This is a genomic window from Sphaerisporangium fuscum, from assembly GCF_018531465.1.
Classification (GTDB): domain Bacteria; phylum Actinomycetota; class Actinomycetes; order Streptosporangiales; family Streptosporangiaceae; genus Sphaerisporangium; species Sphaerisporangium fuscum.
The window spans coordinates 55,801-171,143 of sequence record NZ_JAHDTF010000022.1; the positions used below are offsets into that span (position 1 = coordinate 55,801).

Sequence of the window (115,343 nt, forward strand, 5' to 3'; positions counted from 1 at the left end):
GAAACGCTGGTCGGCGGCGAGCAGGCGGCGGTCGTGCTGGGCGGCGAGCGCGTCGAGCAGGCCCGCCTTGCCGCCGGGACCGGCGCACATGTCGAGCCACAGCCGGTCGTCGCCCTCGACGGGCACCCGGGTCAAGGCCAGGGCGACCAGCTGGCTCGCCTCGTCCTGGACGGCGGCCCTCCCCTGCGCCACCGCCTCGACCGACGCGGGGTCGCCCTCGGGAAGGTAGGCGGCGTACGGGGAGTACCGCGCGGCCACGGCTCCCGCCTCGACCAGCTCGCCGACCGTGCTGCGCCCCGGCCAGGCGACCAGCGTGACGCCGGGACGCTCGTTGTCGGCGGCGAGCAGGGCGGCGGTCTCCTCCAGATCACCGCCGACGGCGTCGCGCAGCGCGGAGGTGATCCATCGGGGGTGGCTGTGGGCGACGGCGAGATGGCCGACGGGGTCGTCGCCGAGCGCCGGCGCCACGATGGGCAGCCACTGGTCGTAGCCGCGGGTCGCCACCTTGCGCAGGATGGCGTTGGCGAACTTCGACGCGCCGGTGCCGACCCGCAGCCGTACGAGGTCGACGGTGGCGCTGACGGCGGCGTGGGCGGGCACCCGGGTCCTGAGGAGCTGGTGGACACCGAGGCGGATCGCGTCGAGCAGCGGCGGGTCGATCTCCTCCGGCGGCCGGTCGCTGCACGCGGCGATGATCTCGTCGTAGGTGCCGAGGCCGCGCAGCGTGCCGTAGGCCAGCTCGGTGGCCAGGGCGGCGTCGCGCCCGCCGATCCCGCGCTCGCGCAGCAGGGTCGGCATCAGCAGGTTGGCGTAGGCGTCGCGCTCGTCGACGGCCCGCAGCAGGTCATAGGCGACGTTGCGCGCCTCGTCGCGAGCCGGCTTCGGCCTCCCGCCCCGGCCGCGCCCCGCACCGCCCGGCCGCCCGGCCCCGCCCCGGCGTCCCTCGCCCTGCCTCACATCTCCCCCGTCATGGTCGCGATGCCGCGCACGGCCCGCGTGATCGTCGTTTGCGCGCCTTCCGGCGAAAGGCCGCCGTCATCATGCGCGGCCCCCTCGTTGGAGGCCCCGCCGTCGTGTGTGCGCGGCCCCGTCGAGGCCCCGCCGTCGTATCCGCGCGGCCCCGTCGAGGCCCCGCCGTTCGTGTGTGCGCGGGGCCTCGGAGCCCGCGCCGCGGCCGGTCAGCCGAGCCGGTCGTCCCCGGCCGGGCGGACGCCGCGCGCCCACTCGCCGGCGGTCATCCGCCGCTTGCCCTCCGGCTGCACCTCGCCGAGCTGCACCGGGTGGCTCGCCGTGCCGACCAGGACGACGTTCTTGGCGACCGCGATCTCGCCGGGCCCGAGCCCGCCCGCGCCCGGGACGAGCGTTTCGGCGTCCTGGGCGGGCCGTACGGGGCCGAGCTTGAGCCGCTGGCCCCGGAACTCCGACCAGGCGCCCGGCGCGGGCGTACAGGCCCGCACGAGCCGGTCGACGCGCATGGCCGGGGCCGTCCAGTCGACGCGGGCGTCGCCGACGTCGAGCTTGGGGGCGAGGCTGACGCCCTCGGCGGGCTGCGGGCGCGCCTGCAGGGTGCCGTCCTCGATGCCGTCGAGGGTGGCCGCGAGCAGCCCCGCGCCGGACTCGGCGAGACGGGCGAGCAGCTCACCGCTGGTGTCGGTGGGGCGGATCTCCTCGGTGACCACGCCGTAGACCGGCCCGGCGTCGAGCTCCTTGACGATCTGGAACGTCGCCGCGCCGGTGATCTCGTCACCGTGGAGCACGGCATGCTGCACCGGGGCGGCGCCCCGCCACGCGGGCAGCAGCGAGAAGTGGAGGTTCACCCAGCCGAAGCGCGGGATGTCGAGCGCCGACTGCGGCAGCAGCGCGCCGTAGGCCACGACGGGGCAGCAGTCGGGGTCGATGGCCTTCAGCCTGGCCAGGAACTCCGGGTCGCCCGCCTTGGCCGGACGCAGCACCTCGACGCCCGCGGACTCGGCCAGCTCGGCCACGGGGCTCGGGTGGACCTTGCGTCCCCGCCCCGACTGGGCGTCCGGCCGGGTCACCACGGCCACCACCTCGTGCCGCGGCGAGTCGAGCAGCGCCCGAAGCGACGGCAGGGCGGTCTCCGGGGTTCCGGCGAAGACGAGGCGCACGGTCTTAGAGAGCCTTCCCTTGAGTGGCGTGCGGGGAGAACTTCACCGCGGGGGCCGCCAGGCCGCTCCACTCGGCCTCACGGATCGCCTTCATCGCGAGCTTGCGCTGCTTGGGGTCCATGCGGTCGATGAACAGCACCCCGTCGAGGTGGTCGGTCTCGTGCTGCACGCAGCGCGCCAGCAGGTCGGTGCCTTCGATCGTGACCGGCTCACCGTGCATGTCGAAGCCCTTGGCGACGGCGCGGATCGCGCGTGGCGTCGGGAAGGCGAGCCCCGGGAAGGACAGGCAGCCCTCCTCGCCCTCTTCGTCCATGTCGTCGGACAGGTCGAGGGTCGGGTTCACCAGGTGGCCGAGGGTCTCGTCGACGTAGTAGGTGAACACGCGCAGGCCGACGCCGATCTGCGGCGCGGCGAGCCCCGCCCCCGGCGCGTCCATCATGGTGTCGGTGAGGTCCTTGACGAGCTTGCGGAGCTCCTTGTCGAAATCCTTCACCGGTTCCGCGGGGGTGCGCAGCACCGGATCGCCGAACAGGCGGATCGACTGAATTGCCACGGACGACTCCGTTCACGTCACGAATTGAAGGTGTCCCTAGTTTATGGCGCGCGGCGGACACCCCGTTTACCGATCACGACGCCGCGCGGCGCCCCGGCCGGGGTCAGCGGGAACGGGCCTTCATGGCGGCCTTGCGGGCGGCCTTGGCGACCTTGGGATCGGGGTGGTCGGCGCCGAGCAGGTCGAGGACGGCGATGGCGTCGGGGTGGCTGCTGCGGCTGATCTCCTCGACCAGGCGGAGCAGCTCGTCCCCGGCCTCCAGGGCCTCGAACTCCGCCATGGCCTCGCGGGCGTCCGGGATGTGCAGCAGGGTGGCGAGCGTGTCGACGGCGAGCCAGGTGCCGTCGTCCTCGGTGAGCGCCGGCGCCTCCAGGTCGCGGACGCCGAGCCAGACCGCCGCGTGGCGCCACATCGTGGGCTCGGCGAGGGCCTCCCGCATGGCCGGCTCGGCCTCGGGGCCCATCTCCTCCAGGATCGTGCCGATCACCCCGCGCTGCCCGGCTGTGCCGGAGGCCGCCACCTTGATCAGCTCGCGGGCGGCGTCCTCGGCGACGCGGCGCTCCACCCACAGCATGGGCGCGCTGGAGGGTGCCTCGCCCGACAGCATGGCGTCGACCAGCTCGGCGGCGCTCAGGTCGGCGTACCCGGCGACCTCCGCCAGCAGCGGCGCGTCATGGCCCTCGCGCAGCAGATCCTGCCGGACGGCCCACACACCGAGCGGCGTCAGCCGCACGCCGTCGGCGGTGCGCTCGAACAGCCCGCAGTACGACAGGAGGTCGAGGGCCGCGTCGAGCTCGCCGGGGAGCTCCTCGCGCAGCCGCCGCATCTCGGACGCGCGGGCCTCGCAGCCGATCTCGTGGGCCTGCAGCATGCCCTCGACCAGCGCCGAATAGGTGATGCCGTCGCTGGTGGCGTAGATCGTGGCGAGCATCTCGGTGAGGTGCTCGTCGGCCACCGCGGACCCCGTCAGGCCCTCCTCGGTGCGGTCGAGCACGTCCATCACCACGCCGTCCCAGAACTCCATCAGGTCGGCCGGCAACCCCGGCCCGGGGGAGGCGCCCTCGCGGGTGATGCGCAACAGGCCGCTGTTGACCGCGACGATCCACACCAGGCGCAGCCGATCGGGCTTCAGCCCGAGCTCCCGGACGGCCTTCTCGGCGTCGGCCGGAGGCAGCAGCCCTTCGGCGGTGACCTCGCGGGCACCGGTCCACTCCGCCAGGCGGCGGGCGTCGCGGACCAGCGGCACCGACAGGACCGTGGCCGCGAGCTCGCCCGCGGGGGCGACCTCCACGGGCGGGAAGCTCAGCACCTCGCTGTCGCAGTCACCGCAGTCGCAATCGTCGTCACCGCCCGCCATCTCGGAGAGCAGCGCCTCGCGCTCCTCGCCGGACACGCTTCCAAGCTCGTCGATGAGGTTGCGCAGCTCTCCAAGATCGAAGATGCCGCCGTTCCCACTGTTGGCCATTCAGGCAACTTACTCCACAGGAGCCACACCCGATGACGGACTCCGGGACGTTGCTCCCAAGGCGTCAATGTATGCCACGCGAGCGCGCCTTGAAGGCCGCCTTGCGGGCGGCCTTGGCGAGCTCGCGGTCGGGCAGATGGCGGCCGAGGAGATCGAGCACCTCGGCGACGTCGGGGTGTTCGACCCGCCACATCTCCTCGATGACGTGGACCGGAGGCCCTGCGGCGGCGAGGTTCTCGGCGAGCTCCTCGGGGTCGTCCTCGGCGCCCGGCAGGGCCAGGGCGAGCATGTCGACGCTCATCCACAGGACCTCCTCGGGCGTGAGCGCGGGCGCGCCGAGGCCGTGGGAGTTCAGCCAGTGGACGACGTGGGGGCGCAGCTCGGGGTCGTCGAGGAACGGCCGCATCGCCGGGGCCGCGCCGGGACCGATCCGGTCGACGATCGTCACCGCGACGCCGCGGCTCACCGCGGTGCCGCCCCGCACGGCCTCCAGCAGCTCCCCGGCGGCCTGCTCCGGTGTGCGGCGCTCCAGCCAGGAGGCGATGTCGCGTTCGGCCTGCTCGGCCGGCACCCCGTCGAGCAGGCCCGAGATGAGGGCCTCGGCGTCGCCCTCGGCCGGGTCGGGCGCGACGGGCGCGGTGTGGCCCATCCGCGTGTAAGTCTCGCGCAGGCCCCACAGGCCGTGCGGGGTCAGCCGGACGATGTCGTCCAGCCTCTCGACCGTGCCGCAGCGGGCGAGGGCGTCGACGGCGTCCTCGAGGTCGGTCTCGCCGCCGTCGGGGTCGTCGCCGGACCACACCTCGTCGAGGTACTCGCGGATCTCCAGGACGGCCAGCGGGGTCTGCAGCCGGTAGAGCATGTCGTGGACGGCGTACAGCTCGCGGTCGAGCTCGGCCGAGCCGGTCACGGACGCCTCGGGCGGGCCGGTGAGGAACGACACCGTGCCGGCCCACAGCTCGAGCAGCTCGGCGTCGTCGAGGGATTCCAGCGGGCGCGGCGCCTCGGTCAGGCCGACGAAGGTCGCCAGCTCCCAGGCGAGGGCGGGAGTGGCGAGGCCGAGCTCGCGGACGGCGAGCTTGGCGTCCTTGACGCGCAGCCGGCCGCGCACCGTGGGGGTGCGCCCGCCCTCGGCCATCCAGGCCACCAGGCGGTGGGCGTCCTGGAGCAGGGCCACCTCGCGGACGGCCCGCGCGATCTGCTCGGCGGGCGCCAGCCGTACGGCGGGCAGCGGCGCGCACACGGGGCAGTCGCACTGCTCGTCACCGGTGTCGTGGCGGCGGGACGGCGTCGCGAGGTCACCGGAGGCCGGCCGGTGCGGCGTCCGCGCCCCGGAGTCGCCGGGGAGGCGGGACGAATCGCCGGCCGGCATCTGCGGCAGGCCCTCCTCGAGGGCGTCCGCCCCCATCGCGCCGAAGATGCTCTTCGCCATGCCGAACTTGGAGGTGTCGGCCAGGGCCGCCGGCATCTCGGGCGCGATCTCGTCGATCTTCACCCGCATGCGGTCCGCCATCTTGGTGCCGATCTCACCGCTCTCCAGCAGGAACTCGACCAGCGTACGGGCCGCGGCGACGGTCTCGGCCGCGCTCTCCGGCGGCGCGATCACCTTCCGGGGGTAGATGTCGAGCAGGAGTTGCTCGAACGTGCCGGGCGTGAAGTCGGACAACTCGCCGACGTCGAGGTAGTCACTGGCGTAGTCGCACAGGAGCCGGATCTCGTCGACGTCGACCGCGACGTTCTTCGAGCGCCCCCACGCCCGGATCTCCTCGATGGCCCCGTTCACCCATTCGATCGACACAGGGAGAAACTAACGGCTTACTTGGGGCCCCGCGAATCGGCGACGTGCGCCCAGATCAGAGCAACAGTCCCCATACAGTCCCAAGAACCACCCTGACCCCAAATATCCATAAACCGCCCAGAAAAGCCCTCGTCCGTCCCCTTGAATTCACCCCGCCCGAAACCCCGGCCCCCGCCACGACGCCGCCCTGGCCGCCGCACTGCGTGCACCCGGCGGCCGGCCGTGCCTCGTCAGCGGTTCAGATCAGGTCGATGGGGTCCATGCACACCCGGACCATATCGGGAGCCTTTCGCGCGGACCTCACCCCCGCCGCGCCCTTCAGCGCCCGCGCCAGCGCGCCGCCGTCGGCGCGCGGCACGCGGACCATCAGCCGTTCCTCCGCCTCGCCCGCCATGGGACGCGGCGTCTCCAGGGGCACCGGGCCGAGTATCTGGGCGCCCTCGGGAAGCCTGAGGTCCGCCGCCATCTCCCGCACCGCCGCGGCGGGGCCGGTGAGCGTGGCCATGTGGACGGCGGGCGGGAACCCCAGCGTCGCCCTTTCGGCCAGCTCGCGCTCGGCGTGGGTGACGGGATCCCACCGCAGCAGCGCCTGGACCGCCGGGACCGAGGAGTCGGCGAGCACCACCAGCTCGGCGGCCGGGCGGAGCAGCGCGGCGGCGTTCATCCAGCGGCGTAGCGTCTCCTCCGACGCGCGCAGGTCGGCGCGGCCGAGAAGGGCCCAGCCGTCGAGCAGGACGGCGGCGGCGTACCCGCCGTCGGCCACCGGCTCGGCACCCGGCGTGGCCACCACCAGAGCGGGCGCGGAGCCGACCGTGGCGAGGACGCCCTCGCGCCCGGAGGTCTTCACCCGGACCGACGGGAACGCCCGCCCGAGCTCCTCCGCGGTGCGCCGGGCGCCGACCACGACCGCCCGCATCCGGTTGCCGCCGCACATCTGACAGCGCCAGGTTCCCGCGATGCGGCCGCACCACCGGCAGTAGGGCGCCGCGTGCCCGTTCCGCAGCGCCAGCGGCCCCCCGCACAACGGCCCCCCGGCCACCGGGCCGCCCTCCGCGTGCCCGGCCGGCCGCCCGGACACGGCGAGGTATCCCTCGCCGCCCACTGGAGCCGCGGCCTGAAAGCCTCCGGGTCTCCCCCCGGTACCCGGCTGATCGCCGTACCCCTCGTACCGGCCGGCCCCCCGCGAGTCGCCGTACTCGGGGACACCGTGCCCCAGGTGATCGCCGTACCCCGCCGACCGGGCGGTCCTCCGCGGATCGCCGTGCGAGGAGAGGGGGTGTTCGAGGGAGCCGGGGTCCGGGGCGCCGGGTGGGGACTGGACGCAACGGGCCGGGGCGCGGCATGTCTGGCAGGCGAGCGCGGGCAGGTAGCCACGACGGGGCACCTGGACGAGGACGGGCCCACTGGCGAGGCCGTGCTTCAGCGCCGCCCAGGCCACGCTGGGCAGCCGGGCCGCCCGCGCCGCCTCGTCCCTGGCCAGGTCGGCGTCGTCGCCCGCCGGCCGGACACGCGGCACGTACCTCCGCAGGACCTCCCTGGGCGCCACGATCGCCCTCGCCCACCCGGTCGCCACCAGCCGGGTCGCCTCGGCCGTGCGGCCGTAACCCGCGATCAGCATCGCCGCGCCGGTCTGCTGAGCGCGCAGGCCGAGGACCTCCCGCGCGTGCGGGTACGGCGCCAGCCGCTCGGCGTGCAGGTCGTCGCCGTCGTCCCAGATCACCACGAGCCCGAGGTCGCGCACCGGGGCGAACGCCGCCGCCCGCGTGCCGATCACTACCCGCACCTGCCCCCGCAGCACCCGCAACCACCTGCGGTACCGCTCGGCCGGGCCGAGGTCCGCGGTGAGGGCGACGTGGCGTCCCTCCCCCAGGATCCGGTGCGACGCGGCGTCGAGCAGGGCGACGTCCTTGCCGTCGGGCACCACGACCACCGCTCCGCGCCCGCCGGCCAGGGCGGCCCGCACGGCCACGGCGATCCCTTCAGCCCACCCGGGACCCCCGTCGCCCTCGAAGGCCGCGCCCCGGTCTCCTCTCGCGCCATCGACCCCCGCCCCACGACGCCCCCGGCCGCCCACGCCGGCACCTCCACCGGCGTGGGCGCCGGGGAGAACGGTCCATACGGCGCGCGGAGCACGCCCCTCGGCGAGTGCGGTCAGGAACGACGGCCCCGTCGGGTATTCGTCCCAGATCCCCCTGGAAGCCGGCCCGGCGTCCGCGCCGGCCCCGTCCCCCGAACTCCCCGCGACACCGGCAACCCCGGCCCCCGCCCCCGGCTCCGCCCCGTCGGCGGCCGCCGTCTCCGCGACACCGCCCACCGCAGGCTGGACGCCCTCGTCCTCGGAGAGGGAAGCGGAACCCTTGAGGTGCTCCCCTTCCACCCGGGCGTGTCGCGGGGGTACGGCGAGGCGGAGGACGTCCGACATGGTGCCGGCGTAGCGGTCGGCCACGGCGCGGCAGAGGGCCGCGACCTCAGGTGTCAGGACGGGCTCGGCGGAGACGACCCGCTCGAGGGGCGCCAGCCTGCCTTCGTGCTCGGTCTCCTCGGCCCGTTCGAGGAGGACACCGTCGACGAGCTTGCCCGCGAAGCGGACCCTCACCCGGCAGCCGGGCACCGCCTCGGCGGCCATCGCCTCGGGAACGAGGTAGTCGAACGGCCGGTCGAGGTGAGGCAACGGGTTGTCGACGAGGACGCGGGCCACCGGCAGGCTCCCGGCCGGCACCACGGCGCCCTTCGCGGGTGTGGCCACACCCTTACCGTTCCCGGGGAGCGCGTCCACGGACACCAGCACACCCTGCACGGGCGCGGGCAGGCCCCCGGCGACGTGCGTGCTCCGTCCGGTCACACCGCCCGGCTCCGGCCGTCCTCCCCCCGGACGGGGCGTCGCCGGGTGCTCCTCGCCGGCCGGAGCGGCCTGGCGGAAGGGGCGCGACGCGGTGCCGGAAGGGGTCGAGTGGGTCACGCTTAGGTCCTACCAGACGGCACCGGCGACCCCGGAATCGAACCACGGCACGCACGGACGCCGACCTGGGACGGCGTACGGCGTCGCGGCACGACCCCGTGCCGCGACGCCGGATCGTCACCCGGCCTCACTACGCCGGGGACGGGCGAGAGCGCGACCCGTGGTGGGACACGGGCCGCGCTCGTCGCTCGGAGATCAGAGACCGGCGGCCTGGCGGAGCTGTTCGGCGCGGTCGGTGCGCTCCCAGGAGAAGTTCGGCTCCTCGCGGCCGAAGTGGCCGTAGGCGGCGGTCTGGGAGTAGATCGGGCGCAGCAGGTCGAGGTCGCGGATGATCGCGGCCGGGCGCAGGTCGAACACCTGCAGGATCGCCTCCTGGATCCGGCTCACCTCGACCTTCTCGGTGCCGAAGGTCTCCACGAACACACCCACCGGCTGCGCCTTGCCGATGGCGTACGCCACCTGCACCTCGGCGCGGTCGGCCAGCCCCGCGGCCACGACGTTCTTGGCGACCCACCGCATGGCGTACGCCGCCGACCGGTCGACCTTGGAGGGGTCCTTGCCGGAGAACGCGCCGCCGCCGTGGCGGGCCATGCCGCCGTAGGTGTCCACGATGATCTTGCGGCCGGTCAGGCCCGCGTCGCCCATCGGGCCGCCGATCTCGAACCGCCCGGTCGGGTTGACCAGCAGCCGGTAGCCCTCGGTCTCGATGTCGAGGCCGGCGAGCACGGGCTCGACGACGTGCTCCTTGATGTCGGGGGCCAGCATCTCCTTGAGGTCGATCTCGGGAGCGTGCTGGGTGGAGACCACCACGGTGTCGAGGCGGACCGGACGGTCGCCGTCGTACTCGATGGTGACCTGGGTCTTGCCGTCGGGACGGAGGTAGGGAACCGTGCCGTTCTTGCGCACCTCGGACAGGCGGCGGGCCATGCGGTGGGCCAGCGTGATCGGCAGCGGCATCAGCTCGGGGGTCTCGCGGCATGCGTACCCGAACATCAGGCCCTGGTCGCCGGCGCCCTGACGGTCGAGCTCGTCGCCGGCCTCGCCCTCGCGGTGCTCGTAGGCGTCGTCGACGCCCTGGGCGATGTCGGGCGACTGCGCGCCGATGGACACCGACACGCCGCAGGAGGCGCCGTCGAAGCCCTTGTGGGAGGCGTCGTAACCGATCTCGAGGATCTTCTCGCGGATGACGCCCGGGATGTCGACGTAGGTCTCCGTCGTCACCTCGCCGGCGACGTGTACCTGGCCGGTAGTGATCATCGTCTCGACGGCCACGCGGCTGGTGGCATCGTCCTTGAGCATGGCGTCGAGGATCGCGTCGCTGATCTGGTCGGCGATCTTGTCCGGGTGGCCCTCGGTGACCGACTCGGAGGTGAACAGGCGGCGGGACAACTCAGTGGCTCCTCATGCAGCGGCTGCTGACGTCGTGGCTTGGGCGTGAGACGGCCGAAGCGCTCCGCCGAGTCTAGCCCCACCTGAAGCGCCGCCGCTCAACCGACTTGACGGATGTTCGTGGCCGACGACTAGAGATCGGGGAGCGGATCCCGCGGCAGGTCGCCCGGCGAGAACGCCTCGGCGTCCGCCGCCCCGACCACAGCGACGTATTCGCCGTCGACCTCGAAAACCGTACCACCCAAACTGATCGTGGGCCCGGCAGCCAGCTCCACCGGCCCCAACCTGGTGTGTCGCGGGTACGTCGTCCACACCGAGGCGGGCTCGAAGCGGCTGAAGACCTTGGTCGAGAGCAGCGTTACGGATCGCTCGGTCACCACGACGATGTAGTTCGTGGCGCCCCCGGAACCGGCCAGGGCCACGGGAAAGACGTAGTGAATATCGTCACCCTCGGGCAGCAGGGCGCGGCAGCGTCCTCTGATGGCGGCGGTCACCGGCATGTGACTGTCCCCTCGGTCCGGCTTCCTCTTCGGAGTATCCGCCGGATGGCAGCCGCCATCAAGCGTTCCGGCACCGCGAATCCCCCGCCAGGACGGCGTGTCGCGCGGCCCGCGCCTTCATTCACGGCATCTCGCGCGCCATGACGCCTCCCTGAGTGAGGAACGTAGGGCACATCCCCGGCCGGGGACGCCGGGTAACGGCGCTTGGCCGGGACTTTCACCCTCCGGCCCATGACTTGGCCCACCGGCGGGGACACGACCGGACGAGCAGCGAACCGGGCGGAAGGGGCCGGCGATCGACCGTATCGGCCCGGGCCGGCGCGGAGATCACCGCGTCGGACCAGGCCGGCGTGGAGGTCGGCGCATCAGCTCAGGCGGGCGGCGACCAGGTCCCAGATGGTGTCGGCGAGGGCTTCCTTGGGGCCGCGGGGGACCTCGACGGGATCGCCGCCGGCGGTGAGGATCACCGCGGCGTTGTCGGGGGTGCCGAAGGCCAGGCCCTCCCCCACCTGATTGACCACCAGGAGGTCGCAGCCCTTGCGGGCCAGCTTGGCACGGCCGTTGGCGAGGACGTCGTCGGTCTCGGCGGCGAACCCGGCGATCACCTCGGGGGCGGGCTTGCGGCCCTCTTTGCGCCGGTCGCACAGCTCGGCCAGGATGTCCGGATTCGTCGTCAGGTGGATCGGCTCGGGCCCCGCCGACGTCTTCTTGATCTTGGAGTCGCTGCGCGCGACGGGCCGGAAATCGGCGACGGCCGCCGCCATGACCACGGCGTCGGCCGACTCGGCGGCCTCGAAAACCGCCGAGCGCATGTCGAGCGCCGACTCCACCCGCACCACCCGCGCCCCCGCGGGGTCGGGCAGCGCGACGTTCGCCGAGACCAGGGTGACCTCGGCCCCGCGCGCGACGGCGGTGCGGGCCAGGGCGTACCCCTGCAGCCCCGAGGACCGGTTGCCGATGAACCGGACGGGGTCGATGGCCTCGCGGGTGCCACCGGCGGAGACGACCACACGGCGGCCCGCCAGGTCGCGGCCGCGGCCCGACAGCACACCCCGGCAGACCTCGAAGATCTCCTTGGGGTCGGGCAAGCGGCCGGGCCCGGTGTCGGCGCCGGTCAGCCGCCCGACGGCCGGGTCGACGACCACCGAGCCACGCTCGCGCAGCGTCGCGACGTTGGCGCGGGTCGCGGGGTGCTCCCACATCTCGGTGTGCATCGCCGGGGCGAAGACGACGGGGCAGCGCGCGGTCAGCAGAGTGTTGGTGAGCAGGTCGCCGGCGAGCCCGTGGGCGGCCTTGGCGAGGATGTCGGCGGTCGCGGGCGCGACCACGACGAGGTCGGCGCCCTGCCCGATGCGGACGTGGGGCACCTCGTGGACGGACTCCCAGACCTCGCTCGTCACGGGGTTGCCCGACAGGGCCGCCCAGGTCGGCTCGCCCACGAAACGCAGGGCGTCGCGGGTCGGGACGACCCGGACGTCGTGCCCGGACTCGGTGAAAAGCCGGAGCAGCTCACACGCCTTGTACGCGGCGATGCCGGCACCGACGCCGAGGACGACTCTCGGCCGCACGCGGCCCTGGCTCCCCATGACGCTACTCCTGCGCTCTTCGTGCCTCGCCCTGCTCGGTGGCCAGGGGCGCTCGTCGAGGCGCCGGCCCTCCTCGTCGCTCGGGATCGTCACTCACCCTCGCGTCTCGTCGGGCGAGCGCCGCGCCCCTCGCGCGTCAGCCCTCGATGGGCTCGGAGCTGAGCAGGCCCTCGGAGACCTCGCGGAGGGCGATGGACAGGGGCTTCTCCTGCGCGTGGGTCTCCACCAGGGGACCGACGTACTCCAGGAGACCCTCGCCCAGCTGGGAGTAGTAGGCGTTGATCTGGCGCGCCCGCTTCGCGCCCATGATGACCAGGCTGTACTTGCTGTCGACGGCCTCGAGCAGCTGGTCGATCGGCGGGTTGGTGATGCCTTCGGCAACCGGGGCAGTGCCTGCCACGTCGTCTGCCTCTCAGTCGAATGTCGAATCTAGGGTCTTGGCCTGTGAAGGATACCAAGCGCTGACAGCAGGGCTGACCCGCGTGGTGACGTTCTTCACTTCATCAAGGCTATGAGCCTGCCGCAGACCTCGTCGACGGAGGTGTTGACGAGCGAGAGGTCGAACTCCTTCTCGGCCGCCAGTTCGACGCGGCCGGCGGCGAGCCTGCGCTCGATGACGTCCTCGGGCTCGGTGCCTCTGCCGCGAAGGCGGCTCTCGAGCACTTCCCAGCTCGGCGGGGCCAGGAAGACGAGCAGAGCCGCGGGCATGGTCTCGCGCACCTGCCGCGCGCCCTGGAGGTCGATCTCCAGGAGCGTGGGTGTGCCCTCGGCGAGCTTCTGCTCGACGGGCGCGCGGGGCGTGCCGTATCGGTTTCCGGCGAACTCCGCCCATTCGAGCAGCTCACCGGCGGCCACCATCCGGTCGAATTCCGCATCGGAGACGAAGAAGTACTCCACTCCGTGCGTCTCGCCCGGACGGGGTGTCCTGGTGGTCACCGAGACCGACAGCCACACCTCGGGGTGGGACCGCCGAAGCTCGGCGACGACCGTGGACTTGCCCACGCCCGACGGCCCGGACAGGACCGTAAGGCGGTTTCCCGTCGGTCCGGAGGAGACAGGGGTCGCCTCCGGACTCTCGGAAGGAGGCATGGGGTCACCGCCACGTGTCCCGAACCCCCCGAAAACGGGAGCCTCATGAGCTCCGCCCTCTTCGGGCCAGGACGTACCGGTCACACCACACCCCCCGTAGATCTTGCTATCGGCGAACCGAGATCAGCTCTCGGATCCGCCGAACTCGCGCTCCAGAGCGGCGCGCTGGTTGGCACCGAGGCCCCGTACGCGACGGGACTCGGCGATGCCGAGCCGCTCCATGAGCTGCTTTGCGCGGACCTTGCCCACGCCGGGGAGCGACTCCAGAAGTGCCGACACCTTCATCTTGCCGATGACGTCGTCGGTCTGACCATCCTTCAGCACCTCAGCCAGAGAAACCGCGCCGTGCTTCAGCCGGTTCTTGACCTCGGCACGCTCCTTGCGGGCCTTGGCAGCCTTCTCCAGGGCTGCGGCGCGCTGCTCGGGGGTCAGGGGAGGAAGAGCCACGCCGGGTCACCTCGAATTTCTGTCGATGTACTCGGACGGGAGGGGAAACTAGCTGGTCTTGGGCCTTCAAGCAACGTCAAGCCCAGTTTCTCCCCTCACAAAATTCATTTCATTACTCTTCGTGTTCGCGATATCGCAATGCGTCGACAAAACACGCCTGTCCTGGCCCCTCTCGGGCTATGCCGTCGCCGGCGGCGGGGGGCCCACTCGGGCTAGTCACCGAACGGGCGCGAAACGACGGGAAGCTGCCCGCCGCGGCCCGGGCGCGGCCCCGTCGAGGCCCCCTACGGCGGCCCGGCGGCTCAGCCGGCGGCGACGCGGCGGATGGCCGCGGCGATGCCCGCGGCGGCCGCTCCGGGGTCGGCGGAGCCGGTGATCGGGCGGCCGATGACGAGAAGATCGGCCCCGTCGGCGATGGCCTGCTCGGGAGTCGCTACTCTTGCCTGGTCCTGGGTGTCGGAACCGGCGGGCCGAACGCCTGGGGTGATGAGCATGATGCCGGGCCCGACCTCGGCCCGCACCGCGGCGACCTCGCGGGGCGAGCAGACCAGGGCCTGGGCGCCCGCGCCGACGGCCTCGACGGCCAGACGGCGCACGGCGTCGCCGGAGGGTCCCCTGACCCCGATTCGCTCCAGATCGGCCTCTGAGAGCGACGTCAGGGCCGTCACGGCGGCGATGCGGGTGTTCGGTACGGCCTCGACGGCCGCCTGGATCATCGCGCGCCCTCCGGCCGCGTGGACGGTCAGGATGGCGGGCTTGAGCCGGGCGACCGCGCGGGCGGCGCCGGCCACGGTGTTCGGGATGTCGTGGAGCTTCAGGTCGAGGAAGATCTGCACCCCGCTGGCGCCTCTCACCGAAGCGATCACATCGGGGCCGTAACGCAGGTAGAGTTCGAGACCGACCTTCACGGTGCTCACGTGCGGGGTGACCAGGGCAGCCCAGCGGGCCGCCGTCTCCAGGTCGGGTGCGTCCAGGGCGACGGCGATGGGTGCGGACGTCACAGAGAGCTCTCCTCGAGGTCGATTCGGTGCCGGGGCCCTGCCCCGGGCGGCCTGTGCGCCAGCCCGACGGCGTCGGCGAGGCGCTCGAAGCCGCGCTCCTTGAGCAGGTCTTCGAGCTCCCGCAGGATCCGCAGGCAGGCGTAGGGGTCGTGGAACAACGCGGTGCCGACCGCGACGGCGCAGGCGCCCGCGAGGATCAGTTCGAGGGCGTCCCGGCCGGTGAACACCCCGCCCATGCCGATGATGGGCACGCCGGGCAGCGCGGCGTGCACCTGCCACAGGCACCGTACGGCGAGCGGCCGGATGGCCGGTCCGGACAGCCCGCCGGTGCCGGCGGCGAGGGCGGGGCGCATGGTGTCGATGTCGATGCTCATGCCGAGCGGAGTGTTGATCATGGCGAGGGCGTCGGCGCCGCCGTCGACGCAGGCGCGGGCGACGGCGACGATGTCGGCGACGTCGGGCGCGAGCTTGGCGACGACGGGCACGTCGTACCTCATCGTGGCCCGCACCGAGGCGATCACCTCGGCGGAGGCGGCGGGGTCGCGGGCGAACACGCGGCCGAGGTCCTCGACGTTGGGGCACGAGAGGTTGACCTCGACGGCCGCCAGGCCGGGCACGTCGGCCAGGCGCCGCGCCAGGGCGGTGTACTCGGCGACGCTGCCCCCGGCGACGGAGACGACGGCACGCGCGCCCCGGTCGACGAGGCGGGGCAGTTCGCCCTCCAGGAACGCGTCGATGCCGGGCCCCTGGAGCCCCACGGCGTTGAGCATGCCCGAGGGCGTCTCGGCCATCCGGGGGGTGGGCCTGCCGGCCCTGGGGGCCATGGTGATCGAGCGGGTGACCACCGCGCCGAGACGGGCGAGGTCGAAGAACTGGGAGAGCTCGGCGCCACTCACGGCGCACCCGGCGGCCGTGGTGATCGGGTTGGCCAGTTCGACGTGCGCAAGGTACGTCCGCATGTCAACTGACATTTCGGGCGTGAGCACCTCCCTCCTGGGCTCGTCCCCCGGGGGCTCCCAGGGCGTCGAACGGGATCGTCCCGATGTCCTCGAACCGCACGCGCTCGCCGCGGAAGACCGGCCCCTCCACGCACGAGCGCACCATGCGGGTGACGCCGTCGTCGCCGATCACGGGCAGCACGCACGCCATGCAGACGCCGTACCCGCACGCCATCGACTCCTCCACCGACACCTGCACGGGGATGTCGAACTCCACGGCGACCGCGGTCACGCCGCGCAGCATCGGCACCGGCCCGCAGGCGTACACCACGTCGGCGCGCGCGTCGGCGATCACCGACGGCAGCACGTCGGTGACCTTGCCGCGCAGGCCGAGCGAGCCGTCCTCGGTGGTCAGCGTCGTCGTCTCACCCATGCGGCGGGCCCGCAGGTGGCCGAAGACCCGGTCGGCGGAGGCGGCGCCGAGCACGAAGTCGACCCGGCAGCCGCGCTGCTGAAGCGTGTCGGCCAGCGCGAACAGCGACGCCGAGCCGTACTCGCCGCCGACCAGCACGCACACCGCCGGGTCGCGCGGCACGGGGAACGGGCGGCCGAGCGGGCCGACCAGGTCGAGGGTGTCCCTCGCCTTGCGCTCGGCCAGCCAGGCCGTACCCCGGCCGCGCACGGCGAAGACCAGCTCCACCGTGCCGCCGTAGTCGGGTTTGACGTCGTGGACGGAGAAGGCCCGGCGCGTCGGCATGGAGGTGTGCGGCCCGCCGACGGCCACGGAGACGAAGTGCCCGGGACGGAAGCGCTCGGCGATGCCCGGCGCCACCACGGTCAGGGCGTGGTAGGCGTCGACCCGGCGCGTCGTCAGCACCGTGCCCGTCACCTGGACCGGAGTTACGGCCAGTCTCCTTCACCTCCCGATGTGTCAGCCTCTCAGCCGCTCGGCGTGCTCCTGGAGCGAACGTACGCCCACCGAGCCCGCCGCGATCGCCTGGATGCCCTGAACGGCCGCCGCGAGCCCCTGCACGGTGGTGACGCACGGGATGCCCCGCAGGACGGCCGCGGTGCGGATCTCGTAGCCGTCCAGGCGCGGCCCCGACTGGCCGGGACTGCCGAAGGGGGTGTTCACGATGAGGTCCACCTCGCCCTCCAGGATCCGGGTCACGATGGTGGGCTCACCGTCCGTGCCGACGCCGTCGCTCTGCTTGCGCACGATCTTGGCATGGACGCCGTTGCGGCGCAGCACCTCGGCGGTGCCCTCTGTGGCGAGGATCTCGAAGCCGAGGTCGGCGAGGGCCTTCACCGGGAAGATCATCGCCCGCTTGTCGCGGTTGGCCACCGAGACGAACGCCCTGCCCTTGGTGGGCAGCGAGCCGTAGGAGGCGGACTGCGACTTGGCGTAGGCGGTGCCGAACACCTCGTCGATGCCCATGACCTCGCCGGTGGAGCGCATCTCGGGCCCGAGGATGGTGTCGACGCCCCGGAACCGGTTGAACGGCAGCACGGCCTCCTTGACCGCGATCGGGGCGTCCAGGGGCAGCGTGCCGCCGTCGCCCTCGGCGGGGAGCATGCCCTCCTCGCGGAGGGAGGCGATGGTGGCGCCCATCATGACCCGGGCCGCGGCCTTGGCGAGCGGCACGGCCGTCGCCTTGGACACGAACGGCACCGTGCGGCTCGCGCGCGGGTTGGCCTCCAGGACGTACAGGACGCCCGCCGACATGGCGTACTGGACGTTCAGGAGCCCGCGCACGCCCACCCCGCGGGCGATGGCCTCGGTGGCGGCGCGGATGCGCTTGATGTCGAAGCCGCCCAGCGTGATCGGCGGGAGCGCGCACGCCGAGTCGCCGGAGTGGATGCCGGCCTCCTCGATGTGCTCCATGACGCCGCCGAGGTAGAGCTCGTCGCCGTCGAACAGCGCGTCCACGTCGATCTCGATGGCCTCGTCGAGGAACTTGTCGACCAGCACCGGGTGGTCGCCGGCCGCGCGGCCCATGTACGTCGTCAGCGTCTCGTCGTCGTACACGATCGCCATGCCGGCGCCGCCGAGGACGTACGACGGGCGCACGAGCACGGGGAAGCCGATCTCCTCGGCGACGGCCCGCGCCTCCTCGACGGTCATCGCGGTGCCGTGCTTGGGGGCGGGCAGGCCCGCCTCGGCGAGCACCCGGCCGAAGGCGCCCCGCTCCTCGGCGAGGTGGATCGACTCGGGGCTGGTGCCCACCACCGGCACGCCGGCGTCCTTGAGCGCCTGGGCGAGGCCGAGCGGCGTCTGACCGCCCAGCTGCACGATCACCCCGACGACGGGCCCGGTCTCCTGCTCGGCGTGCACGACCTCCAGGACGTCCTCCAGGGTGAGCGGCTCGAAGTAGAGCCGGTCGGAGGTGTCGTAGTCGGTCGAGACCGTCTCGGGGTTGCAGTTGACCATCACGGTCTCGTACCCGGCGGCGGCCAGCTCGAACGAGGCGTGCACGCAGGCGTAGTCGAACTCGATGCCCTGGCCGATGCGGTTGGGCCCGCTGCCGAGGATGATGACCTTGGGACGGTCGCCGTGGGGGACTTCGGTCTCCTCGTCGTAGGTCGAGTAGAGGTAGGGGGTCTTGGCGGCGAACTCGGCGGCGCAGGTGTCGACGGTGTTGTACACCGGCCGCACCCCGAGCTCGTGGCGCAGCGCCCTGACCTCGGCCTCGGCGACGCCGCGGATCTCGGCGATCTGGGCGTCGGAGAAGCCGTGCCTCTTGGCGCGGGCCAGCCGGGCGGCGCTCAGCTCGCCCTCGCCGAGATCCCGGGCCTCCTCGTCGATCAGGAAGAGCTGGTCGAGGAACCACGGGTCGACGCTGGTGGCGTCGTACAGCTCCTCGAGCGTGGCCCCGGCCCTGATGGCCTGCTGCATCGTGCGCAGCCGCCCGTCGTGGGGGGTGCGGCAGGCCTGGAGGAGCTCCTGCTTGCCTCCCGGGTCCCCGGCCCAGCTGAACGACGAACCCTTCTTCTCCAGCGATCTGAGGGCCTTCTGGAGGGCCTCGGGGAACGACCTGCCGATCGCCATGGCCTCGCCCACCGACTTCATGTGGGTGGTGAGGGTCTGGTCGGCCCCGGCGAACTTCTCGAAGGCGAAGCGCGGGACCTTCACCACGACGTAGTCGAGCGAGGGCTCGAACGACGCGGGGGTCTCCCGGGTGATGTCGTTCGGGATCTCGTCGAGGGTGTAGCCGACGGCCAGCTTGGCGGCGATCTTCGCGATCGGGAAGCCGGTGGCCTTGGAGGCCAGGGCGGAGCTTCGCGACACGCGGGGGTTCATCTCGATGACGATCATGCGCCCGGTGCGCGGGTCGACGGCGAACTGGATGTTGCAGCCGCCGGTGTCGACGCCGACCTCGCGGATGACCGCGATGGCGACGTCGCGCATGTTCTGGTACTCGCGGTCGGTCAGGGTCATGGCCGGGGCGACGGTGACGCTGTCGCCGGTGTGGACGCCCATCGGGTCGATGTTCTCGATCGAGCAGACGATCACGACGTTGTCGGCCCGGTCGCGCATGACCTCGAGCTCGTACTCCTTCCAGCCGAGGATCGACTCCTCCAGGAGCACCTCGGTGGTCGGCGAGGCGTCGAGGCCGGCGCCGGCGATGCGGCGCAGGTCGGCCTCGTCGTAGGCGAAGCCGGAGCCGGCGCCGCCCATGGTGAAGCTCGGGCGTACGACCACGGGGTACCCGAGGTCGGCCGCGGCCGCCAGGCACTCCTCGATCGTGTGGCAGATCGCCGACCGGGCCGACTCGGCGTTGAGGCCGTGCTCGTCGGCGACCTTGGCGACGATCTCCTTGAACCGCTCGCGGTTCTCGCCCGCCTGGATGGCGTCGATGTCGGCGCCGATCAGCTCGACGCCGTACTTCTCGAGCACCCCGGCCTCGTGCAGCGCCACCGCGGTGTTGAGGGCGGTCTGGCCGCCGAGGGTGGGCAGCAGGGCGTCCGGCCGCTCCTTGGCGATGATCTTCTCGACGATGTCCGGGGTGATCGGCTCGACGTAGGTGGCGTCGGCGAACTCCGGGTCCGTCATGATCGTCGCCGGGTTGCTGTTGACGAGGATCACGCGGTACCCCTCGGCCCGCAGCACGCGGCACGCCTGGGTGCCGGAGTAGTCGAACTCGCAGGCCTGCCCGATCACGATCGGCCCGGAGCCGATGACCATGATCGACCTGATGTCCGAGCGCTTAGACACTCTTGCCACCCTTCGTGGTGTCCGGGCGCGCCATCAGGGCGCAGAACTCGTCGAACAGGCCCGCCGCGTCGTGCGGGCCGGCGGCCGCCTCGGGGTGGTACTGCACGCTGAACGCCGGGTAGTCGAGCAGGCGCAGCCCTTCCACGCAGTCGTCGTTGAGGTTGACGTGGCTGACCTCGGCGCGGCCGTACGGCGTCTCGAACGGCCCGTCGAGCGGCGCCCGGACCGCGAACCCGTGGTTGTGCGCCGAGATGTCGACCTTGCCGGTGCGGCGGTCCTGCACCGGCTGGTTGACGCCGCGGTGGCCGTACCTCAGCTTGTAGGTGCCGAGGCCGAGGGTGCGGCCGAGGATCTGGTTGCCGAAGCAGATGCCGAACACCGGCTTGCCGGCCTCCATGACGCCGGTGAGCGCCTCGACGGCGTAGTCGGCGGTGGCGGGGTCGCCGGGGCCGTTGGACAGGAAGACGCCGTCGGGGTCGAGGGCGAGGATGTCGGCCGCCGTGGCGCTCGCCGGCAGGACGTGCACCTCGCAGCCCCGCTCGGACATGCGGTAGGGCGTCATCGCCTTGATGCCGAGGTCGACCGCCGCGACGGTGAACCTCTTCTCACCGCGCGCCGGCACGACGTAGGGGCGGGCGGTGGAGACCTCCTTGGCGAGGTCGGCGCCGACCATCGCGGGGCTCCGCCGCACCCGCTCGGCCAGCTCCTCCACCGGGGCGGTGGGGTTGGTGAAGACGCCGGCGCGCATGGCGCCGCGCTCGCGCAGGTGCCGGGTGAGGGCACGGGTGCCGGGCATGGCGATGCCGACCACGCCCTGCGCGCGCAGCTCCTCGTCGAGGGAGCGGCGGGAGCGCCAGCTGGACGCCACCCGCGCGGGCTCGCGCACGACGTACCCGGCCACCCAGATGCGGGAGGACTCGGGGTCCTCGTCGTTGACGCCGGTGTTGCCGATGTGCGGGGCGGTCATCGCCACGATCTGGCGGTGGTAGGAGGGGTCGGTGAGGGTCTCCTGGTAGCCGGTCATGCCGGTGGCGAAGACCATCTCGCCGAACGTCTCACCCTCGGCGCCGTACGGGACGCCGTGGAAGGCCCGGCCGTCCTCCAGCACCAGGACGGCCGTGCCGGTGGTGGCGCGCGTCACGCGAGCCTCCCTTCGACGACGGTGGGACGGGGCATGGGGGCGCGCGTCACGCCGGTTTCCTCTCGACGACGGGTGGTGGAACGGATGCCTGACCGCCTCACGTCAGCTTCCCTTCCAGGACGGTGGGACGGCCGCGCAGGAACGTGGCGACGACCCGGCCCGGAAGCGTCATGCCGAGGTAGGGGGTGTTGCGGCTCTTGGAGGCGAACCCGCCGGGGTCGACGGCCCACCGTACGGAGGGGTCGACCAGCGTGATGTTCGCCGGTGAACCGGGACGGATCGGCGAACCCTGGCCGGACAGGCGTCCGATGCGGGCGGGACGGGCGGACATGCGGTCGGCCACGCCGGCCCAGTCGAGCAGGCCGGTCTCGACCATGGCCTCCTGGACGACCGACAGCGCGGTCTCCAGCCCGATCATGCCCATGGCCGCCGCCTGCCACTCGGTCTCCTTGTCCTCCACCGGGTGCGGCGCGTGGTCGGTCGCGACGCAGTCGATGGTGCCGTCGGCGAGCGCCTCGCGCAGCGCCTGGACGTCCTCATCGGTGCGCAGCGGCGGGTTGACCTTGTAGATCGGGTTGTAGGCGCCCGCGGGCGAGCTCTCGGCGCAGGAGTCGGTGAGCAGCAGGTGGTGCGGGGTGACCTCGGCGGTGACGTCCCACCCCTTGGACTTCGCCCAGCGGATGATCTCGACCGAGCCGGCCGTGGAGACGTGGCAGACGTGCAGCCGGGATCCGACGTGCGCGGCGAGCAGGCAGTCGCGCGCGATGATCGCCTCCTCGGCGACGGCGGGCCAGCCGGTGAGGCCGAGGCGGCCGGAGACGGCGCCCTCGTTCATCTGCGCGCCCTCGGTGAGCCGGGGCTCCTGGGCGTGCTGGGCCACCACGCCGTCGAACGCCTTGACGTACTCCAGGGCGCGGCGCATCAGCACGGCGTCGGACACGCACACGCCGTCGTCGGAGAAGACCCGGACGCGGGCGGCGCTGTCGGCCATGGCGCCGAGCTCGGCGAGCTGCCTGCCCGCCAGGCCCGCGGTGACGGCGCCGACCGGGTGGACGTCGCAGTGCCCGGCCTGCATGCCGAGCCGCCAGACCTGCTCGACCACGCCGGCGGTGTCGGCGACCGGCGAGGTGTTGGCCATGGCGTGCACCGCGGTGAACCCGCCGAGGGCGGCGGCGGCCGTGCCGGACTCGACGGTCTCGGCGTCCTCGCGGCCCGGCTCGCGCAGGTGGGTGTGCAGGTCGACCAGGCCCGGGAGGGCGATCAGCCCGTCGGCGTCGATCACGGCCGCTTCGCCGCCGTCGATCTCACCCGGGACGCCGACCTCGGCGATCTGGCCGCCGGCGAGCAGGATGTCACGCGGCTCGCCGCCGAGGACGCGGGCGCCCCTGAGAAGGTAGGTCACTGGTCTCCCCCGATCGCGGGCTCGGAGCCGGACAGAAGCAGATACAGCACGGCCATGCGCACGGTCACGCCGTTGGTGACCTGCTCGACGATCGTCGAGCGGGCGCAGTCGGCCACCTCGGCGGCGATCTCCATGCCGCGGTTCATCGGCCCCGGGTGCATCACGATCGCGCCCTCCGGCATGCGGCCGAGGCGCTCGGGGTCGAGGCCGTAGCGGCGGCTGTACTCGCGGGCCGAGGGGAAGTAGGCGGCGTTCATGCGCTCGTGCTGCACGCGCAGCATCATCACGACGTCGGACTTGGGCAGCACGGCGTCGAAGTCGTAGGAGATCTCGCACGGCCAGTCGCCCATCGCCACCGGCAGCAGCGTCGGCGGCGCCACCAGCGTGACCTCCGCGCCGAGGGTGTGCAGCAGGTGGACGTTGGAGCGCGCGACCCGGCTGTGCAGGACGTCGCCGACGATCGTCACCCGGCGGCCGTCGAGGTCGCCGAGACGGCGGCGCATGGTGAAGGCGTCGAGCAGGGCCTGGGTGGGATGCTCGTGGGTGCCGTCGCCGGCGTTGACCACGCTGCCGTCGACCCAGTTGGCCAGGCGGTGGGGCGCGCCGGAGGCGCTGTGGCGGACGACCACGGCGTCGGCGCCCATGGCCTGCAAGGTGAGCGCGGTGTCCTTGAGGCTCTCGCCCTTGGACACGCTCGACCCCTTGGCCGAGAAGTTGATCACGTCGGCGGACAGCCGCTTGGCCGCCGCCTCGAAGGAGATGCGGGTGCGGGTCGAGTCCTCGAAGAAGAGGTTGACGACCGTACGGCCGCGCAGGGTGGGCAGCTTCTTGATCGAGCGGTCGGACACCTGGGCCAGCTGCTCGGCGGTGTCGAGGATCAGCAGGGCGTCGTCGCGCGACAGGTCGGCGGTGGACAGCAGGTGGCGCTTCATCGCTGGCCTCCCGTCAGCAGGACGGCGTCCCGCTCGTCGGTCTCCGCCAGGCACACCCGCACGGTCTCGGCGCGGGAGGTGGGGAGGTTCTTGCCGACGTGGTCGGCGCGGATCGGGAGCTCGCGGTGGCCGCGGTCGACCAGGACCGCCAGGCGTACGGCCGTGGGGCGGCCGAGGTCGTTCAGCGCGTCGAGCGCCGCGCGCACCGTGCGGCCGGAGAACAGGACGTCGTCGACCAGCACGACGATGCGGCCGTCGACACCCTCCTTGGGCAGCTCGGTGCGGCCGAGGGCACGCGCCGGGCGCAGCCTGAGGTCGTCGCGGTACATCGTGACGTCGAGGGAGCCGAAGGCCACCGGGCGGCCCTCGACCTGCTCGATGCGGTCGGCGAGCCTGCGCGCCAGGAAGGTGCCCCTGGTCGGGATGCCGAGCAGCAGGAGGTTCTCGGGACCCTTGGCGCGTTCGAGGATCTCGTGGGCGATGCGGGTGAGAGCCCGGTTGATGTCGGGCGCCTCGAGCACGGCGCGCTCGTCGTCGCGCCCCTGATCCCCGTCGCCGCTGTGGGGACGGCCGGTCGTACGGGTCCGGTCGGCCGGATCGGCCGTGCGGGGCGGGTCACCCGCCTGGACGAGACCGCGCTCGCGCGGCCCGCCCTCCTCGCTCGCCTGGTTTCGGGCGGCGTTCATGAAGGTCACCACCTTTCCCGCCTCACGGGACGGGTCTTAAAGGAACTGGCTGAACCACGTTAGCAGCCCCGCCGGAAATGCCCGGAACCGGCCCGGCCATCCCAACCTGCACAGATAGCCACCCTATGGACGCGTACCACCCCACCGCCCCGCCCGGAGACCGCGGGAAGGCCGGGACTGTCGTGCGGTAGGGACGGATGGGGCGGACGGCGGGCGCTCGTCCGGGGGCCTTCCGTGCCGCCGGGGTCGGTGCGGGCGCGGCCGGAGGAACCGGCGGGAGTCCCGCAGGTGCGGGAGGGATCAGGGGGTGCGTTCAAGGGCGTTCGGAGCGAGGCGAGACCGGACAGGATTCGGCATCTTTTTTCCAATCAGCTTGACCAATCACGCCCACACCTTTACCGTCACTGTCCGTAACCACACCTCGCGACGTTCTCGGGTAAACCCAGACGCTCTGGTCACCGAAGGTGCCTGCCCCGGGCGCCTGACCCGATCGCTGTGGCAATCGTCGCAAGGCGCACAATAAGTGAGAACGTTCATAGAAAGCCGGGGGGCCAAACGATGCCGTCTGACTACGCCAAGTCGCTGGGCGCGAGACTTCGCGCCATCCGCACCCAGCAGGGACTATCACTGCACGGGGTCGAAGAGAAGTCGCGAGGCCGATGGAAAGCCGTCGTGGTCGGCTCCTACGAGCGCGGCGACCGCGCCGTGACCGTGCAGAAGCTCGCCGAGTTGGCCGACTTCTATGGCGTGCCGGTCTCCGAACTGCTCCCCGGCGGCTCCGCGCCGAGCCCCCTTGGCCCGACGCCGAAGCTCGTGATCGACCTTGAGCGGCTCGCCCAGTTGCCCAAGGAGAAGGCCGGCGCCCTCGCCCGGTACGCCGCCACCATCCAGAGCCAGCGGGGCGACTACAACGGCAAGGTGCTGTCCATCCGCCAGGAGGACCTGCGCTCCCTCGCCGTCATCTATGACAAGTCCCCGACCGAGCTCACCGAGGAGCTCATCAACTGGGGCGTCCTCGACGCCGAGGCCCGCCGCGCCGTCGAGTCCTTCTAGATCATCTTCTTGCCGGCGGCTCCGGACCACGCGCTGACTGTAAACGGTTCCGGAAGCCGCCCGACGGCCTGACCGGCCCTGAAGCGGGCCGGTCGCGGCCGGCGGTCTCCACGGGGGCCGCGACCACGGCCCCAGCGCCGCCGTCGCGGCCCCCACGCCGTCCCAGGACCATTCCCAGACCCGCGAGCCCTTTCCAGGGCCGTTCCGGGCGACTCCAACGCCTCTCCAACGCCGTCTTCGGGCGTCCTGAGGCCTTAGTGGGTGGCTCAGGGCCACTTCCTCACCGCCCCGACGCGGCTCGCCCGGCCATCGGCGCGGTTTCGTTGGGCGCCGCGGCGGCGGGGGTGGTGTGGCGGCTTCGGCGCGCTTCTACGGCGGCGAACCCGGCGAGCAAGCCGGTGGCGTTGCGGCCAGCATGCGCATGCAGCCAGGCAGCCGAAATGATCGGGTCTGAAAAGAAAGTTTCAAACCTCCTGTCGCGGACGGTCGTCCGGCCGCTGACGTTCTCCCACGTAGCCGCTCTGCCGACAGGAGCAGAACATTCATCCGCGCCGGAAACTCCCAGCGGGCCCTTGTGCGCTGAAAGCTTTCCATGGAATCTGTGAAAGATTTCAGTCGTCCTCGCGTACGGCTGGCGGCAGGAGAGGAGAGGTATGTCCACAGCGCTCAGAGCGGTGGCCGGGGTCGTGACCCTGCTGGCGGCCGGCATCCTCCTGACGACACAGGCCTCGGCCGGTACGGCACGCGCGGCGGCCGACTGCAGCGGCGGGTACGTCGGCCTGACCTACGACGACGGCCCGAACCCGAGCAACACCACCAACCTGCTCAACACCCTGAAATCCAACGGCCTGCGCGCCACCATGTTCGACATCGGGCAGAACGCACGCAACAACCAGGCGCTCGTCAGGGCCCAGGTCGACGCCGGCATGTGGGTCGGCAACCACAGCTACACCCACCCCCACCTGCCGCAGATGAGCAGTTCGCAGATGCTCTCCGAGCTGCAGCAGACCCAGCAGGCCATCCAGCAGGCCACCGGTGCCGCGCCCAAGCTGTTCCGGCCGCCGTACGGGGAGACCGACTCGACCCTGAAATCGGTGGAGCGGCAGCTGGGCCTGACCGAGATCATCTGGGACGTCGACTCCCAGGACTGGAACGGCGCGAGCACCGACCAGATCGTGCAGCGGGCGAGCAGCCTGCAGAACGGCCAGATCATCCTGATGCACGACCAGTACGCGACCACGGTGGCCGCGATCCCGCGGATCGCCGCGAACCTGCGCGGCCGCAACGTGTGCGCCGGCATGATCTCCCCCGCCACCGGCCGGGCGGTGGCCCCCGACGGAGGCGGCCCGACCACCCCGCCCGGCGGCGGCTGCACGGCCACGATCTCGCCGGGTCAGCAGTGGAGCGACCGCTTCAACCTGTCGGTCACGGTCTCCGGCACCGGCGACTGGGTCGTCACCGTCACCGTGACACCGCCACAGAAGATCATCGCCACCTGGAACACCACCGCGACCTGGGACGGCAGCGGCAACGTCATGACCGCACGCCCCAACGGCGGTGGCAACACCTTCGGCTTCACCATCCAGCACGGCGGCAACTGGAACTGGCCTTCGGTCTCCTGCCGCGTGGCCTGACCACCTCGCGAGGTTCGGTGCTTTCGCACCGCTCGCCGGAGTCTCCCGCCGCGTGGGCCGACGCCCGCGCGCCGGGACGCGGGCGGCCGTGTGGTGCCGAGGGGACACCGCACGGCCGCCCCCGACCAGGGAGCCACCCACCCACCGCCGCTCCCGACGACACAGCCACCCACCCACCGCCCATCCCGACGACACAGCCACCCACGCACCGCCGCTCCCGACCAGAGGGCCACGCACGGCCGCTCCGGGCCGGAGGGGTACCCGCGGATCGACGTCGGTGGTCGTCGGCCGGGATGCAGGGAGTTCCGATCCGTCCCCAGGTCGCCCCGCGACGCCTCGGAGGCCGCTCAGGCGCCCGATCGCCCGGCATCCGCACTCGCTTTCCCGCCCACGTCTTCCGAGGTGGACGCGGGGTTATCTTGCTCACATAATGTGCATCCAACATTCCAGTTTTGGTACCGTCGAGGCGTGCGACTGACGAAGTTCACCGACCTGGCCCTGCGGGTGACCATGCGACTGGCGGTCGCCGAGCCGGGGGCGAGCCTCACCACCAAGCAGGTGGCCGAGGCCATGAACATCCCCTACACCCACACCGCCAAGGCCATCGCGCGACTCCAGCACCTCGGGGTGGTGGACGCGCGCCGGGGGCGGGGCGGAGGCCTGGAAGTCACTTCGTTCGGCCGCACGGCGTCGCTGGGTTGGCTGGTCCGCGAACTGGAGGGCGAGGAGGAGGTCGTCACCTGCGAAGGTGAGGCCCCCTGCCCCCTGCGGGCCGCCTGCCGGCTGCGCGGCGCGCTGCGAGGAGCGCAGCAGGCGTTCTACGCCGCACTGGACCGCGTCACCGTCGACGACCTGGTCGCCTCTCCGGCCGGGCCCGTCCTCCTCGGCCTCACCGCACCCGTCCGCGGCTGACCACGGGCACCGACGGAACCGTTTCAACGACCCGTTAAATATGAAGATCACTTACTGATTAAAGGAGGCTTCTCACGTGCTCTCCCCCGAGTCGGCCGCGACCGTCCGCGCCACACTGGCCGTGATCGGCGCCAACATCGACGACATCACCGCCCGCTTCTACTCGATGATGTTCACCGACAACCCTGAGCTGCTGCGCGACCTGTTCAACCGCGGCAACCAGGCCAACGGCGAGCAGCGCAGGGCCCTGGCCGGCTCGATCGCCGCCTTCGCCGCCACGCTCGTCCAGACCCCGCAGGCCCGGCCCGCCACGATGCTGGACCGGATCGCGCACAAGCACGCCTCGCTGAACGTGACCAGCGATCAGTACGTGATCGTGCACAAGTACCTCTTCGCCGCCATCGCCGACGTGCTCGGCGACGCCGTCACCCCCGACGTGGCGCAGGCCTGGGACGAGGTGTACTGGCTGATGGCCGGCGAGCTCATCGGCCGTGAGGCGGTGCTCCGCCGCGACGCGAAGACGGACTGGATCACGGCGACGGTGATCGAGCGGCGGGCCGAGACCCCGGACGTGGTCTCGCTCGTCCTGCGTCCTTCCGTTCCGGCGTCGTTCCTGCCGGGCCAGTACGTCAGCGTGGTGGTCCCGTTGCCCGACGGGGCGCGGCAGATCCGGCAGTACAGCCTGTCGTGCGCTCCGGAGCGGGGCGACTGGCGGATCACCGTCAAGCGGGTGCGCGGCGGCGACACCCCGGACGGCGAGGTCTCCAACCGGCTGTACGAGGACGTCGTGCCGGGCGACGTGCTGACGGTTTCGGCGCCGTTCGGCGACCTCGTCCTGCGCCCCGGCGACACCCCGTTGCTCCTGGTCTCGGCGGGAATCGGCGTCACGCCCATGCTGTCGATGGTCGACCACCTCGCGGCGACCGGCTCCACCCGGCGGGTCACCGTGGTCCACGCCGACCGCTCCCCCGCCTGCCACGCCCACCGCGAGGAGCTGGAACGGCTGGTGGCCGCCCTGCCCGGTGCCGGTCTGCACCGGTGGTACGAGGAGGGGTGCGACGGCGCCGGCGCGCCCGCGAACAGCGGCCAGGCGGACCTGACCGGCCTCGACCTGCCGGACGGCGTGCAGGTCTACCTTTGCGGGCCGCTGCCCTTCATGCGCGCCGTGCGGTCGCAGCTGGCCGGGCGCGGCGTGCCGTCCTCCGACATCCACTACGAGGTGTTCGGCCCCGACCTGTGGCTGGCGCAGGACTGAGCGGGCTCATCCGGCCAGAGGGGCCTTCACCGGCAGGGCGGACTGGCCGGGGACACCGAGGATGTCCTCCACGACGCCGACGAAGGTGTCGGCCTCGGCGATGAGCTCTTCGGCGTCCCGCGCGGAGACCACGCGGACCATGCCGGCCTCGGCCGCCGCCCGCTTGCGGGCGCTCTCGGCGAAGTAGACCGCCCACTGGGCGAGCCTCGGCTCCGCCTCGGGCAGGAGCTCCCATGCGCTGCGCAGCCGCCGCCTGCGGCCGTCCATCGGGCGGGGCAGGGCCGCGAGGATCGCGGCGGCCGCGCGCAGGGCCGCCAGATGCGCCGAGACGTAACGCTCCGCAGGGGTGCGGGCCGCTGCGGCGTCCGCCAGGAAGGAGTGCGCGTCGGTCAGGTGCGCGCGCACGGTCTGTGAAACCCGGGGACCTTCTCCGGACTCTCGAGTCATGCCACCCTCCTTGGGGTCATGGCTCCGGCGGTGACCGCCGGTGATAACACAGTCGCAGACGCCACCGACAATTCCGGTGGTCCGCTGGTCTTGGTCACTCGGATGCGCTCCCTCGCTCCTCGCCCCGGCACCGCTGGTGGTGCCGCGGGTGCTCCGACCCCTTGGCCAGCCGTGTTCGGTGGATGTGGTGGTGGCGCTCCCATCTCGCCGACCGCGCTACCCGGGGCCATCGCCGCGCCTCGGGGCCCCGCCGCTCCGCGTTCCGCGGTGGCTCGCCCCGGTCCTCGCGCCGTCTCGATGTGCTCTTTGCGTCTGTGCCGCGCTCGTGCCGGTGTGGTGCTCGCTCGGGGCCGGACGAGGAGCTTCCCCTCTCCCCGCCCGGCCGTTGGTCCGCGCGGGAAGGCCGCCGCCGACGACACTCCCCAGCCGGGTGGTGAGGGGCAGGCCGCGAGTCCTGACCCTCACCATGTCGAACATAAATTCGATCGTTCTGCTTGTCAAGGATGACACGAACATTCGTTCGATCATGACTGTCAGCTCGAACGGCGAAGGCCGCGGTCCCGGGGACCGCGGCCTTCGATCGGCTGTGCTGGGGTCAGCGGTGGAAGGCACCCCTGACGTGGACGGGGACTCCCGTGCCGAGCAGGCCCGGCAGGATCTGGGAGACGTGCATGGGCAGCCGCACGCACCCGTGGGAGGCGGGGTACAGCGGCACCGAGAGCGCGCCGTGCAGCGCGATGCCGCCGTTGAAGAAGATCGGGTTGTACAGCCGGCCGAGGTAGGACGTGTGCCAGCCCGACCGCCGCCAGGTGGTCTTGTAGTCGCCGGTCGGCGTCCGCGCCGAGCCGCAGAACCTCTGCGTCTTGCCCTGCCAGGTGGCGGTCTCGCAGTAGGGGATGCCGCTGCCCGAGGAGATGTGGGTGATCAGCCTGACCTCGCCGCCCCTGTAGAGCACGGCGATCTGCTTGGTGAGGTTGACCTCGACACGGTCGGGCTTGCCGTTCGGCACCAGCACGGTGGGCGCCTTGGGGTTCTCCAGCGCCCGCCAGGTGCGGGCGGTGAGCGTGCTCGACGGCGTGATGCCCTGGACCTTCTGGAACGCCCAGACGGCGGTCTGCGTCGCCCCGCCGTACCTCGCGTCGATCTTGCCCGGGACGTACCCGAGCTCCTGCAGCCTCGTCTGCAGGTCCTTGACCGCCACGCCCTTGGCCCCCAGCTTGAGGGTGCCGTGCGGCGCGACGAACTTCTTCAGTGCCACGGCCCGGCTGACCGGCGTGGCGTGGATCGTGACCGCCTGAGCGTACGCGCGACCCGCGGCGGCGCCTGTCCCGGCCGCGGACCCGCCCTGCCCGGCCGCCAGACCGCCAGAGACGAGCACGGCCCCGGCGGTCAGGACCGCCGCGGCGGCGAGCCGCCTTCCAACCCCCATGTCAAAACTCTCCTTCGCGAGCACCATGATTGAATGACGGACACTAGCGCACCGGTCACGTCCGGCTCCGCTCGGTCACGCAGATGTAATCGATCGCCGATGTCGGTCAATCTGTTTAGAGTGGCCGCGTGGCAGAAAAGTTGCATCCCAGCGTGGTCAAGGTGACCGACGCCCTCCGCGAGGCCGGCGCGACCGGCGAGGTCGTCGTCCTGACCGACCCCGCCCCCACCGCCGTCACCGCCGCCGCCCAGGTCGGCTGCGAGGTCGGCGCGATCGCCAACAGCCTGATCTTCGACGCCGACGGCGAGCCGTTGCTGGTGCTGACCAGCGGCGCCCACCGGGTGGACACCCGCCTGATCGCCGAGGTGGTGGGAGTCTCCAAGGTCAAGCGGGCCACCCCCGAGTTCGTGAAGGCGGCGACGGGTCAGACCATCGGCGGCGTCGCGCCGATCGGCCACCCCGCGCCGATCCGCACGCTGGTCGACACCTGGCTCGGCAAGCACGAGGTGGTCTGGGCGGCCGCGGGCCACGCCCACACGGTCTTCCCCACCACGTTCGACGAGCTCGTGCGCATCACCGGCGGCACTCCGGTCGAGGTCGAGTAACCCGTCCCGGCGGGCAGGATCTGGACATCTCTCGCCGACGGCGAGGATCAGCCATCATCACGGCGCAAACAGGGCAAAAGATTACTGAAGTGGCACTAGTCTGCGAGAAGTGATCGAACTGCGGCGTGTCAGTCCCGAGGAGTTCGTGGAGTCGCTCGGCACCGTGATGGACGTCTACACGGCGGCGATGCACCCTCCGTCCGACCAGATCGCCGGACGGCAGAGCATCATGCGCAATCACGCGACATTTCCGGACTTCGCCTGCCTGCTCGCCGAGACGCCGGCGGGCGAGCCGGCCGGCTTCGGGTACGCCTTCCACGGCGCCCCGGGCCAGTGGTGGCACGACGTCGTGCGCCGGGCCCTCGCGGAACGATCCGGCCCGGCGGCGGCCGACGACTGGTTCTCGAACACCCTGGAGATCGCCGAGATCCACGTGGCGCCGAGTCACCAGGGCAGGGGCATCGGGCGCCGCCTCGTCCAGGGCCTGTGTGAGGGCAGGCCGGAGCGTACCGCCGTGCTGTCCACCCACGACCGGCCGACGGCCGCCCGTCACCTGTACCGCCGCCTCGGTTTCGTCGACCTGATGAGCATGTACGTGTTCCCCGGGGGATACGAGCACTACGCCATCGTCGGCGCCCCCCTCCCCCTCCGCCCGCTGCCGTAGGGACGAACCCGGCTGAGCGACAACGGTCACCCACGTACCGGACGTCCGCGACCGGCCCCCGAAATCTCCCGCGTTCTACACCAGTCGCCGCCGATGCAGTACGGTCGGTCGCGATGATCCACGGGGAAGGCCGGAACCGATCGCTCCCGATGGCAGGGGATATGGGGGTCTCATGGTGATGTCGATGATCTTGAACATTCTCTATTACCTCCCGACGCTCATTGTGCTGATCGTCGGAATCGTGCTCACCGCGAGAGCCAAACGCGAGCACGGCTCCGGTGCCACGCTCGGCATGATCGGCTGCATCGTGCTCCTGCTCACGGCCCTGCTGGAGGCTGTGCGCGCCCTCGCGCTCCCGTACCTGCTCACATCCGGCGGCTACAGCGCCCGGGGACCGCTGATCACGCTGTCGGGCCTGCTGTTCGCGATCTTCAACACCATCGGCATCGGCCTGCTGATCTGGGGCGTCGTCGCCAAGCGGATCCAGACGCAGTCGGCGGCACCCGGCTGGCAGCCGCCCCAGGGCCAGGGCTGGCAGCAGCCCGCGCCCGGCTGGCAGCAGCAGCCTCCCGGCTCCGGCTGGCAGCAGCAACCGCCCCAGCCTCCGGCTCCGGGCTGGCAGCAGCAGCCGCCCCAGCAACAGGGCTGACCACTTCTCGTACGGCCGCCGCTGTCACCGGTGTTCGGCGCGGCGTCACGGCGCGGACGCGGGCGCCCGCCGGGCACCGTGGCCGGCGGGCGCCTGTGGTACGGCTCAGCGGGCGGTGGCGGCCACCGGCTCGGGAGTGAGGGCCTGGAAGACCTCGCGGGTCGCGCTGGAGTTGTTGAAGGTGATGAAGTGGATGCCGGGCGCGCCCTCGTCGAGCAGCGTCTGGCACAGCTCGGCGGCGTGCTCGATGCCGAGGCGCCGCACCGCCGCGGGGTCGTCGGCCACGGCCTCGAAGCGCGCGGCCACCTCCGGCGGGAACGGCGCACCCGAGAGCTGCTCCGACCGCGCCATCGTGCTCATCTGGGTCACGGGCATGATGCCCGGGATGATCGGCGTGTCACAGCCCTTGGCCGCCACCCGGTCGCGCAGCCGGAGGTAGTCCTCCGCGCGGAAGAACATCTGCGTGATGGCGTAGTCGGCCCCGGCCCGGCACTTCTGCACGAAGTAATCGGTATCGGACTCCACTGACTGCGACCGCGGATGCCGGTAGGGGAAGGCGGCCACGCCGACGCAGAAGTCGCCGGCCTGGCGGATCAGGCGCACGAGGTCCTCGGCGTAGAGCACGCCCTCGGGGTGCTGCACCCACTCGGCCAGCGGATCGCCGCCCGGCGGGTCACCGCGCACGGCGAGGATGTTGCGCACGCCCGCGCCCGCGAACCGGCCGATCAGGTGACGCAGCTCGCGCACCGAGTGGTCGACGGCCGTGAAGTGCGCCACCGGCGTGAGCGTGGTCTCGTGGGCGAGCCGCTCGACGATCTCGACGGTGCGGTCGCGCGTGGAGCCGCCGGCGCCGTAGGTGACCGAGACGAACGTGGGACGCAGCGCCTCCAGCTCGCGGATCGCGCGCCACAACTGCCGCTCCCCGGCATCGGTCTTCGGGGGGAAGAACTCGAAAGAGAACGACCGGCCCCCGGAGGCGAGGAGCTCTCGCACCGTGGGGACGCGGTCGGGCAGGATTGAAGGTCGACCCAGAGCCATGGCACAAGGCTACAGGGCCGATCGCCGGTCCACCCGTGATCAAAGTGCTGAACCCGGCCGGCTCGAGCGCCGCTCCAGCGGTTCCCCAGCCCGCGCCGGCGCCGCCCGTCCCCCGCCGCCGCCCGTACGGCCGTCCCACGCCGAGCGCCCCCGAGGTGCAGGGGAGGGAATCAGAACTTCAGCAGGGGGCCGTTAATCTCAAAGCATGACCACATCCTTCGCGCAGTCGGCAGCCATCCGGTCCGAGGTGGACCGCAGCCTGCGGGTGTTCCTCGACCGGCAGCGTCCACTGGTCAGCGGGCCCGAGCTCGCCCCCCTGCTCGACGCGGTCGCGGAGTTCCTGGCGGGCGGCAAGCGGCTGCGTCCGGCGTTCTGCTACTGGGGCTGGCGCGCGGGCGGCGGAGGTGAGGAGCCGGCGATCTTCAACGCGGCGGCGTCGCTGGAGTTGCTGCAGGCCAGCGCATTGATCCACGACGACGTGATGGACGCCAGCGATCTGCGGCGCGGCCGGCCCTCGGTGCACCGGCGCTTCCAGGCGCTGCACGAGGAGTCGGGGTGGCAGGGCTCGGCGGCGCAGTTCGGCGAGGGGGCGGCGGTCCTGCTGGGCAGCCTCCTGCTGGTGTGGTCGGGCGAGATGTGGCGCACCAGCGGCCTGCCCGCGGACGCCCTGGCCGCGGCCGAACATGTTCACGACCTCATGCGGACCGAGCTGATGTGTGGTCAGTATCTTGATCTGCTGGAGCAGGCGCACGGGGAGAGCACCTTCGACAGCGCGCTGCGGGTGGCCCTGCACAAGAGCGGCAAGTACTCCGTCGAGCAGCCGCTCCGTCTCGGCCTGCTGCTGGCGACGCGCCGCCCGCAGCCGTGGATCGACCGGTTGTGCGTGGAGTACGGGCAGAAGGTCGGCATCGCCTTCCAGCTGCGCGACGACGTGCTCGGCGTCTTCGGCGACCCGGCCGAGACGGGCAAGCCCGCCGGCGACGACCTGCGCGAGGGCAAGCGCACGATGCTGGTCGCGCGCACGCTCGCCGCCGCGTCCGAGAGCCAGGCCGCCGACGTGCGCCGGCTGCTCGGGGATCCCGAGCTGGACGCGGACGGCGTGAAGCGGCTCCGCGAGATCATCGAGGAGACCGGCGCGCTGGCGGCGAGCGAGGAAATGATCAAGCGCTATCTCGACGACGCGCTGAACTCCCTGGAGCGCGCGCCGATCACGGCCGAGGCCCGCGACGCCCTCGTGGAGCTCGCGGTGGCCGCCACCTCACGCCGCAGCTGACGGCCGGGCCGCCCGGGGTCAGGACCGGACGGCCAGGCGACGCGCGAACTCGGCGGCCGCCGCGCCCGGGTCCTCGGCCTCGGTGATCGCCCGGACGACCACGACCCGCGTCACGCCGTACGACATGACCTCCTCGAGGTTGCCCAGGTCGATGCCGCCGATGCCGAACCACGGCCGGTCGGCGGCCAGCGAGGCCGCGTGCTTCAGCAGGCCCGGCCCCGGCGCGTACCGCCCCGGCTTGGTGGGCGTCGGCCAGACGGGCCCGCAGCAGAAGTAGTCGACGCCCGGCTCCACCGCCGCCGACGACGCCTCGGCGTCGCTGTGGGTGGACCGCCCGATCAGGATCTCCGGCCCGAGGATCTCCCGGGCGACGGCCACGGGCAGGTCGTCCTGCCCGAGGTGGAGGATGTCGGGGCGCGCGGCGTAGGCGACGTCGGCCCTGTCGTTGACCGCGAGCAGGGCTCCGTGCCTGTCGCAGGCGGCGCGGAACACCTCCAGCAGGGCGAGCTCCTCACGGGCCTCCAGGCCCTTCTCGCGCAACTGGACGATGTCCACGCCACCCGCGAGGACGGCGTCGAGGAACTGTTCGAGGTCGCCCTGACGGCGACGCCCGTCGGTGCAGAGATAGAGCCTGGTGTCAGAAAGCGAGCGCCTGGGCACGCCTCTTCACCTCGGTGTGCCGGCCCGCGACGATCGCGTCGATCGGCGCCCCCGGCAGGGAGTCGTCGGCGGTGAAGAGCCACCGCAGGGCCTCGACGTCGTCGTAGCCCGCGTCCGACAGTACGGTCAAAGTGCCGGGAAGTCCCTTCACCACGTCGTCTCCGGCGACGAACGCCGCGGGGACCTCCGGCTCGGGGCCTCCCCTGCGGACGCCGATGAGCTTCTTGTCCTTGAGGAGCTGCTTGGCGCGCCCGGTGCTGAGCCCGAACCGCCTGCCCACTTCGGAGAGGGGGAGCCATTCCCCCACCAACTGGTCGGTTTCCCGGTCGATCTGTGCAACAGAAAGCGTCACGGAACCACAACTACCACGTCGTACCTCTTCTCAAACACCCCAGAGGGGGTCACAAGCAGTCGCGCAAGGGTATCGAGGGGTCGCTGACGCGATCCACGTCGAGCCTTTGCCCGCCCTGGACGATACGACGGCCCTGGACCAGGTCACGGGGGCGGTCGACCGTGAAGATCGCCGCCAGCCGGTCGTCGTCGGTGACCCAGCAGACGGCCCACTTGGGGTCGGTGGCAGGGTCGCCGCGCGGCACGCGCCTGGCCCCCTCGTGATGCCCGGCGTACTGCAGCATGTGGCCGAACTGCTCCGACCAGAAGTAGGGAACAGGATCGTACACGGCCGTCTCCCCGAGAAGGGTGGCCACCGCGGTCTCGGGGGCGTTGAGCGCGGTGTCCCAGTGTTCGACCCGCATGCGCCGGCCGAAGCGGGGCGACCACCAGTTGGCGCAGTCGCCCACCGCGACCACGCGGTCCATGGACGTCCGCAGGTGCTCGTCGACCACGACGCCGTTGTCGAGCTCGATCCCGGAGCCGGCGAGCCATCCGACGGCGGGGCGCACGCCGATGCCCGTCACCACCACGTCGGCGGGCAGCCAGGAGCCGTCCATCATCGTCAGCCCGCCCGGGTCGACCGAGCCGACCATGGTGCCGAGCCGCAGGTCGATGCCCGCCTCGGCGTACCAGGGGACGGTGTGCCCGCCCACCTCGGGGCCGATCGCGGCGGCGAGCGGCGCGGAGGCGGCCTCGACGACGGTGACGTCGCATCCCGCGCGACGGGCGGCCGTGGCGACCTCGGCGCCGATCCAGCCGGCCCCGACGATCACGACGCGGGCCTTGGGGACGAGCAGGGAGCGCAGGGTCAACGCGTCGTCGATGGTGCGCAGGACGTGCTGCTCGCCCTCGCCCCGCAGCCTGATGGGCGAGGCTCCGGTGGCGATGACCAGGCCGTCGTACTCCACCTCGCCCTCGGTGGTCGAAAGGACGCCCTCGCGCAGGCCCTTGGCCGAGACGCTGGTGCGCAGGTCGACCTCGAGCGCGCCGAGGTCGGAGTCGACGATCGTCGAGTCGAGGTCGCCCAGCAGGACGGCCTTGGACAGCGGCGGACGATCGTAGGGGCGATGGCCCTCATCGCCGATCAGCGTGATGTGCCCTCGATAGCCGCGCGCTCGCAGCGCCTCGACACTCCGCACGCCGGCGAGGCCGGCTCCCACCACCACGACATGATTCACAACCTGACCCTAAGCGCCGCGCCCGGTAACTCGCCAACGGCGATTGGGTAACAAATTGGCTCACTTCCCCATACGCGCAGTGATGAAAGCACTCAAGGGGGTGCGCAACACGTACGAGGGCAGGAATAGGCTTGTTGCGTCAGCGCGCGGGAGTCCGGCGAGACCGGGCTGAGAGGAGGGCTAACGGCCCTCGACCGCCAGAGACCTGATCCGGATCATGCCGGCGAAGGGAGCGGGACCTGTCGTGAACGTGGTCGTGGTGGGCGGTGGCGTCGTCGGGCTGTCGGTGGCGTGGCGGGCGGCCCGGCGGGGACACACCGTCACCGTCGTCGACCCGGCCCCCGGTTCGGGCGCCTCGCACGCGGCGGCGGGCATGCTCGCCCCGGTCAGCGAGGTCACCTACACCGAGGAGCCCCTGCTGCGCCTCGGCCTCGCCTCGCTGGCCCGCTGGCCCGCCTTCGCCGCCGAACTGTCCCGGGAGGCCGGGCAGGACGTCGACTACCGCGCCCACGGCACGCTGGACGTGGCGTTCGGCGCCGACGACCTGGCGGCGCTCGGCGAGATGGCCGACTTCATGGAGAAGCTCGCGCTCCCCGTCGAACGGCTGACCGGCCGCGAGTGCCGCCGTGCCGAGCCCATGCTGGCGCCCTCGGTCCGCGGCGGCGTCCTCGCGGCGGGCGACGCCTGGGTGGACCCCCGGCGCGTCTCGGCGGCCCTGCTCGCCGCGCTGGAGGCCCGCGGCGTGACCGTGGTGGCCGACCGCGTCACCGGGCTGGCCGTCGAGGGCGGGGCGGTGCGGGGAGTGCGACCGGCGCGGGGCGGGACGATCGGGGCGGACCGGGTGGTGCTGGCCGCCGGAGCCTGGTCCGGCTCGCTGGAAGGCGTGCCCCCGGAGGTGCTTCCGCCGGTGCGGCCGGTCAAGGGCCAGATCATGCGGCTGCGCGGCGCCCCGGGGTTCCTCGGGCGCTGCGTGCGCGGTGTCGTCCACGGGTCCAGCGCCTACCTCGTGCCGCGCGGCGACGGCGAGATCGTGCTGGGCGCCACCCAGGAGGAGATGGGGTTCGACACCCGGGTCACCGCCGGAGGGCTGTGGGAGCTGCTGCGCGACGCGCGGGAGCTCGTGCCCGGGATCACCGAGCTCGAGGTGGCCGACGTCCGGGCCGGGCTGCGCCCGGGCACCCCCGACAACCTTCCCGTCATCGGGCGGTCCGCCATGGAGGGCCTGCTGCTGGCCACCGGGCACCATCGCGGCGGCGTCCTGCTGTCCCCGCTGACGGCCGACTTCGTCGCCGCCGAGCTCGACCGCTCCCCCGCGGACCCGGTCCCCGATCATTCGCCGGGCCTGCCCGGCGATCCCCCCGTCGGCGAGATCTGCTCGCCGCTGCGGTTCCGCCACGGCCGGCAGGCCGGCGCACACATGGACGAAGGAGGTGCGGGGCGTCCCGCCCGGCAGGCGGCCGCCCCGGAGACGCGATGATAGTGATCATCAATGGTTCCCCCCGCGACCTGCCCGCCGGGGCGACGGTCGCGCAGGCCGTCGAGACGCTGACCCCGGCCGCCGCCGGGGTCGCGGTCGCCCTGAACGACGAGGTCGTGCGGCGGGGCCTGTGGGGGTCCACCACGCTCGGCGAGAACGACCGCATCGAGGTGCTGACGGCGGTGCAGGGTGGCTGAGACCTACGCGGATGACGCGCACGACACGGAGACGCCGTACGGCGACGACGTCCTGGTCATCGGCGGGGAGAAGTTCTCCTCTCGCCTGATCATGGGCACCGGAGGCGCCCCGTCGCTGGAGGTGCTCGACGAGGCGCTGGAGGCGTCCGGCACGGAGATCACCACCGTGGCGATGCGGCGGCTGGACCCGGCCGCGAAGGGGTCGGTGCTCGACGTGCTGCGCCGGCGGGGCGTCAAGGTGCTGCCCAACACGGCCGGCTGCTACACCGCCGGGGAGGCGGTGCTGACCGCGCGCCTGGCCCGCGAGGCGCTCGGCACGCCGTGGGTGAAGCTCGAGGTGATCAGCGACGAGCGGACACTGCTGCCCGACCCGATCGAGACCTTCGACGCCGCCGAGCGGCTGGTGGCCGACGGGTTCGTGGTGCTCCCCTACATCGGCGACGATCCCGCGCTGGCCAGGCGGCTGGAGCAGGCGGGCTGCGCGGCCGTCATGCCGCTCGGCGCGCCCATCGGCTCCGGGCTCGGCATCCGCAACCCGCACAACATCGAGCTGATCGTCGAGGCGGCGGGGGTACCGGTGATCCTCGACGCGGGCATCGGCACGGCGAGCGACGCCGCGCTGGCGATGGAGCTCGGGTGCGACGCGGTCCTGCTGGCCAGCGCGGTGACGCGGGCCCGCAGGCCGGGGCTGATGGCGACGGCGATGAAACAGGCGGTGACGGCGGGCCGTATGGCGCGCCTTGCTGGACGTATTCCTCGTCGGCGGTACGCTGAGGCCTCCTCACCGGCGATCACGCCGGGTGTCAGACGGCCATGAGCCCCTTCCAGACGGGAAAATATGTCGGCATCGGTTTGGGATGTGCTTGCCCTCCCCCCGGCAAACCGCCCGTAAACTCACTCCCGTGGACACGACGGTTACGGACCCCCTTGTAGGGCGGCTGCTGGACAGGCGCTATCGCGTTGAGTCCCGGGTCGCCAGGGGCGGGATGGCCACCGTCTACCTGGCCATGGACATCCGGCTCGACCGCACGGTGGCCCTGAAGGTCATGCACCGCTCCCTCGCCGAGGACCCCGACTTCGTGCGGCGGTTCATCGGCGAGGCGAAGTCCGTCGCGAGCCTGTCGCACCCCAACGTGGTCCACGTCTTCGACCAGGGGACCGACGGCGACCACGTCTACCTGTCGATGGAGTACGTCCCGGGGCGCACCCTGCGCGACGTGCTGCGCGAGCGTGGCCGGCTGCCCGCCCGTGAGGCGCTGGAGATCATGATCCCGGTGCTGGCGGCCCTCGGCGCCGCCCACCAGGCGGGCATGGTGCACCGCGACGTCAAGCCCGAGAACGTCCTGCTCACCGCCGACGGCCGGGTGAAGGTCGTCGACTTCGGACTGGCCCGCGCCATCGAGGGCGGTCACCAGACCAAGACCGGCGTCATGATCGGCACGATCGGCTACATGTCGCCCGAGCAGGTGACCGCCGGGGTGATGGACGCGCGCAGCGACGTGTACGCCGCCGGCGTGATGCTGTTCGAGCTGCTGACCGGCCGGCAGCCCTACGAGGGCGAGAACCCCATGTCGGTGGCCTACCGGCACGTGCACGACAGGGTGCCCGCCCCGTCGGTGCTGGTGCCGGAGATCCCGCCGCAGCTCGACGCGCTGGTGCTCTCGGCGACCGACCGCGACCCGGCCCGCCGGCCGGCCGACGCGACGGCGCTGCTCGTCGCGGCCGTCGAGGCCCACCGCGTGCTGCCCGCCTCTCCGCGCGACAGCGGGGCGCGACCCGCGATGACCGGGCCGGTGTCGGCGGCCTCGCCGACCGTCGTCCACCGGGCGGAGGTCCCGCCGGCCAACGCGACGCTCATCCACTCGCACACCGAGATGCTGACCTCCCCGGCCACGTCCGCGCCGCGCAAGCGGGGCGGCTTCGCCGGTCTGCGGTCCACCTGGTTCCTCGTCGGGCTGGCCGTGGTGATGATCGCGGGCGTCGCCGTCACCGGCTGGTGGTTCTCCCAGGGGCGCTACGTCAAGGTGCCCGACCTTCTCGGCAAGAGCGTCCAGATCGCCAAGGCGGAGGCCGAGCAGAGAGGCTTCGCCGTCAAGATCGGCCCCGCCGAGAACGACAAGCGGGTCGAGGAGGACAAGGTGCTGCGCACCGAGCCCGCCGCCGGGGCGGACGTCCTCAGCGGGGCGCTCATCACGCTCGTCCCCTCGGCCGGTCCGGTCCGGATCGCGGTGCCCAACGTCGTGAACCTCAGCGAGGCCGACGCCCGGGCCAAGATCTCCGAGGCCGGCCTGACCCCCGGCTCGGTCACCCGCGTGCCCGACAGCACCGTGCAGCGGGGGCTGGTGATCCGCACGAGCCCCATGGTCGGCTCCAAGCTCAAGGAGGGCGCCAAGGTCAGCATCGTGCTGAGCGCCGGGCTGGTGATGCCCGACGTCAGCGAGATGCTGTGCGACCAGGCGCAGGGGGTCCTGCAGCAGAAGGGGTTCAACGTCAGCGTCGTGCAGCAGACCGACAACGCCCAGCCCGGCACGGTGATCGCGCAGAACCCGCCCGCCCAGGCCGAGGTCACCGCCGGTCAGGGTGTCCAGCTGACCTGCTCCAAGGGCCCGGACACCGGCTTCCACTGGCCGTGGGAGCGCCAGGACGACGGCACCGGCAACGTCCAGCCGGGCCAGGCCCTGGTCGCCATCCCCAACGTGATGTTCAAGAACGTCAAGGACGCCGTCTCCGAGCTGCAGACGGCCGGCTTCCGGGTCCGCGTGCGGCGCATCGCGGGCTCGGGGGCCGTCGTCGCCGAGAACCCCTCCGGCCAGGCCCCTCAGGGCACCCGCATCACGATCTGGCACTGAGGCCGCCGCTCACACGGCCGGCGTGCCGAGCAGGCGGAGCCGGCCGAGGCCGCCGTCGGGGTGGATGTCGAGGCGCACGTGGGTGGCCACCCGGTCGCCGGGCAGGCGGAAGCGGTGGCGGGTGTCGGGCTGCAGCCTCGTGCGGGGCAGCAGCTCGAACCATTCGGCGTCCCGCTCCGGCCGGTCGTCGCGGATGCGGGCGCCGGTCAGCGAGGCGGCTCCCGGGGCGTTGTAGACCAGGTTGGCGGTGTCGAGCTCGGCGAGGCGTACGACGCCGGGCACGGCCAGCCGTACGATCAGCCAGTCGTTGCCGCCGTCGCGCCGTCGCGCGGTCTCCCAGCCCTCGGCCTGGTGGCGGGGCAGCCCGGGTGCGATGACGTTGGACGGCGAGGAGTAGAACTCGTCGGAGCAGGCGGTGACCAGGGCGCCGTTCTCCAGTGCGGCGAGGTCCATCGTCATCCCCTCGTACAGGCCGAGGTCGGGCGTCACCTCTCCGTGGACGCGCAGCCGCGCGACGCCGCCGTCGGGGAAGATGTTCAGCCGCACGTGGGTGAAGCCGCGGTCCCCGGCGACGTCGAACTCGTGCCGGGCATCACCCGTGAGCGGGCTGCTCGGCACGATCTCCACCCAGTCGGCCCGGCCCAACTCGTCCACCGAGGGGTACCCCTCGGCCCGGCACGCCTCCACCGAGGCGAAGGGCGGGTAGTTGCCGGTGAACCACGCGGTGTCCACCACCACGCGGCGGACGATCCCCGGCATGCCGAGCCGGACGATCGCCCAGTCGTGGCCGGGGCCGCGCCGCCGCCGCGTCTCCCAGCCGTCGTACACCTGGCCCCGCGCCCCGAACGTCCCCGGCTGGAACGCCGGCGGGCCGGGCCTGATCAGCGCCTGGCGTTCGGCGAACGCCTCGTCGCTGGCGGCGACGACCGAGCCGCCGTAGGTGCGCAGCGCGAGGTCGGGGAGTCGGGAGAGGTCTTTCACCGGCGCCTCCGGGGCGGGTCGGGCGGGCGGGGGAAGGACGGCCGGGAGTCACAGCAGTTCCCCGAAAGGGGGGACGGTGCCGGTGACGGGCCGGCCGCGCAGCCAGGTGGCGCGGACGACGCCCGTCAGCGTGCGGCCGTGGTAGGCGGTCACGGGGTTGCGGTGGAGCAGGCGCGCGGCGTCCACGGTGAACTCGGCCGCGTCGTCGAAGGCGACCAGGTCGGCGTCCCGGCCGGGCTCGACGGCCCCTTTGGCGGGCAGGCCGGCCAGCGCGGCGGGCGCGGCGGACATCCACTCGGCCAGATGGGTGAGCCCGTGGCCGCGTGAGCGGGCCTCGGTCCACACGGCGGGCAGGCCGACCTGCAGTGAGGAGATGCCGCCCCAGGCCGCGGCGAAGTCGGGGACCTTCAGGTCGGGGGTGGAGGGCGAGTGGTCGGAGACGACGCAGCTCAGCACCCCGGCCGCCAGGCCCTCCCACAGGCGGTCGCGGTTGCCGGCGTCCCTGATGGGCGGGCAGCACTTGAACTCCGTGCCGCGCACCTGCTCGGCGGTGATGGTCAGGTAGTGGGGGCAGGTCTCTGCGGTGATCCGCACGCCGTCGCGCCGGGCGGCCTCCAGCGGCTCCAGGCAGTCGGCGGAGGACACGTGGAGGATGTGGGCCCGCGCGCCGGTCTCGCGCGCGGCGGCGATCACGCGTTCGACCGCCCGGCGTTCGGCCTCCCCCGGACGAGAGTCGAGGAACTGCGGATATGTCGGGCCGAGGGGGTCGGTGAGCAGGGCGGGGTCCTCGGCGTGCACCAGCATGAGCCCGTCGAAGGCGGCCAGCTCGCGCATCGCGGCCCGCAGGCCCTCACCGTCCAGCGGCGGGAACTCCTCCACGCCCGACGGCGACAGGAAGCACTTGAAGCCGTACACCCCGGCCTCGTGCAGCGGGCGCAGCTCGGCGAGGTTCCCCGGGACCGCGCCGCCCCAGAAGCCCACGTCGACCGCGCACCGGCCGGCCGCCGCCGCCCGCTTGGCGGCGAGCGCGGCGGGGTGGACGGTGGGCGGCAGGGAGTTGAGCGGCATGTCGACGATCGTGGTCACTCCTCCGGCGGCCGCCGCCCTGGTGGCCGTCGCGAACCCCTCCCACTCGCCGCGTCCGGGCTCGTTGACGTGCACGTGGGTGTCGACCAGCCCGGGCAGCAGGCAGACCTCGCCCAGGTCGGCCTGCTCGGCCGCGGGCGCGGGGTCGTCGTACGGCAGCAGCGCGACGATCACCCCGTCCCGTACGGCCACGGCCAGCGGCCGCTCCTCCCCGGGCAGCACGACCCGCCGTGACCGGACGACCAGATCGAAGTCGCTCATCGGCACCGCCCTCCCGGTCCCGGAACCGGCGTGGCCATCACGCGGGGTGGTGTTCGGCGGGCGCCGTGGCGGCCGGGCCGGGCAGCTGTCCGGCGGCGAGGGCGGCGGCGAGGCGTTCCAGGAGCGGGCCGGCCTCGGTCATGCAGCGGCGGGTGTCCGGTTCGATGTCGGTCAGGGCGTACGCCGCCCGGATGCCGGCCGCGCGGAGCCGTCCGTCGGTCAGGGCGCGCCGGCCGCACACCGCGACGACCGGCACCCCCGCCCGCGCCGCGGCGGCCGCGACCCCGGCGGGGGCCTTGCCGCGCAGGGTCTGCTCGTCCAGGGAGCCCTCCCCCGTGACCACCAGCCGCGCCCCGGAGAGCCGCTCCTCGAAACCCAGCAGGTCGAGCAGCAGGCCGATGCCGGGCCTGGTCTCGGCGCCCAGGAAGGCCATGGCGGCGAAGCCGACGCCGCCCGCCGCCCCCGCGCCGGGGTCGTCGCGCACCCGTACCCCCAGTTCGCGCTCGACGACGTCGGCCCAGCGGGTGAGCCCCTCCTCCAGGTGGGCCACCTCGGCCGGGCCCGCGCCCTTCTGCGGCCCGTACACCGCCGCCGCGCCCTCGGGGCCGAGCAGCGGGTTGTCCACGTCGCCGGCCACGACGAACTCCACGCCCTCGGGCCGCGTGAAACCGGACAGGTCCAGGGCGTGCAGGCGGGTCAGCGCGCCCCCTCCGGGGGGCAGCTCCTCGCCGCGGGCGTCCAGCAGCCGTACGCCGAGGGCCCGCGCCATGCCCGCGCCGCCGTCGGTGCAGGCGCTGCCGCCGAGGCCGAGCACCAGCCGCCGTACGCCGTGACGCAGCGCCGCCGCGATCAGCTCGCCCGTGCCACGGCTGCCGGCGGTCAGGGGCGCGAGCCGCCCTCGGGGGAGCCGGTGCAGGCCGGACGCCTCGGCGAGCTCGACGATCGCGACGCCGTCCCGCAGGCCGTAGGCGGCGGTGACCGGCTCACCCGTCGGCCCGCCGACGACGGCCTCGGCCCGCTGGAAGCCGCAGGCGACGGCCGCCTCCACGGTGCCGTCACCGCCGTCGGCGACCGGCATGGTCACGACCGGGACCTCCGGCCGGGCGGCCCGCAGGCCCGCCGCGACCCGGGCCGCGACCTCGACCGCCCCGAGCGAGCCCTTGAACTTGTCCGGCGCGACCAGCACATGTCCTGAATGCACTACAAGCCCCTCTCGGCGGCCAGGCGGGTGAGGCGGCGGTGGGCGTCCGCTCCGGCGCGCGCGGCGACGTCCTGGGGGACGGTGCGCAGCTCGCCGTCCTCCACCAGGGTCTCGCCGCCGACGAGCACGCGGGCCACCGGGAGCGTGCCGCCGAAGACCAGCGCGGCGACCGGGTCGTCGACGGCGGCGGCGAAGCCGTCGACGCGCCACAGCACGATGTCGGCCAGCTTGCCGGGCTCCAGGGAGCCGATCTCGTCCTGGCGTCCGAGGCATCGGGCCCCGCTGAGGGTCGCCATCTCCAGCGCCTGCCGGGCCGTCAGCGCCCCCGGGCCGTACCTGGCGCGCTGGAAGAGCACGGCCTGCCGCATCTCGCCGGCCTGCGGCGTGAGCTCGCTGGAGGCGGCGCCGTCCACGCCCAGCCCGACGATCGCGCCGGCCCGCAGCATCTCCGACACCCGCGCGATGCCCGCCCCGAGGCGTCCGTTGGAGCTCGGGCAGTGGGCCGTGCCGGTGCCGGTGGCGGCGAAGCGCCGGATGTCGCGGTCGTGCAGGTGGACGGCGTGGGCGACCCAGACGTCGGGGCCGAGCCAGCCGAGCTTGTCCATGTACTCGACCGGGGTGCACCCCATCTGGGCGAGGCAGTGCTCCTCCTCGTCGAGGGTCTCCGACAGGTGGGTGTGCAGGCGTACGCCCTTGTCGCGGGCCAGCGCGGCGGCCTCGGTCATCAGCTCCTCGCTGACGGAGAACGGCGAGCAGGGCGCGACCGCGATCCGCAGCCTGGAGTCCGGCGAGGGGTCGTGGTAGGTGTCGACGGCGTCGGCCGTGGCGGCGAGGATGTCCTCCAGGGTCTCCACGACCTCGTCGGGCGGCAGGCCGCCCTGCGAGGCGCCCCGGTCCATGGAGCCGCGGCACGGGTGGAAGCGCAGGCCGAGGGCTCGGGCGGCCTCGATCTCGGCGGCGAACAGATCGCCGCGGCCCTTGGGGAAGACGTAGTGGTGGTCGGCGGTCGTGGTGCAGCCCGACAGGGCCAGCCACGCGAGCCCGGCGGTGGCCGCCCCCTGGACGACCTCGGCGTCCATGGCGGCCCACACCCGGTAGAGCGCGGTCAGCCACTCGAACAGGGTGGCGTCCTGGGCGACGCCCTGGGAGGCCCACTGGTAGAGGTGGTGGTGGGTGTTCACCAGGCCCGGCGTCGCGAGGCAGCCGCGCCCGTCGATCGTGGTGGCCCCCGGCACGGACGGCGCGGGCCCTTCGCCGAGCGCCACGATCCGGCCGTCCCTGAGGTGGACGTAGCCGCGCCCGATCTCCGGGCCCGCCACCGGCGCGACCGCCGCGTTCTCGATGAGGATCTCCCTCGCCACGCTCCCGGACGTCATCCCGCTCCTCTCACTCTCGATCATCCCCGCCTCTTCCACCTTCCCCACGGGCGGCGGCGAGTCTCACGGCGCTGAGGATCTTTTCGTAGCCGGTGCAGCGGCACAGGTTGCCGGCGAGGGCCTCGCGGATGTCGGCGTCGGTGGGGGCGGGCACGCGCCGGAGGAGGTCGTGGGCCTGGACGAGCAGGCCCGGGGTGCAGAAGCCGCACTGCACGGCCCCGCACTCCACGAACGCCTCCTGGATCGGGTCCAGGCGGTCGCCGTCGGCGAGCCCCTCGACCGTGCGCACCTCGCGGCCCTCCGCCTGGCCCGCCGCGACCAGGCACGCGCAGACCGGGACCCCGTCGAGGTAGACCGTGCACGAGCCGCACTCGCCCTGCTCGCAGGCGTTCTTGGAGCCGGGCAGTCCGGCCCGCTCGCGCAGCACGTACAGCAGGCTCTCGCCCTCCCAGACGTTGTCGACGGTCTCGGGCCTGCCGTTGACGATGAGGTTCACGCGCACGCGGCCACCTCCTCGCGGTAGTCGTTCCAGGCCCAGGTGAGAGTGCGGCGTGCCAGCACCGCGATCGCGTGGCGGCGGTAGGCGGCGGTGCCCCTGACGTCGTCGATGGGGGAGGCCGCCCCGGCGGCCAGCTCGCCGAACCGCGCCACCAGCGCCGGCTCCAGCGGGGCGGCGCCGGTCCAGTCGAGCTCGGCGGCGAGGAACTCCTCGGCGGCCAGGGCCCGGCGCGGCGTCGGGGCCGCCGACCCGATACCGGTGCCGGCGCGGCGTTCGGCCGGGTGGAGCGCGATCGCGAACGAGCAGACGGCGATCACCATGGCGTTGCGGGTGCCGACCTTGGAGAAGTACTGCGGGCCGGCGGCCGGGGGCACCCAGAAGGCGCGGATCAGCTCGTCGGGCGCCAGGGCGTTGCGCTTCACCCCGAGGTAGAAGTCGGCGGCGGGGATCATGCGCGTGCCCCTCGCGGCGGACTCGGCCTCGATGACGGCGCCGGCGGCGAGCAACGGCGGGTGGGCGTCCCCCGCCGGGGAGGCGGCGCCGAGGTTGCCGCCGACCGAGCCCCGGTTGCGGATCTGCGGCGACCCGACCGTGCGGGCCGCCTGGGCGAGCCCCGGCAGCCGGTCCCCCAGCTCGGCGATGAGGCGGGCGTACGGGACGCCCGCGCCGACGCGCAGCCGTCCGTCGCCGGCGACCTCCCAGCGGCCGAGCTCGCCGACGCGGGTCAGGTCCAGCAGCGCGGCCGGGCGCCGCACGTCGAAGTTGATCTCGACCATGACGTCGGTGCCGCCCTGGATGGGCACCGCCTCGGGTGTGCCGGCCCGGGCGGCGAGCGCGTCGCCCCAGGTGGCGGGTCGCAGGAATTCCATCGGCGCTCCCTAGTCCCAGGCCGGGCCCGCCGCCGGCGCGCGGTCGTCGAGCACGGTGCCCTCGATCAGCCCGTACGGACGGTCGGCGGCGTGGTAGACCTCGTTGTCGTTGTCCAGGCCGAAGGGGGTGAGATCGACGAGGAAGTGGTGCTTGTTGGGCAGTGCCAGCCGTACCTCGCAGATCTCCGGGCAGGTGGTGAGCACGTGGCCGCCCATGGCGTACAGGGTCTGCTGGAGGGAGAGGCTGTGGGTGCCGGTGAAGGCCTCCACGAGGCAGCGGCGCGCCTCTTCATACGATTTCCCGAAATGGCGGGAATCGGGGGACGCGTACCGCCAGCGGGCGTCCACGGCGGTGGCGAGGACGCGGTCGGTGGCCGGCGGCAGCGTGGTGTACCGGTCGCGGACGAAGCCGTGGAACTCCGAGCCCGTGGTGTTCAGCAGCACCAGGTCACGCAGCCCGGACACCACCGTGGAGGTGCCGTCGCGGTCGTGGTGCACCACGCACGTCCGCACCTCGGCCCCCGACCGGGCGAACGAGTGCGGCCCCCGGCGCTCCCAGGAGTACTCCTCCACCTCCACCCGGGCATGGTGGATCGTCGGCTGGGACTCGACGAAGTGCGCGGCCAGCAGGAGGGCGAAGTCCTCGATCTGCCCGATGCCGTGCTCGCGGGCGAAGGCGTAGACGGTGTTCTTCTGCGAGTCGGTCGGCAGCACCGCCGAGTTGTCGCCGCTGAGGTGCACCTCGCGCATGTCGCCCGACAGCGAGACGCCGACGTTGCAGTCCTTGATGTGGTGGACCTCGCCGTCGCGGGTCACGCGCACCACGCGGGTCTCCGCCTTGCCGTAACGGTTCGGCCCGAGCACGACGGCCATCGCTAGCTCCCTCGGTAGGTCGAGTAGGCGAACGGGCTGAGCAGCAGCGGCACGTGGTAGTGCTCCGCCGGATCGTCGATCACGAACGTCACGACGACCTCGGGATAGAACCCGGCCGTGCCGCACCGGGCGAAGTAGGCGCCGGTGTCGAAGACCAGGCGGTGGACGCCCTTCCCGGGCTCCCCGTCCGGCAGCCAGTCGCGCAGCCGGCCGTCGTGGTCAGTCACGCCCGCGGCGACCAGGCGGTCGCCCCGGTACAAGCTCACGCCCACCCCCTCGGCGGGGTGCCCGGTGCCGGAGTCCAGGACGTGGGTGGACAGGCTCACCTCTCCCCCTCCCGCCCGTCGTCGCCGAGCAGCCTCGCCACCCGCAGCCGGGTGATCTCGGCCAGTTCCTCGCGGACGACGGCGCGCTCGGTCTCCTCGTCGTTGGTCAGCCGCCCGGTGAGCCGGTCGAGCATCTCCTCGGCCGACAATCCCGTGGCGCAGACCAGGTACACGTGCCCGAAACGCTGCTCGTACAGGAAGTTGGCCGCCGCCAGCTCCGCCAGCACCCGCCGGTCGGCGCCCACCGTCCCCGCCTGCTCGTCGCGGGACCAGGACGACTCCCGGCCGGCGCCGGCCGCACGCTCGCCGATGCGCGGGTGGGCGGCGAGGGCTTCCAGCACGTCGGGCCAGTCCAGGGCGCGGACGGAGGCCGCGGCCGCGGCGGCGAGATCGTCCGCGCCGTCGTACGGGCGCCCGGCGGCGACGCGGCGGGCGAACGCGCGGGAGGCGCAGCAGCTCAGCAGCTCCCGCTCCGCCTGCGGCGGGCTCAGGGCGTTGAGGGCCGCGAGCGTGTGGTTCGGCATGTCAGCAAGTAGACAGCGGCCGGCGGGCGGGGTCCAGCGACAGGAACTCCCAAGCGGGCCAACGCGCGGCCATGACTTTTCGTGTCATGCTCCAAGTGGGCCCGGTGGGGGGGCCTCGGCCGCGAGGTCACCGTCCCGTCTCTCATAAGCTGGACGCATCATGACCGTTACCACTCTCATCGGCGGCCACGCGCTGGTCGCGGGCGGTCTCGCCACCGGCGGCCTGCGCTACGCCGCCGAGATCGAAGCCGAGATCATCCAGGTCTTCGTGACCAACCCCCGCGGCTGGGCCCTGGCGGAGGGCAAGCCGTCCGAGGACGCCGCCCTGCGCGAGTCCGGCGTGCCGGTGTTCGTCCACACGCCCTATCTCGTCAACATGGGCTCGCCGAGCGCCGACACGCTCGAGAAGTCGATCCTCACCATCCGGCACAACCTGCGGCGCGGGGTGGAGGTCGGCGCGCTCGGCGTGGTCGTCCACACGGGTTCGGCGGTCAGCCAGTCGCGTGACGACGCGTTGCGCCAGTTGCACGAGCAGTTGCTACCGCTGCTGGAGGAGATCCCCGACGACGGCCCCGATCTGCTGCTGGAGCCGATGGCGGGCCAGGGGCAGATGCTGTGCGCCACGGTGCAGGACCTCGGGCCGTACCTCGAAGCCCTGGAGCACCACCCCAAGGCGAACGTCTGCCTGGACACCTGCCACGCCTACGCCGCCGGGCACGACCTGGCCGCCCCCGGCGGGGTGGCCGCGATGCTGGAGGCCCTCCACGAGGTCGCGCCGGGACGGCTGAAGCTTATCCACGCCAACGACTCCAAGGACGTGTGCGGCTCCAAGAAGGACCGTCACGAGAACATCGGCGCGGGCCACATCGGCACGGAGGCCTTCGCTGAGCTCATGCGCCACCCGGTCGCGGCGGGCGTCCCGCTCTGCATCGAGACCCCGGGCAAGGCCGACAAACACCGCGACGACATCCTGCTGCTGAAGAAACTCCGCGACGGCTGACCGCGGCTCCCGTCCGCCGAGCGGAGCGAGGCGATCGAACCCGCGAGGGGCGCGGCGGTGGGGTGAGGAGGAGGTAGGGCGAGAACGAGCCCGGACGACGACGAAGCCCGCCGCCTCAAGGAGCGCCTCTCGCCGCCGAGCGGAGGCGAGGCCGTTGAGCACGGCGGGGTGTTCGCCGACGGGATCCGGCCGCCCCCCAATGGCCGGATCACGTCCGGGGCCTCGCGGCCGACCGGCGAACACCCCGCCCCGCCGAGGCCGACGGGCCCTACCCCCCGGTAAGGGCCCGGCGGCCGTTGGGGCGACCTCCACGCTCGTGGCGGTCGCCGCGGGCCTGCGCGGCCAAGGTCTTCCGGCCCTGTAGGGCGGGTGTCCCCCCTGGTCACGCAGTGTGGCTCTGCGGTGCCGACGACATTACGGCGGGTCATCGGCGCCGCGCGGCCGGTTTGCCGCCGTCTCGCTGAACGGTCTGTAGTCAGCGATGTGCGGAACGTCACGGCGCGACGAGCGGCGCGTGGCGGCCGACGAGCGGCAGGCGGGGGCTCGCGACGGCCGCGATCAGCGGCCGGCGGGCGCGGTCTCCCGCCCGAACGCCTCGGAGGTGGCGGGCGCGGGCCCGCGGAACTGCCGGACGAGCTGCTCGCGGACCCGCCGGCTGTGACGGCGGCTCACCGGGAGGATGGTGTCTCCCACGCGCAGCACGATGCGCCCCTCGTCGAACCGCATCTCGGTGACGTGCCGCGCCGACACGAGCGTGCTGCGGTGGATCCTGATGAAGCCCGAGGCGGCCCAGCGGCGCTCCAGGGCCGCCAGCGGCATGCGGACCAGGTGGGTGCCCCCGGCGGTGTGCAGGCGGACGTAGTCGCCGCTGGCCTCGGCGTAGAAGACGGCGTGCTGGGGGACGAAGCTCGTGCGCCCGCTCAGCTCGACCGGGATCACGTCGTCGAGCGGCGCCTCGGTGGCCGGCGGGCCGTACGCGGCCGACTCCAGGCGCCGTACGGCCTCGGCGACCCGCTCGGGACGCAGCGGCTTGAGGAGGTAGTCGACGGCCTCCAGCTCGAAGGCCTGCACCGCGCGGTCGTCGTGCGCGGTCACGAAGACGAGCTTGGGCGGGTTGGGGAAGGCGCCCACCAGCCGGGCGAGGTCGAGGCCGTCGAGGCCGGGCATGCGGATGTCGAGGAAGACGCTGTCGAGCCGCTCGCCGGCGCCGATCATGGCGACCATGTCGTGCAGCGCGGCGACCGGGTCGGAGGCCGTCAGGACCTGCTCGACGCGGCTGTCCTGCTGGAGGAGATAGGCGAGCTCCGACAGCGCGTGCACCTCGTCGTCAACCGCCAAGACACGAAGCATGGCACAACGCTGCCGTGCCCGCCCACCGGCAGGCAAGAGGCGTCACAACATCATGTAGTCGATCCGTCGCCTTCAGTCATGACTTGGACGGGTTTTCGGCACACGCATCCGCACCGTCGTGCCCTCGCCCGGCGCGGTGTCGATCACCAGACCGTACTCCTCGCCGTAGATCTGGCGCAGCCGGACGTCGACGTTGGCCAGGCCGATGCCCCCCATGTCGCCGCTCGGCGGCTCGCCGTCGAGCATCTCGCGGACCCGCTCGGGGTCCATCCCGGTGCCGTCGTCCTCGACGGTGATGTGGACCTCGTCGCCGACGTCGCGCACCACGACGTTCACCTCTCCCGCGCCGCCGCCCCGGCGGATGCCGTGGGTGATGGCGTTCTCGACGATGGGCTGCAGGCACAGGAACGGCACCGGAACCGGCAGCACCTCGGGCACGACGTCGACGACGAAGCGCAGCTTCTCGCCGAACCGGGCCCGCTCGAGCAGTAGGTAGCGGTCGACGCAGGTCAGCTCGTCGGACAGCGTGGTGAAGTCGCCGGCGCGGCGCAGGGCGTGCCGGGCGAAGTCGGCGAAGTCGAGCAGCAGCTCGCGGGCCCGGTCGGGATCGGTGCGGGTGAAGGAGGCGATGGTGGCCAGGGAGTTGCAGACGAAGTGGGGCGAGATCTGCGCCCGCAGGGCCCGCGTCTCGGCCGACAGCGCCCGCCGCCGGGTGGCGTCGAGCTCGGCCAGCTCCAGCTGCCCGGACGCCCACTTGCCGACCTCGGCCGTCGCGCGGACGACGGCCGCGCTGACGTGCTCGTCGTAGGCCGCCAGCGCCCCGATGACGCGCCCGTCGACGGTGAGCGGCACCATGACGGCGCTGCGGATGGCGCAGTCGTCGGCCTCGCAGAACAGCTCGTCCCCGGCGACCAGGTGGGGCCGCCCTCCCGCGAGCATGCCGTGGACGTGCCCGAGCAGGTCACGGACGTGCTCCTCCCCCGGCTGCTCCCAGGTGCCCTCGAAGGCCAGCAGCTGGTCGGTGGAGGTCACCGCAAGCCCGGCCGTGCCCACCAGGGCCCGCAGATGGCGTACGACCCTGCGGGCGGAGTCGCGGGCGAGCCCGGCCCGCAGGTAGGGGGCGGCCATCGCGGCGAGGTGCAGCGTGGCGAACGTCGCGCCGTCGCCCCGCTCCCCCTCTCCGCGGCGCCCCAGGCCGTATCCCACGAGGCCGCTGAGGACGCAGAGCAATGCCCAGCCGGTATGGAACATGCGGGCAACCGTAATGGGCGACGTAACGTGATCGTGGCCGAACGGTCACTGTGGGCCGTCGCCGGGCTCCTCCTGGTACGAATAGCGCTGCTCACGCCACGGGTCGCCGATGTTGTGGTAGCCGCGCTCCTCCCAGAACCCCCGGCGGTCCTCCAGGAGATATTCGACCGCGCGCACCCATTTCACGCTCTTCCAGGCGTAAAGGTGGGGGACGACGATGCGTACGGGGTGGCCGCGGTCGGGCGAGAGCGGCTTCTCGTCGAGCTCGGTGGCGAAGAGAGTGGAGTCGCGGCCGAAGTCGTCGATGCGGAGGTTGGCGCTGTAGCCGTACTCCCCCCAGATCATGACGTGGCTCACTCCCGGGTCGGGCGGCGCGGCCTCCATCAGGGCCTTGGCGGACACCCCGGCCCACTCGTTCCCCATGAGCGAGAACTTGGTGACGCAGTGGAAGTCGGCGATGACCGTCACGCGCGGCAGGGCGGAGAACTCCGGCCAGGTGAAGCGGATCTCCTCTCCACCGGCGGTGGCCCCGAACACCGAGAGGCTCCAGCGCTCCGGCCGGAACTGCGGGACCCTGCCGTAGTGGATGACCGGGCGGCCACGCGGGACGTACTGCCCGGGGGGCAGTCGAGATTCCTCGGTTGGATCCGGCACGCAGCAATCCTGCCACCGCCGGGTCGACCACGTGTCATCGGCTCCCCACTAGCCACGCCGGGAAGGGGTCCCCCTGATTGACAAGGCAAGGGGGCCCGGACGGGGGGTGCGCCGGCGGGGATGCGCTACACTCGTCCGCGATGCGTACATCTTTCGAGTTTTGGTATGGCGACGGACCCGTGGAGCGGACCGTTCGCCGTCAGATGCTGCGCTGACAGGCAAACGTCGACGAAGGCCCCGGGTCCACACGGACCCGGGGCCTTCTCGTCGTTCCGGGAAGCCATCAACGCGAGAAAGGGCACCACCAATGGTCATCGTCATGGCAGCCGAGGGCACCCAGCAGGACGTCGACGCGATCGTCGAACTGGTCGCCAAGGCGGGCGGGGACGCCTTCGTCAGCCGCGGCGTCAGCCGTACGATCATCGGTCTCGTGGGCGACGTCGAACAGTTCGGCTCCCTCAACCTCAAGAGCATGCCGGGCGTGGCCGAGGTGATGCGCGTCTCCACCCCGTACAAGCTGGTGAGCCGTGAGAACCATCCGGAGAGATCGACCGTGCGCGTGGGCGGGGTGCCCATCGGCCCCGAGACGGTCACGCTGATCGCCGGGCCCTGCGCGGTGGAGACGCACGACCAGACGCTGGCGGCGGCGCGGATGGCGCAGGCGGCCGGGGCCACGCTGCTGCGCGGCGGCGCCTACAAGCCGCGCACCTCGCCGTACGCCTTCCAGGGGCTCGGCGAGGCGGGGCTGCGCATCCTGGCCGACGTGCGGGAGGAGACGGGGCTGCCGGTGGTCACCGAGGTGGTCGACGCCCACGACGTCGAGCTGGTGGCCTCCTACGCCGACATGCTGCAGGTCGGCACCCGCAACGCGCAGAACTTCGGGCTGCTGCAGGCCGTCGGGTCGGTCGGCAGGCCGGTCATGCTCAAGCGCGGCATGAGCGCCACCATCGAGGAGTGGCTCATGGCGGCCGAGTACATCGCGCAGCGGGGCAACCTCGACATCGTGCTGTGCGAGCGCGGCATCCGCACGTTCGAGACCGCCACCCGCAACACGCTGGACGTCTCGGCCGTGCCGGTGGTACAGCGGCTCTCCCACCTGCCGGTGATCATCGACCCGTCGCACTCGGGCGGCCGCCGCGACCTGGTGCTCCCGCTGACCCGGTCCGCGATCGCCGTGGGCGCCGACGGCGTGATCATCGACGTGCACCCCCGCCCGGAGCAGGCGCTCTGCGACGGCCCCCAGGCGCTGGTCGACGGCGACCTCGACGAGCTGGCCGTCATCATGAGGGACTTCCCGCCGCTCCTCGGCCGTACCGCCGCCACCACCCTCACCCCCGTCGCCTGAGCGCGCCTCGCGGGCAGCCTGGGCGGAAAACGCGTTGCCCGCGGGCGCCCCGCCCGGCGAGGATCCGGTCCATGGACCTCCACATCACCACGCTGGCGGAACGCCCCGAGCTCGAACCTCAGCTGTGGACCATGTCCCACAGCTGGCCGGCCTACATGAAGGAGGATCCGGCCGCGAACCTCTTCTACCCGATCGCGAGCACGGAGTACGCCGAGTTCACGCTCGTCGCGGTCGACCGCGCCGCCCCCGGCACCCTCGTGGCGCGCGCCTTCTCGGTGCCGTTCACGCTCGGGGACGACGAGCTGCCGGACGACGGCTGGGACGGGGTGCTGTGGCGCGCCGCCCGGACGCGGCGGCGCGGAGACTCGCCGGACGCGGTCTCGGCCCTGGAGATCACGATCAGGCCCGACCTGCAGGGCAAGGGCCTGTCGGCGGTCATGCTCGCCGCCCTGCGGGCCCAGGCCGGGCGGCTGGGGTTCGGCGAGCTGCTCGCCCCCGTCCGCCCGAACGGCAAGCACCTGCGGCCCCGCACCCCGATGGCGGAGTACGCCGCGCTCCGCCGGCCGGACGGCCTGCCCGTCGACCCCTGGCTGCGCGTGCACGCCCGGGCCGGCGGCGTGATCGAGAAGATCGCCCCCCGCTCCATGATGGTGGGGGGCACGCTCGCGGAGTGGCGCGGCTGGACGGGCCTGCCGTTCGACACGACGGGCGACGTCGAGGTGCCGGGCGCGCTGGTGCCGGTGCACTGCGACGCCGACCACGACCACGCGGTGTACGTCGAACCGAACGTGTGGGTGCGCCACCGGCTCCGTTAGATCAGGCCGTGCGGGGCCGGTGCCCTCAGTCGTCGAACTTGTACTCCTGGATGGAGTCGGCGAGCTGGACGGCGAGCTCCTCGGCGTCGAGGCGCTTCTCGATCTGGCGGAGGTCGGCGATCTTGGCGCGGGTCTCGGCGCGGCGCGGGGTCAGCAGGGTGCAGCAGTCCTCGTCGGGCAGCTCGGAGATCTGCAGCGTGCCGATGCGCCGGGCCTCGGCCATGATCTCGGTCTTGTCCATGCCGATCAGCGGGCGGAGGATCGGCATGCTGACGGCGTCGTCGAGGGCGCAGATGTTCTGCAGGGTCTGGGAGGAGACCTGTCCCAGGGAGTCGCCGGTGACGAGCACGTCACGGTGCAGCCGGTGGGCGACCTCCTCGGCGGTCTTGAGCATCAGGCGGCGCTGGGCGACCACCTGGAGCCGGTCGGCGCCGGAGGTCTTCAGCGACTGCTGCGCCTTGCCGAACGGCACCACGAACAGCCGCGCCTTGCCCTGGAACCTGCTCAGCGCCTTCACCAGGGCGTACGCCTTGTAGATCGACTCGGAGGTGGTGAAGGGGATGCCGGAGAAGTGCAGGAAGTCGACCTGGAGCCCGCGGCGGAGCATGCGGTAGGCGGCGACCGGGGAGTCGATGCCGCCGGACATCAGCACCAGGCCCCGCCCGCTCATGCCGACCGGGAGACCGCCCTGGCCGGGCAGGCCGCCGGAGAAGACGAACACCTCGTCGCGGTCGACCTCGATGTTCACGGTCAGCTCGGGGTTCTTCAGGCGGACCGGCAGGCCGTACTTGTCGTTGATCGCGCCGCCGACCACGCGGTCGAGCTCGTTGGAACGCAGCGGGAAGCGCTTGTCGCGGCGGCGGGAGCGGACGGCGAACGTCGCCTGCCGCTCGACCTCGGGCCGCCCGGCGACCAGCTCCAGCGCCGCGGCGGTGACGGCGTCGGGGTCCTTGGCGACGCGCCAGGCGCGGTGGACCCACACCAGGCCGACGACGTCGGTGAGACGCTGCGCGACGGCGTCGGCCGTCTCGACGGTCGTCCCCTCGGGCAGCAGGATCGCGATCACACCGTGCCGCTGCCGGATGTCGATCTTCAGGCCGAAGCCCTTCAGCGCGGCCTTGATGTTGACCTGCAGCCGCCGCTCGAACAGCTCGCGGTTCCTGCCCTTGAGGACGATCTCGCCCAGTTTGAGGAGCACGCAGGGCTCGCCCAGAGCTGACGGGGGAACGACGGACATGGAGTTGCCTCCGGGCGGTGGTGGAAGTCGGGGCCGGGCACGGGCGGAAGGTGGTTCCGCCCAGACCCTTCAATTTATCCCGGATCCACGCCCACCGGGTCCAGCCCACCCGGGGGCCGCCATCCGCCCCCGGGCCGGGCGGCCGGGGGCGGTGGGGCGTGCCGGAAGGATCAGCCGAAGAAGACCTCGGCCTCGGCGTAGCGCGAGACCGGCACGGTCTTGAGCTCGGAGGTCGCGGCGTCGAGGCCGACGCGGACGATGTCGGTGCCGCGCAGCGCGACCATCTTGCCGAAGTCGCCCTCGTGGACGGCGTCGATGGCCTGCAGACCGAAGCGGGTCGCCAGCACGCGGTCGAACGCGCTCGGGGTGCCGCCGCGCTGGACGTGGCCGAGCACCGTGGTGCGGGCCTCCTTGCCGGTGCGCTTCTCGATCTCGTGGGCGAGCTGCTCGCCGATGCCGCCGAGGCGCACGTGGCCGAAGGCGTCGAGCTCGCCGGCCTGCAGCGTCATCTGGCCCTCGACGGGGTGGGCGCCCTCGGCGACCACGATGATCGGCGAGTAGCGGGTCTTGAAGCGGCTCTCGACGTACTCGCAGACCTTGTCGATGTCGAACGGCTTCTCGGGGATGAGGATGACGTTGGCTCCGGCGGCCATGCCGGCGTGCAGGGCGATCCACCCGGCGTGCCGGCCCATGACCTCGCAGATCAGGGCCCGGTGGTGCGACTCGGCGGTGGTGTGCAGGCGGTCGATCGCCTCGGTGGCGATGTTGACCGCGGTGTCGAAGCCGAAGGTGTAGTCGGTGGCGTTGAGGTCGTTGTCGATGGTCTTCGGCACGCCGACGACCTTGACCCCGCGGTCGTACAGCTGCTTGGCGACGCCCAGGGTGTCCTCGCCGCCGATGGCGATCAGCGCGTCGACGCCGCCGTCGGCGAGGTTCCGCTTGATGCTGTCGACGCCGCCCTCGATCTTGATGGGGTTGGTGCGGGACGAGCCCAGAATGGTGCCGCCGCGCGGCAGGATGCCGCGTACGGTCTGGATCTCCAGAGGCATCGTGTCGCCCTCGAGCGGCCCGCGCCAGCCGTCACGGAATCCGACGAACTCGTGGCCGTACACACTGACGCCCTTGCGCACCACTGCCCGGATCACCGCGTTGAGCCCGGGGCAGTCGCCGCCCCCCGTAAGTACTCCAATTCGCATGGCGGGTTCCTCCCGATGGGGTACACAGTCACACTACGTTGGACTCCACGGCGGCCAGCATGTCTTCGATCTTCCGAGTGGGACCGCCGACGCAACGCATTGTGCCCCAGCCGGAATCAATGGTCTAGACCAAGCGGCGAGACCGTCCCGTTGACTGCCTTGGGCGTGCGCAGGTTCACGCCGAGACGGCCAGCACGCACGACGGGCTGCCGATCTTGAACGTCTCGCCGGCGGGCTCGGGCACCCCGTCGCGCATCGCGAGAACGGCCACGGCGTCGGAGCGCTGGTTGGCGACGTACATGTGCCCGCCCGCCACGGTGAAGTGCCGGGGCCACAGCCCGCCCGAGGACACCTCGGCCACCGGGGTCAGCCCCGTCCCCTCCCCCGCCGGGTCGAGGGCGAGGACGGCGACGGTGTCCGGGCCGCGGTTGGCGACGTAGAGGTGACGGCCGTCGCCCGACACCTCCAGGTGGGAGGGGTGGTTGGGGAGCGAGGTCCCGCTGGCCCGGACGCGGCCGAGCTCGTGCCACGCCTCGTCGTAGACGGCGATCATGCCGTCGAGCTCGCCCACGACGTACCAGCGGCCCTCGTGGTGGGCCATGTGGCGGGGGCCGCTGCCCGGCGTGAGGTGCACGGGGCCGCCGTCGTGAGGGGCCGGCACGCCGTCGAAGGCGTAGCGGCGGACCTCGTCGGTGCCGAGGTCGCTGACGTACAGGACGTTTCCCGGGCCGAAGACGACCTGGTGGGCGTGCGGCTCGGCCTGCCGCGCCGGGTCGGGCCCGTGCCCCTGGTGCGGGAAGAGCCGCGGCCGCCCGGTGAACAGGCCCGAGCTGCCGAGGCGGAACATCGCGACGGTGCCGTCGCCGTAGTTGGCCACCGCGAGCCAGTTGCCGGTGGGGTCGACGGCCAGGTGGCAGGGGTACGACCCGCCGCTCGGGCCGTCGGCGAGCAGGGCGGGGCCGTTCGGGTCGGCGGAGTAGGCGGCCACGCCGCCCTCCTCGCACTCCAGCACGGCGTACAGCACGGGCAGCCGGGGGTGCAGGGCGAGGAAGGAGGGGCCGGGAGCGGCGGTCTCGGCGAGCGCCTTGAGCGCTCCGCCCGGCTCCCGCCGGGCCACCGCGAGCCCGGTTCCCGATCCGCCGGTGTCGGGCGTGTATCCGCCGATGTAGAGCACGTCGTACCCGGAAGTCATGAGATCGAGGATAGTCCTCCGATCCTGATTCGATCTTGTTCGACGCCTCCGCCCTGCGTGGCGTCGCGCGAAGACCTGTCCGGAGATTTCCCCGAGGGGTGGATCTCCGGCCGAGAACATGCTTGACTGCGTCAATGAATTCCTTGCTCGAGGCAAGCATGGACGAGTTCGTGACCGGAGTGCGGGCGTTCAACCGCTTCTACACCAGGGTCATCGGCGTCCTGAACGCGCAGATGTACGACACCCCCTACTCCCTCACCGAGGCAAGGGTGCTGTTCGAGCTCCACGAGGAGCACGAGATGGAGACCGGCGAGCTGCGCCGCCTGCTCGACCTGGACGCCGGGTACCTCAGCCGGATGCTCACCCGGTTCGAGACCGCCGGCCTCGTCACCAGGGAACGCTCGGCCGAGGACGCCAGGCGCCAGGTCGTCCGGCTCAGCGAGACCGGCGCCAAGACCTTCACCATGCTCGACGAGGCGTCGGCGAGCGTGGTGCGCGCCATGCTGTCGCCCCTCGCGAGCGAGGACCGGCGGCGCCTGGTCTCGGCCATGGCCACCATCCAGGAGATCCTCGGCGACACCCCCCGGCGCGAGCCGTACGTCATCCGCCCGCTGCGCCCCGGCGACCTCGGCTGGGTGGTGTACCGGCACGGCGCGCTGTACGCGGAGGAGAACGGCTGGGACCAGACCTTCGAGGCGATGGTCGCCCGCATCGCCGCCGACTACGTCGACCGGCGCGACCCCGCGCGCGAGGACGCCTGGATCGCCGAGGTCGACGGCCGGCCGGTCGGCTCGATCTTCTGCGTGAAGAAGGACGACCGCACGGCCCAGCTGCGGATGCTGCTGGTGGAGCCGTCCACCCGCGGCATGGGCATCGGCGCGCGCCTCGTCGAGGAGTGCCTGGCCTTCGCCAAGCGGGCCGGGTACGAGCGGATCACCCTCATGACGGCCGAGACCCAGACCGCCGCCCGCCGCATCTACGCGCGCGCCGGCTTCCAGCTCGACGAACGGCACCTGGTCCCCTGGCACGGCACCCAGACCAACGAGGAGTACTGGTCCCGCGACCTGTGACCTCTGCCTCCCCGGGCGGCGTCCCGGCCGCGCGCGGCCGGGACGGGCCTGACGGGCGCCCGCCCGGGGAACGTCTCATCCGGCCGCGACGGCGAGCTTCTCCACCTCGGCGTGCAGGGTCTCCACCCAGGCTTCGCTCTCGGGCTTCATCAGGACGCTGCGGAGGATCCGGCCGGTCGGGACGTCGGCCGTGAGGCGGTGCCCGCGGGCGGCCAGTGCCGCCGCGCCGACGCCGTAGGTGGCGAGGAACACCGCCTCGGCCGGAGGCGCCGCCATGCCGGCCTCCATCATCCTGACCGACATGCGGTCCATCTCCGACAGGCGGGCCGCGCGGGGCAGGTACGAGACGATGTCCAGCTCGGGCGACTGGTAGGGCGCGAGCACCTCGGATCCGGCCAGCAGTTCCGTCCAGCGCAGCACGGCCCGGCGGCCCGGCCGCAGCACCGCGCCGAGCCCGCCGGGATCGAGCGGCAGGACGCGAAGGGTGAGCCACAGGGCCGCCGCGGAGGCCCCGGCGCGGGAGCACTCCAGAGAGATCTCCCCCAGGTGCAGCTCCTCGGAGGTGAAGTAGGTGTAGGGCGAGTCGTGCTTGTAGAACCGCCCCACCGCCGGGTCCCTGAACAGGACGGCGCCGCAGCCGTAGGGCTGCAGGCCGTGCTTGTGCGGATCCACCACGACCGAGTCGCAGGAGGCGATGGCCCGGAACGGCGCCGCGGGGACGCCGTCGGCGGAATCGTCGGCGATCAGGGTGAAGAAGCCGCCGTACGCGCCGTCCACGTGGACGCGCACGTCATGGCGCTCGCGGAACCCGAGGGCCTGGTCGATCGGGTCGATGGCCCCCAGACCGGTGGTGCCCGCGGTCATCACGACCGTGCCCACCCGTCCCGTACGCAGCAACGTCTCCAGCGCCTGGAGGTCCATCCTGCCGGCGCCGTCGGTGGCGACGGGGAAGGAGGGGACGCCGAGCAGGTGGCACATGCGCCCGTGGGTGTAATGGGCGTCTTCGCTGTAGGCGACGCCACGGCCCGGATGCGTCTCACGGGCGACGAACAGCGCCTCGAGGTTGGCGACGGTGCCACTGGTCGTCAGGTGCCCCAGATGCTCGGTGTATCCGAACATCGAGGCCAGGGCGGCGACGACCTCGCGCTCCATCCGCGCGGTCGCGGGCCCTCCGTCGAGGGCGTGGTTGTTGGGGTTGACCAACATGGCGGCCAGATACCCCACGACGGCGGCGGGGTGCGGCGGCTTGAGCATCTGCGCGGCGTAGCGCGGGTGGAAGAAGGGGTAGTTGTCGCGCAGACGGCCGGCCAGTTCCGCGAAGGCCTCCGCGAAGTCGCCGTCGGTCACGGCCGGCGCGGGATGCCGTTCGAAGTCGCCGAACTCACGCTGCCACGCGCCGATCTCGTCGGCCGCCGAGCTCAGCCAGTGACGCAGGTCCATGTGATGCTCTCCTCGGGGGTGGATGCGGCGCTCCCGGTACGCGTGGCCGTCGGCGGATGCGGCCCGAACGCCCGGAGCCGGCCGGAGATCCGGGGCCGTTTGACATCAAACAAACTAGGTTCGCGGTCTTCCCCGGTCAAGACGATCCGGTGGACCCCGGAAGCGCGGACCGGCCCCGGAGGGCGATTGCGGGCGGCGGCCGGCCGACGTGCCGCGAGCCATGGCGACCACCCCGTCCCCGCCGGCCCGTACGTCGCCGTGGAAGGCGGGCCGCGTCGCCCGTGCGCCATGGCGCCAGGCGGCGCCAAAGGTCCGGCAAAGGGTGTGCCGTACGCGCTCGCGCCGCACCCCGGGCAGGAGCCGTCCTCGGGACCATCGTGCGAGCCGCCGTACAGCGGCGCCGGCACCGCCGTACCCCGTCCCGCCGACGCGGCGCCGGCAAGGCGACGACCGAGGACACGAAGCACGCAGACGGCACCGGACCACCCCTCGCGCCGAAGGAGGCGGCCCCCGTGCGACCCCGCCCCTCCGCCGGCACGAACACGCCGTCGTGCCCAGATGTGGCGGCCGGCGGGCGGCCCGGGGCGGGGAGGTGCTCCAGGGCCGTCGCCCGGCGTGGGGAGGCACCCGAGGGCCGCGCCCGGGAGGCGGGTGGGACGGTCCGGGGTCGGCCGGTGCCCGGAGGTCGCCGATGACGTCCCTGATCGTCACCTCGCCGCCCGCTCCGCCGATCAGGGCGCGTAAGGCGCTGGTGTTCCTGGATCGTGGGAGCGGCCGGGCCGGTGACGGGGCCGATCGGCGGCTCGTCCACGCCCTCGGCGCCGAGGGGTACGCGGTGGAGACCGCCGAATGCGACTCGGGCGACCATCGGCGGGTGGGGGCGTTCCTCGACGCGGTCGAGCCCGGCGACCTGCTCCTGGTGCGATGGTCGACCGAGTCGGGCTGGGGGCGGCGCGAGTTCGGCGCGCTGATGGACGAGTTCGCCCGCAGGGTTGAGCGGTCGGACGGCGCGGCGCTCCTGCTGATCGTCGACTTCGGGTGGCTCGTCACCGCCAACCCCGCCCAGCCGCATCCGAACGTGAGCAGACTGCCGGTCCGGGGCGAACCGGTGGCCGCCGCCGCGGCGCTCACCACCAGCGCGAGCGTGCCCGGCGGACGCCCAGGGCGCGCCGTCTCCCTCACCGCCATCCTCGCCGACGGCATCCTGTCGGGCGAGGCCGACCTCGACGGCGACGGCACCGTCTCGGTCGGCGACCTCTACAGGTACGCCGAGGAGCGCTGCGCGGACCTCGGCGCCGACCGGCGGCCCTACATGCTCACCTACGGCGAGGGCGAGCTGATCCCCGTCGCCGCCGCCCAAGCGGCCGTCCACGATCTCGGCGCCGCCTTCGGCACCGCGCTCGCCCGCCTCGCCGTCCTCGGCGACGTGGTGCCGCCGCTGTCGGCGTCCGAGCTGGTCGGCAGGATCTACGAGGTGCACCTCGGCGAGGACGCCCGGCAGTTGCTGCGCCGCGCCGCCCTGCTGGCCGAGGACGAGCCGGTCACCGTGGAGATGGCGGAGCTGCTGCTGGAGTGCGCTCCCCGCGGCCCGGAAGAGGATGACCGCTCCGCGGGCCCCGGCGCCGAGGGTGGCCGTCCGAGCGAATTCGGCGAGGAGACACGCTCCGCCCCTGGCAGCGGGCACGACGATCACCCACTCACCGAGACCGACGAGGCGAGCCGAACCCCCGGCGCACAGCACAGAGATCACCCGGACGGAGGGGCACGCCGTACCCCCGGCACACGGCACGACGGCCCCCCGGAGGCGGAGGCCCAGACCTTCGGCCCACGGCACAAGGGTCACCCGGGCGAGGGGACACGCCGTACTCCTGGTGGCCGCGGGCGGGTGGTCGGGGAGGTCCTCCGCGAGTTGTCGGCGTGGGGGCTGCTGGGGGACGCCACGCCGTTCGCCGACCCCGCCGTCCGGCGGGCCGCCGCCGCTCGGCTGGACGGCGAGGAACTGGTGCTGGTGTCGGCCCTGCTGCGCCGCCGGAGAGCGGCCCGTCGCGCCGTACGGCCCCGCGCCCGGCTCACCGGCGACCGGTGGACGGTCCACGACCGGCTCGGGCACCGGGTGCACGCCGAGGCGGTCGCCGCGTTCGTCCGTCACCCCGACACGAGGCCACCCCTCACCATCGGGATCAAGGGACCGTGGGGCGCCGGCAAGACGTCCCTCATGCGGATGGTGCAGGACCTGCTGGATCCCGGCGCCGCCGAGGACCACCCCGCGCCGATCCACCTCAACCGGCTGCGGCGCCGCTCGCAGCAGGTGACGAACGCCGAGGTGCTCGCCCGCGCGTCGGTGCCGGACGACGCCGGGGCCGGGCGGGCCGTACCCGGCGAACTGCCGCTGCGGGACGCCGACTGGCGGCCGACGGTGTGGTTCAACCCGTGGATGTACCAGAACGGCGAGCAGGTGTGGGCCGGGCTGGCCCACGAGATCATCAGCCAGGTGACCGGCCGTCTCCCCCGGGGCGAGCGCGAGCGGTTCTGGCTGGAGCTGAACCTCGCGAGGATCGACCGGGAGGCGGTGCGGCGGCGGGCGTACCGGCTGGCCGCGACCCGGTTGCTGCCGGTGGCCCTCGCGCTGTGCGCCACACTGCTGCTCACCGCCGCCGCGCTCGCCGCCTCCGCCCTGCTGCCGGCCATCGGCGCCGTCCTGCGCGGCACGGCCGCCGCGGTCGGGTCGGGCGGCACGGTGATCGTGGTCGCCGCCGCGGCCGTACGACTGGCGCGGTTCCTCGGCGAGTCGGCCGACACCGCGTTCCGCAAGCTGGTGCGCCAGCCCGACCTGCTCGGCGTGTCGCCGGAGCTGGTCAAGGAGCTCACGCCGGATCCGGGGTACCGCTCCAAGACGGGTTTCCTGCACCTGGTGCAGACCGACATGCGTCGCGTGCTCGGCATGGTGGCCACCGAGGAGCGTCCTCTGGTGGTCTTCGTGGACGACCTGGACCGCTGCTCCCCCGGCACGGTCGCCCAGGTCATCGAGGCGGTCAACCTGTTCCTCGCCGGGGAGTTCCCCAACTGCGTGTTCGTGCTGGCGATGGAGCCGGAGGTCGTCGCGGCGCACGTCGAGGTGGCCTACCAGGACCTCGCCCGCACGCTGCCCCCGCCCGCCGAGGAGCGGTCGGGGCTGGGGTGGCGGTTCCTGGAGAAGATCGTGCAACTGCCGCTCAGCGTGCCCCTGCTGGACGACGACGACCGGATCCCGGCGTACCTGCGCACCCTCCTCGACGTCCCCGCCGAGCCGCGTGCCGAGGAGGCCGCCGGGCGGGAGGGCGACCGGCCCGCCGAGCCGGAGCTGGTCGACCGGATGGAGGCGGCGATCCGCACCCTGGGCCCGACGGCCGACGACCTGGACCTGGCGGCGCGCAGGGTGCAGGAGACGCTGGGCGGCGACGCGGCCGGGGACGACGCGGTCGGCGGCCTGTCGGCGGAGGTCCGGCTGGCGGCCGACCGGGTCTACGACGATCTCTACAGTGACGAGAAGGCCTACGTGGCGATCGAGCGGACCCTCCCTGCCCTGACGGTGAGCAACCCGCGGGAGCTGAAGAGGTACGTGAACGTGTTCCGGTTCTACTCGTTCGTGACCTATCGGCAGGCGCTCGCGGGCGCCGCGAGGGCGAGCGACGAGGAGGTGGCGAAGCTGGCGGTGCTGGCGATCCGGTGGCCGCACCTGCTGTCGCTGCTCGCCCGCGACCCGGACGGGCCCGGCCGCGCGGGGACCGTCCTGTCCCGGCTGGAGGAGGCGGCGGCCTGCGCCCGCCCGGACGAGTGGAGGGCCGCGCTGGCCGAGGTAGGTCTGCTCACCGGCACCGGGGACGGGGCCGGACACGGGAACGGGGCGGCGCGCTGGGACGCCCTGCACGCCCTGCTGTCCACCCACCCCCCGATCGCCCACCTGGCCCGCGACCTGCTGTGATCCCCCAGATCCCAGCGATCACGACCTGCGGTGATCCCCCGCAGGTCACGCCGTCATGACCCCTGCAAGCCACGATCACGACCCCCCGTGGGCCACCGCAGCCGCCGCAGGGGACTGTCCATTGGACGTGTCGCCTTCATCCGGCGCCCGGCGGCGGGGTGTGGTGTGGCGGATACGGTGGCCCGGCTTCGGGCGGTGCGCCGGTCAGCGCTGGGCCTGGATCATCCAGTGCTGCTTCTCCAGGTCCTGGGTGATCGCGATGAGGAGGTCCTGCGTGACCGGGTCGGCCTCCTCGGTCGCGCCGACGCGCTCGCGCATGCGCGAGATGGTCGAACCCAGGATCTCGGTGAAGGCGTCGACGACCTTGCCGTCCTCGATGTAGCCCGGGCTGAGCTGCGGTATCTGCGTGTCGCGGGCCACGGTCGAGGCGCGCCCGTCGGGGTTGACCCCCAGGGCGACCGCGCGCTCGGCCACCGTGTCGGCACCGGTCCGCGCCAGCGCGACGATCTCGTCCAGTTGCAGGTGCAGTGAGCGGAAGTTGCGCCCGATCAGGTTCCAGTGGGCCTGCTTGCCGATCAGCGAGAGGTCGAGGAGATCGATCAGCGCTCCCTGAAGGGCCTCGCCGGTGACCTTCTGCTTGTCAGGCGGCAGCGGGCTGGTGATCTGGGACATGATTGTCTCCCCCTGAGGAGTCGTTCGGGACCTCTTACTTAGAACGCCCTAACCGGTCTGCCCCGCCCTAAACGTTGACACTGTAATGATTGCAGTGTCAGTATCGAGGTATGAGTGACACCTGGACCATCGGGGAGCTGGCGGAGCGGGCGGCGGACACGCTGGGCCCGTCCTCGCCGCGGCCCAACGGCCGGGTCCGCGACGTGCCCAACGAGCGGCTCATCCGCTGGTACACCACCATCGGCCTGCTGGACCCGCCGCTGACCCGCCGTGGCCGGGTCGCGCTGTACGGCAGGAGGCACCTCCTGCAGCTCGTCGCGATCAAACGCCGGCAGGCCGAGGGCCGGTCCATCGCCGACATCCAGGCCGAGCTCGCCGGGGCCACCGACGCCGCTCTGGAAGGCATCGCCCGGCTCCCCGGCGACCCGCCCGCCGGGAGCGCCGCGCCCCCGCAGGCCCGGCCGCGCTTCTGGGCCGAACGGCCCGCCGCACCCGACGTACCCTCCCGCCCCACCCAGCCCGTCGCCCCGGACCCGCTGCCCCACCCGGCACCAGCGGTCGTAGGAGACCCACTCCACGCACCACCAGTCGCACCAGGTCCGCCGCCCCACCACACACCTGCGATCGCACCGGCACCGCCGGTCGCGCCGGATCCGGTGCCCCGCCTCGCACCACCCGCGCAGCCTGCCGTGCCCGACATGCCGCCCTCTCCCGCGCGGGCCTTCCCCGCCAGGGCCGCGGGGGGTGTCGCGGAACAGGCGGCGGCCGCCGTCTCATACGCGGCCGCGGCCCACCTCGACGGCCTGCTGCACGGCGTGCGGCTCGCGCCCGGGGTGACGCTGCTGCTCGACGGGCACACGCCCACCCCCGCCGACGTCGCCGCCGTGCGGGAGGCCGCGGCACCGCTGCTCGCCCTGCTGCGTGAGCGGCGCCTGTGCGCCCCGTCCCCCGCGGACGGCCGGACCCGCCCGGCCGCCGGCCCCGACCAGTTCCCGTCCGAAGGGATCGAGCCATGACCGTCCAGATCACCCCGCTCAAGCCCGGGGAGTACACCGAACTACCCGACACCGGGATGGGCGCGCTGCGGACCGGCAAGGGGAACCTGCCGCTGGAGAGTGTCGAGGTGGACGCCCGGATCACCGCGCTGACCGCCGGTGTGGAGGTCGTCCAGGGGTTCCGCAACCCCTTCGACATGCCGCTGGAGGCGACCTACGTCTTCCCGCTGCCCGACCGCGCGGCGGTGACCGCCTTCCGCATGGAGGCCGACGACCACGTGGTCGAGGGAGTGCTGAAGGAACGCGGCCAGGCCCGCCGTGACTACGACCAGGCGATCGCCGAGGGCAGGCGCGCCGCGATCGCCGAGGAGGACCGGCCCGACGTCTTCACCATGCGGGTCGGCAACATCGTCCCCGGCGAGCGGGTGACGGTGCGGCTCACGCTGAGCCAGCCGCTGCCGTACGAGGACGGCGCCGCCACCTTCCGCTTCCCGCTGGTCGTGGCCCCGCGGTACATCCCCGGCACGCCGCTCGACGACGGCGTGCGGGCCGGGGACGGCGTGGCGCCCGACACCGACGCGGTGCCCGACGCCTCGCGGATCACCCCGCCGGTGCTGCTGCCGGGCTTCCCGGACCCGGTACGGCTGGCGCTGACCGCCCGCGTCGACCCGGCCGGGCTCGACCTGCGCGAGATGCGGTCGAGCCTGCACGTGGTCACCCAGGAAGAGGGGGTCGTCCGGCTCCAGCCCGGTGAGCGTCTCGACCGCGACTTCGTCCTCCGGCTCGCCTTCACCGCCTCCGACTCGCTGACGCTCACCCCTGACCGTCCGCGCGACCAGGAGGGCGCCGACGGCGACGGCACGTTCACGCTCACCGTGCTGCCGCCCGCCGCCGGCGAGACGGGCACGCGGCGGCCCCTGGACGTCGCGCTGCTCCTCGACCGGTCCGGCAGCATGACCGGCTGGAAGATCGTGGCCGCCCGGCGCGCCGCCGCCCGCATCGTCGACACGCTGACCGCGGGCGACCGCTTCGCGGTGCTGTCGTTCGACTCGGTGGTCGAGCGCCCCGAGCGGCTCGACCCGGGCCTGGTCCCGGCCACCGACCGCAACCGCTACCGGGCGGTGGAGCACCTGGCCCGGCTGGAGGCGCGCGGCGGCACCGAGATCCTCCAGCCGCTGGAGGAGGCGCTCGGCCTGCTGGAGGACTCCGGCAGGGATCGGGTGCTGGTCCTGGTGACCGACGGCCAGGTGGGCAACGAGGACCAGATCCTCGAACGCCTCGCCGCGCGCCTGTCGGCGGTGCGCGTCCACACCGTGGGCATCGACCGGGCGGTGAACGCGGGCTTCCTCGGCCGGCTGGCGGGCCTCGGCTCGGGCCGCTGCGAGCTGGTGGAGTCGGAGGACCGGCTCGACGAGGCGATGGAGCACATCCACCGCAGGATCGGCTCCCCCCTCGTCACCGGCCTGTCGCTGAAGGCCGACGGGCTCGACGTGCTGCCGGGCACCGTCACCCACCTCGGCTCGCTGTACTCGGGCGTCCCGCTGACCGTCTCGGGCCGGTTCCGCGGCTCGCCGCGCGGCGCGCTCACCGTCCACGGGCTGGGCGCGGACGGGCGGCCGTGGGAGCGGCGGCTCGACGGTGTCCCGGCCGGCGGCGACGCGGCGCGGGCCGTGTGGGCCAGGGCCCACCTGCGCCGCCTGGAGGACCGCTACGCGGCCGGCGAGCACGAGCTGGAGCAGGAGATCGTGCGGACCTCGCTGCGCCACGGGGTGCTGTGCCGGTTCACGGCGTTCGTCGCTGTCGACACCCGCGTGGTCGCCGACGGCGGACCGCGGCACCGGGTCGTCCAGCCGGTCGAGATGCCGAGCGGGTGGGACATGCCGGCCCCGCCCGCGGCGATGCCGGCCGCGGCCCCGATGGCCTCCTTCACCAGCACCGCCACCCCGGCGATCTTCAAGGTCGCCTCGCAGGACGACCGGCTCGGCGCGCTGGGCGGCGTGGTGCCGCCGGGGGCGCCCCCCGAGTTCGGCGCGCCGGGCGACGCGGGCCTGCCGGGCGCCTCTCCCGGGATCTTCCCGGCGCCGGCCGGCGCGCCCCGGGGGCGGTTCTTCTCCCGCGGCTCGATGGCCCCGATGGCCCCGCCCGCGCCGCCGGTCCCGCACCCGGTGGACGCCGTCGTGCCGCAACTGCTGGAGGAGCTCCGGCGGCTGCGCGAGCGGCAGGCGCTGCCCGCCCGCGAGCGGCTGCGCTACCTCGCCGACCTCGGCAGCCGTCTGGCGGCCCTGGTCACCTACCTGGGCGGCGACGAGCGCCTGTCGTCCCTGGCGGAGGATCTCTCCGACTGCGAGACGACGCCGGGCGCGGACGCCGACGCGCTGTGGCGGCGCGCCGTCGAGGTCCTCGGCGAGCTGACGGCGACTCCAGGCGCCCACGACGTCCCGCGGTCAGGGCTCCCCGGCGACCAGGACCCGCCCGGCCCGCGGCGCCCGTCGTTCTGGAAGCGCTCCTGACCCGCTACGGACGGGGGCCGAGCTCGCGGTAGGCGGGACGGAGGATGTCGGACAGGGGGATGTGCCGCACCTTGACCGGCGGCGGCTCCAGGGCTCTGAGCAGGAGCTCGGGAGGCGCCGCCGTGCCGCCGGGGCGCGGGCGCAGGCGGCTCAGCGGCACGCCCGGCGAGTAGAAGTCGTCCACCCGCTCCGCGAACGGCACGTCGTCGACGTGCAGCGGGTCCTTCGGCTCCTCGTCGCCGGGCACGTCGCGAAGGGCGTCCAGCAGGTCGTCCTTCGCCCTGCCCCGCCAGGCGAGCACGAGGAACGGGTCGTCGTCGAACGCCTCGGCCAGCAGATACAGCACCGCCGACAGGTGCTTGCACGGCAGCCCCCAGTCGGGGCAGGAGCACTCCATGTCCAGCTCGGAGGGGAACAGCGGCAGGCCGAGCGAGTCGAAGACCTCCACGATCTCCGGCGGCATCTCGCCGGCGAGCAGCTTGGCCCGGTACAGCGCCTGCCCCGCGAGGGCCTCCTGGACGGCCGCCCAGGCCGCCTCATCGTAGGCCTGGATGCGGATCGAGAGCGTGTAGGGGTCGGGCCGCGAGCCCTGCACGCGGGCCTGCGCCAGCCCCGCCGACAGGTCGATGCCGAGCACCTGCCCCTTGCGGGCGTACGAGCGGCCCCGGCTCAGCCGGCCGGAGTCGCAGGTGCGCTCCAGGATGTCGATGAACCGGCGCGACCACCACTGCTCGCCGATCGACCCGCGCTTGCTGCGTGCCTGGATGCCGCCCTCGACGCGGATCGGCGCCGCCGCCTCGAACCAGCCGTCCTTGCTCATCGGCATGTCAGCTCACCGCCTCGGGGCCGAGCCGGAACAGCTCGCGCAGCTGCTCGGTGGACAGGTCGGTGATCCAGTCCTCGCCGGCGCCGACGACGCTCTCGGCCAGGGCCTTCTTGCGCTCGATCATCTCGTCGATGCGCTCCTCGAGTGTGCCCGCGCAGATGAATTTCCTGACCTGGACGTTCCTGGTCTGCCCGATGCGGAAGGCCCGGTCGGTGGCCTGGTCCTCCACGGCGGGGTTCCACCACCGGTCGACGTGGATCACGTGGTTGGCGGCGGTGAGGTTGAGCCCGGTGCCCGCCGCCTTGAGGGACAGCAGGAACACCGTCGGCTCGTCGCCGTTCTGGAAGCGGTCGACCAGCTCGTCGCGCTTCTTCTTGGGCAGCCCGCCGTGCAGCCACAGCACCGGCCGGTCGAGGTGGGCGGCGAGGTAGGGCTGGAGCAGCGCGCCGAACTCGGCGTACTGGGTGAAGACCAGCGCCTTGTCGCCCTCCTCCACGATCTCCTCGGCGAGCTCCTCCAGCCGGGCCAGCTTCCCCGAGCGCCCGGCCAGGCGGGAGCCGTCCTTCAGCAGGTGGGCGGGGTGGTTGCAGACCTGCTTGAGCCGCGTCATGGTCGCCAGCACGTTGCCGCGCCGCTCGATGCCCTCGCTCTCGTCGATGCGGGACATCATGTCGTTGACGACGGCCTGGTACAGCGTGGCCTGCTCGGGCGTCAGCGTGCACCAGACCTTCATCTCCTGCTTCTCGGGGAGGTCGGAGATGATCGTCTTGTCGGTCTTGAGGCGCCGCAGGACGAACGGCCCGGTGGCGCGCCTGAGGGCCCGCTCGGCCACCTCGTCGCCGCGCGCCTCGATCGGCTCCTGGTAGCGCTCGCGGAACCGCTTGGCCGATCCGAGCAGCCCGGGGTTGCAGAACTCCATGATCGACCACAGCTCGGCGAGGTGGTTCTCCACCGGCGTGCCGGTCAGTGCCAGGCGGGTGCGGGCCGGGATGGCGCGGACGGCCTGGGCCTGCCGCGTCCCGCTGTTCTTGATCGCCTGCGCCTCGTCGCACACCACCCGGCCCCACGCGAACCCGGCCAGCGCCCCCGCGTCGCGCGACGCCGTGCCGTACGTCGTGATCACCAGGTCGGCCGCGTCCACCACGCCGGCCAGCTCGTCGTCGCGCTTGCGGCCGCCGCCGTGGTGCACGTAGACGTTCAGCGAGGGCGCGAACCGCTCGGCCTCCTTCTGCCAGTTGCTCACCAGCGACATCGGGCACACCAGCAGGGTCGGCGCCGGCCGCGTCCCGTTCCGCTCGTTCAACAACAGGGACAGGAGCTGGATCGTCTTACCAAGTCCCATGTCGTCGGCGAGTATCCCGCCGAGCCCGATCTGCGAGAGGAAGTTCAGCCAGGACAGGCCGCGTTCCTGGTAGGGGCGCAGGGTGCCGTTGAAGGTCTTCGGAGTGGGGACCGAGGTGAGGCGCCGGTCGGCCTCGCCGGAGAGCAGGTCGCCGAGGAGGCCGTCGGCGTCCACGTCGACCAGCGGCAGCTCCTCGTCGCCGCCGCCCACCACCTCCTGGATCACTTCGGCGACCGTCATCTCGCCCGAGCGGCGCCGTTCGAGCGCCGACAGCGCGGCCTTGAGCTGCCGGTCGTCCAGCTCCACCCACTGGCCGCGGACCCGGACCAGCGGGACCTTGAGCCGGGCCAGTTCCTCCAGCTCCTCCTCGCCGATCGTGTGGTCGCCGACGGCCAGGTCGACCCGAAAGTCCACCAGCTCGCTCAGGCCGAACCCCTGACCGGCCACGGCGCGTGACGGGGTGGACGCGCGGGAGCGGGTGGTGAGTTTGAGCCCCAGCGCCTTGCGCCCGGCCCAGGCGGGCAGCCGCACGCCGTACCCCGCGGCCTGGAGCAGCGGCGCCGCGCGGCGCAGGAAGCCGAACGCCCATGCGGTGTCGACCACCATGGCGGACGGCCTGGCCTCCCGCAGGGCGGTGTGCAGCTCGGGGCACAGGCGCACGGCCCGGCCGAGGCCGGCCAGCAGGGTCTCGTCGGCGCGTCTGGGCAGGCCTGGGACGTGCGCGCCCTCCCACAGCAGCGACGCGGGCACGTAGAGGCTCGGGTCGTCGACCGACTGGAGGGCGAACTCCAGCCGCCACTCGTCGGCGTCGCCCTCCGGCTCGATGAGGCGGAAGCACACCCGGATCGGGCCGTCCATCTGCTGGGCCGAGGCGAGCCAGTCGCGCAGCATGGCGGCGAGGGCGCCGGCCTCGGTCTCGTCCGTGGCGGTGACGGTGGCGTCGTCCCCGGTCAGGGCGAACAGCCACCGCTCGGCGAGCGGGGTTCGCGGGCCGGGCCGGTTGCCGCGCAGCAGCCTGTCGGGCAGCGTGAGCCGCACCGCGCCGTCGGCCAGGCCGGCGAGGGCCTCGTGCAGCACGTGGGCGGCGGGTCGTTCGCCGCCGACGGCACGGCAGACGGGGGGCATCGCGGCGGCGAGCCCGCGGAAGGCGGCGGCGTCGGCGCCGGTGATCACCGGTGCCCAGCGCGCGGCGTGGCCGCCGTCCTCCTCGGCGAGCTGGGGCAGCACCCGCCCGCGTGCGGCGAGCGTGCGGGCGTGCTCGGCGACCAGCGCGAGGTAGCGCAGCGAGGCCGCGGGTCCCCATTCGGGGATCGCCGTCTCGGAAGGCGTCCCCGGGCCGGAGGAGCCTGGGGTGCGGTCCGCTTCTGGGGACGCGTGCGTGGCGGACAGGTCGTCCAGCAGGCGGAGGGCCTCGGTGGGGCGGAGCAGGAGCGCGGGCACCCGCCAGGGGACGACGCGGGGTGCGCGCACCGTGGTCCGGAGGCCGGACTCGGGCGAGGGCAGGGGGCTTCGCGCCGAGCCGGGCAGGTGGACGACCAGCTCGTCGTGGACGGCCGCGGCCGACGCCTCCCCGAGGGCCGCGGCGAGGACGGGCGCGGGCGCGGCGAAGGGATGCGCGCGGGCGCCGCGGAGGCCGGGTGAGGAGGTGTCCTCGGCCCACAGTGCCAGCCAGCCGCCGGCCCAGGCGCCGTGAACCACCAGCACAAGACCACCCCCCGCCCCTACCATTGCCTTGTGGCCGTGACCAGCGGAGACCTTACACCGAATCTGGTGGCCCTTCCCAGGTCACAGCCCTCTTAACCGCTCTTGACCTGCATTAGTGGGCAATGCCCGACTTCATGACGCATAGGGTATATGCGTGAGTTCCCAGCCCCTTGAGACCGACGTGGTGATCCTGGATGGCGGCCTGGCCACCCATCTGGAGGCGCTCGGCTACGACCTGCGCGACGAGCTGTGGTCGGCCAAGCTCCTCATGGAGAACCCGGAGGCCATCCTCCAGGCCCACCGCGACTACTTCGCCGCGGGCGCCGACGTCGCCACCACCGCGAGCTACCAGGCGAGCTTCCCCGCCTTCGAGCAGCGCGGCCGCGTGAGGCACGAGGCCCAGGCGCTGATGCAGCTGTCGGTGGAGCTCGCCAAGGAGGCGCGGGACGACGCGGGCGGGGGCGTCGTGGCGGCCAGTGTGGGGCCGTACGGGGCCTACCTCGCCAACGGCGCGGAGTACACCGGCGACTACGACCTCGACGAGGACGGCCTGATCGCCTGGCACCGCCCGCGCTGGGAGGTGCTGGCCGACAGCGGCGCCGACCTGCTGGCGTGCGAGACCATCCCCTCCTACGCCGAGGCGCGGGCGATCGCCGCCCTGCTGCGGGAGACCCCCAACATCAACGCCTGGGTCAGCTTCTCGTGCCGCGACGGCGAGGCGATCAGCGACGGCACCCCGCTGGCGGAGTGCGCCGCGCTGTTCGCCGGGAACCCGCAGGTGGTCGCGGTCGGGGTGAACTGCACGGCGCCGAGCCACGTGAAGAGCCTGATCGGCCGGCTCACCGAGTCGCCGATCATCGTGTACCCGAACTCCGGCGAGAGCTGGGACGCGGAGGACCACCGCTGGCTGGGCATCGCCGACCCGGTGGAGTTCGGAGCCGCGGCCAGGGAATGGCGGGACGCCGGGGCGGCGTACATCGGCGGCTGCTGCCGCACCACCCCCGAGCACATCCGTCAGATCCGGGAGAGCCTCGCCTGAGGTTCACCGCCCGCCGGAGCGGGCGAGGTCGTCCGGCACCGGCCCCCCGGCCGCAGGCGCGGGGCGCGCCCGGCCGGGGATGAAGCCCGTGATCAGCGCGCCCAGGACGGCGACCCCGCCCGCGATGACGACGGCCACCTGGAGCGCGCGCAGCGAGGGCACGGTCACCGTCCCCAGAGGGATGGTCATGTGGGCGAGCACCACGCTGAGCACGGCGCTGGAGGCGGAGGTGCCGATCGAGCGCATCAGGGCGTTCAGGCCGTTGGCGGCGGCCGTCTCCGAGGGAGGGACCGCCGTCATGATCAGGGCGGGCATGGCGGAGTACGCCAGGCCGACCCCCGCCCCGATGATCGACGAGGCGGCGACCACCTGCCACGCCGAACGCATGAGGCCGAGCGTGGCGGCGTACCCCAGGGCGATCACGACCGTGCCCAGCAGCAGCGAGATCTTCGGCCCCCACCGGCGCGACACGCGCGCGGACAGCGGCGAGAGCAGCATCATGACCAGGCCGACCGGCGCGAGGCACAGGCCCGCCTCGACGAGGGACAGCCCGAGGCCGTAGCCGGTCGCCCGGGGCAGCTGCAGGAGGGTGGGCAGCACGAGCGACATGCCGAACATCGCGAAACCCACGACCACCGAGGCGATGTTGGTGAGCAGGACCTGCCTGCGCGCCGTGGTGCGCAGGTCCACCAGCGGGTCGCGGGTGCGCAGCTCCATCAGGCCCCACAGCAGCAGGATCACCGCGGCCGCCGCGAACAGGCCGAGGGTCGGGCCGCTCCCCCACCCCCAGTCGCCGCCCTTGGTGATGGCGAGCAGCAGGCAGATGAGCCCCGCGCTCAGCCCGGTCGCGCCGGCGACGTCGAACCGCCCGGGGGCGCGCAGCGGCGACTCCGGGACGACGAACGCGACCAGCAGCAGGTCCAGCGCCCCGATCAGGGCGGACATCCAGAACAAGGCGTGCCAGTCGGCGTGCTGGGCGACGAACGCGGCCAGCGGCAGCCCGATCGCGCCGCCGACGCCGAGGGTGGCGCTCATCAGGGCCATCGCGGAGCCGAGCCTGTCGGAGGGCAGCTCGTCGCGCATGATGCTGATGCCGAGCGGGATCACGCCGATCGCGCATCCCTGCAGCACCCGCCCGGCCACGACCGGGACGAGCGAGCCGGACAGCGCGCAGATCACCGACCCGGCCACCATCAGCCCGAGGCTCGTGAGCAGGACGCGGCGCTTGCCGTACAGGTCGCCGAGCCTGCCGCTCACCGGGTTGCAGACGGCGGCGGCCAGCAGCGTGGAGGTGAGCACCCACGAGGCGTCGGAGGCCGAGGAGTGCAGTAGGCGCGGCAGGTCGGGGATGAGCGGCACCACGATGGTCTGCATGAGCGACACGACGATGCCGCACACCGCCAGCACCGCCACGACCAGCCCGGACCGCTTCTCCGGGAGCGCGCCGGAGGGTGCGGGACGCCCGCCTGCCGATGAGGATCCGGTCACTGGCGAGCCTCCCGATACTCGATCACGGACACGACATCCAGAAATCACCCGTTGGTGGATGACTTCCCTGCAGGCGGTTTAAACAAGCGCATACTTCCATAAGTGGCCATTCGACAGGGCCGCTGAGCTCAGCGGGGCCCCCGCCGCCCGGCCCTCGCCCCACGGCGAAGCGACCGGCCGGGCGCCCCCTGGCACCCGGCCGGCCTCGATGTGGGACCGGTCAGCGCAGGAAGGCCGCCGCCACGCCCGCGTCGACCGGGACGTGCAGGCCGGTGGTCAGCGAGAGGTCTCCACCGGTGAGCGCGAAGACCGCCGCCGCGACGTGCTCGGGCAGCACCTCGCGCCTGAGCAGCGTGCGCCCGGCGTAGAACTCGCCGAGCCTCTCCTCCGGCACGCCGTACACCGCCGCCCGGTTGGCACCCCAGCCGGAGGCGAAGATGCCGGACCCGCGCACCACGCCGTCGGGGTTGACGCCGTTGACGCGGATGCCGTGCTCGCCGAGCTCGGCGGCCAGCAGGCGCACCTGGTGGGCCTGGTCGGCCTTGGCGGCACCGTAGGCGACGTTGTCCCGCCCGGCGAAGACGGCGTTCTTGGAGGAGATGTAGACCAGGTCGCCCCCCATGGCCTGGCCGATCATCACCCGGGCGGCCTCCCGGGAGACGAGGAACGAGCCGCGGGCCATCACGTCGTGCTGGAGGTCCCAGTCGGCGGCGGTGGTCTCGAGCAGCGGACGCGACAGCGACAGCCCGGCGTTGTTGACCACCAGGTCGACCCCGCCGAAGGCGAGGACGGCCCGGCGCAGGGCCGCGACGATCTGCTCCTCGGAGGTCACGTCGACCTCGACGGCGACCGCGACGTCCGCCGGTCCGATCTCGGCGGCGACCTTCTCTGCAGCGCCCAGGTCACGGTCGGCGACCACTACGCACGCCCCCTCGGCGGCGAGCCTGCGGGCGGTGGCCGCACCGATGCCCGAACCCCCGCCGGTCACGAACGCCACCCGCGTGGCCAGCGGCCTGGGCTCCGGCAGGCGCCGCAGCTTGGCCTCCTCCAGCTCCCAGTACTCGATGCGGAACTTCTCCGACTCCTCGATGGGCCGGTAGCGGGACAGCGCCTCCGCGCCGCGCATGACGTTGATCGCGTTTACGTAGAACTCCCCCGCCACCCGTGCGGTCTGCTTGTCCTTGCCGAAGCTGAACATGCCGACGCCGGGGACCAGCACGATCGCCGGGTCGGCGCCGCGCATGGCGGGCGAGCCGGGGACGGCGTGCCGCTCGTAGTAGGCGCGGTAGTCGTCGCGGTAGGCGGCGTGCAGCTCGCGCAGCCGGGCGACGACGTCCTCCAGCGGGGCGTCCGGCGGCAGGTCGACCACCAGCGGCGCCACCTTGGTCCGCAGGAAGTGGTCGGGGCAGGAGGTGCCGAGCGCGGCCAGTCGGGGGTGCTCGGCCCGGGAGAGGAAGTCGAGCACCTCGGGGGTGGCGGTGTGGTGGCCGACCTGGCGGGCGTCGGTGGAGCACAGGCCCCTGATCAGCGGGAACAGCGCCGCGGCCCGCTCGGCGCGCTCGGCCTCGGGCAGCGGCGGGTGGACGACCGGCCCGAACGGCTCGTCCCGGCCGTGCTCGGCGATGTACCGCTCCGCGGTGCGGATGATCTCCAGGGAGCGGGCCCCGCACTCCTCGCTCGTCTCGCCCCAGGCGGTGATGCCGTGGCCGCCGAGGACGACGCCGATCGCCTGGGGGTCGGCGTCCTTCAGCGCGGCGATGTCGAGGCCGAGCTGGAACCCCGGACGCCGCCACGGCACCCACAGCACGCGGCCGCCGAAGATCTCACGGGTCAGCGCCTCGCCGTCCTCGGCCGTCGCCAGGGCGATGCCGGCGTCGGGGTGCAGGTGGTCGACATGGGCGGCGGCGACCAGGCCGTGCATGGCCGTGTCGATGGACGGCGCGGCCCCTCCTCTGCCGAAGGCGCAGTGGTCGAACGCGGCGACCATCTCGTCCTCCCGCTCGACACCGGGGTAGACGCGGGTCAGGGACCGCAGCCGGTCGAGCCTGAGGACGGCGAGGCCGACCTCGGTCAGGGTGCCGAGGTCGCCGCCGGACCCCTTCACCCACATCAGCTCGACGTCGCCGCCGGTCACCGGGTCGGTGGCCACGCCCTTGGCCGAGGCGTTGCCCCCGGCGTAGTTGGTGTTGCGCGGGTCGGCGCCGAGCGCGCGCGCCCTGCGCAGCAGCTCCTCGACCACCTGCCGGTCCGTCATGCTCATGCCCCCCATCCCGCCTGGGTCCCGCCCACGCGCTCGTCGACGATCTTCTCGGCGTACCCCGACCGGCGGTAGGCGGCCATCGGGTCGGCGTCGAGCCCCGACTCCTCGCGCAGTTCGGCGAGCAGCGGCCGCACGTCGGTGTCGTAGGCGTCCATGAACACGGCGTTGGCGCCGAGCACGTCGCCGTCCGCCTGTGCCCTCGCCAGCGCGTCGCGGTCCACCAGCAGCGCCTTGGCCGTGGCCTCCTGGACGTTCATCACCGACCGGATCTGGCCGGGGATCTTGGGCTCGATGTTGTGGCACTGGTCGAGCATGAACGCCACGTCGTCGGTGTAGCCGCCGCCCCGGATCACCTCGTACATGATCCGGAACAGCTGGAACGGATCGGCCGCGCCCACCATCAGGTCGTCGTCGGCGTAGAAGCGGGAGTTGAAGTCGAACCCGCCGAGCTTCCCCTCGCGCAGCAGGAACGCCACGATGAACTCGATGTTGGTGCCCGGCGCGTGGTGGCCGGTGTCGACGACGACCCGGGCCTTGGGGCCGAGCCTGAGGCAGTGGGCGTAGGCGGCGCCCCAGTCGGGCAGGTCGGTCATGTAGAAGGCGGGCTCGAACAGCTTGTACTCCAGCAGGAACCGCTGCCCCTCCCCCAGCCGGTCGTACACCGCGGCCAGGGCCTCGGCCAGGCGGTCCTGGCGAGCCCGGATGTCGTCCTGGCCGGGGTAGTTGGTGCCGTCGGAGAACCACAGCTTGAGCGTGCCGGACCCGGTGAGGTCCATGATGTCGACGCATTCGAGCAGGTGGTCCAGCGCCTTGCGGCGCACCCCCGCGTCGGGGTTGGTGACGCTGCCCAGCCTGTAGTCGTCGTCCTGGAAGACGTTGGTGTTGATCGCGCCGACGGCGACGCCGAGGTCGCGGGCGTGGGCGGCCAGGGCGACGTAGTCGTCCACCTTGTCCCAGGGGATGTGCAGGGCGACCGTCGGGGCGACGCCGGTGAAGCGGTGCACCTGGGCGGCGTCGGCCAGCTTCTCGTACGGGTCCCGCGGCACGCCCCGCTGGGCGAAGACCTTGAAGCGCGTGCCGGAGTTGCCGTACGCCCAGGAGGGCGTCTCGATGCGCTGGCGGCGCAGTGCCGCCTTGATGTCGGATGTCATGCGTCCCCGATCCGGTGTCGAGATGTCGGTCTAGAAGTCGAACTGGTCGATGTTCGAGGCCTCGAAGGTGAAGGGCGGGCCGAGGATGATCTCGCCGTCCTCGCCGATGGTCTTCTCACCGAGCCTGCCCGCCGTGAAGGTCTCGCCCTCGGCGCCGGTGATCCGGCCGGAGGAGAGCGCGGCGGCGGCGTAGGCGGCGAGGTAGCCGAGGTCCTTGGGGTTCCACAGGGCGAACTTCCGCACCGTGCCGTCCTTGACGAACTGGCGCATCTGGTTGGGGGTGCCGAGGCCGGTCAGCACGACCCTGCCCTTGTACTTGGAGCCGGAGATGTAGCGGGCGGCGGCCGAGATGCCCACGGTGGTCGGGGAGATGATGCCCTTGAGGTCCGGGTAGGCCTGCAGCAGGCCCTGGGTCTGCTGGAAGGACTTCTGGTCGTCGTCGTCGCCGTAGGCGACCTTGACGAGCTTCATGTCCTTGTACTCGGGCTTGGTCAGCTCGTCCTTCATGAAGCCGATCCAGGTGTTCTGGTTGGTGGCGTTCGCGGTGGCCGAGAGGATGGCGATGTCACCCTTGTGGCCGATCAGGTCGGCCAGCAGCTTCACCTGGCTGCGGCCGACCTCCTCGGAGGCGGCCTGGTTGATGAACAGGTCGCGGCAGTCCTTGGCGGCGTCGGAGTCGTAGGCCACGATCTTGATGCCCTTGCCCATCGCCTGCTTGAGCGGCCCGCACACCGCGTTGGCGTCGTTGGCCGAGATGAGGATGGCGTCCTGGCCCTGCTGGGTGAGGGTGTTGATGTAGGAGATCTGCGACGACGCCGACGCGTCGGACGGGCCGACCTCCTTGGCCGTGCCCGCGAACTCCTTGGCCGCCTCGATGCCGGCGTTGTCGAGGAGCGTCAGGTACGGATTGTTGATCTGCTTGGGGAGGAAGGCCAGCTTCAGCCCCTGCTTGAGGGGGGCGTTCGGGTCGGCCTTGGCGGGCGACGACGCGGCGGGCCGCGCCGGGGCCGCGGAGGCCTGGGCGGAGCCTTTCGTGGTGCCGCCGCAGGCCGCCAGGCCGAGCGCGAGCACGCTCGAGGCGAGGAACGCGGTGGCGAACCGCCATGGGGTGGGCGTCATCATCGATTTCCTTCTTCCGTGGTGGAGCGGGGGGCGGGGGAAGACGGGGCCCGGCGCCGCCGGCGCAGGACGGCCGCGAGCCGCGGCGTGAGCACCGAGACGATGAGGAGCAGGCCGGTGACGATCGACTGGATCTCGGTCGCCACGTCGTCGAGCATGAGGAGGTTGCGGAGCAGCCCGATGAGCAGCACTCCGGCGATGACGCCGCCGAGGGTGCCCTTGCCGCCGTCGAAGTCGACCCCGCCGAGCAGCACGGCCGCGATGACGGCGAGTTCGACGCCGAACCCGTTGTCGGCGCGCGCGCTGCCGTACCTCAGGGTGTAGACGACGCCGGCGAAGCCGGCCACCAGGCCGGACACCACGAAGAGCACCAGTTTGACGCGCTTGACCCGGATGCCGGCGAAGAACGCCGCCTCCTCCTGGGAGCCGATCGCGAACAGCGAGCGCCCGGTGCCGGTGGCGTGCAGGACGACGCCCGTCACGATCGCCAGCAGGACGAACAGCCCGACGGGGTACGGGACGGGCGTGCCGGGGATGTCGCCGGTGACCAGGCCGGTGTACTGCTGGGGGAACTCCGCGACGGCCCTGTCGCCGAGCACGACGTAGGCGAGGCCGCGGTAGAGCGCCATGGTGCCGATGGTGACCGCCAGCGAGGGAAGCCCCAGCCTGGTGACCAGCAGGCCGTTCACCAGTCCGCAGACCGCGCCGGCGAGCACCACCAGCGGGATGATCGTCTCGATCGCCCAGCCGGCGTCCCACAGCGCGCCGAGCAGGGCGCTCGACAGGCCGAGCACCGACGCCACCGACAGGTCGACCTCGGCGGCCACCACGAGCAGCGTCATCGCCAGGGCGATCAGCGCGATCTCGCCGAGGTCGCCGAGCGCGAACGACAGGTTGCCCGCGTCGGCGAAGCCGGGCGACCCGGCGGCCCCGGCGAGGAACACCACGACCAGCAGCGCGGTGACCAGGACGTCCCAGCGGAGGAGACGGCCGATCGGGGACCGGGCCGCAGGGGCCGGCCTCGGCGGGTTGCCGGTGGTCGTGACCAGGTCAGACGCCATGACGGACGCTCCTGTTGCGCAGCAGCCGGTCGACCCGCGACGCGAGCAGCCGGTCGACGGTGATGGCGAGCAGCAGCAGCGCGCCGGTCAGGGCCTGCTGCCAGAACGAATTCACCTTCAGCACCACCAGGGCGCTGCCGATGGTGGTCAGCAGCAGCGCGCCGAGCGCCGCGCCGTACACCGTGCCGACGCCGCCGACGATGGCGACCCCGCCGACCACGGCGGCGCTGACGACCGTCAGCTCCCAGCCGCGGGCCGGGTCGGCGACGACGGTGCCGAACCGCGCCAGCCACAGCACCCCGGCCAGGCCGGCGAGGGCGCCGCTGAAGAGGTAGGCGGCCAGGACGCGGCGCCGCACCGGCACACCGGCCAGGCGCGCCGCCTCCGGGCTGGAACCGATCGCGTAGAAGTCGCGCCCGGAGGGATAGGAACGCAGGTAGTAGCCGGTGGCCAGCATCACCGCCGCCGTGATGATCGGCAGGTACGGCACGCCGAGCACACCCTCGTTGCCCAGGCGCAGCACGGCGGCCGGGAGGTCGGCGGCGTTGATCTGCCGGCCGTGGGCGATGTAGTGGTCGAAGCCCTGGATGACGTAGAGCGTGCCGAGGGTGACGACCAGCGCCGGCACCCGGCAGAAGCTGACCAGCAGGCCGTTCAGCAGGCCGCATGCCGTGCCGACGGCGAGGCCGATGACCAGTGCGGTGACGACGCCCCGGCCTTGCGGGTCGGCGGCGAGGAACTCGCCGGTGGAGAAGGCCACCAGCCCGACCACCGACCCGACCGAGAGGTCGATGTTCCTGGTGATGACGACCGGCGACTGGCCGACGGCGAGCAGCGCCAGGATCGAGGTGTTGAGGAAGATGTCCTTGACGCCCTGGCCGGACAGGAAGCCGGGGCTGGCGACGGCGGTCACCAGCACCAGGGCGGCCAGCGCGACGACCAGGCTCAGCTCTCGGGCCCGGAACACCAGCTCGACCAGCCCCCGCGCGCCGCGCTCCCCGGCGGTGACGGCGCTCACGCGGCGGCTCCGGTGGCGGCCGACATGACGGTCTCCTCGGTGGCCCGCTCACGCGGGATCTCCGCGGCGAGCCGCCCCTCGTGCATGACGAGGACGCGGTCGGCCATGCCCAGCACCTCCGGCAGGTCGGAAGAGATCATGAGGATCGCGATGCCGCGGCCCGCCAGCTCCGACAGCAGGCGGTGCACCTCGGCCTTGGTGCCGATGTCGATGCCGCGGGTGGGCTCGTCGACGATCAGCACCGCAGGGTCGGTGGCCAGCCACTTGGCCAGTACGACCTTCTGCTGGTTGCCGCCCGACAGGACGTTCACCGCGTCGCCCAGCCGGACGAACTTCAGCCGCAGCCGCAGCGCCCAGTCGCGGGCGCGGGCGCGCTCGGCCGCCCGGGAGATCACCGGGCCGCGTCTCAGGCGGGACAGACCGGTGAGGCCGATGTTGCGCTCGATCGACATGTCCATGACCAGGCCCTGCTGGCGGCGGTCCTCGGGCACCAGGGCGAGGCCGGCCGCCATGGCGGCGGTGGGGCTGCCGGCCGTCAGGCGGCGTCCGGCGACCTCGACCCATCCGGCGTCCCAGCGGTCGACGCCGAAGATCGCGCGGGCGACCTCGCTGCGTCCCGCGCCGACCAGCCCGGCCAGGGCGACGATCTCGCCGCGCCGCACCTCGAAGGAGACGTCGGTGAACACGCCCTCGCGGGTGAGGCGGCCGACCGTGAGCGCCACCTCGCCGGGCGTGGTCTCCCGCTTGGGATAGAGGGTGTCGAGGTCGCGGCCGACCATGCGCCTGACCAGGTCGTCGGCGGTGAGGCCGGCGACGGGCTCGCTCGCCACCCAGGTGCCGTCGCGCAGGGTGGTCACGCGCCGGCACAGCTGGAAGATCTCCTCGAGGCGGTGGGAGATGAACAGCACCGCGCAGCCGTGCTCCGTGAGCGCCCTGACGACGCTGAACAGCCGGGCGACCTCGTTGCCCGACAGCGCGGCCGTCGGCTCGTCCATGATGAGGACCCGCGCCCGGCGGGACAGGGCCTTGGCGATCTCGACGAGCTGCTGGTCGGCGATCGACAGGCCGCGCGCGGGCCTGGCGGGGTCCAGGGCGACGCCGAGCCGGGTGAACAGCCCGGCGGCCTCGGCGCGCATGGCGCCGCGGTCGATGCGGCCGAACGACGCGCGCGGCTGGCGGCCCATGAAGATGTTCTCCGCCACCGACAGGTCGGGGAAGAGGGTGGGCTCCTGGTAGATCACGGCCACGCCCGCCTCCTGCGCGGCGGCGGGGCCGGTGAACTCCACGGGCCGGCCGTCGACCAGGACCTCTCCCTCGTCGGGGCGGTGCACGCCGGACAAGGTCTTGACCAGGGTGGACTTGCCCGCGCCGTTCTCGCCGGCGAGGGCGTGGGCCTCGCCGGCGAAAAGCTCGAGCGACACCCCTTTCAACGCGCGCACCGCGCCGAAGGACTTGCTGACCTGGCGCAGCGCCAGCACCGGCGTCGCGGCGCCGGCGACCGGCGCGTCGGGCTCGCCCGGATCCATCACCGTGACCCGTCCCTTCCGAGCTTGGCATCGTGAATCAAAAACGTTTTAATGACTTTGCCCGGACGCTAAGGCCGTCCCGCGACCCTGTCAATGGGAGGCGAAGCCGCTGTTTCCAGAGCGTTACCCGTGATCCTCGCGCCCGCCCGCGCCAGCGCACGACCGCCGGTTGTGCGATATTCGTACGTGGTCCGGCACGTGCGGTGCTGAGACGTTTTAATGAACGGTGACCACTGGAGGAACACCCATGAACACGGTGAGCATCAAGGAGGTAGCCGCGCAGGCCGGGGTGTCCCCCGGCACGGTCTCCAACGTGCTCAACCGTCCCCACAAGGTGGCGGCCGAGACCCGGTCCCGCGTCGAGCAGGTCATCCGCGAGCTCGGGTTCGTCCGGCACGGATCGGCCTCGACGCTGCGGGCCGGCCACAGCCGCACGATCGGGCTGTCGGTGATCGACATCGGCAACCCCTTCTTCACCGACGTCGCCGCGGGCGTGGAGGACATGGCGAGCGAGCTCGGCTACGCCGTGATCCTCGGCAACTCCTCGGGCGACCGGGTCAAAGAGGAGCGCAACCTCCACGTCTTCGCCGAGCAGCGCGTGCGGGGGCTGCTCATCACGCCCTCCGGCGAGGACCCGCGCCGGCTCGACGTCATCCGCGACCGCGGCATCAGCGTCGTGCTCGTCGACCACCCCGCCCACCGGCCCGACCAGTGTTCGGTCGCCGTCAACGACAACACCGGCGGCCGGCTGGCGGCGGGCCACCTCATCGACGGGGGCGCCACCCGGCTCGCGTACGTCACCGGTCCCCTCACCATGCGCCAGTGCGCGGAGCGCATGAGCGGCGCCGAGCAGGCCCTCGCGGCGGCCGGGCTCGACCCGGCGACCGCTCTCTCCGTCATCGAGATGCCCGCCATGAACGCCAGGGCCGGGCAGCGGGCGGCCGAGAAGCTCGCCGGCGGGGGGCGCCTGCCCGACGCCGTGTTCTGCGCCAACGACCTGCTGGCCCTCGGCCTGCTGCGCGGCCTCCTGCAGGCCGGGGTCCGGGTGCCCGACGACGTCGCGCTCATCGGCTACGACGACATCGACTTCGCGGCGGCGTCCACCGTGTCGCTCAGCTCGATCCGCCAGCCCACCTACAGGCTCGGCCGGATCGCCACCGAGCTCCTGCTAGACGAGTGCGACAACCCGGAGAGCCATGCCCACCAGCAGATCATGTTCCAGCCCGAGCTCGTCGCCCGCGAGTCCACCCGCCGCCCCTGACCGGGCCGCCGGCACCGGCACGTTCGCGGCCGTCGACCTCGGCGCGTCCAGCGGGCGGGTGATGACCGCGCGCGTCCACCCCGGCGGGGTCGAGCTGACCGAGGTCCACCGGTTCGCCAACCGGCCGGTGCGCGCCGGCGGCACCCTTCACTGGGACATCCTCGCGCTCTACCAGGGCATCCTCGACGGCCTGCGCCTGGCCGGGCCCGTCGACTCCGTCGGCGTGGACTCCTGGGCGGTCGACTACGGCCTGCTCGACTCCGCGGGGCGCCTGATCGGCAACCCGGTGCACTACCGCGACGAACGGACCGCCGGGGTGATGGAGCGCGTGAACGCCGAGGTGGGCGCCGCGGCGCTGTACGAGGTCGGCGGCCTGCAGTTCCTGCCGTTCAACACCGTCTACCAGCTCGTGGCCGACCGCGACCGGCTGGATCGGGCCGAGACCCTGCTCATGATCCCCGACCTGCTGACCTACTGGCTCACCGGGTCGGCCGGCGCCGAGGTCACCAACGCCTCGACGACCGGGCTGTACGACGTCCGCGCGGGCGACTGGGCGCGCCCGCTCATGGGCCGCCTCGGCATCCCCGAGTCGATCTTCCCCGCCCTGCGCGGCCCCGGGTCAGCCGCGGGCGTCCTGCGGCCGGACGTGGCGGCCGAGATCGGGGGCGGCACCGGCGCGAGAGACGGGGTGCCGGTGATCGCCGTCGCCTCGCACGACACCGCCTCCGCCGTCGCGGCCGTCCCCGCCACCACGCGCCGCTTCGCCTACATCTCCTCCGGCACGTGGTCGCTGGTCGGCGTCGAGCTGCCGGCCCCCGTCCTGACCGCCGGGAGCCGCGCGGCGAACTTCACCAACGAGAGCGGCGTCGACGGCACCATCCGCTTTCTCCGCAACGTCATGGGCCTGTGGATCCTGCAGGAGTGCCTGCGCGCCTGGGGCGGCCCCGACCTCGGCGCGCTGCTGGCCGCGGCGGCGCGGGCCCGGCCGTTCGTCTCGCTGGTCGACCCCGACGACCCGGCCTTCCTGCCGCCCGGCGACATGCCGGGGCGGATCGCCGCGTACTGCGAGCGCACCGGCCAGCCGGTGCCGGCGGGGCCGCCCGAGGTCGTCCGGTGCGTCCTCGAGAGCCTCGCCCTCGCCTACCGGCGCGCGGTGCGCGACGCCGTACGCCTGAGCGGCCACGACGTCGACGTCGTGCACGTCGTCGGCGGCGGCGCGCGCAACGAACTGCTGTGCAGGATGACCGCCGACGCGACCGGCCTGCCCGTGCTGGCCGGCCCGGTGGAGGCCACCGCCCTCGGCAACGCCCTGGTGCAGGCCCGCGCCCACGGGCTGGTCACCGACATCCGCGAGCTCGTACGCCGCGCCGAGCCGATCACCGGCTACGAGCCGGGCGGCGGCGCGTCCGCCTGGTCCACGGCCGCCGACCGGCTGGACGGTTTCCGAAGCCGCAGGTCAGAGGACCGCGCGTCGTCGTTGCGCGGGTAGGGCGGCCGACCCGAGACTGATCATGTGAGGGGTCGGGTCCGGGCGGAGATTCGGGTCGACGGCGTGGTGCAGGGCGTGGGGTTCCGGCCGTTCGTGCACCGGCTGGCGACGCGCCTCGGGCTGTGCGGGCTGGTGGGCAACGACGAGCGCGGGGTGCTCATCGAGGTCGAGGGCCTGCCGCTCACCGTCGCGGAGTTCGTCGAGGCCCTACGGCACCGGCCGCCGCCGCTGGCGATCGTCCACCGGGTCACCGCGCGCCGGATCCCGCCGGTCGGCGAGACGGGTTTCCGGATCTCGCCGAGCACCGGCGCCGGGCGGGGCCGCGCCCTGATCTCCCCCGACGTGGCCACCTGCGCCGACTGCCTGCGGGAGCTCTGGGATCCGGCCGACCGCAGGTACGGCTACGCGTTCATCAACTGCACCGCCTGCGGGCCGCGCTTCACGATCGTGCGGGCCTCCCCCTACGACCGGGCGGCGACGACCATGGCGGCGTTCGAGATGTGCGTGGCGTGCGCGGCGGAGTACCACGACCCGGCGAGCAGGCGCTTCCACGCGCAGCCGGTGTGCTGCCCCGACTGCGGGCCCCGGCTGCGGCTGGTCGGCGGCTCGCAGCGGGAGATCTCCGGGAACCCGCTGGAGGGCGCCGCCAGGGTCCTGGCGCGGGGCGGGGTGCTCGCCGTGAAAGGCGTCGGCGGGTACCACCTCGCGGTGCGGGCCGACCTGGAGGCGGCGGTGGCGGCGCTGCGGGGCAGGAAGCACCGTGAGGACAGGCCGTTCGCGGTCATGGTGGCGGACGTCACGGCGGCGCGCCTGCTGTGCCGGGTCGGCGCCGAGGCCGAACGGCTGCTCGGTGGCCGGCGGCGGCCCATCGTCCTGCTGCCCCGCCGCCCGGACGCCGGCGTCGCCCCCTCGGTGGCGCCGGGCGCCCGCACGCTGGGGATCATGCTGCCGTACTCCCCCGTCCACCACCTGCTGCTGCGCCGGGTCCCGCAGCCCATCGTGCTCACCAGCGGGAACGTGTCCGACGAGCCCATCGCCTACCGGGACGAGGACGCCCTCGCGCGGCTCGGGCACGTCGCCGACGCCTTCCTGACCCACGACCGGCCGATCCACACGCGCACCGACGACTCGGTGGTGCGCGTGTTCCGGCGACGGGAGCTGCCGATCAGGCGCTCCCGAGGGTACGTACCGCAGCCGCTGCCGCTGGTGCGGGAGGCCCTGCGGCCGGTGCTCGGCTGCGGAGCCGAGCTCAAGCACACCTTCTGCCTGGCGCACGGCCTTCGGGCGTTCGTGTCCCACCATGTCGGCGACCTGGAGAACCACGAGACCCTGCGGTCGTTCGTGGAGGGCGTGGCGCACTTCCAGCGGCTGTTCGGCGTCCGCGCCGAGGTGGTGGCCCACGATCTGCACCCGGAGTACCTGTCGACGAAGTACGCGCTGGGACGGGAGGGCGTCAGCCTGGTGGGCGTCCAGCATCACCACGCGCACATCGCCTCGTGTCTGGCGGACAACGGAGCGGCCGGGCCGGTGATCGGGGTGGCGTTCGACGGGCTGGGGTACGGGCCGGACGGCACGCTGTGGGGCGGGGAGTTCCTCGTGGCCGACCTGGCCGGCTTCGAGCGCGCCGGGCATCTCGCGCCGGTGCCGATGCCCGGCGGGGCGGCGGCGGTGCGGCAGCCGTGGCGGATGGCCGCCTCCTACCTCGCCGCCGGACCGCACGCGCGGGGGCTGGGCGTGCGGGAGCGCAACGCCGCCCAGTGGGACGCCGTGGCCGCCATGGCGGCGCGCGGGGTGAACGCCCCGCTCACCTCCAGCGTAGGGCGCCTCTTCGACGCGGTGTCCTCCCTGGTGACCGGGCGCGACAGGGTGACCTACGAGGGGCAGGCGGCGGTCGAACTGGAGCAGATCGCCGCGGCCGGGGAGCGGGGGGCGTACCCGAGCCGGCTGCTGGACCGGCCGGACGGGACGTTCGTCGCGAGCGGCCTCGACCTGGTCGAGGCGGTGCTGGAGGACCTTGGCGGGAGTGCCGAGGCGCCCGTGGTCGCGGCGCGCTTCCACAACGGTGTGGCCCGGCTCGTCGCGGACGGCTGCGGGCGGGTGCGGGAACGGACGGGGCTCGGCACGGTGGCCCTGTCCGGCGGGGTGTTCCAGAACGTGTTCCTGCTGGAGCGCGCGACGACGCTCCTGGAGGAGCGGGGCTTCACGGTGCTCCTGCACTCCCACGTCCCCCCCAACGACGCGGGCATCAGCCTGGGCCAGGCCGCCGTGGCCGCCGCCCGCACCGGCCCGGGGGATCGCGGGACCGCCGCGCCGTGAGCGGCGCCGGCGGGTCAGGCGGACTTGGCGGCGTTCCTGGCGGCGCGGGCCATCTCCACCTTCGCGCTGGCGGCGTACTTGTCGACGTACTCCTGGCCGGAGAGCTCCATCAGGGCGTACATGATCTCGTCGGTGACGGCGCGGAGGACGAGACGGTCGTCTTCCATGCCGTAGTAGCGCGAGAAGTCGAGCGGCTTGCCGAACCTGACGCCGGGGCGGATGCCGAGCTTGGGGAAGACGCGGCCCGGAGGCATCATCTCGAAGGTGTTGACCATGGCCCACGGGATCACCGGCGCCCGGGACTCCAGGGCGAGGCGGGCGACGCCCGTCTTGCCCTTGTAGAGGCGGCCGTCGGGGGTGCGGGTGCCTTCGGGGTAGATGCCGAGGATGTCGCCCTGGCGCAGAATGCGCAGCCCGGTGCGCAGCGCGGCCTCGCTGGCCTTGCCGCCGGAGCGGTCGATCGGCACCGTGCCGACCCCGGTGAAGAAGGCACGGCTGAGCAGGCCCTTGATGCCGCGCCCGGTGAAGTATTCGGCCTTGCCCAGGGTGATGACCTTGCGGGGCAGGTGCAGCGGCCCGAAGAAGTGGTCGGCGAACGACAGGTGGTTGCCGGCCAGGATCGCGGGCCCCTCCCTCGGGACGTTCTCGGTGCCCTCGGCCCAGGGACGGAACACCAGATGGAGGAACGGACCCAGAATGGCCTTCACCACCCAGTAGAACACGCGGGGCACCTCTTCTCTTGGCTTCTACCGGCGTTCACGGCCGTGTAACCGGCGTGGCGTCATTTTCGCATGCCCGGCGCACCGGACCTACACCTCACCGGCGGCGGGACGCGACACCGGCCTCCGGTATCTCGCGGTACGGCCCCGAACGTGCGACGATCAGGCGGAGCCGCATCAGGAGAGGAACCCATCATGCCGCTCATGCCCGGCGCCGAGCCGTTCCACCATGAGGGTGGTCAGGTCGGGGTCCTGCTCTGCCACGGGTTCACCGGGTCGCCGCAGTCGCTGCGCCCCTGGGCCAAGCATCTCGCGGCGGCGGGCCTGACCGTGTCACTGCCCCGGCTGCCCGGTCACGGCACCACCTGGCAGGAGATGAACCGCACCCGATGGGAGGACTGGTACGCCGAGCTCGAGAGGGAGTTCGAGGGCCTGCGCACCCGGTGCGCGGAGGTCTTCGTCATGGGCCTGTCGCTCGGGGGGTGCATGGCGCTGCGGCTGGCCGAGGTCCACGGGCGGGATGTGCGGGGCGTGGTGGTGGTGAACCCGTCCATCGTCAACGACGTGCCGCTGCTCGCGCTGGCACCGGTCCTGAAGTTCTTCGTGTCATCGGTCCCGGGCGTCGCGGGCGACATCAAGCGCGAGGACGCGACCGAGCTGGGCTACACCCGCACCCCCATCAGGGCGGCGGCCACCCTGCCGACGCTGTGGTCGCTGGTGCAGTCGGAGCTGCACCTCATCACCCAGCCGGTGCTCGTCTACCACAGCCCGGAGGACCACGTGGTCAAACCCGCGAGCGTCGAGCTGCTCCAGAAGGTGATGGGCGACAATCTGACCGTGCGTCAGTGCCTCGACAGCTACCACGTCGCGACCCTCGACAACGATGCGCCGCGCATTTTCGAGGGGAGCCTCGACTTCATCAAGACCCACGCGTCGGTACCCTTGCAGAGAGACTGATCCGACCTCGGCGGCGAGCCGTGCGCGAGGCGGCGACGCAACGTGCCGGCCGGCGACCGAGCGAAGCGACCACGATCATCAGCAGCCGCCCCGCGAGCGGGACACGAGCATTGGACGAATCGAAGTGACCGGTGACGCCGCAGAGCGATGAGGACGAGGTCTGGCGTCAGATCGTCGCCTCCTTCAACGAGACCGCCGATCCCACCGCGGCAGGTCAGCCATGGCCGGACCGCGAGAACGTCTCCCCCGACGACGCCTACCAGGCGGTGAAGGCGGAGACCTCAGCGGAGATCCGCAAGGAAGAGACCGCCGTCGCCTCCGGCGAGGAGGACGACGACGATCACTATGTCCCCCCTCCCCCGCCGCCGCTGCCCAAGATGGACCCCGGCACCAAGATCGCATGGCTGGCGTTGTTCGGCGGCCCCGCCTACCTCCTGCTCGCCGCGCTGCTGTCCTGGCCCATGGACGGCTGGATCGTGTTCGCCGCCATCGCGGCGTTCATCGGGGGCTTCGTCGCGCTGATCGTCCGCATGGGCGACGGCCCGCCGCCCGACTCCGGGTGGGACGACGGCGCGGTCATCTGACCGCCCGCGACCCGGCCTCAGGTGATCTGAGCCCTGACGCCCCGGGCCTCAGGTCACCCGGCCGCTCACGAGGGGGCGTCGGTGGGGGTGCCGGCCCCGGAGCCGGGGGCCCCGCCGAGACCCGGGGCGGAGGTGGGGCGGAGCGAGGGAGCCGGCGCGGCCTCGCTCTTGGCGCCGCCGCCCTGCTGGAAGCGCTCGACCACGTCGGTGTAACGGTCGCCGGCGTCGACCACGTGCCCCACGGCCAAGGTGAGGTCGCCGACGTGGGTGACCGCCTGCAGCCGCATCGTGCGCGGCCGGGCGGCGGGCTCACCGCGCACCACGTGCCACGCCGGCCCGCTTCCCTTCAGCAGGAACGCCTGCCCGGGGTGGTCGGGGTCGAAGCCCGACACCCAGAAGTGCCCCTTGCCGTCGCCGGTGACGCCGTACAGCTCGGCGTACTCCTGCGGGACGGACGCCTGGCTCCAGCGCTTGCCGTTCCAGGTGAGGATCAGCGGCGTGATCTTCTTCCCGTCGTGGTAGACGCCCCCCACGGCGACGGCCTTCTTCGGCCCGTCGATGTAGACGTCGCGCAGGAAGCCGCCCTCGACGGACGGCACGGTGGCGGGCTTCCAGGTGGTGCCGGACAACTTCATGATCACCGGCCGGCCGCCGTCGTCGCCGACCGCCCAGCCGTCGCCCTTCTGCGTCACCGCCACGCCGTACAGGGTGCCCCTGATCTTGCCCTCCTGGGCGGTCCAGCCCTTGGAGGTGCCGGTGGCGATGAGCGTCTTCTTGCCGCGGCTGCCGACCGCGACCACCCGGCCCGGGACGGCCGCGACGGCGCCCAGCCAGTCGCCGGAGGCGAACTGCGGCACGCCGACCCGGTCGAACACCGATCCGTCGCCGCGCACGACGTAGGGCAGGCCGTCGTGGCCCTCGCCGACCGCCCAGATCTCGCCGGGCGAGGCGGCGGCCACCGACCGCAGGTGCCCGGCGCTGGAGACGTCGTTGCGGATACCGATCTCGGTCCAGGCCGTGCCGTCCCAGTGGGTGATCACGCCGCGGTTCTGCCAGGCCTCCCAGACGTCCTCCTGGCCGACCGCCCAGATGTTGGTCTTGGTCAGCCCCACGACGTCGGACAGGGAGCCGTCGGTCGCCAGCCGCGCGGTCGCCGACTCCTGGAGCAGCGCCACCGGGCCGCGATCGGCGGCACGCGGATGCGAGGGGTCGGCATGGGCGTGCGCTGAGGGTGTGGCGCGAAGGAGGGCACCGGTCAGCACACCGGTCAGCAGCACGCACAACGACAACGCACGCCGCGACTGGCGGCGGGACATGACCAAATCGTACGTGTCCCGCCATCGGGTGCGTGGCAGGTCCCCCACTGTTGACCGAACGGTCACCTGACGGCCGGGCACCGCTCAGCTCGCGAGGAGCTCGGCCACGACGGGCAGGTGGTCGGTGGCCGCCCGCAGGTCGTCGGCGGCGGCGTCCACGCCGCCGCACGACCGGACCCCGAGGCCCGGCGAGGCGAAGATGACGTCCAGGCGCCGGTCCGGCCTTCGGGAGGTGAAGGTGAGGCCGCTCCCGCGCGGCGCGAGGCGGTAGCAGTCGGACAGGCGCCGGGCGAAGTGGTCCCAGGCCTCCCCGCCCGCCTGCTCGTTGACGTCGCCGGCCACCACGATGGGGGTGCCGAAGCGCCGGGCCACCTTCTCCACCAGGTTCATGATCTCCACGGCGTGGGCGAGCCGGGCGGCGGGCACCAGGTCGAGGTGCACGGAGGCGACGGTCATCCGCACCCCGCGGCACTCGACCACCGCGATCGCCACGCCGCGCCGTTCGAGCCCGCTGAAGTACCGCAGCAGGTGGCCCTCGGCGTGGACCAGGCGCACGTCGGGGGCGGCGAGCACCGCGACGCCGCCCCAGCGCCGCCCGCTGATCAGGCGGAGCCCGGCCCCGGCCGCGAGCTCGGCGCGTTTGCGCCGCCAGCCGAGCAGCCGCGGCGCCTCCTGGACGCACAGCACGTCGGGCGCCATGGCCCTGATGACCCGCGCCAGCGCGGCGTTGTCGTCGTACATCGAGCGCACGTTGTAGGTGCCGACGCGGATCATCATGGGTCGCCGGGGAGCTTCCGCCCGCCGGTCAGGGCTGCCGGGCGAGGTCGGCCGCGCCGACCAGCCCCGCCGAGGGGCCGAGCTCGGCCAGGCGGATCTCGGCGTGCGGACGGTGGGCGCGGCCGGTGAGCGAGCGGTCGAAGGCGTCGCGGGCCCGGTCGATCCACAGGTCGGCGGCACGGGACACGCCGCCGCCCAGCACGAAGCAGCCCGGGTCGAGCACCGCGGCCAGGTCGGCGAGCCCCTGCCCGATCCACGCGGCCATGGAGGCGAAGGCGGCCAGCGCGGCCTCGTCGCCCTCGCGGGCGGCCTTGGTGACGTGCTCGCCCTCGACGCCGGCGACGGAGCCGCCCGCCAGCTCCAGGATGCGGGCGCCGCGGCCGGGGTCCTGTTCGGCGATCAGGCGGGCCTCGTGGACCAGGGCGTTGCCGCTGGCGTACTGCTCCCAGCACCCGAGGTTGCCGCAGCCGCACAGGCGCCCCTCGGGGACGGCCTGCATGTGGCCCATCTCGGCGCCCATGCCCCAGCGGCCGCGGTACAGGGCTCCGCCGAACACCATGCCGCCGCCGATGCCGGTGCCGACCGTGATGCACACCAGGTGGCTCTCGCCGCGCCCGGCGCCGAAGCGGTATTCGCCCCAGGCCATGGCGTTGGCGTCGTTCTCGACCACGACGGGCAGGCCGACCCGCTCGGCGACCTTCTTCTGCAGCGGCTCCTCGCGCCAGGCGAGGTTCGGGGCGAAGCGGACGATCGAGCGGGTCTCGTCGACGAACCCCGCGGCGCCCAGCCCGACGGCCTCGACGTCGTGGCGGCCGGCCAGTTCGAGGACGGCCTCGGCGATCGCGTCCGCCACCTTGTCGGGGTGCTGGGCGGGAGTGGGCCGCAAAAGGTTCTCCACGATGCGGCCGTCCTCGTCGACGACCCCGGCGGCGATCTTCGTACCGCCGATGTCAACGCCGATCGTCAGCGCCATTTCTCATCCCTTCTCCCCGAGCAGCCGCCGGGCCCTCAGCCCAGGTCGATGTGGTGTACTCGGGTGTCCGTGTCGCCGGGGCGCCTCGGCGCGGCGGGCCTGGACACGGCGTCGACGGCCTGGCGGAACGCGGCGAGGAGCTCCCCGCCGGCCGCGATCAGGTGGTCGGTGACGTCGCCGCCGGCCTCACGCCGTGCCGCCTTCAACCGGCATACGGGGCAAGCACGACAAATGTACTCATCATCGTCATGCCCGGCCACCGCCTCACTCCACACGTCTCCGGCCGCGCGGTCGCCGCCGCCGAAGACCTGTCCCAGCCCGTGGCCGAGGCCGCTCACGCCGCCCTTGACGACGCCTTTGCCCAGCTCGCGGCCCACCCGCTCCTGCAGGCTGTCGAACAGCTTGCGGGCCTCCTGCGCCATCGCCCCGAGCGGGTCGTGCCCCTCGCCGGGCTCCCGGGACGGCCCGCCGCCGGACGCGCGCTCGTCGTCGCGCCGGTCGGACCGCTCACTCTCGGCACGCCGCTCGGCGTCACGCCGCCTGAACCACTCTTCGCGGTCGCTCGCGCGCCCGTTCTCGGACACGCCGCTGTTGTCACTCATCTCGGTCATCACGCCCCTCCTGCCTCGAACCGTACCCGGAGGCGGCCGTCGCGGAGCGCCGCGTCGCGAACGGATCGGCGGGCGAGCCCGGCCGGTAGCGTGATGACGCGGCGGTAGGACCCGGCGGTGACGATGAGGTCGTCGCCCTTGCGGCCCAGGTCGACCTCGCTCCGGTCGGCCAGGGGCAGGGCGAGGCTGAGCTCCTGCACGCCGCCCTCGGAGCGGACGGTCAGCGGCGGCTCTCCGGACGGCGGGGCGAAGGGGTCGGCGCCGTCGTACAGCTCCTCGCCGAGCGCGGCGAGCGCCTCCGGCCCGATGGGCTCGGCGGGCAGGTAGGGCACGGTGTGGACGGGCAGCGGCGCGAACGACTCCTGCACCGCGCCGAGGTGCCTGGCCTGGGCCTCCACCCAGCCGCGCCGCCATTCGTCGCAGCCCTCGGAAGGGAAGACGCGGTTGGCCACGACGGCGTCGACGCGGTAGCCGTACAGGCTGAGGGAGGTGAAGGTGCGGCGGGCCTCGGCGACCACGACGGCCTCGGGGGTCAGCACCAGCCGCACCGAGGCGTCGTCGCCGGTCAGAAGGTCGCGCACGCCCATCAGGCCGGTGTGCAGCCGCTCCCCCGCGCTGACGACCGCGTCGTCGGGCACGCTGATGCGGGCGACGTGCCGCACCACGGGCCCGATCGCCCGGATCAGCCGGCGCCCGGCGGGCAGCAGGCGGTTGACGTGCCAGTCGAGGGCCTCGGGCAGGGCGAGCAGGCGCAGCGTCTCGGCGGTCGGGGCGCAGTCGACGACCACGACGTCCCACCGGCCGGTGCGCGCCTGCTCGCGCAGCTCCAGCAGCGCGATGACCTCCTCGGCGCCCGGCAGCACCGTGAGCTCCTCGGAGGTCACGTCGTCGAGCCCGAGCTCGGCCAGCACCCCCCTGGCGTACCGCTGCAGGTCGCCCCAGTGGCGTTCGAGGGCGCGCTGGGTGTCGACCTGCTGGAGGTGCAGCCCGGGGGCCACCTCGGAGGGCTCCCGCGAGCCGGGCACGCCGAGGGCGTCGGCCAGGGAGTGGGCGGTGTCGGTGGAGACCACGAGCGTCTTGCGGCCCCGGCGGGCGGCGAGGGTGGCCGTCGCGGCGGCGACGGTCGTCTTGCCCACGCCCCCTTTGCCGGTGAACAGCAGGATCCTCGGGGCCGCCTCGCTCATCGGCCCTCGACTCGCTTCTTGAGCCCCTTGAGCGCGGTGTCGACGATGACCTTCTCGGCCTTGCGCTTGATCATGCCGATCATCGGCACCTTGAGGTCGACGGCCAGCTCGTAGGTCACCTCGGTGCCGCCGGTCCCGGGGACCAGCCGGTAGCTGCCGGTGAGCGCCGACAGCATCTTGCCGGGCTGGACCACCTGCCAGTCGACCTCCTCGTCGCCCTGCCAGCGGTAGCCGAGGACGTACTCGTCCCTGATCACCCCGGCGTCGAGGACGAACCGGACGGTGGCCGGACGGCCGTCGTCGCCCACGGTGAGGACCTCGGCGGCCTTCACCTGGTCGGCCCACTCGGGGTAGGCGGCGAAGTCGGCGATGACCTCCGTGATGGCCGCCGGATCGGCGCCGATCGTGATGCTGGACGTGGTGCGATCAGCCATGGGCTTACCGTACTCGTTCACCATGCCGTCGCGAACGCCCCAGGGGCCGATCTCGGCGGTGCGCCTGTTCACAGATCGAGCGCGAAGGGGCGGCCCCGGCCGCGGAAGTGGCCGACGTTGAGGCATTCGGTGCGGCCGATGCGGGTGCGGGCCGCCAGCGGCTGGTGCACGTGGCCGAACAGCGCGTACCTCGGCTGGGTCTTCCTGATCGCCTCCAGCGTGGCCTCGCTGCCCCTTTCGAACCGCCGCGCCACCACGTCGTACAGCAGCTCGGGGACGGCCGGCGGGATGTGGCAGCAGAGCACGTCGACGGCGCCGACCGCCTCGACCTTGCGGGCGAACTCCTCGTCGTCGATCTCGTTGGGCGTGCGGTAGCGGGTGCGCAGGCCGCCGCCGACGAACCCGAACGTCAGGCCGCCGATCTCGGCGATCTGGCCGTCGAGGACGTGGTGGCCGTCCCTGACGTAGTCGCCCCACAGCGCGGGCAGGTCGACGTTGCCGTAGGTGAGGTAGGCAGGGGTGGGCATGGCCGCGAAGATGCGGCGGTACTGGTCGCGTACGGTGCGCTCGATGTGCTCACGGGGGTCGCCGCCCAGGCTCGCCCACAGGGCGGCCGACATGGTGCGGGCCTCGTCGAAGCGGCCGGCGGTGCGCAGCCGGATGAACTCCGAGGCCCGCTCGGCGCCGAACAGCTCGGCGAAGATGCCCTGGGAGTGGTCGGCGTAGTCGACGAAAAGGATCAGATCGCCGAGGCAGACGAGCGCGTCGGCGCCCTCCCCGGCCCGGGAGAGGGCGTCCGCGCGCCCGTGGACGTCGCTGACGACATGGACCCGCATGACGGACATCGTAGTACCGGCCGGCAACCCGACCTAGCGCTTGGGTAAGCAGGGACGACACGCGCGGCGTCACCTCCGAGCGACGGCGCCCCGCCACTTGACACTGATAGCGTGGATTTGCCCTTGATAAAGGGTCGGTGACGTGTCTACCCATGCGTAACTTGACGCGGTAGCGTCCAGGCTGCCCCGACCGAAAACCGCCATGATGCGTGCGCCCAGAGGAGTGACCGTGCGCGAGTACAGCGTTCCCGTGCTGGTTGACGTGCCGGCATCCGCCAACTGTGCCGACACCGTTTTCACCCGCGGCGAGCAGGAGCCCGACGCCGTGATGATCAGCCGGAAGATCGGCGAGGTCTGGACCGACGTCACGGCGGCGCAGTTCCGTGACCAGGTCGCCGCGACGGCCAAGGGCCTGATCGAGGCGGGGATCGAGCCGGGCGACCGCGTCGCCCTCATGTCGCGCACCCGGTACGAGTGGACGGTCCTCGACTACGCCATCTGGGCGGCCGGCGGCGTGGGCGTGCCGATCTACGAGACCTCCTCCGCCGACCAGGTCGAGTGGATCCTCAGCGACAGCGGCGTCAAGGGCGTGATCGTCGAGAGCGCGGCACACGAGGAGACGGTGGCGCGGGCCCTCGCCGAGGCCGACGCCAAGCCGAAGGTCTGGTGCGTCGACTCCGGCGCGCTCGGCGAGCTCTCGGCGGCCGGCGCCGACATCCCCGAGGAGACCCTCAAGGAGCGCCGCCTCGACCGGGGCGGCCACGACCTGGCCACGATCATCTACACCTCCGGCACCACCGGACGCCCCAAGGGCTGCCGCCTCACCCACGACAACCTGCTGTTCACCGCGCGCAACGTCGCCAACGGGCCGCTGGAGGCGCTGTTCGAGGTCGAGGGGCGCGCCGCGCTGCTGTTCCTGCCGCTGGCGCACAGCTTCGCGCGGATCATCCAGATCGTCCTGATCGAGACCGGCACGGTGCTCGCCCACACCCCCAACATGAAGAACATCGCGCCCGACCTGCAGGCGTTCAAGCCGACCTTCCTGCTCGGCGTGCCCCGGGTGTTCGAGAAGGTCTACAACGCCGCCGAGCAGAAGGCCCTCGCCGGAGGCGGGCTCAAGGCCAAGATCTTCAAGCGGGCGGTCGAGGTCGCGGTCGAGTGGAGCCGCGAGGAGGGCAGCGGCGGCGCGGGGCTCGCGACCAACCTCAGGCGCGGGCTGTTCGACAAGCTGGTGTACGGCAAGCTGCGCGCCGCGACCGGCGGCCGGCTGAACGCGGCGGTGTCCGGCGGCTCCGCCCTCGGCGAGCGGCTCGGGCTGTTCTTCAAGGGAGCGGGCATCGAGGTCTTCGAGGGCTGGGGCCTGACCGAGACCTCCGCCCCCTCGACGGTCAACATCCCGGGCGCCAACAAGATCGGCACGGTCGGAAAGCCCTTCCCCGGCGTCTCGCTCCGGATCGCCGACGACGGCGAGATCCTCGTCAAGGGCCGGCACATCTTCGCGGGCTACTGGAACAACGAGAAGGCCACCGCCGAGGCCATCGACGCCGAGGGCTGGTTCCACACCGGCGACGTCGGCGAGCTCGACAAGGACGGCTACCTGCGCATCACCGGCCGCAAGAAGGAGCTCATCGTCACCGCCGCCGGCAAGAACGTCGCGCCGGGCCCCCTGGAGGACCGCATCCGGGCCAACCCGCTGGTCAGCCAGGCCCTGGTGATCGGCGACAACCGGCCCTTCGTCGCCGCCCTGGTCACGCTCGACGCCGACGCGCTCGAACAGTGGAAGACCGCCAACGGCAGGTCCGGCGCCTCGCTGGAAGAGCTGCGCACCGACCCGGCGATCGTCGCCGCCGTCCAGTCCGCGGTCGACGAGGCCAACACCCTGGTCTCCAAGGCCGAGCAGGTGAAGAAGTTCGTCATCCTGCCCACCGACTGGACCGAGGAGAGCAAGCACCTCACGCCGTCCATGAAGGTCAAGCGCGGCATGGTGCTCCGCGACTTCGCCAAGGAGATCGACGAGCTCTACGGCTGACCCGCGCCCCCGCCGCCGAGCGGACATCCGGCGACCGTACGGCCCCGCGCCGTCCGGTCGCCGTTTTCGTGTGCCCATATTTCTCCGCAAAGGTCGGATGACTGGCCCTTGCCCAGCCATCCGCGTATCACGTCACACTTCGATATCGGGGGTTGGGAAAAGTCCTTAACCATCTTGACCGGGCGCGCCCGCAGCATGTGAAGTGGTCCTACCACTTTCTGGCAAGACTCTTTACCGACCGGCGAGACACGGGCCCGGCCCCCCTCGAGGTCGGATGAATCGACCGTGGAGAGTCCGGTGTCACCGGCCGGTCGAGAAGGGTGGGCACAGTGAGAAGAAGCCTCGCGTTCGGTGCCGCGGCACTCGCCGTCCTCGCCGGGCTGAGCGCCTGTTCGAGCGACACCTCCGATGGAAGGTCGTCATCGTCCTCCGGCGCGTCCGGCGGCCAGAAGAAGGTGACGTTCCTCGTCTTCCCGACACCGAACCTGCCCCAGTCGTACTGGGCCGAACAGGTCAAGCGGGTCACCGACAAGAACCCGGACCTGGACGTCGAACTGGTGCCCGCGCCGTCGGCCGCCGACCGCAACGACTACGCCAAGCAGCTCGCCGCCTCCGGGCAGCTCCCCGACGTGCAGGTCGGCATGCAGGACCTGCTCGGCCTCGGCCCGCACCTGGCCACCTGGAGCCCCGAGGAGCTCAAGGACTTCCTCTGCCCGGCCTGCGGCGCCGTCAACGGCAAGGTGGTGCAGCTGCCGACCAACACCCAGACGATCCCGAACGTCTACTACAACAAGAAGCTGTTCGCCAAGGCCGGCATCGGCCGGCCGCCCACGACCTACCGGGAACTGCTGGACGACGCCGCCAAGCTCAAGGCCGGCGGCATCGCGCCGTTCGTGATCGGCGGCGCCGCCGACGGCGCGTTCGTCGCCTCCCAGGCCTGGACCGGCATCCTCGCCGGCGACCTGTACGCCAAGACGCCCGACTGGATGGCCAGGCGGCGCGCCGGGACCGTCAAGTTCACCGACCCCGACTTCGCCGCGGCCGCCCGGAAGTACGCCGGCCTCGTGGCCCAGGGATACATCGACAAGCGGCAGCTCTCCCAGGACTACCCCGCCACCCAGGCGGCGTTCCTCGCGGGCAAGGGCGCGATGTACCCGATGGGCAGCTGGTTCGCCGCCGGCGCCGACAAGTCCGGCATCAAGCAGGACATCGGGGTCTTCCCCTGGCCCAGCGACGACGGCGCCCTGCACCTGCCCACGTTCACCGGCGGCGGCCTGTCGGTCAGCGCCGAGGCCAAGGACATGGCGGCGGCCAAGAAGTTCGCGCTGGCCTTCCAGCTCGACAAGGACAACCTGGACGCCTCGGTGAAGGCCGACGCCCTCTTCCCCGCCGTCAAGGGCTACACCCCGCCCGCCGGCATGGGCCCGGTCTTCACCGCCACCTACGACCTGTGGCAGAAGGCCGTCCGGGAGAACGCGACCGTCCCGGCCTTCAGCTGGGAGGCGGGCGACGCCGCCCTGCTCCCCGGCATGCAGGGCAAGTTCTGGTCGTCCGCGCAGGACATCGTGTCGGGCAAGAAGACGGCCGACCAGGTGCTGTCCTTCCTCGACACCGAATGGGAGAAGTCGGGCTGAGTCCCGGCGCCGGCCGCGTCCCTCCGCAGGACCTACCAGACGAGGAGTTCGCCCCATGGTCGCGGACGTCACCGCACCACCGGACAGACGGCACGCCGCCCCGAGGCCGGGCCGGCGGCGGGCCGGGAGGGCCACCGGGCCGAGGCTCGGCCACTTCCTGACCTTCGCCGGCCCGGGAACCCTCATCTACCTCTGCTTCGTGCTGCTGCCCATCATCATGAGCTTCTGGTACAGCCTCACGAACCAGAGCCTGCTGCGCCCGGACCCCCGGTTCGTGGGCCTGCGCAACTACGGGCTGCTGCTGAAGGACGAGACCTTCCTGGAGTCGCTGAAGGTCACCACGATCCTCACGTTGATCGTGGTGATCGTGCCGAACGTCCTCGGCGTCGCCATCGCGGTGCTGCTGGACCGGCGCGGCTGGCTCTACAACGCGCTGCGCGGCGTCTTCTTCACGCCGATGGTGATCAGCTCGGTCGTGATCAGCGTCGTCTGGACCCGCATCCTGGCCGACGACGGCCCGGTGAACCACGTGCTGCGCGCCGCCGGTGTCTCCGACCCGCCCGGCTGGCTCTCGGATCCGCAGATCGCGCTCTACTCGCTCTCGTCGATCGTCTGCTGGCAGATGCTGGGGTTCTGCGTGGTGGTCTACCTGGCCGGCCTGCAGGGCGTCCCGCAGGACCTGGCCGAGGCCGCCGCCATCGACGGCGCGGGGCCGGCGCGCAGGTTCTGGAGCGTCACCTGGCCGATGCTCGCGCCGGCGCTCACCATCAACACGGTGATGCTGCTGATCTCGGCCTTCAAGATCTTCGACCACGTGAAGGTGATCACCAACGGCGGGCCGGGCACCGGGACGACGGCCACGGTCGCGTTCGTCATCCTGCAGGAGGGCTTCGTCGAGAACCACACCGGTTACGCCTCCGCCGAGGCGGTCGTGATGCTCGTCGTCATCGCCACCCTGGCCGTCGTCGCGCTCAAGGTGCTCCAGCGCCGGGAGGTCCAGCTTTGACCCGCCCCACCGTCCCCTGGCTGCGGCCGCTCGCCGCGCTGGCGATCAGCGCCGTGTTCTTCTTCCCCCTGTACGTCGCCCTGGTCAACGTCTTCCGGCCCAGCGGCGAGGTCGCGGGCGACGCCATCTCACCGCCGATCCCCCCGACCCTGGACAACCTGCGCAACGTGCTGACCAACCCCGACAGCCTCTTCTGGCCGAGCCTGTGGACGAGCGTCGTGGTCACGGCCCTGTCCATCGTCATCCTGACCCTGCTGTCGGCGATGCTCGGGCACTACCTCGCGCGGAGCGCCGCCTGGTGGTCGCGCGGCATCATGGTGCTGCTGCTGTGCGGGCTGATGATCCCGCCGCAGGTGATCCTCATCCCGGTTACCGAGGTGCTCAAGGGGCTGGGGCTGCTGTCGACGCTGCCGGGTCTGGTGCTGTTCAACATCGGCTACTACATCCCGTTCGGCGTGTTCGTCTTCAGCGGGTTCATGAAGGGCGTCCCCGTCGAGATCGAGGAGGCCGCCGCCATCGACGGCGCGAGCCGCTGGTCGATCTTCTGGCGGGTCGTCTTCCCGCTGCTGCGGCCGGCCAGCGCGAGCGTGCTGATCTTCCTCGGCGTGTGGATCTGGAACGACTTCATCGACCCGCTCGTCCTGTTCGGCCCCGGCCGCGGCACCACGATCATGACGGGGATCTACCGCTCGCTCGGCCAGTACTCCTCCGACCTCGGCGGCGTGTTCGCGCTGATGTTCCTGGCGACCCTGCCCATCCTGGTCTTCTACCTGGCGCTGCAGAGCCAGTTCGTCAAGGGCCTGACCGGAGGCGCCACCAAGGGCTGACCCGGTTCCGGGAGAACGGCACGCCACGGCGGCGCCTGTTCCCTTCGCGGTCACGCGGGCAGTGCCCCGGGTCTATACGATGGCTTGGCCAGCTGTTGGTCCGACCTCAAGGGTGGACATTGTGGAGAGCGTGAGCACCGCCAAGCGCAGGTCTTCCCGGGGGGCCGCCGACGGCCCGGAGGTCGACCTGCGGCAACTGCTCGCAGGTCTTACCGCCGTCCGTGACGGCGACTTCGGCACCCGCCTGCCCGAGGACGGCGACGGTCTCTACAAGGAGATCGCCACCGTCTTCAACGGCATGGTCGACCAGCTGTCGCTGTTCACCTCCGAGGTGACGCGCGTGGCGCGCGAGGTCGGCACCGAGGGCCAGCTCGGCGGCCAGGCCGAAGTGCCCGGTGTCTCCGGCACCTGGAAGGACCTCACCGACTCGGTGAACGCCATGGCGGGCAACCTCACCGACCAGGTCCGCAGCATCGCCCAGGTCACCACCGCGGTCGCCAAGGGCGACCTGTCGCAGAAGATCACCGTCTCCGCCCGCGGCGAGATCCTCGAGCTGAAGAACACCATCAACACGATGGTCGACCAGCTCTCCTCCTTCGCCGACGAGGTCACCCGGGTCGCCCGCGAGGTCGGCACCGAGGGCCGGCTCGGCGGCCAGGCACAGGTCACCGAGGTCGCCGGCACCTGGCGCGACCTGACCGACTCGGTGAACTACATGGCCGGCAACCTCACCGACCAGGTCCGCAACATCTCGCAGGTCGCGACGGCGGTGGCGCGGGGCGACCTGTCGCAGAAGATCACCGTCTCGGCGCGCGGCGAGATCCTCGAGCTGAAGAACACCCTGAACACGATGGTCGACCAGCTGTCGTCGTTCGCCGACGAGGTCACCCGCGTGGCCCGCGAGGTCGGCACCGAGGGGCGGCTGGGCGGCCAGGCCGACGTCAAGGGCGTCTCGGGCACCTGGAAGGCGCTCACCGAGTCGGTGAACGTCATGGCCGACAACCTCACCGCCCAGGTCCGCAGCATCGCCGAGGTCACCACCGCGGTCGCCAAGGGCGACCTGTCGCAGAAGATCCGCGTCGACGCCCGCGGCGAGATCCTGGAGCTGAAGGAGACCATCAACACGATGGTCGACCAGCTGTCGGCCTTCGCCGACGAGGTCACCCGCGTGGCCCGCGAGGTCGGCACCGAGGGCAACCTGGGCGGCCAGGCCACCGTCCGCGGCGTGTCCGGCACCTGGAAGGACCTCACCGACAACGTCAACGTCATGGCGTCCAACCTCACCAGCCAGGTGCGGTCGATCGCCCAGGTCGCCACGGCGGTCGCCAAGGGCGACCTGTCCCAGAAGATCACCGTCGAGGCCAAGGGCGAGGTCGCGGCGCTCGCGCAGACCATCAACACGATGGTCGACACCCTGAGCGCCTTCGCCGACGAGGTCACCCGCGTCGCCCGCGAGGTCGGCACCGAGGGCCAGCTCGGCGGCCAGGCCCGCGTGCCGAACGTCGCGGGCACCTGGAAGGACCTCACCGACAACGTCAACTCGATGGCGAACAACCTGACCAACCAGGTCCGCAACATCGCCCAGGTCACCACCGCGGTCGCCCAGGGCGACCTCACCAAGAAGATCGACGTCGACGCCCGCGGCGAGATCCTGGAGCTCAAGACCACCATCAACACGATGGTCGACCAGCTGTCGTCGTTCGCCGCCGAGGTCACCCGCGTCGCCCGCGAGGTGGGCAGCGAGGGCCGGCTGGGCGGCCAGGCCGAGGTCGAGGGCGTCTCCGGCACCTGGAAGCGGCTCACCGAGAACGTCAACGAGCTGGCGGGCAACCTCACCCGGCAGGTGCGCGCCATCGCCGAGGTGACCAGCGCCGTCACCTCCGGCGACCTCACCCGCTCGATCACCGTCGACGCCTCCGGCGAGGTGGCCGAGCTCAAGGACAACATCAACTCCATGGTGAAGTCGCTCAGGGAGACCACCCGGGCCAACGAGGAGCAGGACTGGCTCAAGACCAACCTCGCCCGCATCTCCGGGCTCATGCAGGGCCACCGCGACCTCGCCGTCGTCGCCGACCTCGTCATGAACGAGCTGGCGCCGCTGGTGTCCGCCCAGCACGGCACCTTCCTGCTGGCCGAGGCGACCGCCAGGGGCACCGAGCTCGGGGGGGTCGGCAGCTACGGCCACCAGGACCTGACCCGCCGGTACACCCTCGGCGACTCCCTGGTCGGCCAGGCCGCGCTCGCCAAGCGCACCATCCTGGTCGAGGACGTCCCCGCCGGCTACCTCACCATTTCCTCCAGCCTCGGGCAGGCCGGCCCGGTCAACATCATCCTGCTGCCGATCATCTTCGAGGACCAGGTGCTCGGCGTCATAGAGCTGGCGAGCCTCACCAGGTTCACCCAGGTGCACCGCGACTTCCTCGAGATGCTCGTGGAGACCATCGGCGTCAACGTCAACACCATCGTCGCCAACGCCCGCACCGACTCCCTGCTCGAGGAGTCGCAGCGCCTGGCCACCGAGCTGCAGGTCCGCCAGGAGGAGCTCCAGCGCTCCAACGCCGAGCTCGAGGAGAAGGCCGAGCTGCTCGCCCAGCAGAACCGCGACATCGAGACCAAGAACATCGAGATCGAGCAGGCCCGCCAGGAGCTCGAGGACCGCGCGCAGCAGCTCGCCCTCGCCTCCAAGTACAAGAGCGAGTTCCTGGCCAACATGAGCCACGAGCTGCGCACCCCGCTCAACTCACTGCTCATCCTGGCCCAGTTGCTCGCCCAGAACCCCGCGCGCAACCTCACCGCCAAGCAGGTCGAGTACGCCAACGTCATCCACTCGGCCGGCACCGACCTGCTCCAGCTCATCAACGACATCCTCGACCTGTCCAAGATCGAGGCCGGCAAGATGAGCCTGAGCCTGGAGCCCTTCCACATCCGCCAGCTCCTCGACTACGTCGAGGCGACGTTCCGGCCGATGACCACCGAGAAGGGCCTGCGGTTCGACGTCCGGGTCGACCCCGACGTCCCGACCCGGCTGCTCATGGACGAGCAGCGGCTGCGCCAGGTGCTGCGCAACCTGCTGTCCAACGCCGTGAAGTTCACCGAGTCGGGCTCGGTGGAGCTGCGCGTCGAGCACGTCCCCGAGATGGACCTGCCGAGCGGCCCCGCCCAGGAGGTCCTCGCCTTCCACGTCTCCGACACCGGCATCGGGATCGCCCAGGAGAACCTCTCGCAGATCTTCGACGCCTTTCAGCAGGCCGACGGCACCACCAGCCGCAAGTACGGCGGCACCGGCCTCGGCCTGTCGATCAGCCGTGAGATCGCCACGCTGTTCGACGGCGAGATCCGGGCGGTCAGCAAACTCGGCGAGGGCAGCACGTTCAGCCTCTACCTGCCGATGAACACCATGTCGGAGGAGACCGTCCAGCAGGGCCAGATCGCCGAGGCGCAGGAGCCCGCCCCCGAGGAGGCCTACGACGAGCCCGCCGAGGCGGCCGAGGCGGCGCTGACCAACCGCTACGGCCTGACGGCCGAAGACGGGCGCCGCCTGCTGGTGGTGGAGTCCCGGCCGAACGGCCTGCTGTCCCTGCTGGCGCAGAGCGTGGTGGCCGACCTGTCGGAGACCCACGGCCCGGTGCGGGTCACCACCGCGAGCGACCCCGACACCGCCATGGCCGCGCTGCACCGGCACGGCTACCACTGCATCGTGCTCGACCTCGGGATGCCCCAGGACGCCGCCGCCGAGTTCCTGCGCCGCCTCGACGACGACCCCGGGCTGCGCTCGCTGCCGGTGCTCGCCCACCACAGCCGCAAGCTGACCCGTCCCCAGGAGAACCTCCTGCAGGGCCGCTCGCGGACCCAGCCGCTGGAGCGCCTGCCCAGCCTCGACGAGCTGCGCGAGCGCATCACGCTCCACCTTTCGGCTCAGGGCCCGGACGACGTGCTGCCGCTGGTGCAGACGCCGCCGGAGGAGACGAGCGACGAGGTCGGGAAGGTCGACAGCGGCCTGCTCGGCCGCAAGGTGCTGGTCGTCGACGACGACGTCCGCAACGTTTTCGCGCTGACCAACATCCTGGAGCTGCACGGCATGCAGGTGCTCTACGCGGAGAACGGCCGCAAGGGCCTCGAGGTGCTGATGCGCAACGACGACGTCGACCTCGTGCTGATGGACATCATGATGCCCGAGATGGACGGCTACGCCGCGACCGCGGCGATCCGGGAGATGCCGCGCTTCGCCGGTCTGCCGATCATCGCGGTCACCGCGAAGGCCATGCACGGCGACCGCGAGAAGACCCTCACCGCGGGGGCCAGCGACTACGTCACCAAGCCGGTGGACGCCGAGGAGCTGATCGACCGCATGCAGCGCTGGCTGCGCCTGTAGGTTCCCGGGGCGGGCCGGGGAGGAGCCCGGCCCGCCGCACGTCAGGGCGTGGCCGATGGTGGCCGCGTCCTCGGTGGACAGGTGGCCGCCGTACCTGGTCGACCCGGCGGATGAGCGGTCAGGAGCCGCCGGTGGCCGGGAGCCCGCGCCCGGACGCCCGCTCGACGGCGATGCGGGTGAGCCAGACGAGGTTGTGGCGCATCGTCGCATTCGTGCTCGGTCGTCACACCGGCAGCGTAATGCGAAGATCGGAAGCGCATCGGCCGTGACCGCCACCCGCGCTCCCGGGAACGGCGTTCCGGACGGGCGGACCTCCTGCCTAGGCCGTGATGCCGTGCGTCAGCAGGTCGACGGTGGCGGTGACGAGGTCCTCGTCGAGGGGGCCGCCGGTGAGGAGGAGCCGCACGTGGAGGGGGCCGATCAGTGCCTCCATCGTCAGCGTGCGGTCGAGCCCGGGCCGCAGCTCGCCCCGTCGTGCCGCACGGTCCAGCACCTCCATGCCGGCCTCGAAGCGGTCGGCGCGGAAGCAGGCGCGCACGGCCTCGTACTCCGGCAGGTCCTGCCGCGCGGCGAGCTGGAGCAGCAGCCTGCCCAGCGGCGTCTGGACGAAGCCGGCGATGTCGCGTAACAGCGCCAGCAGATCGTCGCGCAGCACACCCGTGTCGCGGGCCGCGATCGACGCCTGGGTCGCGCCGACCACGGCCTCGACGGCCAGCGTCGCCGGGGAGTCCCAGCGGCGGTAGACGGTCGTCTCGTGCACGCCGGCCCGGCGCGCGACCTCGGCCACCGAGAGCCCGTCGACGCCACGCTCGAGAAGCACGTCGATCGTCGCCGCGAGCACCTGCGCGCGGACGCGTGCGCTTCTCCCTCCGGTGCGACGGGCGCGTGTCTCGACCACGAGGGCACCTTATCGCAAGGAATCCTGCGATAAGGTGCCGACTGCGAGCGCCTGACGCAGGATTCCTCGCCATGACAGCCGTCCCCGGAGAACGAGGAGACCGCGATGACCGGCCCGAGGCAGTGGGTGGAATGCGACCCCGCCGAGGTGGGCGTCGACGCGAGCGGCCTGGCCCAGGCCCTGCGCCTGGTCGAACGGCGGGGCGCGGCGGCACAGCTGTGCGTCCTCCGGGCCGGGAAGGTCGTCCTCGACCGGGCGTTCGGCTGCGGCCCGCGCTCTCTCTTCTGGACCTTCTCGGCGGGCAAGCCGTACACGGCCGTCCTCGTGCACCTTCTGGCCGAGCAGGGGCACCTGAGCCTCGACGCGCCCGTCGCCCGGTACTGGCCGGAGTTCGCCCGCAACGGCAAGGAGCGCATCACGGTACGGCAGGTGCTGCAGCACCGCACGGGCCTGCCCACCGCCGGGAGCGCCCTCGGCGACACCCTTGCCATGACCGACTGGTCCCGATCGGTACGCCGCATCCGCGACGCCCGCCCCCGCTGGCCGGCCGGGGCGGTGCCCGCCTACCAGTTCGTCATCTTCGGGTTCATCCTGGGAGAGATCATCAAGCGTGTCACCGACATGCAGATATCGGTGCTGCTGCGATTCGAGATCCTCGACCCGCTCGGCGTGCACGACACTCACCTGGGGCTCCCGGACGACCTGTGGCCGCGCCACGTCCCGATGCGCGCCGCCGGGCCCGCCGGGACGCTCGTGCGGGCCGTCTCCTGAACCGCCCCGCCACCCGCCGCGCCGTCGTCCCGGCCGCCGGGCTCTCCACCACCGCCCGCGACATGGCCACCTTCTACCTGATGCTCCTGAGGGGCGGCTCGCTCGACGGCTCCCGCGTGCTGTCCCCCTCGACCGTCGACATCGCGCGCACGCCCTCCAGCGACGGTGAGCTCGACCGGTACGCCAGGGCGCCGATCCGCTGGTCGCAGGGCTTCCAGCTCGGCGGCCCCCGTCACCTCCCGGGCGCGGTCAGCCCCATGGGAGCCCTCAGCAGCCCCCGGGCCTTCGGCCACAACGGCAGCAACTGCTGCATCGCCTGGGCCGACCCCGACCGTGACCTGGTCTTCGCCTACCTCACCGGCCGCCTCACCAGCAGGGCCGAGGACGGCCGCCACCTCGCGGCCGTGGCCGACACGATCCTCACCGCCTGCCACTGACACCGGGCCGAGGGGTGGCGGGAGGGGCATCCCAAATGTTCTATTTAGGGATGAGCGATCCTCTGAACGAACGTGACCGGGCCGCCGACGCGCTGGAGATGGTGGCCGGTGCCGCCCGGGCGTACCTCGACTCGCTGGCCACCCGGCCCGTGCACGATCACGCGGCCGACGGGCTGCTCGACCTGCTCGACGGTGAGCTCTCCGAGCGGGGTGAGGGCACCCTGGACAGCGTCGAGCGGCTGCTGCGCGTGGGAACGGGAGCGGCGACGCATTCCTCCGGACCGCGCTTCTTCCACTTCATCGTCGGCGGGTCGACCCCGGCCGCCCAGGCGGGCGACTGGGTGACCTCGCTGCTGGACCAGGCGTCGGGCCTGTGGCTGACCTCGCCGCTGGCGAGCCGGGCCGAAACGGTCGTGCTGCGGTGGTTGAAGGACCTGTTCGGGCTGCCGGCGTCGTACGGCGGCGTGCTGACCCCGAGCGCGACCTTCGCCAACCTGACCGGCCTGGCCTGCGCCCGGCAGTGGTGGGGCGAGCGGCACGGCGCCGACGTCACCGCCGACGGGCTGGCGGGGCTGCCGCGGATGCCCGTGCTGGCCGGCGGCTACATCCACCCGAGCAGCCGCAAGGCGCTGCAGTTGCTCGGCTGCGGCCGTGACAGCGTACGGGTGCTGACCCGGGACGACGCCGGGCGGGCCGACGTGGCGGCCATGGACCGGGCCCTCGCCGAGATCGGCGGCCCGGCGGTGATCGTCGCCAACGCGGGCGAGGTGAACAGCGGCGACTTCGACCCGATCGGCGAGCTGGCGGAGCTGGCCGAGCGGCACGGCGCGTGGCTGCACGTGGACGGGGCGTTCGGGCTGTTCGCGGCCGCCTCGCCCCGCCTGTCGCACCTGGTGGCGGGAGTGGAGCGGGCGCATTCGGTGACCGCCGACGGGCACAAGTGGCTGAACGTCCCCTACGAGAGCGGTTTCGCGTTCGTCCGGGACCCCGCGCTGCTCGGCCGGGCGTTCGGCGCCTGGGGCGCGCCGTACCTGCCCGCGGCGGACGACGAGCACATCAACTACAACTGCCTGGGCCCGGAGTCCTCCCGGCGGGCCAGGGCCCTGCCCATCTGGGCCACCTTGCGGGCCTACGGCAGGCAGGGCTACCGGGAGATGGTCGAACGCCACCACGACCTGGCCCTGCGGCTCGGCGCGGCCGTCGAGGAGGCGCCCGACCTGGAACTGCTGGCCCCGGTACGGCTGTGCGTGGTCTGCTTCCGCTACCGCCCGCCGGGCGTGCCGGAGGAGCGGCTGGACGAGCTGAACAGGTGGATCGGCGAACGGCTGGTCGCCGACGGCCGGGTCTACGCCGGGACCACCACCTACCGGGGCATGACCGCTCTGCGGCCCGCCATCGTGAACTGGCGCACCACCGAGACCGACATCGATCTCCTGCTCCAGGTCATCCGCGAGATCGCGGCCGAGACCCTGACCCGGCACCGGTGACCTGGGCCGCGATCTCCCTCCTCCTCAGACCACCGCCGCGCCCCTCGCGCGTCAGTCCTTGACCGCGCCGCCGAGGCCTGCCACCAGCCGGCGCTGGACGAGCACGAAGAAGATCAGGACCGGCACGGTCATGAGGGTCGAGGCGGCCATGATGCCGCCCCAGTCGTTCTCGTCGGGTTTGAAGAACACCAGCAGGGCCGCCGGCAGGGTCTGCTGGTCCTTGGCCGAGATGATGAACGTCTTGGCGAAGATGAAGTCGTTCCAGGCGGCGATGAAGGAGAAGATGCCGGTCGCGACCAGGCCGGGGGCGACCAGGGGGAACAGGATCCGCCACAGGACCACCGAGCGGCTCGCGCCGTCGATGGTCGCGGCCTCCTCCAGGGCCTCCGGCACCGCCGCCACGAACCCGCGCATCATCCAGATCCCGAACGGCAGCGAGAAGGCCAGGTGCACCATGACCAGGGAGCCCAGCGTGTTGAGCCCCACGGCCGGGACGGCCCCCCCGATGTCGCGGACCAGGAAGAACAGCGGGATCGTCAGCGCCTCCACCGGCACCATCTGCGCCACCAGGAACATGATCAGCACGGTGGTGCGGAAGCGGAACCGGAACCGCGTGACCGCCACGGCGGCGAGGAAGGCCACCACCCCCGACAGCACGACGACCGTGAGGGCGACGCCGAGGCTGTTCAGGAAGTACCGGCCGAAGTTCTCGCCGCCGAGCACCCGCTGGAAGTTCTCCAGCGTCGGCGCCGTCGTCCACGGGCGGACGTGCAGCGACTGGATCTCGCCCTTCGGCTTCAGCGCCGACAGGACCATCCAGTAGATCGGGAAGAGCGTGACGATCGCCGCCGCGACGGCGACGACGTTGGCCACGAGGCGAGATCTGCTCACAGCTTCTCTCCGCTGCGGTAGAGGGCGCGGATGTAGAACAGGGTGACCACGAGCAGGATCAGCGTCATCACCACGCCGATGGCCGAGCCCAGGCCGTACTCCGAGGAGCCGAAGGCGGTCTGGTAGGCGTAGACGTTGAGCACGGTGTTCTGGCCCGCGATGCCGCCGCCGCTGGTCATCACGTAGATCTGGGTGAAGATCTTGAAGTCCCAGATGACCGACTGGATGACGACGATCGTGATCAGCGGCCGCAGTATCGGCACCATGACCTTCCAGAACGTCTGCCAGGCGCCGGCCCCGTCGAGCGCCGCCGCCTCCAGCACCGACCCCGGGATGGCCTGGATGCCCGCGTACAGCGTCACCATCACGAACGGGAAGGAGTGCCAGACCACCGTGGCCCCGACGATCCCGAACGCCATCCACTTGTCGTAGAACCAGTTGTATCCCTCGATGCCGAGCACCTGGTTGACCAGGCCCAGATCGGCGTCGAACAGGAACATCCAGACGGTCGACCCGGTGACGGCCGGGGCCGCCCAGGCGGCCATGGCGGCCAGCGACAGCAGCAGGCGGGGCACCCGGCCGGCCCGGGCCAGGACGACGGCGAGGGCCGCGCCGACCGCCAGCGTGGCGACCACCAGCGCGGCGGCGAACAGCACGGTCTGCCCGAGCACCTGCCAGAACCGCCCGTCGGAGACGAGCCTCGCGTAGTTCTCCAGGCCGATGAAGCGCGTCGGCTGCCCGCCGCTGACCTGGGCCTGGCGGTAGTCGAAGACCGACAGCAACCCGAGCATGTAGATCGGGTAGCCGAGCAGCGGCACGAGCACGGCCGCGGCCGGCAGCAGGTACAGCCAGGGGCGCAGACCTCGTGTGGAGGCCCCGGGCGCCCTCACTCGCAGCGCCCGGGGTGCCGTGGTCGTCGTCATGACCCGCCGAAAGCCGCCTTCACCGCGGCCGCGGCCTCGTCGGTGGCCTGTTCCACCGTCGACTGCTTGGTGGCGATCTTCTGCAGCATGGTCGGGATGACCTTCTGGTTGTCGATCTTCACCCAGGCGGGGTCGATCGGCACGAAGCGGGTGCCGGCGCCGACGGTGTCGAGGAACGGCTTGAGGAAGGGCTCCTTGGCCGCCAGTTCGTCACGCGCCGAGGTGAGGGTGGGCAGGTTGCCCATCGCCTCGTACATCTTGATCTGGTACGCCTTGCCGCCCAGCAGCTCCAGGAACTTCACCGCCAGCGACCTGTGCGCGGCGTTCTTCATGACGCCGAGGTTGTTGCCGCCGGAGAAGGCCGGGGCGATCGAGCCGGGCTTGGCGCCGGGCAGCGGCACGACGCCGTACTTGCCCGCGGCCGCGCCGGCGTCCACCGCCGACCGGCTGAAGTTGCCGAGGATGCCCATGGCGGCCTTGCCGCCGGCGAACAGGTCGACGGTCTTGCCGCCGGTGAGGCTCGCGCAGGCCTGCGGCGGGCAGATGTCGTCGCTGAGCAGGTCGGTGTAGGCCTGTACGCCCTTGCGCGCCTCGGCGCTGTTGAGGCTCTGGATGTCGCCGCCGGCGTCCCAGACGAAGGGCAGCGCGCCGAAGGTGTACTCGCCGCCGACCGCGATGCCGTACAGGTCGGGCTTCTTCTTGTGGATCTCGCGGGCGGCCGAGGTCAGATCCTTGATCGTCGCCGGGGGCTTCAGGCCGAGCTCGGAGAAGACGTCGGTGCGGTAGTACAGGGCACGGATGCCGATGTACCACGGGAGGCCGTAGACCTTGCCGTCGACGGTGGCGGACTTCAGCAGGTCGGCGCTGACGTCCTTTCCTTCCGGCCAGGCCTGCAGGTCCGCGGTCAGATCGGCGAAGCCGCCGGCGGCGGCGTACTCGGCGAGGTCGGTGTTGCCGTACTCCGCCACGTCGGGGGCGCTCCCCGGATCGTTGAACGCGCCCTTGAACTTCTCGTGCCGCTCGGGTGTGGTCGGGATATAGGTGACCTCCACCTTCACGCCCGCGTTGGCGGCGCTGAACTCCTTGATCGCCTCGCCCACGACCTTCTCCTTGGGCGCGCGGTTGGGCTCGTCGAACAGCCACACCCGCAGCGTCCCGGACTTGTCGTCGCCGCCGCTCGCCGACGGAGCGGTGGAAGGGGCGCACGCGGCGAGGGCCAGCAGGGCCACTCCCGCCGCCGCCAAGTTAAGGATCTTCACAGTTGCTCCTCCTTGGCGGCAGACCATAGGAACGGCCCGGCGAGCGCGGGAAGAGGAAGCCCGATTTGTTGTGCAATGCGGAATCTTGTGGTGCAGAATGGCACCGCACCCCCACGTTGCCCTACTTTGTCCAGCGTGTTCGATCACCCCGATGACGGATGAGGCGCCCGTGACCGAGGGACGCAACCAGTCG

Annotated in this window: 96 protein-coding genes, 1 pseudogene and 1 riboswitch (2 of these 98 only partly in view); of the genes and pseudogenes, 33 read left to right on the top strand and 64 right to left on the bottom strand. The window is 72.6% G+C overall.

The window, feature by feature from the left end; all coding sequences use genetic code 11:
* The 20 genes from KIK05_RS26920 to pyrR form a co-directional block, all read right to left on the bottom strand.
* A protein-coding gene (locus KIK05_RS26920; protein ID WP_214413642.1) for an RsmB/NOP family class I SAM-dependent RNA methyltransferase crosses the window boundary here: on the bottom strand, positions 1-957 show its 5' portion. It extends 459 nt beyond the left edge of the window; 957 of the gene's 1,416 nt are visible here — the first part of the coding sequence; its start codon is at positions 955-957; its stop codon lies off the left edge, out of view.
* A 221-nt stretch (positions 958-1,178) separates the two neighbouring features.
* Entirely contained in the window at positions 1,179-2,129 is a 951-nt protein-coding gene (gene fmt, locus KIK05_RS26925) for a methionyl-tRNA formyltransferase (RefSeq protein WP_214413643.1), read from the bottom strand.
* A gap of 4 nt (positions 2,130-2,133) precedes the next feature.
* Positions 2,134-2,682: a peptide deformylase gene (gene def, locus KIK05_RS26930; RefSeq protein WP_214413644.1), complete on the bottom strand. Its 549-nt coding sequence runs from the start codon at positions 2,680-2,682 to the stop codon at positions 2,134-2,136.
* Positions 2,683-2,785: 103 nt separating this feature from the next.
* The gene (locus tag KIK05_RS26935; protein ID WP_214413645.1) at positions 2,786-4,147 is read right to left on the bottom strand and encodes a hypothetical protein; all 1,362 of its coding nucleotides are present in this window, start codon (positions 4,145-4,147) and stop codon (positions 2,786-2,788) included.
* Between the two features lie 64 nt (positions 4,148-4,211).
* Entirely contained in the window at positions 4,212-5,942 is a 1,731-nt protein-coding gene (locus KIK05_RS26940; RefSeq protein WP_214413646.1) for a hypothetical protein, read from the bottom strand.
* 238 nt (positions 5,943-6,180) lie between these two features.
* Complete coding sequence (locus KIK05_RS26945; RefSeq protein ID WP_308250149.1) at positions 6,181-8,718, bottom strand: primosomal protein N'; 2,538 nt, start codon at positions 8,716-8,718, stop codon at positions 6,181-6,183.
* 378 nt (positions 8,719-9,096) lie between these two features.
* Positions 9,097-10,290 (bottom strand): methionine adenosyltransferase, encoded by a 1,194-nt coding sequence (gene metK, locus KIK05_RS26950; RefSeq protein ID WP_214413647.1) that lies wholly within the window; start codon positions 10,288-10,290, stop codon positions 9,097-9,099.
* 131 nt (positions 10,291-10,421) lie between these two features.
* Positions 10,422-10,790, bottom strand: a complete 369-nt coding sequence (locus KIK05_RS26955) for a hypothetical protein (protein ID WP_214413648.1) — start codon at positions 10,788-10,790, stop codon at positions 10,422-10,424.
* 365 nt (positions 10,791-11,155) lie between these two features.
* Complete coding sequence (gene coaBC, locus KIK05_RS26960) at positions 11,156-12,376, bottom strand: bifunctional phosphopantothenoylcysteine decarboxylase/phosphopantothenate--cysteine ligase CoaBC (protein WP_214413649.1); 1,221 nt, start codon at positions 12,374-12,376, stop codon at positions 11,156-11,158.
* A gap of 136 nt (positions 12,377-12,512) precedes the next feature.
* The gene (gene rpoZ / locus KIK05_RS26965) at positions 12,513-12,776 is read right to left on the bottom strand and encodes a DNA-directed RNA polymerase subunit omega (protein ID WP_214413650.1); all 264 of its coding nucleotides are present in this window, start codon (positions 12,774-12,776) and stop codon (positions 12,513-12,515) included.
* A 95-nt stretch (positions 12,777-12,871) separates the two neighbouring features.
* The gene (gene gmk / locus KIK05_RS26970) at positions 12,872-13,465 is read right to left on the bottom strand and encodes a guanylate kinase (RefSeq protein ID WP_214413651.1); all 594 of its coding nucleotides are present in this window, start codon (positions 13,463-13,465) and stop codon (positions 12,872-12,874) included.
* A gap of 123 nt (positions 13,466-13,588) precedes the next feature.
* Positions 13,589-13,912, bottom strand: coding sequence for an integration host factor, actinobacterial type (gene mihF / locus KIK05_RS26975; RefSeq protein ID WP_214413652.1), 324 nt, complete (start codon positions 13,910-13,912; stop codon positions 13,589-13,591).
* A 302-nt stretch (positions 13,913-14,214) separates the two neighbouring features.
* Positions 14,215-14,913 (bottom strand): orotidine-5'-phosphate decarboxylase, encoded by a 699-nt coding sequence (gene pyrF / locus KIK05_RS26980; RefSeq protein WP_214413653.1) that lies wholly within the window; start codon positions 14,911-14,913, stop codon positions 14,215-14,217.
* Entirely contained in the window at positions 14,910-15,884 is a 975-nt protein-coding gene (locus KIK05_RS26985) for a dihydroorotate dehydrogenase (RefSeq protein ID WP_214413654.1), read from the bottom strand. The genes pyrF and KIK05_RS26985 overlap by 4 nt, the downstream gene beginning before the upstream one ends.
* The gene (locus KIK05_RS26990; RefSeq protein WP_214413763.1) at positions 15,874-16,761 is read right to left on the bottom strand and encodes a dihydroorotate dehydrogenase electron transfer subunit; all 888 of its coding nucleotides are present in this window, start codon (positions 16,759-16,761) and stop codon (positions 15,874-15,876) included. The genes KIK05_RS26985 and KIK05_RS26990 overlap by 11 nt, the downstream gene beginning before the upstream one ends.
* Positions 16,762-16,782: 21 nt before the next feature.
* The gene (gene carB / locus KIK05_RS26995) at positions 16,783-20,067 is read right to left on the bottom strand and encodes a carbamoyl-phosphate synthase large subunit (protein ID WP_214413655.1); all 3,285 of its coding nucleotides are present in this window, start codon (positions 20,065-20,067) and stop codon (positions 16,783-16,785) included.
* Complete coding sequence (gene carA / locus KIK05_RS27000; protein ID WP_214413656.1) at positions 20,060-21,208, bottom strand: glutamine-hydrolyzing carbamoyl-phosphate synthase small subunit; 1,149 nt, start codon at positions 21,206-21,208, stop codon at positions 20,060-20,062. Before carA ends, carB begins: the two co-directional genes overlap by 8 nt.
* 97 nt (positions 21,209-21,305) lie before the next feature.
* Positions 21,306-22,610 carry a dihydroorotase gene (locus KIK05_RS27005; protein ID WP_214413657.1) on the bottom strand — a complete coding sequence of 435 codons (1,305 nt, stop codon included), beginning with the start codon at positions 22,608-22,610 and terminating at the stop codon, positions 21,306-21,308.
* Entirely contained in the window at positions 22,607-23,542 is a 936-nt protein-coding gene (locus KIK05_RS27010; protein ID WP_214413658.1) for an aspartate carbamoyltransferase catalytic subunit, read from the bottom strand. Before KIK05_RS27010 ends, KIK05_RS27005 begins: the two co-directional genes overlap by 4 nt.
* Positions 23,539-24,228 (bottom strand): bifunctional pyr operon transcriptional regulator/uracil phosphoribosyltransferase PyrR, encoded by a 690-nt coding sequence (gene pyrR, locus KIK05_RS27015; protein ID WP_214413659.1) that lies wholly within the window; start codon positions 24,226-24,228, stop codon positions 23,539-23,541. Before pyrR ends, KIK05_RS27010 begins: the two co-directional genes overlap by 4 nt.
* Before the next feature lie 558 nt (positions 24,229-24,786).
* Here pyrR and bldD point away from each other — a divergent pair.
* From bldD to KIK05_RS27035, 4 genes are all read left to right on the top strand, one after another.
* A complete protein-coding gene (gene bldD / locus KIK05_RS27020; RefSeq protein WP_189166358.1) occupies positions 24,787-25,281 on the top strand; it encodes a transcriptional regulator BldD in 495 nt (164 codons plus the stop codon).
* Positions 25,282-25,934: 653 nt separating this feature from the next.
* Positions 25,935-26,915 carry a polysaccharide deacetylase family protein gene (locus tag KIK05_RS27025; RefSeq protein WP_214413660.1) on the top strand — a complete coding sequence of 327 codons (981 nt, stop codon included), beginning with the start codon at positions 25,935-25,937 and terminating at the stop codon, positions 26,913-26,915.
* Between the two features lie 468 nt (positions 26,916-27,383).
* Complete coding sequence (locus KIK05_RS27030) at positions 27,384-27,827, top strand: RrF2 family transcriptional regulator (RefSeq protein ID WP_214413661.1); 444 nt, start codon at positions 27,384-27,386, stop codon at positions 27,825-27,827.
* Positions 27,828-27,903: 76 nt separating this feature from the next.
* Positions 27,904-29,082 carry a globin domain-containing protein gene (locus KIK05_RS27035; RefSeq protein ID WP_214413662.1) on the top strand — a complete coding sequence of 393 codons (1,179 nt, stop codon included), beginning with the start codon at positions 27,904-27,906 and terminating at the stop codon, positions 29,080-29,082.
* Between the two features lie 6 nt (positions 29,083-29,088).
* Here KIK05_RS27035 and KIK05_RS27040 read toward each other — a convergent pair whose 3' ends face one another.
* Together KIK05_RS27040 and KIK05_RS27045 are read right to left on the bottom strand one after the other, a co-directional pair.
* Positions 29,089-29,529, bottom strand: coding sequence for an SAV_6107 family HEPN domain-containing protein (locus tag KIK05_RS27040; protein ID WP_214413663.1), 441 nt, complete (start codon positions 29,527-29,529; stop codon positions 29,089-29,091).
* 595 nt (positions 29,530-30,124) lie between these two features.
* A complete protein-coding gene (locus KIK05_RS27045; protein WP_214413664.1) occupies positions 30,125-30,958 on the bottom strand; it encodes a L,D-transpeptidase family protein in 834 nt (277 codons plus the stop codon).
* 128 nt (positions 30,959-31,086) lie between these two features.
* On the opposite strand from KIK05_RS27045, the gene KIK05_RS27050 reads away from it, so the two are divergent.
* The 3 genes from KIK05_RS27050 (at position 31,087) to KIK05_RS27060 (ending at position 32,876) form a co-directional block, all read left to right on the top strand.
* On the top strand, positions 31,087-31,563 hold the full coding sequence (locus KIK05_RS27050; RefSeq protein WP_308250134.1) for a YbaK/EbsC family protein: 477 nt from the start codon (positions 31,087-31,089) through the stop codon (positions 31,561-31,563).
* A gap of 109 nt (positions 31,564-31,672) precedes the next feature.
* The gene (locus KIK05_RS27055; RefSeq protein WP_308250135.1) at positions 31,673-32,227 is read left to right on the top strand and encodes a GNAT family N-acetyltransferase; all 555 of its coding nucleotides are present in this window, start codon (positions 31,673-31,675) and stop codon (positions 32,225-32,227) included.
* Positions 32,228-32,411: 184 nt separating this feature from the next.
* Complete coding sequence (locus KIK05_RS27060; protein WP_214413665.1) at positions 32,412-32,876, top strand: hypothetical protein; 465 nt, start codon at positions 32,412-32,414, stop codon at positions 32,874-32,876.
* Positions 32,877-32,981: 105 nt separating this feature from the next.
* Here the strand turns inward: KIK05_RS27060 and metF are convergent, their stop codons facing one another.
* Positions 32,982-33,914 carry a methylenetetrahydrofolate reductase [NAD(P)H] gene (gene metF, locus KIK05_RS27065; protein WP_214413666.1) on the bottom strand — a complete coding sequence of 311 codons (933 nt, stop codon included), beginning with the start codon at positions 33,912-33,914 and terminating at the stop codon, positions 32,982-32,984.
* Positions 33,915-34,119: 205 nt separating this feature from the next.
* On the opposite strand from metF, the gene KIK05_RS27070 reads away from it, so the two are divergent.
* On the top strand, positions 34,120-35,187 hold the full coding sequence (locus KIK05_RS27070; protein ID WP_214413667.1) for a polyprenyl synthetase family protein: 1,068 nt from the start codon (positions 34,120-34,122) through the stop codon (positions 35,185-35,187).
* Between the two features lie 18 nt (positions 35,188-35,205).
* On the opposite strand, the gene thiE is transcribed toward KIK05_RS27070, so the two are convergent.
* The 3 genes from thiE to KIK05_RS27085 are packed head-to-tail and all read right to left on the bottom strand — an operon-like array spanning position 35,206 to position 37,418.
* Positions 35,206-35,847, bottom strand: coding sequence for a thiamine phosphate synthase (gene thiE / locus KIK05_RS27075; protein ID WP_214413668.1), 642 nt, complete (start codon positions 35,845-35,847; stop codon positions 35,206-35,208).
* Positions 35,825-36,199 carry an Rv2175c family DNA-binding protein gene (locus KIK05_RS27080; RefSeq protein WP_214413669.1) on the bottom strand — a complete coding sequence of 125 codons (375 nt, stop codon included), beginning with the start codon at positions 36,197-36,199 and terminating at the stop codon, positions 35,825-35,827. Before KIK05_RS27080 ends, thiE begins: the two co-directional genes overlap by 23 nt.
* 49 nt (positions 36,200-36,248) lie before the next feature.
* Positions 36,249-37,418: an NAD(P)/FAD-dependent oxidoreductase gene (locus KIK05_RS27085; RefSeq protein WP_214413670.1), complete on the bottom strand. Its 1,170-nt coding sequence runs from the start codon at positions 37,416-37,418 to the stop codon at positions 36,249-36,251.
* Positions 37,419-37,554: 136 nt separating this feature from the next.
* Positions 37,555-37,667, top strand: a riboswitch (TPP riboswitch).
* Between KIK05_RS27085 and thiO the strand changes: the two genes are divergently transcribed.
* The 4 genes from thiO (at position 37,636) to pknB (ending at position 41,941) form a co-directional block, all read left to right on the top strand.
* On the top strand, positions 37,636-38,895 hold the full coding sequence (thiO, locus tag KIK05_RS27090; protein ID WP_214413671.1) for a glycine oxidase ThiO: 1,260 nt from the start codon (positions 37,636-37,638) through the stop codon (positions 38,893-38,895). (Overlaps the previous riboswitch by 32 nt.)
* Complete coding sequence (thiS, locus tag KIK05_RS27095; protein WP_214413672.1) at positions 38,892-39,092, top strand: sulfur carrier protein ThiS; 201 nt, start codon at positions 38,892-38,894, stop codon at positions 39,090-39,092. Before thiO ends, thiS begins: the two co-directional genes overlap by 4 nt.
* Positions 39,093-39,183: 91 nt before the next feature.
* Positions 39,184-39,909: a thiazole synthase gene (locus tag KIK05_RS27100; protein ID WP_214413766.1), complete on the top strand. Its 726-nt coding sequence runs from the start codon at positions 39,184-39,186 to the stop codon at positions 39,907-39,909.
* Between the two features lie 85 nt (positions 39,910-39,994).
* A complete protein-coding gene (gene pknB / locus KIK05_RS27105; RefSeq protein WP_214413673.1) occupies positions 39,995-41,941 on the top strand; it encodes a Stk1 family PASTA domain-containing Ser/Thr kinase in 1,947 nt (648 codons plus the stop codon).
* Positions 41,942-41,950: 9 nt separating this feature from the next.
* Here pknB and alc read toward each other — a convergent pair whose 3' ends face one another.
* From alc to uraD, 9 genes are read right to left on the bottom strand one after another with little or no spacing between them, the layout of a single operon-like run.
* Entirely contained in the window at positions 41,951-42,922 is a 972-nt protein-coding gene (gene alc / locus KIK05_RS27110) for an allantoicase (RefSeq protein WP_214413674.1), read from the bottom strand.
* Between the two features lie 48 nt (positions 42,923-42,970).
* The gene (allB, locus tag KIK05_RS27115; RefSeq protein ID WP_214413675.1) at positions 42,971-44,269 is read right to left on the bottom strand and encodes an allantoinase AllB; all 1,299 of its coding nucleotides are present in this window, start codon (positions 44,267-44,269) and stop codon (positions 42,971-42,973) included.
* Positions 44,270-44,306: 37 nt separating this feature from the next.
* Positions 44,307-45,470, bottom strand: coding sequence for a glycerate kinase (locus tag KIK05_RS27120; protein ID WP_308250138.1), 1,164 nt, complete (start codon positions 45,468-45,470; stop codon positions 44,307-44,309).
* Positions 45,470-46,846: an 8-oxoguanine deaminase gene (locus KIK05_RS27125; protein ID WP_214413676.1), complete on the bottom strand. Its 1,377-nt coding sequence runs from the start codon at positions 46,844-46,846 to the stop codon at positions 45,470-45,472. The genes KIK05_RS27120 and KIK05_RS27125 overlap by 1 nt, the downstream gene beginning before the upstream one ends.
* 10 nt (positions 46,847-46,856) lie before the next feature.
* On the bottom strand, positions 46,857-47,348 hold the full coding sequence (locus tag KIK05_RS27130; RefSeq protein ID WP_214413677.1) for a (2Fe-2S)-binding protein: 492 nt from the start codon (positions 47,346-47,348) through the stop codon (positions 46,857-46,859).
* The gene (locus tag KIK05_RS27135; RefSeq protein ID WP_214413678.1) at positions 47,339-48,214 is read right to left on the bottom strand and encodes an FAD binding domain-containing protein; all 876 of its coding nucleotides are present in this window, start codon (positions 48,212-48,214) and stop codon (positions 47,339-47,341) included. The genes KIK05_RS27130 and KIK05_RS27135 overlap by 10 nt, the downstream gene beginning before the upstream one ends.
* A 9-nt stretch (positions 48,215-48,223) precedes the next feature.
* On the bottom strand, positions 48,224-49,087 hold the full coding sequence (pucL, locus tag KIK05_RS27140) for a factor-independent urate hydroxylase (protein ID WP_214413679.1): 864 nt from the start codon (positions 49,085-49,087) through the stop codon (positions 48,224-48,226).
* 2 nt (positions 49,088-49,089) lie between these two features.
* Positions 49,090-49,413 (bottom strand): hydroxyisourate hydrolase, encoded by a 324-nt coding sequence (uraH, locus tag KIK05_RS27145; RefSeq protein WP_214413680.1) that lies wholly within the window; start codon positions 49,411-49,413, stop codon positions 49,090-49,092.
* Positions 49,410-49,937, bottom strand: coding sequence for a 2-oxo-4-hydroxy-4-carboxy-5-ureidoimidazoline decarboxylase (gene uraD / locus KIK05_RS27150; protein ID WP_214413681.1), 528 nt, complete (start codon positions 49,935-49,937; stop codon positions 49,410-49,412). The genes uraH and uraD overlap by 4 nt, the downstream gene beginning before the upstream one ends.
* Positions 49,938-50,097: 160 nt before the next feature.
* On the opposite strand from uraD, the gene KIK05_RS27155 reads away from it, so the two are divergent.
* The gene (locus KIK05_RS27155; RefSeq protein WP_214413682.1) at positions 50,098-50,937 is read left to right on the top strand and encodes a deoxyribonuclease IV; all 840 of its coding nucleotides are present in this window, start codon (positions 50,098-50,100) and stop codon (positions 50,935-50,937) included.
* A 558-nt stretch (positions 50,938-51,495) separates the two neighbouring features.
* Here KIK05_RS27155 and KIK05_RS27160 read toward each other — a convergent pair.
* The 3 genes from KIK05_RS27160 to KIK05_RS27170 form a co-directional block, all read right to left on the bottom strand.
* Entirely contained in the window at positions 51,496-52,287 is a 792-nt protein-coding gene (locus KIK05_RS27160; protein WP_214413683.1) for a LytR/AlgR family response regulator transcription factor, read from the bottom strand.
* 72 nt (positions 52,288-52,359) lie between these two features.
* Positions 52,360-53,538 (bottom strand): sensor histidine kinase, encoded by a 1,179-nt coding sequence (locus tag KIK05_RS27165; RefSeq protein ID WP_214413684.1) that lies wholly within the window; start codon positions 53,536-53,538, stop codon positions 52,360-52,362.
* 45 nt (positions 53,539-53,583) lie between these two features.
* Positions 53,584-54,192, bottom strand: coding sequence for a sulfite oxidase-like oxidoreductase (locus tag KIK05_RS27170; RefSeq protein WP_214413685.1), 609 nt, complete (start codon positions 54,190-54,192; stop codon positions 53,584-53,586).
* Between the two features lie 307 nt (positions 54,193-54,499).
* On the opposite strand from KIK05_RS27170, the gene aroF reads away from it, so the two are divergent.
* Positions 54,500-55,537: a 3-deoxy-7-phosphoheptulonate synthase gene (gene aroF, locus KIK05_RS27175; RefSeq protein ID WP_214413686.1), complete on the top strand. Its 1,038-nt coding sequence runs from the start codon at positions 54,500-54,502 to the stop codon at positions 55,535-55,537.
* Between the two features lie 71 nt (positions 55,538-55,608).
* The gene (locus tag KIK05_RS27180) at positions 55,609-56,352 is read left to right on the top strand and encodes an N-acetyltransferase (protein WP_214413687.1); all 744 of its coding nucleotides are present in this window, start codon (positions 55,609-55,611) and stop codon (positions 56,350-56,352) included.
* Positions 56,353-56,377: 25 nt separating this feature from the next.
* Here KIK05_RS27180 and thiI read toward each other — a convergent pair whose 3' ends face one another.
* The 3 genes from thiI to KIK05_RS27195 all read right to left on the bottom strand — a co-directional run bounded on the left by thiI (position 56,378) and on the right by KIK05_RS27195 (position 59,977).
* Positions 56,378-57,589 carry a tRNA uracil 4-sulfurtransferase ThiI gene (gene thiI, locus KIK05_RS27185; protein WP_214413688.1) on the bottom strand — a complete coding sequence of 404 codons (1,212 nt, stop codon included), beginning with the start codon at positions 57,587-57,589 and terminating at the stop codon, positions 56,378-56,380.
* 170 nt (positions 57,590-57,759) lie between these two features.
* On the bottom strand, positions 57,760-58,785 hold the full coding sequence (locus KIK05_RS27190; RefSeq protein WP_214413689.1) for a 6-phosphofructokinase: 1,026 nt from the start codon (positions 58,783-58,785) through the stop codon (positions 57,760-57,762).
* 175 nt (positions 58,786-58,960) lie between these two features.
* Positions 58,961-59,977, bottom strand: a complete 1,017-nt coding sequence (locus tag KIK05_RS27195) for a lactonase family protein (RefSeq protein WP_214413690.1) — start codon at positions 59,975-59,977, stop codon at positions 58,961-58,963.
* A gap of 158 nt (positions 59,978-60,135) precedes the next feature.
* Between KIK05_RS27195 and KIK05_RS27200 the strand changes: the two genes are divergently transcribed.
* A complete protein-coding gene (locus KIK05_RS27200) occupies positions 60,136-61,047 on the top strand; it encodes a bifunctional helix-turn-helix transcriptional regulator/GNAT family N-acetyltransferase (protein ID WP_214413691.1) in 912 nt (303 codons plus the stop codon).
* A gap of 75 nt (positions 61,048-61,122) precedes the next feature.
* On the opposite strand, the gene KIK05_RS27205 is transcribed toward KIK05_RS27200, so the two are convergent.
* A complete protein-coding gene (locus KIK05_RS27205; protein ID WP_214413692.1) occupies positions 61,123-62,487 on the bottom strand; it encodes a pyridoxal phosphate-dependent decarboxylase family protein in 1,365 nt (454 codons plus the stop codon).
* A gap of 691 nt (positions 62,488-63,178) precedes the next feature.
* Here KIK05_RS27205 and KIK05_RS27210 point away from each other — a divergent pair.
* Positions 63,179-66,448 (top strand): P-loop NTPase fold protein, encoded by a 3,270-nt coding sequence (locus KIK05_RS27210; RefSeq protein ID WP_214413693.1) that lies wholly within the window; start codon positions 63,179-63,181, stop codon positions 66,446-66,448.
* A gap of 204 nt (positions 66,449-66,652) precedes the next feature.
* Here the strand turns inward: KIK05_RS27210 and KIK05_RS27215 are convergent, their stop codons facing one another.
* Positions 66,653-67,120, bottom strand: a complete 468-nt coding sequence (locus KIK05_RS27215; RefSeq protein WP_214413694.1) for a Dps family protein — start codon at positions 67,118-67,120, stop codon at positions 66,653-66,655.
* A 110-nt stretch (positions 67,121-67,230) separates the two neighbouring features.
* Between KIK05_RS27215 and KIK05_RS47220 the strand changes: the two genes are divergently transcribed.
* Positions 67,231-68,136, top strand: coding sequence for a helix-turn-helix domain-containing protein (locus KIK05_RS47220; protein WP_250563504.1), 906 nt, complete (start codon positions 67,231-67,233; stop codon positions 68,134-68,136).
* Positions 68,133-70,625: a VIT domain-containing protein gene (locus tag KIK05_RS27225; RefSeq protein WP_214413695.1), complete on the top strand. Its 2,493-nt coding sequence runs from the start codon at positions 68,133-68,135 to the stop codon at positions 70,623-70,625. The genes KIK05_RS47220 and KIK05_RS27225 overlap by 4 nt, the downstream gene beginning before the upstream one ends.
* A gap of 4 nt (positions 70,626-70,629) precedes the next feature.
* Here KIK05_RS27225 and KIK05_RS27230 read toward each other — a convergent pair whose 3' ends face one another.
* Complete coding sequence (locus tag KIK05_RS27230) at positions 70,630-71,451, bottom strand: SWIM zinc finger family protein (protein ID WP_250563505.1); 822 nt, start codon at positions 71,449-71,451, stop codon at positions 70,630-70,632.
* Position 71,452: 1 nt separating this feature from the next.
* Positions 71,453-74,497 carry a DEAD/DEAH box helicase gene (locus tag KIK05_RS27235; RefSeq protein WP_214413696.1) on the bottom strand — a complete coding sequence of 1,015 codons (3,045 nt, stop codon included), beginning with the start codon at positions 74,495-74,497 and terminating at the stop codon, positions 71,453-71,455.
* Between the two features lie 154 nt (positions 74,498-74,651).
* Between KIK05_RS27235 and mmuM the strand changes: the two genes are divergently transcribed.
* Positions 74,652-75,536 carry a homocysteine S-methyltransferase gene (gene mmuM / locus KIK05_RS27240; RefSeq protein ID WP_308250139.1) on the top strand — a complete coding sequence of 295 codons (885 nt, stop codon included), beginning with the start codon at positions 74,652-74,654 and terminating at the stop codon, positions 75,534-75,536.
* A gap of 3 nt (positions 75,537-75,539) precedes the next feature.
* Here the strand turns inward: mmuM and KIK05_RS27245 are convergent, their stop codons facing one another.
* The 7 genes from KIK05_RS27245 to KIK05_RS27275 all read right to left on the bottom strand — a co-directional run bounded on the left by KIK05_RS27245 (position 75,540) and on the right by KIK05_RS27275 (position 85,159).
* Complete coding sequence (locus KIK05_RS27245) at positions 75,540-77,024, bottom strand: MFS transporter (protein ID WP_443729131.1); 1,485 nt, start codon at positions 77,022-77,024, stop codon at positions 75,540-75,542.
* 220 nt (positions 77,025-77,244) lie between these two features.
* Positions 77,245-79,284 carry a bifunctional aldolase/short-chain dehydrogenase gene (locus tag KIK05_RS27250; protein ID WP_214413697.1) on the bottom strand — a complete coding sequence of 680 codons (2,040 nt, stop codon included), beginning with the start codon at positions 79,282-79,284 and terminating at the stop codon, positions 77,245-77,247.
* Positions 79,281-80,435, bottom strand: coding sequence for an L-rhamnose isomerase (rhaI, locus tag KIK05_RS27255; protein WP_214413698.1), 1,155 nt, complete (start codon positions 80,433-80,435; stop codon positions 79,281-79,283). Before rhaI ends, KIK05_RS27250 begins: the two co-directional genes overlap by 4 nt.
* A gap of 30 nt (positions 80,436-80,465) precedes the next feature.
* Positions 80,466-81,554 carry a rhamnose ABC transporter substrate-binding protein gene (gene rhaS, locus KIK05_RS27260; RefSeq protein WP_214413699.1) on the bottom strand — a complete coding sequence of 363 codons (1,089 nt, stop codon included), beginning with the start codon at positions 81,552-81,554 and terminating at the stop codon, positions 80,466-80,468.
* Positions 81,554-82,615 carry an ABC transporter permease gene (locus tag KIK05_RS27265; RefSeq protein WP_214413700.1) on the bottom strand — a complete coding sequence of 354 codons (1,062 nt, stop codon included), beginning with the start codon at positions 82,613-82,615 and terminating at the stop codon, positions 81,554-81,556. The genes rhaS and KIK05_RS27265 overlap by 1 nt, the downstream gene beginning before the upstream one ends.
* Positions 82,605-83,633, bottom strand: a complete 1,029-nt coding sequence (locus KIK05_RS27270; protein WP_214413701.1) for an ABC transporter permease — start codon at positions 83,631-83,633, stop codon at positions 82,605-82,607. The genes KIK05_RS27265 and KIK05_RS27270 overlap by 11 nt, the downstream gene beginning before the upstream one ends.
* A complete protein-coding gene (locus KIK05_RS27275; protein WP_214413702.1) occupies positions 83,630-85,159 on the bottom strand; it encodes a sugar ABC transporter ATP-binding protein in 1,530 nt (509 codons plus the stop codon). The genes KIK05_RS27270 and KIK05_RS27275 overlap by 4 nt, the downstream gene beginning before the upstream one ends.
* 247 nt (positions 85,160-85,406) lie before the next feature.
* Between KIK05_RS27275 and KIK05_RS27280 the strand changes: the two genes are divergently transcribed.
* The 3 genes from KIK05_RS27280 to hypF all read left to right on the top strand — a co-directional run bounded on the left by KIK05_RS27280 (position 85,407) and on the right by hypF (position 90,225).
* Complete coding sequence (locus KIK05_RS27280; protein ID WP_214413703.1) at positions 85,407-86,420, top strand: LacI family DNA-binding transcriptional regulator; 1,014 nt, start codon at positions 85,407-85,409, stop codon at positions 86,418-86,420.
* 61 nt (positions 86,421-86,481) lie between these two features.
* A complete protein-coding gene (locus tag KIK05_RS27285; protein WP_250563557.1) occupies positions 86,482-87,909 on the top strand; it encodes a rhamnulokinase in 1,428 nt (475 codons plus the stop codon).
* Between the two features lie 24 nt (positions 87,910-87,933).
* Positions 87,934-90,225, top strand: a complete 2,292-nt coding sequence (hypF, locus tag KIK05_RS27290; RefSeq protein ID WP_214413705.1) for a carbamoyltransferase HypF — start codon at positions 87,934-87,936, stop codon at positions 90,223-90,225.
* Positions 90,226-90,239: 14 nt separating this feature from the next.
* Here hypF and KIK05_RS27295 read toward each other — a convergent pair whose 3' ends face one another.
* On the bottom strand, positions 90,240-90,947 hold the full coding sequence (locus tag KIK05_RS27295) for a lysophospholipid acyltransferase family protein (protein ID WP_214413706.1): 708 nt from the start codon (positions 90,945-90,947) through the stop codon (positions 90,240-90,242).
* A gap of 192 nt (positions 90,948-91,139) precedes the next feature.
* On the opposite strand from KIK05_RS27295, the gene KIK05_RS27300 reads away from it, so the two are divergent.
* Together KIK05_RS27300 and KIK05_RS27305 are read left to right on the top strand one after the other, a co-directional pair.
* Positions 91,140-91,901, top strand: coding sequence for an alpha/beta hydrolase (locus KIK05_RS27300; RefSeq protein ID WP_214413707.1), 762 nt, complete (start codon positions 91,140-91,142; stop codon positions 91,899-91,901).
* Between the two features lie 131 nt (positions 91,902-92,032).
* Positions 92,033-92,485: a hypothetical protein gene (locus KIK05_RS27305; protein WP_214413708.1), complete on the top strand. Its 453-nt coding sequence runs from the start codon at positions 92,033-92,035 to the stop codon at positions 92,483-92,485.
* A gap of 65 nt (positions 92,486-92,550) precedes the next feature.
* Here KIK05_RS27305 and KIK05_RS27310 read toward each other — a convergent pair whose 3' ends face one another.
* From KIK05_RS27310 to KIK05_RS27340, 7 genes are all read right to left on the bottom strand, one after another.
* Positions 92,551-93,801 carry a beta propeller repeat protein gene (locus KIK05_RS27310; protein WP_214413709.1) on the bottom strand — a complete coding sequence of 417 codons (1,251 nt, stop codon included), beginning with the start codon at positions 93,799-93,801 and terminating at the stop codon, positions 92,551-92,553.
* Positions 93,802-93,885: 84 nt separating this feature from the next.
* Entirely contained in the window at positions 93,886-94,578 is a 693-nt protein-coding gene (locus tag KIK05_RS27315) for an endonuclease/exonuclease/phosphatase family protein (protein ID WP_214413710.1), read from the bottom strand.
* 28 nt (positions 94,579-94,606) lie between these two features.
* On the bottom strand, positions 94,607-95,551 hold the full coding sequence (locus tag KIK05_RS27320; RefSeq protein WP_214413711.1) for an ROK family glucokinase: 945 nt from the start codon (positions 95,549-95,551) through the stop codon (positions 94,607-94,609).
* Between the two features lie 35 nt (positions 95,552-95,586).
* The gene (locus KIK05_RS27325; protein ID WP_214413712.1) at positions 95,587-96,162 is read right to left on the bottom strand and encodes a DUF5304 domain-containing protein; all 576 of its coding nucleotides are present in this window, start codon (positions 96,160-96,162) and stop codon (positions 95,587-95,589) included.
* A complete protein-coding gene (locus tag KIK05_RS27330) occupies positions 96,162-97,346 on the bottom strand; it encodes an ArsA family ATPase (protein WP_214413713.1) in 1,185 nt (394 codons plus the stop codon). Before KIK05_RS27330 ends, KIK05_RS27325 begins: the two co-directional genes overlap by 1 nt.
* Positions 97,343-97,780, bottom strand: a complete 438-nt coding sequence (locus tag KIK05_RS27335) for an SRPBCC family protein (protein ID WP_214413714.1) — start codon at positions 97,778-97,780, stop codon at positions 97,343-97,345. Before KIK05_RS27335 ends, KIK05_RS27330 begins: the two co-directional genes overlap by 4 nt.
* A gap of 68 nt (positions 97,781-97,848) precedes the next feature.
* Positions 97,849-98,616, bottom strand: a complete 768-nt coding sequence (locus tag KIK05_RS27340) for a metallophosphoesterase family protein (RefSeq protein ID WP_214413715.1) — start codon at positions 98,614-98,616, stop codon at positions 97,849-97,851.
* A 229-nt stretch (positions 98,617-98,845) separates the two neighbouring features.
* On the opposite strand from KIK05_RS27340, the gene KIK05_RS27345 reads away from it, so the two are divergent.
* The 5 genes from KIK05_RS27345 (at position 98,846) to KIK05_RS27365 (ending at position 108,484) form a co-directional block, all read left to right on the top strand.
* Positions 98,846-100,645, top strand: coding sequence for an AMP-dependent synthetase/ligase (locus KIK05_RS27345; RefSeq protein WP_214413716.1), 1,800 nt, complete (start codon positions 98,846-98,848; stop codon positions 100,643-100,645).
* Positions 100,646-100,974: 329 nt separating this feature from the next.
* Positions 100,975-102,279, top strand: a complete 1,305-nt coding sequence (locus KIK05_RS27350) for an ABC transporter substrate-binding protein (protein WP_214413717.1) — start codon at positions 100,975-100,977, stop codon at positions 102,277-102,279.
* A gap of 55 nt (positions 102,280-102,334) precedes the next feature.
* Positions 102,335-103,285 (top strand): carbohydrate ABC transporter permease, encoded by a 951-nt coding sequence (locus KIK05_RS27355; protein WP_214413718.1) that lies wholly within the window; start codon positions 102,335-102,337, stop codon positions 103,283-103,285.
* Positions 103,282-104,112, top strand: coding sequence for a carbohydrate ABC transporter permease (locus KIK05_RS27360; protein ID WP_214413719.1), 831 nt, complete (start codon positions 103,282-103,284; stop codon positions 104,110-104,112). The genes KIK05_RS27355 and KIK05_RS27360 overlap by 4 nt, the downstream gene beginning before the upstream one ends.
* A gap of 130 nt (positions 104,113-104,242) precedes the next feature.
* On the top strand, positions 104,243-108,484 hold the full coding sequence (locus KIK05_RS27365; RefSeq protein ID WP_308250140.1) for a HAMP domain-containing hybrid sensor histidine kinase/response regulator: 4,242 nt from the start codon (positions 104,243-104,245) through the stop codon (positions 108,482-108,484).
* 319 nt (positions 108,485-108,803) lie between these two features.
* Here KIK05_RS27365 and KIK05_RS49050 read toward each other — a convergent pair whose 3' ends face one another.
* On the bottom strand, positions 108,804-109,382 hold the full coding sequence (locus tag KIK05_RS49050) for a TetR/AcrR family transcriptional regulator (RefSeq protein WP_214413721.1): 579 nt from the start codon (positions 109,380-109,382) through the stop codon (positions 108,804-108,806).
* Between the two features lie 105 nt (positions 109,383-109,487).
* On the opposite strand from KIK05_RS49050, the pseudogene KIK05_RS47230 reads away from it, so the two are divergent.
* Positions 109,488-110,590, top strand: a pseudogene (locus tag KIK05_RS47230) (serine hydrolase domain-containing protein).
* A gap of 50 nt (positions 110,591-110,640) precedes the next feature.
* Entirely contained in the window at positions 110,641-112,077 is a 1,437-nt protein-coding gene (locus tag KIK05_RS27385; protein WP_214413723.1) for a pyridoxal phosphate-dependent decarboxylase family protein, read from the top strand.
* 51 nt (positions 112,078-112,128) lie between these two features.
* On the opposite strand, the gene KIK05_RS27390 is transcribed toward KIK05_RS27385, so the two are convergent.
* The 3 genes from KIK05_RS27390 to KIK05_RS27400 are packed head-to-tail and all read right to left on the bottom strand — an operon-like array spanning position 112,129 to position 115,150.
* Complete coding sequence (locus KIK05_RS27390) at positions 112,129-112,968, bottom strand: carbohydrate ABC transporter permease (RefSeq protein ID WP_308250141.1); 840 nt, start codon at positions 112,966-112,968, stop codon at positions 112,129-112,131.
* A complete protein-coding gene (locus KIK05_RS27395; RefSeq protein ID WP_214413724.1) occupies positions 112,965-113,891 on the bottom strand; it encodes a carbohydrate ABC transporter permease in 927 nt (308 codons plus the stop codon). The genes KIK05_RS27390 and KIK05_RS27395 overlap by 4 nt, the downstream gene beginning before the upstream one ends.
* Complete coding sequence (locus tag KIK05_RS27400; RefSeq protein WP_214413725.1) at positions 113,888-115,150, bottom strand: extracellular solute-binding protein; 1,263 nt, start codon at positions 115,148-115,150, stop codon at positions 113,888-113,890. Before KIK05_RS27400 ends, KIK05_RS27395 begins: the two co-directional genes overlap by 4 nt.
* A gap of 151 nt (positions 115,151-115,301) precedes the next feature.
* On the opposite strand from KIK05_RS27400, the gene KIK05_RS27405 reads away from it, so the two are divergent.
* Positions 115,302-115,343 carry the beginning of an IclR family transcriptional regulator gene (locus KIK05_RS27405; protein ID WP_214413726.1) on the top strand. 753 nt of this gene lie beyond the right edge of the window, so the window shows 42 of its 795 coding nt (coding positions 1-42); the start codon lies at positions 115,302-115,304; the stop codon falls past the right edge of the window.

Excerpts from the sequence above, each read along its gene's own strand:
- pucL (WP_214413679.1), bottom strand. The coding sequence starts at position 49,087 with ATGGCCGTCGTGCTCGGGCCGAACCGTTACGGCAAGGCGGAGACCCGC.
- coaBC (WP_214413649.1), bottom strand. The coding sequence starts at position 12,376 with ATGGGGAGCCAGGGCCGCGTGCGGCCGAGAGTCGTCCTCGGCGTCGGT.
- KIK05_RS27315 (WP_214413710.1), bottom strand. The coding sequence starts at position 94,578 with ATGATGATCCGCGTCGGCACCTACAACGTGCGCTCGATGTACGACGAC.
- KIK05_RS27100 (WP_214413766.1), top strand. The coding sequence starts at position 39,184 with ATGGGCACCGGAGGCGCCCCGTCGCTGGAGGTGCTCGACGAGGCGCTG.
- thiS (WP_214413672.1), top strand. The coding sequence starts at position 38,892 with ATGATAGTGATCATCAATGGTTCCCCCCGCGACCTGCCCGCCGGGGCG.
- KIK05_RS26935 (WP_214413645.1), bottom strand. The coding sequence starts at position 4,147 with ATGGCCAACAGTGGGAACGGCGGCATCTTCGATCTTGGAGAGCTGCGC.
- allB (WP_214413675.1), bottom strand. The coding sequence starts at position 44,269 with ATGAGCGACTTCGATCTGGTCGTCCGGTCACGGCGGGTCGTGCTGCCC.
- rhaS (WP_214413699.1), bottom strand. The coding sequence starts at position 81,554 with ATGACGCCCACCCCATGGCGGTTCGCCACCGCGTTCCTCGCCTCGAGC.
- KIK05_RS27155 (WP_214413682.1), top strand. The coding sequence starts at position 50,098 with ATGACCGTTACCACTCTCATCGGCGGCCACGCGCTGGTCGCGGGCGGT.
- KIK05_RS27190 (WP_214413689.1), bottom strand. The coding sequence starts at position 58,785 with ATGCGAATTGGAGTACTTACGGGGGGCGGCGACTGCCCCGGGCTCAAC.
- thiO (WP_214413671.1), top strand. The coding sequence starts at position 37,636 with ATGCCGGCGAAGGGAGCGGGACCTGTCGTGAACGTGGTCGTGGTGGGC.
- KIK05_RS27135 (WP_214413678.1), bottom strand. The coding sequence starts at position 48,214 with ATGGAATTCCTGCGACCCGCCACCTGGGGCGACGCGCTCGCCGCCCGG.
- KIK05_RS27320 (WP_214413711.1), bottom strand. The coding sequence starts at position 95,551 with ATGGCGCTGACGATCGGCGTTGACATCGGCGGTACGAAGATCGCCGCC.
- aroF (WP_214413686.1), top strand. The coding sequence starts at position 54,500 with ATGGTCATCGTCATGGCAGCCGAGGGCACCCAGCAGGACGTCGACGCG.
- KIK05_RS27205 (WP_214413692.1), bottom strand. The coding sequence starts at position 62,487 with ATGGACCTGCGTCACTGGCTGAGCTCGGCGGCCGACGAGATCGGCGCG.
- KIK05_RS27225 (WP_214413695.1), top strand. The coding sequence starts at position 68,133 with ATGACCGTCCAGATCACCCCGCTCAAGCCCGGGGAGTACACCGAACTA.
- rhaI (WP_214413698.1), bottom strand. The coding sequence starts at position 80,435 with ATGACATCCGACATCAAGGCGGCACTGCGCCGCCAGCGCATCGAGACG.
- KIK05_RS27215 (WP_214413694.1), bottom strand. The coding sequence starts at position 67,120 with ATGTCCCAGATCACCAGCCCGCTGCCGCCTGACAAGCAGAAGGTCACC.
- metF (WP_214413666.1), bottom strand. The coding sequence starts at position 33,914 with ATGGCTCTGGGTCGACCTTCAATCCTGCCCGACCGCGTCCCCACGGTG.
- KIK05_RS27340 (WP_214413715.1), bottom strand. The coding sequence starts at position 98,616 with ATGCGGGTCCATGTCGTCAGCGACGTCCACGGGCGCGCGGACGCCCTC.
- KIK05_RS27210 (WP_214413693.1), top strand. The coding sequence starts at position 63,179 with ATGACGTCCCTGATCGTCACCTCGCCGCCCGCTCCGCCGATCAGGGCG.
- KIK05_RS27160 (WP_214413683.1), bottom strand. The coding sequence starts at position 52,287 with ATGCTTCGTGTCTTGGCGGTTGACGACGAGGTGCACGCGCTGTCGGAG.
- gmk (WP_214413651.1), bottom strand. The coding sequence starts at position 13,465 with ATGCCTCCTTCCGAGAGTCCGGAGGCGACCCCTGTCTCCTCCGGACCG.
- KIK05_RS27395 (WP_214413724.1), bottom strand. The coding sequence starts at position 113,891 with ATGACGACGACCACGGCACCCCGGGCGCTGCGAGTGAGGGCGCCCGGG.
- KIK05_RS27070 (WP_214413667.1), top strand. The coding sequence starts at position 34,120 with ATGACCACATCCTTCGCGCAGTCGGCAGCCATCCGGTCCGAGGTGGAC.
- KIK05_RS27275 (WP_214413702.1), bottom strand. The coding sequence starts at position 85,159 with ATGGATCCGGGCGAGCCCGACGCGCCGGTCGCCGGCGCCGCGACGCCG.
- KIK05_RS27125 (WP_214413676.1), bottom strand. The coding sequence starts at position 46,846 with ATGACGTCCGGGAGCGTGGCGAGGGAGATCCTCATCGAGAACGCGGCG.
- pyrR (WP_214413659.1), bottom strand. The coding sequence starts at position 24,228 with ATGAACGCCGCCCGAAACCAGGCGAGCGAGGAGGGCGGGCCGCGCGAG.
- KIK05_RS27385 (WP_214413723.1), top strand. The coding sequence starts at position 110,641 with ATGAGCGATCCTCTGAACGAACGTGACCGGGCCGCCGACGCGCTGGAG.
- KIK05_RS26985 (WP_214413654.1), bottom strand. The coding sequence starts at position 15,884 with ATGTCAGTTGACATGCGGACGTACCTTGCGCACGTCGAACTGGCCAAC.
- bldD (WP_189166358.1), top strand. The coding sequence starts at position 24,787 with ATGCCGTCTGACTACGCCAAGTCGCTGGGCGCGAGACTTCGCGCCATC.
- KIK05_RS27165 (WP_214413684.1), bottom strand. The coding sequence starts at position 53,538 with ATGTTCCATACCGGCTGGGCATTGCTCTGCGTCCTCAGCGGCCTCGTG.
- KIK05_RS27250 (WP_214413697.1), bottom strand. The coding sequence starts at position 79,284 with ATGAGCATGACGGACCGGCAGGTGGTCGAGGAGCTGCTGCGCAGGGCG.
- KIK05_RS27025 (WP_214413660.1), top strand. The coding sequence starts at position 25,935 with ATGTCCACAGCGCTCAGAGCGGTGGCCGGGGTCGTGACCCTGCTGGCG.
- KIK05_RS27230 (WP_250563505.1), bottom strand. The coding sequence starts at position 71,451 with ATGCCGATGAGCAAGGACGGCTGGTTCGAGGCGGCGGCGCCGATCCGC.
- KIK05_RS27040 (WP_214413663.1), bottom strand. The coding sequence starts at position 29,529 with ATGACTCGAGAGTCCGGAGAAGGTCCCCGGGTTTCACAGACCGTGCGC.
- KIK05_RS27265 (WP_214413700.1), bottom strand. The coding sequence starts at position 82,615 with ATGGCGTCTGACCTGGTCACGACCACCGGCAACCCGCCGAGGCCGGCC.
- KIK05_RS27180 (WP_214413687.1), top strand. The coding sequence starts at position 55,609 with ATGGACCTCCACATCACCACGCTGGCGGAACGCCCCGAGCTCGAACCT.
- KIK05_RS27285 (WP_250563557.1), top strand. The coding sequence starts at position 86,482 with ATGACCGCGCGCGTCCACCCCGGCGGGGTCGAGCTGACCGAGGTCCAC.
- KIK05_RS27195 (WP_214413690.1), bottom strand. The coding sequence starts at position 59,977 with ATGACTTCCGGGTACGACGTGCTCTACATCGGCGGATACACGCCCGAC.
- thiI (WP_214413688.1), bottom strand. The coding sequence starts at position 57,589 with ATGTCCGTCGTTCCCCCGTCAGCTCTGGGCGAGCCCTGCGTGCTCCTC.
- uraD (WP_214413681.1), bottom strand. The coding sequence starts at position 49,937 with ATGCCGAACCACACGCTCGCGGCCCTCAACGCCCTGAGCCCGCCGCAG.
- KIK05_RS27300 (WP_214413707.1), top strand. The coding sequence starts at position 91,140 with ATGCCGCTCATGCCCGGCGCCGAGCCGTTCCACCATGAGGGTGGTCAG.
- KIK05_RS27060 (WP_214413665.1), top strand. The coding sequence starts at position 32,412 with ATGATCTTGAACATTCTCTATTACCTCCCGACGCTCATTGTGCTGATC.
- KIK05_RS47220 (WP_250563504.1), top strand. The coding sequence starts at position 67,231 with ATGAGTGACACCTGGACCATCGGGGAGCTGGCGGAGCGGGCGGCGGAC.
- KIK05_RS27045 (WP_214413664.1), bottom strand. The coding sequence starts at position 30,958 with ATGGGGGTTGGAAGGCGGCTCGCCGCCGCGGCGGTCCTGACCGCCGGG.
- KIK05_RS27335 (WP_214413714.1), bottom strand. The coding sequence starts at position 97,780 with ATGGCTGATCGCACCACGTCCAGCATCACGATCGGCGCCGATCCGGCG.
- KIK05_RS27355 (WP_214413718.1), top strand. The coding sequence starts at position 102,335 with ATGGTCGCGGACGTCACCGCACCACCGGACAGACGGCACGCCGCCCCG.
- KIK05_RS27310 (WP_214413709.1), bottom strand. The coding sequence starts at position 93,801 with ATGTCCCGCCGCCAGTCGCGGCGTGCGTTGTCGTTGTGCGTGCTGCTG.
- KIK05_RS27280 (WP_214413703.1), top strand. The coding sequence starts at position 85,407 with ATGAACACGGTGAGCATCAAGGAGGTAGCCGCGCAGGCCGGGGTGTCC.
- KIK05_RS27010 (WP_214413658.1), bottom strand. The coding sequence starts at position 23,542 with ATGAAGCGCCACCTGCTGTCCACCGCCGACCTGTCGCGCGACGACGCC.
- KIK05_RS27200 (WP_214413691.1), top strand. The coding sequence starts at position 60,136 with ATGGACGAGTTCGTGACCGGAGTGCGGGCGTTCAACCGCTTCTACACC.
- KIK05_RS26955 (WP_214413648.1), bottom strand. The coding sequence starts at position 10,790 with ATGCCGGTGACCGCCGCCATCAGAGGACGCTGCCGCGCCCTGCTGCCC.
- KIK05_RS27330 (WP_214413713.1), bottom strand. The coding sequence starts at position 97,346 with ATGAGCGAGGCGGCCCCGAGGATCCTGCTGTTCACCGGCAAAGGGGGC.
- KIK05_RS27325 (WP_214413712.1), bottom strand. The coding sequence starts at position 96,162 with ATGACCGAGATGAGTGACAACAGCGGCGTGTCCGAGAACGGGCGCGCG.